Source organism: Kosakonia sp. 1610 (assembly GCF_050435845.1).
Classification (GTDB): Bacteria; Pseudomonadota; Gammaproteobacteria; order Enterobacterales; family Enterobacteriaceae; genus Kosakonia; species Kosakonia cowanii.
The window spans coordinates 285,308-400,650 of sequence record NZ_JBNDKZ010000002.1; the positions used below are offsets into that span (position 1 = coordinate 285,308).

104 protein-coding genes and 1 riboswitch (1 of these 105 cut by a window edge) are annotated in these 115,343 nt (G+C 57.3%); of the genes, 58 read left to right on the forward strand and 46 right to left on the reverse strand.

All coding sequences use genetic code 11. The features are described from left to right. Positions 1-391: the 3' portion of a histidine phosphatase family protein gene (locus ABIC80_RS09315; protein WP_429176743.1), read on the forward strand. The gene continues 191 nt to the left of window position 1, outside the view; only the last 391 of its 582 coding nucleotides appear in the window; its start codon lies beyond the left edge, outside the window; its stop codon occupies positions 389-391. Here the strand turns inward: ABIC80_RS09315 and ABIC80_RS09320 are convergent, their stop codons facing one another. Continuing rightward, entirely contained in the window at positions 392-1,285 is an 894-nt protein-coding gene (locus tag ABIC80_RS09320) for an alpha/beta hydrolase (protein WP_429176744.1), read from the reverse strand. It lies immediately after the preceding gene. Positions 1,286-1,407: 122 nt separating this feature from the next. Next, positions 1,408-2,073, reverse strand: a complete 666-nt coding sequence (locus tag ABIC80_RS09325; RefSeq protein WP_429176746.1) for a DUF2625 domain-containing protein — start codon at positions 2,071-2,073, stop codon at positions 1,408-1,410. A 192-nt stretch (positions 2,074-2,265) separates the two neighbouring features. Here ABIC80_RS09325 and ABIC80_RS09330 point away from each other — a divergent pair, with 192 nt between their 5' ends. Continuing rightward, positions 2,266-2,724 carry a YbjP/YqhG family protein gene (locus ABIC80_RS09330; protein ID WP_200579278.1) on the forward strand — a complete coding sequence of 153 codons (459 nt, stop codon included), beginning with the start codon at positions 2,266-2,268 and terminating at the stop codon, positions 2,722-2,724. Positions 2,725-2,734: 10 nt separating this feature from the next. Here ABIC80_RS09330 and ABIC80_RS09335 read toward each other — a convergent pair whose 3' ends face one another. After that, entirely contained in the window at positions 2,735-3,337 is a 603-nt protein-coding gene (locus ABIC80_RS09335; RefSeq protein ID WP_034813901.1) for a LysE family translocator, read from the reverse strand. A 14-nt stretch (positions 3,338-3,351) separates the two neighbouring features. After that, complete coding sequence (locus tag ABIC80_RS09340) at positions 3,352-3,738, reverse strand: NUDIX hydrolase (protein ID WP_429176749.1); 387 nt, start codon at positions 3,736-3,738, stop codon at positions 3,352-3,354. A gap of 104 nt (positions 3,739-3,842) precedes the next feature. Here ABIC80_RS09340 and ABIC80_RS09345 point away from each other — a divergent pair, with 104 nt between their 5' ends. After that, entirely contained in the window at positions 3,843-4,592 is a 750-nt protein-coding gene (locus ABIC80_RS09345; RefSeq protein ID WP_242388841.1) for a DeoR/GlpR family DNA-binding transcription regulator, read from the forward strand. Between the two features lie 14 nt (positions 4,593-4,606). Beyond that, the gene (locus tag ABIC80_RS09350) at positions 4,607-5,356 is read left to right on the forward strand and encodes a nucleotidyltransferase domain-containing protein (protein ID WP_429176750.1); all 750 of its coding nucleotides are present in this window, start codon (positions 4,607-4,609) and stop codon (positions 5,354-5,356) included. On the opposite strand, the gene ABIC80_RS09355 is transcribed toward ABIC80_RS09350, so the two are convergent. After that, the gene (locus tag ABIC80_RS09355; RefSeq protein ID WP_429176753.1) at positions 5,353-6,687 is read right to left on the reverse strand and encodes a PLP-dependent aminotransferase family protein; all 1,335 of its coding nucleotides are present in this window, start codon (positions 6,685-6,687) and stop codon (positions 5,353-5,355) included. The two genes, ABIC80_RS09350 and ABIC80_RS09355, sit on opposite strands and share 4 nt — an antisense overlap. 102 nt (positions 6,688-6,789) lie before the next feature. Here ABIC80_RS09355 and ABIC80_RS09360 point away from each other — a divergent pair, with 102 nt between their 5' ends. The 4 genes from ABIC80_RS09360 (at position 6,790) to rimO (ending at position 9,885) form a co-directional block, all read left to right on the forward strand. Further along, a complete protein-coding gene (locus tag ABIC80_RS09360; protein ID WP_429176755.1) occupies positions 6,790-7,680 on the forward strand; it encodes a DMT family transporter in 891 nt (296 codons plus the stop codon). A 72-nt stretch (positions 7,681-7,752) separates the two neighbouring features. Further along, positions 7,753-8,097 carry a cupin domain-containing protein gene (locus ABIC80_RS09365; protein WP_312277396.1) on the forward strand — a complete coding sequence of 115 codons (345 nt, stop codon included), beginning with the start codon at positions 7,753-7,755 and terminating at the stop codon, positions 8,095-8,097. A 1-nt stretch (position 8,098) separates the two neighbouring features. Then, a complete protein-coding gene (locus ABIC80_RS09370; protein WP_429176757.1) occupies positions 8,099-8,407 on the forward strand; it encodes a hypothetical protein in 309 nt (102 codons plus the stop codon). Between the two features lie 152 nt (positions 8,408-8,559). Further along, positions 8,560-9,885 (forward strand): 30S ribosomal protein S12 methylthiotransferase RimO, encoded by a 1,326-nt coding sequence (gene rimO / locus ABIC80_RS09375; protein ID WP_042716724.1) that lies wholly within the window; start codon positions 8,560-8,562, stop codon positions 9,883-9,885. A 56-nt stretch (positions 9,886-9,941) separates the two neighbouring features. Here rimO and ABIC80_RS09380 read toward each other — a convergent pair whose 3' ends face one another. Beyond that, positions 9,942-10,835 carry a LysR family transcriptional regulator gene (locus ABIC80_RS09380; protein ID WP_429177016.1) on the reverse strand — a complete coding sequence of 298 codons (894 nt, stop codon included), beginning with the start codon at positions 10,833-10,835 and terminating at the stop codon, positions 9,942-9,944. A gap of 89 nt (positions 10,836-10,924) precedes the next feature. Between ABIC80_RS09380 and ABIC80_RS09385 the strand changes: the two genes are divergently transcribed. The 3 genes from ABIC80_RS09385 (at position 10,925) to ABIC80_RS09395 (ending at position 17,635) form a co-directional block, all read left to right on the forward strand. Continuing rightward, positions 10,925-11,695 carry an NAD(P)H-dependent oxidoreductase gene (locus ABIC80_RS09385; protein ID WP_429176760.1) on the forward strand — a complete coding sequence of 257 codons (771 nt, stop codon included), beginning with the start codon at positions 10,925-10,927 and terminating at the stop codon, positions 11,693-11,695. Between the two features lie 670 nt (positions 11,696-12,365). After that, positions 12,366-15,209, forward strand: coding sequence for an archaeal ATPase (locus ABIC80_RS09390; protein ID WP_429176762.1), 2,844 nt, complete (start codon positions 12,366-12,368; stop codon positions 15,207-15,209). A gap of 26 nt (positions 15,210-15,235) precedes the next feature. Beyond that, positions 15,236-17,635: an adenosine deaminase gene (locus ABIC80_RS09395; protein ID WP_429176764.1), complete on the forward strand. Its 2,400-nt coding sequence runs from the start codon at positions 15,236-15,238 to the stop codon at positions 17,633-17,635. Between the two features lie 501 nt (positions 17,636-18,136). Here ABIC80_RS09395 and gsiD read toward each other — a convergent pair. The 4 genes from gsiD to gsiA are packed head-to-tail and all read right to left on the reverse strand — an operon-like array spanning position 18,137 to position 23,464. Then, the gene (gene gsiD, locus ABIC80_RS09400; RefSeq protein ID WP_034813897.1) at positions 18,137-19,048 is read right to left on the reverse strand and encodes a glutathione ABC transporter permease GsiD; all 912 of its coding nucleotides are present in this window, start codon (positions 19,046-19,048) and stop codon (positions 18,137-18,139) included. 2 nt (positions 19,049-19,050) lie between these two features. Continuing rightward, positions 19,051-19,971 carry a glutathione ABC transporter permease GsiC gene (gsiC, locus tag ABIC80_RS09405; RefSeq protein ID WP_200579268.1) on the reverse strand — a complete coding sequence of 307 codons (921 nt, stop codon included), beginning with the start codon at positions 19,969-19,971 and terminating at the stop codon, positions 19,051-19,053. Between the two features lie 49 nt (positions 19,972-20,020). Beyond that, entirely contained in the window at positions 20,021-21,559 is a 1,539-nt protein-coding gene (gsiB, locus tag ABIC80_RS09410; RefSeq protein WP_200579267.1) for a glutathione ABC transporter substrate-binding protein GsiB, read from the reverse strand. 33 nt (positions 21,560-21,592) lie between these two features. Continuing rightward, on the reverse strand, positions 21,593-23,464 hold the full coding sequence (gsiA, locus tag ABIC80_RS09415; RefSeq protein WP_429176766.1) for a glutathione ABC transporter ATP-binding protein GsiA: 1,872 nt from the start codon (positions 23,462-23,464) through the stop codon (positions 21,593-21,595). Between the two features lie 170 nt (positions 23,465-23,634). Between gsiA and moeA the strand changes: the two genes are divergently transcribed. The 6 genes from moeA (at position 23,635) to ABIC80_RS09445 (ending at position 31,644) form a co-directional block, all read left to right on the forward strand. Next, positions 23,635-24,867 carry a molybdopterin molybdotransferase MoeA gene (gene moeA / locus ABIC80_RS09420; RefSeq protein ID WP_429176769.1) on the forward strand — a complete coding sequence of 411 codons (1,233 nt, stop codon included), beginning with the start codon at positions 23,635-23,637 and terminating at the stop codon, positions 24,865-24,867. A 2-nt stretch (positions 24,868-24,869) separates the two neighbouring features. After that, positions 24,870-25,640, forward strand: a complete 771-nt coding sequence (moeB, locus tag ABIC80_RS09425; RefSeq protein WP_413310812.1) for a molybdopterin-synthase adenylyltransferase MoeB — start codon at positions 24,870-24,872, stop codon at positions 25,638-25,640. A gap of 206 nt (positions 25,641-25,846) precedes the next feature. Further along, positions 25,847-26,746 carry a glycyl-radical enzyme activating protein gene (locus tag ABIC80_RS09430; RefSeq protein ID WP_429176772.1) on the forward strand — a complete coding sequence of 300 codons (900 nt, stop codon included), beginning with the start codon at positions 25,847-25,849 and terminating at the stop codon, positions 26,744-26,746. A gap of 4 nt (positions 26,747-26,750) precedes the next feature. Further along, positions 26,751-29,183 (forward strand): formate C-acetyltransferase/glycerol dehydratase family glycyl radical enzyme, encoded by a 2,433-nt coding sequence (locus tag ABIC80_RS09435; RefSeq protein WP_429176774.1) that lies wholly within the window; start codon positions 26,751-26,753, stop codon positions 29,181-29,183. A gap of 234 nt (positions 29,184-29,417) precedes the next feature. Beyond that, the gene (locus tag ABIC80_RS09440; RefSeq protein ID WP_429176776.1) at positions 29,418-30,233 is read left to right on the forward strand and encodes a Cof-type HAD-IIB family hydrolase; all 816 of its coding nucleotides are present in this window, start codon (positions 29,418-29,420) and stop codon (positions 30,231-30,233) included. 145 nt (positions 30,234-30,378) lie between these two features. Beyond that, on the forward strand, positions 30,379-31,644 hold the full coding sequence (locus ABIC80_RS09445; protein WP_429176778.1) for a DUF1479 domain-containing protein: 1,266 nt from the start codon (positions 30,379-30,381) through the stop codon (positions 31,642-31,644). Here the strand turns inward: ABIC80_RS09445 and ABIC80_RS09450 are convergent. Then, positions 31,641-32,714, reverse strand: coding sequence for a LacI family DNA-binding transcriptional regulator (locus tag ABIC80_RS09450; protein ID WP_429176781.1), 1,074 nt, complete (start codon positions 32,712-32,714; stop codon positions 31,641-31,643). The two genes, ABIC80_RS09445 and ABIC80_RS09450, sit on opposite strands and share 4 nt — an antisense overlap. Positions 32,715-33,018: 304 nt before the next feature. Here ABIC80_RS09450 and ABIC80_RS09455 point away from each other — a divergent pair, with 304 nt between their 5' ends. Together ABIC80_RS09455 and ABIC80_RS09460 are read left to right on the forward strand one after the other, a co-directional pair. Next, positions 33,019-34,320, forward strand: coding sequence for an MFS transporter (locus tag ABIC80_RS09455; protein ID WP_429176784.1), 1,302 nt, complete (start codon positions 33,019-33,021; stop codon positions 34,318-34,320). 15 nt (positions 34,321-34,335) lie between these two features. Further along, positions 34,336-36,702, forward strand: coding sequence for a TIM-barrel domain-containing protein (locus tag ABIC80_RS09460; RefSeq protein ID WP_429176787.1), 2,367 nt, complete (start codon positions 34,336-34,338; stop codon positions 36,700-36,702). A gap of 420 nt (positions 36,703-37,122) precedes the next feature. On the opposite strand, the gene ABIC80_RS09465 is transcribed toward ABIC80_RS09460, so the two are convergent. Beyond that, on the reverse strand, positions 37,123-38,715 hold the full coding sequence (locus ABIC80_RS09465; protein WP_023481823.1) for an ABC-F family ATPase: 1,593 nt from the start codon (positions 38,713-38,715) through the stop codon (positions 37,123-37,125). Positions 38,716-38,922: 207 nt separating this feature from the next. Here ABIC80_RS09465 and ldtB point away from each other — a divergent pair, with 207 nt between their 5' ends. Continuing rightward, a complete protein-coding gene (gene ldtB, locus ABIC80_RS09470) occupies positions 38,923-39,843 on the forward strand; it encodes a L,D-transpeptidase (protein WP_076769600.1) in 921 nt (306 codons plus the stop codon). A gap of 183 nt (positions 39,844-40,026) precedes the next feature. Here the strand turns inward: ldtB and ABIC80_RS09475 are convergent, their stop codons facing one another. The 9 genes from ABIC80_RS09475 to mntR all read right to left on the reverse strand — a co-directional run bounded on the left by ABIC80_RS09475 (position 40,027) and on the right by mntR (position 50,701). Then, the gene (locus ABIC80_RS09475; RefSeq protein ID WP_054804087.1) at positions 40,027-40,743 is read right to left on the reverse strand and encodes a GntR family transcriptional regulator; all 717 of its coding nucleotides are present in this window, start codon (positions 40,741-40,743) and stop codon (positions 40,027-40,029) included. A gap of 16 nt (positions 40,744-40,759) precedes the next feature. Beyond that, positions 40,760-42,079 carry a PTS sugar transporter subunit IIC gene (locus tag ABIC80_RS09480; protein ID WP_429176790.1) on the reverse strand — a complete coding sequence of 440 codons (1,320 nt, stop codon included), beginning with the start codon at positions 42,077-42,079 and terminating at the stop codon, positions 40,760-40,762. A 23-nt stretch (positions 42,080-42,102) separates the two neighbouring features. Continuing rightward, the gene (locus ABIC80_RS09485; protein ID WP_429176793.1) at positions 42,103-43,479 is read right to left on the reverse strand and encodes a glycoside hydrolase family 1 protein; all 1,377 of its coding nucleotides are present in this window, start codon (positions 43,477-43,479) and stop codon (positions 42,103-42,105) included. A 200-nt stretch (positions 43,480-43,679) separates the two neighbouring features. Continuing rightward, positions 43,680-44,720 carry an aldo/keto reductase gene (locus tag ABIC80_RS09490; RefSeq protein ID WP_288877177.1) on the reverse strand — a complete coding sequence of 347 codons (1,041 nt, stop codon included), beginning with the start codon at positions 44,718-44,720 and terminating at the stop codon, positions 43,680-43,682. A gap of 100 nt (positions 44,721-44,820) precedes the next feature. Continuing rightward, positions 44,821-46,344, reverse strand: a complete 1,524-nt coding sequence (locus tag ABIC80_RS09495) for an efflux transporter outer membrane subunit (protein ID WP_429176796.1) — start codon at positions 46,342-46,344, stop codon at positions 44,821-44,823. Between the two features lies 1 nt (position 46,345). Beyond that, positions 46,346-47,917 carry a DHA2 family efflux MFS transporter permease subunit gene (locus tag ABIC80_RS09500; protein WP_429176797.1) on the reverse strand — a complete coding sequence of 524 codons (1,572 nt, stop codon included), beginning with the start codon at positions 47,915-47,917 and terminating at the stop codon, positions 46,346-46,348. Then, complete coding sequence (locus tag ABIC80_RS09505) at positions 47,914-49,023, reverse strand: HlyD family secretion protein (RefSeq protein WP_200135712.1); 1,110 nt, start codon at positions 49,021-49,023, stop codon at positions 47,914-47,916. The genes ABIC80_RS09500 and ABIC80_RS09505 overlap by 4 nt, the downstream gene beginning before the upstream one ends. A 101-nt stretch (positions 49,024-49,124) precedes the next feature. Beyond that, positions 49,125-50,234, reverse strand: a complete 1,110-nt coding sequence (locus ABIC80_RS09510) for an anion transporter (RefSeq protein ID WP_429176800.1) — start codon at positions 50,232-50,234, stop codon at positions 49,125-49,127. Further along, complete coding sequence (gene mntR / locus ABIC80_RS09515; RefSeq protein ID WP_023481508.1) at positions 50,231-50,701, reverse strand: manganese-binding transcriptional regulator MntR; 471 nt, start codon at positions 50,699-50,701, stop codon at positions 50,231-50,233. The genes ABIC80_RS09510 and mntR overlap by 4 nt, the downstream gene beginning before the upstream one ends. A 186-nt stretch (positions 50,702-50,887) precedes the next feature. On the opposite strand from mntR, the gene mntS reads away from it, so the two are divergent. Further along, positions 50,888-51,019 carry a manganase accumulation protein MntS gene (gene mntS / locus ABIC80_RS09520; protein ID WP_054804083.1) on the forward strand — a complete coding sequence of 44 codons (132 nt, stop codon included), beginning with the start codon at positions 50,888-50,890 and terminating at the stop codon, positions 51,017-51,019. 277 nt (positions 51,020-51,296) lie between these two features. Next, entirely contained in the window at positions 51,297-52,886 is a 1,590-nt protein-coding gene (locus ABIC80_RS09525) for a phosphoethanolamine transferase (RefSeq protein WP_429176802.1), read from the forward strand. A gap of 69 nt (positions 52,887-52,955) precedes the next feature. On the opposite strand, the gene ompX is transcribed toward ABIC80_RS09525, so the two are convergent. Next, positions 52,956-53,471, reverse strand: coding sequence for an outer membrane protein OmpX (gene ompX, locus ABIC80_RS09530; RefSeq protein WP_023481426.1), 516 nt, complete (start codon positions 53,469-53,471; stop codon positions 52,956-52,958). Between the two features lie 358 nt (positions 53,472-53,829). On the opposite strand from ompX, the gene rhtA reads away from it, so the two are divergent. The 6 genes from rhtA to ybiO all read left to right on the forward strand — a co-directional run bounded on the left by rhtA (position 53,830) and on the right by ybiO (position 60,451). Beyond that, positions 53,830-54,720, forward strand: a complete 891-nt coding sequence (rhtA, locus tag ABIC80_RS09535; protein WP_232045050.1) for a threonine/homoserine exporter RhtA — start codon at positions 53,830-53,832, stop codon at positions 54,718-54,720. 294 nt (positions 54,721-55,014) lie between these two features. Next, on the forward strand, positions 55,015-55,518 hold the full coding sequence (gene dps / locus ABIC80_RS09540; RefSeq protein WP_023481476.1) for a DNA starvation/stationary phase protection protein Dps: 504 nt from the start codon (positions 55,015-55,017) through the stop codon (positions 55,516-55,518). Between the two features lie 368 nt (positions 55,519-55,886). After that, the gene (gene glnH / locus ABIC80_RS09545) at positions 55,887-56,633 is read left to right on the forward strand and encodes a glutamine ABC transporter substrate-binding protein GlnH (RefSeq protein ID WP_094420411.1); all 747 of its coding nucleotides are present in this window, start codon (positions 55,887-55,889) and stop codon (positions 56,631-56,633) included. A gap of 86 nt (positions 56,634-56,719) precedes the next feature. Then, entirely contained in the window at positions 56,720-57,379 is a 660-nt protein-coding gene (gene glnP, locus ABIC80_RS09550) for a glutamine ABC transporter permease GlnP (protein WP_023481646.1), read from the forward strand. After that, positions 57,376-58,098 carry a glutamine ABC transporter ATP-binding protein GlnQ gene (gene glnQ, locus ABIC80_RS09555; protein ID WP_023481528.1) on the forward strand — a complete coding sequence of 241 codons (723 nt, stop codon included), beginning with the start codon at positions 57,376-57,378 and terminating at the stop codon, positions 58,096-58,098. The genes glnP and glnQ overlap by 4 nt, the downstream gene beginning before the upstream one ends. 115 nt (positions 58,099-58,213) lie before the next feature. Further along, complete coding sequence (gene ybiO, locus ABIC80_RS09560) at positions 58,214-60,451, forward strand: mechanosensitive channel protein (RefSeq protein ID WP_429176805.1); 2,238 nt, start codon at positions 58,214-58,216, stop codon at positions 60,449-60,451. Here ybiO and rlmF read toward each other — a convergent pair. Then, on the reverse strand, positions 60,441-61,376 hold the full coding sequence (gene rlmF, locus ABIC80_RS09565) for a 23S rRNA (adenine(1618)-N(6))-methyltransferase RlmF (protein ID WP_242388818.1): 936 nt from the start codon (positions 61,374-61,376) through the stop codon (positions 60,441-60,443). The genes ybiO and rlmF overlap by 11 nt on opposite strands. 94 nt (positions 61,377-61,470) lie before the next feature. On the opposite strand from rlmF, the gene ABIC80_RS09570 reads away from it, so the two are divergent. The 3 genes from ABIC80_RS09570 (at position 61,471) to ybiJ (ending at position 63,637) form a co-directional block, all read left to right on the forward strand. Beyond that, positions 61,471-62,085 carry a flavin reductase family protein gene (locus ABIC80_RS09570; RefSeq protein ID WP_094420414.1) on the forward strand — a complete coding sequence of 205 codons (615 nt, stop codon included), beginning with the start codon at positions 61,471-61,473 and terminating at the stop codon, positions 62,083-62,085. Positions 62,086-62,824: 739 nt separating this feature from the next. Then, the gene (locus ABIC80_RS09575; RefSeq protein WP_042713286.1) at positions 62,825-63,091 is read left to right on the forward strand and encodes a DksA/TraR family C4-type zinc finger protein; all 267 of its coding nucleotides are present in this window, start codon (positions 62,825-62,827) and stop codon (positions 63,089-63,091) included. 285 nt (positions 63,092-63,376) lie between these two features. Next, entirely contained in the window at positions 63,377-63,637 is a 261-nt protein-coding gene (gene ybiJ / locus ABIC80_RS09580) for a DUF1471 family protein YbiJ (protein WP_054804628.1), read from the forward strand. Between the two features lie 108 nt (positions 63,638-63,745). Here the strand turns inward: ybiJ and ybiB are convergent, their stop codons facing one another. Together ybiB and dinG are read right to left on the reverse strand one after the other, a co-directional pair. Next, entirely contained in the window at positions 63,746-64,714 is a 969-nt protein-coding gene (gene ybiB / locus ABIC80_RS09585) for a DNA-binding protein YbiB (RefSeq protein ID WP_429176808.1), read from the reverse strand. A gap of 25 nt (positions 64,715-64,739) precedes the next feature. Then, positions 64,740-66,881, reverse strand: a complete 2,142-nt coding sequence (gene dinG, locus ABIC80_RS09590) for an ATP-dependent DNA helicase DinG (RefSeq protein ID WP_429176811.1) — start codon at positions 66,879-66,881, stop codon at positions 64,740-64,742. A gap of 323 nt (positions 66,882-67,204) precedes the next feature. Here dinG and licT point away from each other — a divergent pair, with 323 nt between their 5' ends. From licT to ABIC80_RS09610, 4 genes are all read left to right on the forward strand, one after another. Continuing rightward, on the forward strand, positions 67,205-68,041 hold the full coding sequence (gene licT / locus ABIC80_RS09595) for a BglG family transcription antiterminator LicT (RefSeq protein ID WP_429176814.1): 837 nt from the start codon (positions 67,205-67,207) through the stop codon (positions 68,039-68,041). A gap of 159 nt (positions 68,042-68,200) precedes the next feature. After that, positions 68,201-70,033, forward strand: coding sequence for a beta-glucoside-specific PTS transporter subunit IIABC (locus ABIC80_RS09600; RefSeq protein ID WP_429176816.1), 1,833 nt, complete (start codon positions 68,201-68,203; stop codon positions 70,031-70,033). An 11-nt stretch (positions 70,034-70,044) separates the two neighbouring features. Beyond that, positions 70,045-71,517 carry a glycoside hydrolase family 1 protein gene (locus ABIC80_RS09605; RefSeq protein ID WP_429176818.1) on the forward strand — a complete coding sequence of 491 codons (1,473 nt, stop codon included), beginning with the start codon at positions 70,045-70,047 and terminating at the stop codon, positions 71,515-71,517. A gap of 9 nt (positions 71,518-71,526) precedes the next feature. Further along, on the forward strand, positions 71,527-72,918 hold the full coding sequence (locus ABIC80_RS09610) for a glycoside hydrolase family 1 protein (RefSeq protein WP_429176821.1): 1,392 nt from the start codon (positions 71,527-71,529) through the stop codon (positions 72,916-72,918). Positions 72,919-73,263: 345 nt separating this feature from the next. Here ABIC80_RS09610 and ABIC80_RS09615 read toward each other — a convergent pair whose 3' ends face one another. Both ABIC80_RS09615 and rhlE read right to left on the reverse strand, forming a co-directional pair. Continuing rightward, positions 73,264-73,389, reverse strand: a complete 126-nt coding sequence (locus ABIC80_RS09615) for a hypothetical protein (protein ID WP_429176824.1) — start codon at positions 73,387-73,389, stop codon at positions 73,264-73,266. Positions 73,390-73,559: 170 nt separating this feature from the next. Further along, positions 73,560-74,990: an ATP-dependent RNA helicase RhlE gene (gene rhlE, locus ABIC80_RS09620; RefSeq protein ID WP_094420421.1), complete on the reverse strand. Its 1,431-nt coding sequence runs from the start codon at positions 74,988-74,990 to the stop codon at positions 73,560-73,562. A 283-nt stretch (positions 74,991-75,273) separates the two neighbouring features. Here rhlE and cecR point away from each other — a divergent pair, with 283 nt between their 5' ends. Genes cecR through ABIC80_RS09645 form a run of 5 tightly spaced genes read left to right on the forward strand, consistent with a single transcriptional unit; the run spans position 75,274 to position 80,914 of the window. Further along, positions 75,274-75,948, forward strand: coding sequence for a transcriptional regulator CecR (gene cecR / locus ABIC80_RS09625; RefSeq protein ID WP_094420422.1), 675 nt, complete (start codon positions 75,274-75,276; stop codon positions 75,946-75,948). After that, positions 75,948-76,943: a secretion protein HlyD gene (gene hlyD, locus ABIC80_RS09630; RefSeq protein ID WP_288877987.1), complete on the forward strand. Its 996-nt coding sequence runs from the start codon at positions 75,948-75,950 to the stop codon at positions 76,941-76,943. Before cecR ends, hlyD begins: the two co-directional genes overlap by 1 nt. Next, a complete protein-coding gene (locus ABIC80_RS09635) occupies positions 76,936-78,675 on the forward strand; it encodes an ATP-binding cassette domain-containing protein (RefSeq protein WP_429176826.1) in 1,740 nt (579 codons plus the stop codon). The genes hlyD and ABIC80_RS09635 overlap by 8 nt, the downstream gene beginning before the upstream one ends. Then, complete coding sequence (locus ABIC80_RS09640; RefSeq protein WP_200135730.1) at positions 78,665-79,798, forward strand: ABC transporter permease; 1,134 nt, start codon at positions 78,665-78,667, stop codon at positions 79,796-79,798. Before ABIC80_RS09635 ends, ABIC80_RS09640 begins: the two co-directional genes overlap by 11 nt. Positions 79,799-79,807: 9 nt before the next feature. Continuing rightward, positions 79,808-80,914 carry an ABC transporter permease gene (locus ABIC80_RS09645; RefSeq protein WP_429176829.1) on the forward strand — a complete coding sequence of 369 codons (1,107 nt, stop codon included), beginning with the start codon at positions 79,808-79,810 and terminating at the stop codon, positions 80,912-80,914. Here the strand turns inward: ABIC80_RS09645 and ABIC80_RS09650 are convergent. Beyond that, positions 80,867-81,286, reverse strand: coding sequence for a YbhQ family protein (locus ABIC80_RS09650; protein WP_094420426.1), 420 nt, complete (start codon positions 81,284-81,286; stop codon positions 80,867-80,869). The genes ABIC80_RS09645 and ABIC80_RS09650 overlap by 48 nt on opposite strands. Before the next feature lie 133 nt (positions 81,287-81,419). Here ABIC80_RS09650 and ABIC80_RS09655 point away from each other — a divergent pair, with 133 nt between their 5' ends. The 4 genes from ABIC80_RS09655 to ABIC80_RS09670 are packed head-to-tail and all read left to right on the forward strand — an operon-like array spanning position 81,420 to position 84,588. Then, complete coding sequence (locus ABIC80_RS09655) at positions 81,420-82,181, forward strand: endonuclease/exonuclease/phosphatase family protein (RefSeq protein ID WP_042714957.1); 762 nt, start codon at positions 81,420-81,422, stop codon at positions 82,179-82,181. Then, on the forward strand, positions 82,178-83,422 hold the full coding sequence (clsB, locus tag ABIC80_RS09660; protein WP_023479029.1) for a cardiolipin synthase ClsB: 1,245 nt from the start codon (positions 82,178-82,180) through the stop codon (positions 83,420-83,422). Before ABIC80_RS09655 ends, clsB begins: the two co-directional genes overlap by 4 nt. Continuing rightward, entirely contained in the window at positions 83,422-84,387 is a 966-nt protein-coding gene (locus tag ABIC80_RS09665) for a lysylphosphatidylglycerol synthase domain-containing protein (RefSeq protein ID WP_042716917.1), read from the forward strand. The genes clsB and ABIC80_RS09665 overlap by 1 nt, the downstream gene beginning before the upstream one ends. Before the next feature lie 12 nt (positions 84,388-84,399). Beyond that, positions 84,400-84,588 carry a hypothetical protein gene (locus tag ABIC80_RS09670; protein WP_429176835.1) on the forward strand — a complete coding sequence of 63 codons (189 nt, stop codon included), beginning with the start codon at positions 84,400-84,402 and terminating at the stop codon, positions 84,586-84,588. A 447-nt stretch (positions 84,589-85,035) separates the two neighbouring features. Here ABIC80_RS09670 and ABIC80_RS09675 read toward each other — a convergent pair whose 3' ends face one another. The 7 genes from ABIC80_RS09675 to moaA form a co-directional block, all read right to left on the reverse strand. Further along, entirely contained in the window at positions 85,036-85,746 is a 711-nt protein-coding gene (locus ABIC80_RS09675; RefSeq protein WP_429176838.1) for a Bax inhibitor-1 family protein, read from the reverse strand. Positions 85,747-85,807: 61 nt separating this feature from the next. Beyond that, positions 85,808-86,515, reverse strand: a complete 708-nt coding sequence (locus ABIC80_RS09680; protein WP_023479511.1) for a Bax inhibitor-1/YccA family protein — start codon at positions 86,513-86,515, stop codon at positions 85,808-85,810. A gap of 64 nt (positions 86,516-86,579) precedes the next feature. Next, a complete protein-coding gene (gene moaE, locus ABIC80_RS09685) occupies positions 86,580-87,032 on the reverse strand; it encodes a molybdopterin synthase catalytic subunit MoaE (protein ID WP_054803702.1) in 453 nt (150 codons plus the stop codon). 1 nt (position 87,033) lies between these two features. Beyond that, complete coding sequence (gene moaD / locus ABIC80_RS09690) at positions 87,034-87,279, reverse strand: molybdopterin synthase sulfur carrier subunit (protein WP_429176842.1); 246 nt, start codon at positions 87,277-87,279, stop codon at positions 87,034-87,036. Beyond that, positions 87,272-87,757, reverse strand: coding sequence for a cyclic pyranopterin monophosphate synthase MoaC (moaC, locus tag ABIC80_RS09695; RefSeq protein WP_023479526.1), 486 nt, complete (start codon positions 87,755-87,757; stop codon positions 87,272-87,274). The genes moaD and moaC overlap by 8 nt, the downstream gene beginning before the upstream one ends. 3 nt (positions 87,758-87,760) lie before the next feature. Next, positions 87,761-88,273 carry a molybdenum cofactor biosynthesis protein B gene (moaB, locus tag ABIC80_RS09700; protein WP_023479509.1) on the reverse strand — a complete coding sequence of 171 codons (513 nt, stop codon included), beginning with the start codon at positions 88,271-88,273 and terminating at the stop codon, positions 87,761-87,763. A gap of 18 nt (positions 88,274-88,291) precedes the next feature. After that, the gene (gene moaA / locus ABIC80_RS09705; RefSeq protein WP_023479507.1) at positions 88,292-89,281 is read right to left on the reverse strand and encodes a GTP 3',8-cyclase MoaA; all 990 of its coding nucleotides are present in this window, start codon (positions 89,279-89,281) and stop codon (positions 88,292-88,294) included. Next, positions 89,269-89,412: riboswitch (molybdenum cofactor riboswitch) on the reverse strand. (Overlaps the previous gene by 13 nt.) 407 nt (positions 89,413-89,819) lie before the next feature. Here moaA and yvcK point away from each other — a divergent pair. The 4 genes from yvcK (at position 89,820) to pmrB (ending at position 94,263) form a co-directional block, all read left to right on the forward strand. Then, positions 89,820-90,728, forward strand: coding sequence for a uridine diphosphate-N-acetylglucosamine-binding protein YvcK (gene yvcK, locus ABIC80_RS09710; protein ID WP_429176844.1), 909 nt, complete (start codon positions 89,820-89,822; stop codon positions 90,726-90,728). A 108-nt stretch (positions 90,729-90,836) separates the two neighbouring features. Further along, on the forward strand, positions 90,837-92,480 hold the full coding sequence (eptA, locus tag ABIC80_RS09715) for a phosphoethanolamine transferase EptA (protein ID WP_429176847.1): 1,644 nt from the start codon (positions 90,837-90,839) through the stop codon (positions 92,478-92,480). Then, the gene (gene pmrA / locus ABIC80_RS09720; RefSeq protein WP_042713847.1) at positions 92,477-93,151 is read left to right on the forward strand and encodes a two-component system response regulator PmrA; all 675 of its coding nucleotides are present in this window, start codon (positions 92,477-92,479) and stop codon (positions 93,149-93,151) included. Before eptA ends, pmrA begins: the two co-directional genes overlap by 4 nt. Beyond that, positions 93,151-94,263: a two-component system sensor histidine kinase PmrB gene (gene pmrB / locus ABIC80_RS09725; protein WP_429176850.1), complete on the forward strand. Its 1,113-nt coding sequence runs from the start codon at positions 93,151-93,153 to the stop codon at positions 94,261-94,263. Before pmrA ends, pmrB begins: the two co-directional genes overlap by 1 nt. Before the next feature lie 120 nt (positions 94,264-94,383). Here the strand turns inward: pmrB and uvrB are convergent, their stop codons facing one another. Then, on the reverse strand, positions 94,384-96,405 hold the full coding sequence (gene uvrB / locus ABIC80_RS09730; RefSeq protein ID WP_094420432.1) for an excinuclease ABC subunit UvrB: 2,022 nt from the start codon (positions 96,403-96,405) through the stop codon (positions 94,384-94,386). Between the two features lie 757 nt (positions 96,406-97,162). Here uvrB and ABIC80_RS09735 point away from each other — a divergent pair. Next, positions 97,163-97,885 carry an ABC transporter ATP-binding protein gene (locus tag ABIC80_RS09735; protein ID WP_023479498.1) on the forward strand — a complete coding sequence of 241 codons (723 nt, stop codon included), beginning with the start codon at positions 97,163-97,165 and terminating at the stop codon, positions 97,883-97,885. On the opposite strand, the gene bioD is transcribed toward ABIC80_RS09735, so the two are convergent. From bioD to bioB, 4 genes are read right to left on the reverse strand one after another with little or no spacing between them, the layout of a single operon-like run. Beyond that, complete coding sequence (gene bioD / locus ABIC80_RS09740; RefSeq protein ID WP_429176853.1) at positions 97,827-98,549, reverse strand: dethiobiotin synthase; 723 nt, start codon at positions 98,547-98,549, stop codon at positions 97,827-97,829. The genes ABIC80_RS09735 and bioD overlap by 59 nt on opposite strands. Next, positions 98,542-99,291, reverse strand: coding sequence for a malonyl-ACP O-methyltransferase BioC (gene bioC / locus ABIC80_RS09745; protein WP_094420434.1), 750 nt, complete (start codon positions 99,289-99,291; stop codon positions 98,542-98,544). The genes bioD and bioC overlap by 8 nt, the downstream gene beginning before the upstream one ends. Continuing rightward, complete coding sequence (gene bioF / locus ABIC80_RS09750) at positions 99,278-100,432, reverse strand: 8-amino-7-oxononanoate synthase (RefSeq protein ID WP_429176856.1); 1,155 nt, start codon at positions 100,430-100,432, stop codon at positions 99,278-99,280. Before bioF ends, bioC begins: the two co-directional genes overlap by 14 nt. Continuing rightward, positions 100,429-101,469: a biotin synthase BioB gene (gene bioB / locus ABIC80_RS09755; RefSeq protein WP_076769577.1), complete on the reverse strand. Its 1,041-nt coding sequence runs from the start codon at positions 101,467-101,469 to the stop codon at positions 100,429-100,431. Before bioB ends, bioF begins: the two co-directional genes overlap by 4 nt. Before the next feature lie 67 nt (positions 101,470-101,536). Here bioB and bioA point away from each other — a divergent pair, with 67 nt between their 5' ends. From bioA to ABIC80_RS09775, 4 genes are all read left to right on the forward strand, one after another. Beyond that, on the forward strand, positions 101,537-102,850 hold the full coding sequence (bioA, locus tag ABIC80_RS09760; protein WP_429176857.1) for an adenosylmethionine--8-amino-7-oxononanoate transaminase: 1,314 nt from the start codon (positions 101,537-101,539) through the stop codon (positions 102,848-102,850). 47 nt (positions 102,851-102,897) lie between these two features. Then, positions 102,898-103,578: a type 1 glutamine amidotransferase domain-containing protein gene (locus ABIC80_RS09765; RefSeq protein ID WP_042712031.1), complete on the forward strand. Its 681-nt coding sequence runs from the start codon at positions 102,898-102,900 to the stop codon at positions 103,576-103,578. A 13-nt stretch (positions 103,579-103,591) separates the two neighbouring features. Continuing rightward, on the forward strand, positions 103,592-104,068 hold the full coding sequence (locus ABIC80_RS09770; protein WP_054803709.1) for a kinase inhibitor: 477 nt from the start codon (positions 103,592-103,594) through the stop codon (positions 104,066-104,068). A gap of 112 nt (positions 104,069-104,180) precedes the next feature. After that, the gene (locus tag ABIC80_RS09775; protein WP_429176860.1) at positions 104,181-105,464 is read left to right on the forward strand and encodes a putative acyl-CoA thioester hydrolase; all 1,284 of its coding nucleotides are present in this window, start codon (positions 104,181-104,183) and stop codon (positions 105,462-105,464) included. A 69-nt stretch (positions 105,465-105,533) separates the two neighbouring features. On the opposite strand, the gene pgl is transcribed toward ABIC80_RS09775, so the two are convergent. Next, the gene (gene pgl, locus ABIC80_RS09780; protein ID WP_429176862.1) at positions 105,534-106,529 is read right to left on the reverse strand and encodes a 6-phosphogluconolactonase; all 996 of its coding nucleotides are present in this window, start codon (positions 106,527-106,529) and stop codon (positions 105,534-105,536) included. Positions 106,530-106,684: 155 nt separating this feature from the next. Between pgl and ABIC80_RS09785 the strand changes: the two genes are divergently transcribed. Next, the gene (locus ABIC80_RS09785; protein ID WP_333870065.1) at positions 106,685-107,503 is read left to right on the forward strand and encodes a pyridoxal phosphatase; all 819 of its coding nucleotides are present in this window, start codon (positions 106,685-106,687) and stop codon (positions 107,501-107,503) included. Between the two features lie 65 nt (positions 107,504-107,568). Here ABIC80_RS09785 and ABIC80_RS09790 read toward each other — a convergent pair whose 3' ends face one another. The 5 genes from ABIC80_RS09790 to ABIC80_RS09810 all read right to left on the reverse strand — a co-directional run bounded on the left by ABIC80_RS09790 (position 107,569) and on the right by ABIC80_RS09810 (position 110,927). Continuing rightward, positions 107,569-107,895, reverse strand: coding sequence for a hypothetical protein (locus ABIC80_RS09790; protein ID WP_139569236.1), 327 nt, complete (start codon positions 107,893-107,895; stop codon positions 107,569-107,571). A 168-nt stretch (positions 107,896-108,063) separates the two neighbouring features. Further along, positions 108,064-109,122, reverse strand: a complete 1,059-nt coding sequence (modC, locus tag ABIC80_RS09795) for a molybdenum ABC transporter ATP-binding protein ModC (RefSeq protein ID WP_429176865.1) — start codon at positions 109,120-109,122, stop codon at positions 108,064-108,066. A 3-nt stretch (positions 109,123-109,125) separates the two neighbouring features. Then, positions 109,126-109,815, reverse strand: coding sequence for a molybdate ABC transporter permease subunit (modB, locus tag ABIC80_RS09800; RefSeq protein ID WP_076769574.1), 690 nt, complete (start codon positions 109,813-109,815; stop codon positions 109,126-109,128). Beyond that, positions 109,812-110,588 (reverse strand): molybdate ABC transporter substrate-binding protein, encoded by a 777-nt coding sequence (gene modA, locus ABIC80_RS09805; RefSeq protein WP_429176866.1) that lies wholly within the window; start codon positions 110,586-110,588, stop codon positions 109,812-109,814. Before modA ends, modB begins: the two co-directional genes overlap by 4 nt. A 177-nt stretch (positions 110,589-110,765) precedes the next feature. Next, on the reverse strand, positions 110,766-110,927 hold the full coding sequence (locus ABIC80_RS09810; RefSeq protein WP_023479529.1) for an AcrZ family multidrug efflux pump-associated protein: 162 nt from the start codon (positions 110,925-110,927) through the stop codon (positions 110,766-110,768). 136 nt (positions 110,928-111,063) lie between these two features. Between ABIC80_RS09810 and modE the strand changes: the two genes are divergently transcribed. From modE to ABIC80_RS09830, 4 genes are all read left to right on the forward strand, one after another. Beyond that, on the forward strand, positions 111,064-111,852 hold the full coding sequence (gene modE / locus ABIC80_RS09815; RefSeq protein ID WP_429176869.1) for a molybdenum-dependent transcriptional regulator: 789 nt from the start codon (positions 111,064-111,066) through the stop codon (positions 111,850-111,852). 67 nt (positions 111,853-111,919) lie between these two features. Beyond that, positions 111,920-113,389 (forward strand): molybdate ABC transporter ATP-binding protein ModF, encoded by a 1,470-nt coding sequence (modF, locus tag ABIC80_RS09820; protein WP_429176885.1) that lies wholly within the window; start codon positions 111,920-111,922, stop codon positions 113,387-113,389. Between the two features lie 178 nt (positions 113,390-113,567). Further along, complete coding sequence (locus tag ABIC80_RS09825) at positions 113,568-114,506, forward strand: DUF2167 domain-containing protein (RefSeq protein WP_094420445.1); 939 nt, start codon at positions 113,568-113,570, stop codon at positions 114,504-114,506. Between the two features lie 2 nt (positions 114,507-114,508). After that, the gene (locus ABIC80_RS09830) at positions 114,509-115,204 is read left to right on the forward strand and encodes a site-2 protease family protein (RefSeq protein WP_042712013.1); all 696 of its coding nucleotides are present in this window, start codon (positions 114,509-114,511) and stop codon (positions 115,202-115,204) included. The last annotated feature ends 139 nt before the right edge of the window (positions 115,205-115,343 follow it).

Below are 115,343 nucleotides of genomic sequence, written 5' to 3' on the forward strand. Positions count from 1 at the left end.
CGCCCGTGCGTCGCTACAGGCGATGAACCTCATCCCCAATCTGATTGCCAACGATCTGCGCGAAGCGCCCTTGCCGGTATTCAACCTCCCCTGGCTTCGCCTCTCGCCACAGACGTGGCTGGTGCTGTTTCGCCTCTGCTGGCTCAGCGGCGCGCTGGCAGGGCCGGAATCCAAAAAGCAGACGATGCAGCGGGCAGAGAAAATGGCGCTTACGCTGATCTCCCATGCGCAGCAGAATGAGCGCGTGCTCAGCATGGGTCACGGGGTGATTAACCGCCTGATTGCGCGCGAGCTGGAAAAGGCGGGCTGGGTAAAAAGCGCGCATACCGGAAACGGCTACTGGTCATCGGTAACGTTCACTGCCGCCGGATGTGATAACCCGGCGGCATAATCAGAGCGGCTGTTTCTCCGCCTGCGAGAGCTGAAGTAACGCCGCCTGTAGCGAGGTGGCGAACATCGCCCCGTGCGTCAGGCCGGGGAATAAGCGGTAAGTAGCCGGGACGCCATGCTGATCAAGCTGCGCAAAGGTGCTGCGAACGCGCGGCAGCACGCCAGACTCGCTGTTCTCATCCTGAGCGCGGCGATCCCCGTCCCCCTCCATCAGATAAAGGTGCTTACCCGCTGCCTGCTGCGGCGAGACCGCTTCCATCGTTTTCAGCAACTGAAAATCATTGCGCGCCAGCGAAGGCACGGCGGAAAAAGTGGTGGTGAAAAAGGAGGAAGTGAGCCAGCTCTCCAGCACGAATAACCCCCCGTAGGAGTGCCCCCACAACCCGCGCTGCGCCGGATTAACAGTAATTCCCTTTTCGACCTCTGGCGCGATAGTCTCCTCAAGCAACTGGCGAAACGCGTCACTGCCACCGCCCGCTCTGCCGCGCAGTTGCTGCGTGTCGGTGCCCGGCGGCGTGTAATCATACGCCCGGCTATCGAGATCGAATGGCAGATCGGTTTGATACCCGACCGCCACCAGCACCGGCGGGTTAGCGGCGAAGAGTTTTTGTAAAAACGCCTCCGAAAGCTTATCCATCGCCGCGTTGCCATCCAGCATGTAGATCACCGGAAAACCGCCGGGCGGTGCGCTTTTATTAGGTACGCCTGTCCAGACGTTGTAGTGGCGTTTGCCATCCCGGGAATCGAACTGCTTTTGCGTGAAGTGATAGTAAGCAGAGCCGCGATCGGCGATGTTCGGCCCGAGCGGTGCCATATCCGGCCTTGCATAACTTGTTTGCCATGCGAGCAGCATAAACAGCGCCGCGAGGCGCACGGCGTGAAAACAATAAAGCATAAACCCCTTCTCCCTGTACATCAGCCGCGCGGGCTGAAGATAACATCAGGGTGAAGACGTTAATGGGAATCATTATTGATTGCAACAGAGATGCGGCAGCGGGTGTCGCTGCCTTTGCACTTTTACGACGCCGGGTGGCTACCTGCCAGCTCCTGTGCGAGCCGCCACTGCTCCTCAATCGGCGTTACCGTGCGCTTGCGTTCATTAACCGACAGCTTTGGCTCGGTCCAGAGGAAAGGAAAGAAGGCGTAAACCTGCTCGCCGCCGAGCGTTCGCACCTCTTCCCGCCAGTTAGGCCAGCGCACCGTCTGGTAGAAGAGCGCCAGATCGCCACACAGCGCCCACTCAACAAACGCGGAGTAGCCCACTTCCAGCCCTTCCCAGGCCAGCGCATCCGGCGCGAAGTAGTAAACATTGCCGATATCCTCTCCGAGACCGCCGCCGTTGAGGGCAAAAAAGCCGCCCGAGGCATCATCGGCAATCAGCAGGGCACCGAAAGATCCCGCGTCTGTCGCCGCTTGCGTCCAGCTCATCGGGTCGCGCGCCAGCCGCGCGCTGCCGGAGCCGAGAATACGCAGCCAGCCATCATCAATCAGCAGCCCGCCGGTTTCATATACCAGCGCCCCCAGCGGCGAGCGGGTGGTGACCTGCAGTTGCAGCAGCGCCTGTTCGGCGCGGGGCTCCTCTTTCGCCAACACTTCGTAAGGGTTGCTGGCCGCGTTAAGCCACTCCTGCACCACCGCCCAGCCGGGATCGTGCACATCGATAAGTTCAGTTAAGGTCTTCATCCGCTCTCCTGCAGGCGAGGTAAAAATCTCTGCCATCATACCGGAAAGCGGCAAGCTCATAAGGCTGCGAAGCCGCTTTGCACCCTACCAAAATCTGCCCTGCCGGAGCGCATAAAAGGCTTTCTTCCGCCCTGGGTCAATGTCAGGATCAGCGCACTTTTTCTATCCCACCTCTCTTTCGCAGGAATCGCCATGCGTCTGGTTATCTCTCTGCTGCTCGCCTGTTATCTGCCCTTCGCCAGCGCTAATACCGCTACCGACGTACAGAAAAACGTGACCGGGTTCTATAACTTCTATCTGCATGCCTTCGAGAACACGTCGCCGGACGAAGTGATTAAAACAGCGGAAATGCGGCACTATGTCTCCGCTAAGTTGCTGAGGCGTATAGCTGAAATTTATGAGATGCCGGAGCAGGAGATCCTCGCAGCGGACTACTTCACCTACACCCAGGATTACGACCCCGCGTGGATCCCGCACCTCAAAGTTTCACCAGCGCGGCCCGATGGCGACAACATGCTGCTGGATGTCTGGCTGGGTATTGAAGATAACAAGCATGCTCATCTTCAGGTCTGGACGCGCAAAGAGGCGGGCGAGTGGAAGATCTGGCGGGTAGTTGACGCCGGGGAGCATTTTGAACAGAAGCTCTACTGACGCCGCCCGTTTAGTGCAGCAGTGAAAGGGCGGAGAAGATGAGTAACAGCGCGCCGCCCACCACATTCACCCCTTTTTTGAGCCGTGCCGGATTGGCTTTTTTCGCCGAGAAGACCAGCACGTTGCTCAGGGCAATCAGCCATGCGCCCATCACCAGCACATGCACCGTGGCCAGCAGCAGATAGTGGCTGACATCGCCGCGGCTACCGGCAAATTGTGACACCACGGTGAGATAAAAAACGATCGCTTTCGGGTTGAGCACGTTCGCCAGCCACGCCTCTTTTAGCGTCACCGTCGGTCCATCCGCGCGTAGCGTCATCTCACTCGTCGTTAACCCGCTGCGAATCAGCTGCACACCAAGCCACATCAGATACGCCGCCCCCGCATATTTCAGCACGTTAAACAGCGCGGGAGAGGAGACGAGCATCGCCGTTACGCCGAGGCCAATCAGCAGCGCGTGGGTGTAGATGCCGAGCGCGGTGCCCGCCAGTGTGCGCAGCAACCCGCCCCGCCCGCCGGCCAGCGCGCTGTTCATCGCAAGGGTAAAACTCGCGCCCGGAGAGAGCGCGACGGGTAAAAGCACGGGGATAAACCCCATGATGTTGATTTCCATTACATCCCGTTTCGTTAAGCCGGAGATGACTCCCGCGCGTCGCCATTGGGGATCTCATCAACGGTGCTGTAAATGGTAAGGCCCCGCTCGCGCCCGATGCGCACATCGTTATCGGCCCCCGCCGAGTCGCCGGGCAGGCGTAAAATGGCATCGCAGTGTTGAATCAGGCGGTGGGCGACGGGGTACAAAAAGACCTGGCTAATCTCATCGCCAATCTTCTTCGACCCGGCCGATTCCGCCAGCGGCATCGCCAGCCACTCGCCAATCACCGGCGTATGGCCCTTTTCGAACACCTCTGCGGCAACCCGCGTCATGGCATCGAGATTCTGTTTGATTAACGCATCATCACCGTTGGTGCCGCTGCGTACGGGTCCGGCAATTAAAATAAGCATGGCGTGCATGGTTTCCCCTGTAAACTGCGTAAAATTAGGATCGTCAGGCTGACAATCGGCACGCTAACATGCATAATCGTGCAAGATCAAGACCAATCGTGTAAGGGGAAAACGTGTTATCCAGTCAACGTAAGCAGAAGATACTTGAGATGCTGGCGCGTGATAAGCAGGTCTTGTCACGTGAATTAAGCCAGCACTTTGCTATCTCTGAAGACTCTATTCGCCGGGATTTACGGGAGTTAGCGGCAGATGGCCTGCTGCAACGGGTGCACGGCGGCGCGCTGGCGGTGTCGGCGGCGATTGCGCCATTTGAAGTACGCAAAAACGTGAACATTCATGCAAAACGCGTCATCGCGCAGAAAGCAGTCAATCTTATTCAGCCCGGCAATATCGTTATCATCGACGGCGGCACCACCTCGGAAGAGATGATCACCCTGCTGCCGCCGGATCTGGCCTTTACCGTAGTCACCCACAGCCCGACCATCGCCGCCGGATTGATTAACCTGCCAAATGTGGACGTGATCGTTATCGGCGGGCAGTTATATAAACACTCGATGGTCACCGTGGGCGCATCAATGATTGAGTCCATTCGCCGCATCAATGCTGACCTCTTTTTTATGGGCGTCACCGGCGTGCATGAGCAGGCAGGCTTTACCACCGGCAACTATGAAGAGGCCTGCGTGAAGCGCGCACTTTCGGAGCGCGCGGCGGAAACCGTGGTGCTGGCGTCGCCGGAGAAGATCAACTCCGCCTCGGCCTTTGGCATTGGCGATCTGACGCTCGCCAGCACGCTGCTGGTCGATGAGCCGCTCAATGAGAAGATGAGCGCGCTGTTCAAACAATTGCAAATCAGCGTGCTGTAGCGGAGGCGCTTTCGATGGTTGATGCTGACGGCTTTATCGCCTGTTTACCCGACACCCCGCAGCAACCGGCGTTTCGCCCGGTGGTCGATGAGGTGATCGAGCTGCTCCACGCAAGGCTCGGCGCGCAGGTGCACAGTATTTACCTCTACGGCAGCGTGGCGAAAGGTACAGCAGTGGCGGGTGGATCTGATCTCGACGTCTGCCTGATTACCCAAGGCGCGCTGAACGCGGCGGAACGCGATCTTCTGCGAGTGATTGCGGAGCATGTGCAGACGCAGCATCCGGTTATCAGCAAAGTCGATTTTGATTGCGGCACGCTGGCAGAGGCGCTGGCCGACGAAAACCGGTTCAGCTGGGGTTACTGGCTTAAGCACCACTGCCGCTGCGTGGCGGGCGAAGATCTCGCGAGCCGTTTTTCGCCTTTTACCCCCTCGCGCGAGATTGCTGTAGCGGTAAACGGTGATTTCATTCCCGTCCTGCAAGGCTACCTTCAGCAACTGGCAGAGGCGAGCGATGCACGGCTGCTTCAGCGGGCTGCGGCGCGTAAACTGCTGCGCGCAACCAACCTGTTACGCCGCGCAGAGGATAACGACTGGCCCGAGACGCTGGAGGAGTATGCCAGCCGGGTTGTACAGCGCTTTCCGCAGCAGCAGCAGGCCATCGGCTGGCTGCTGCAACAGTGCCATACGCCAGAGGATGACAGGGCGCACTTCACCGCCCGGCTTAACGCGCTGATGCGCTGGCTGGAGGAGAGTCGCTGCTAGCGGCTCGCTTCATACTCTATCGCTTCGCGGATGGTCAGCAGCGCTCCGCGCAGGGTGTCGACAGCGACCGATCCGAGGGCTACGCGCAGCGCCTGCGGCGTCGATTGCGCGGTGCAGAAGGGCTCAGCGGTTGAGAGGGAGATATTGCTATCCATCAACTGCTTGACTACCCGATCGGCGCGCGACTCTTCAGAGAGCGGCAGCCAGGCAAAATAAGAGTCGGGGTGGGTCACGCACGGCAGACCGGCCAGTGTTTCTTGCAGAATTCGCTGGCGCAGCCGGGCATCTTCCCGCTTGCGCTTTTCGAGCTCGGCCACCATCCCCTCCTCTATCCAGTGACTGACCAGCGAGGTCATGAGCGACGGCGCATTCCACGTCGTGGCGCGGATGGCCCGTTCCAGCGCAGGCCGCAGTTCAGGCGGGCAGATCACTGCGCCAACCCTCAGGCCGGTCGCTACATTTTTTGAAAATCCGCTGACATAAACCGTTCTTTCCGGCGCAAAACAGGCGAGCGGCGGCGGTGCGCGGCGAACCAGCCAGGCGTAGGCAGCATCTTCAATGATCAACAGATCGTGAGCACGGGCGATAGCGGCCAGCGTTTTACGCGACGGGCTGTTCATCACCCAGCCCAGCGGGTTATGCATTGTCGGCATGGTATACACCGCGCGAATACGCCGCTGCTGGCAGAGCTGGCGCAGTGCGGCCAGATCCGGGCCATCCTGCGCTGCCGGAATTGCCACCAGCTCCAGATGATAAAGCGCGGCCAGCGCCTTAAAACCGGGATAGGTCAGCGCGTCCACCGCCACCACATCGCCCGGTTTCAGCAGCCCCATGACCGTAATGGTCAAGCCGTGCTGCGCGCCATTCACCAGCAGCAGATTTTCAGCCGCCGGGCGAAACGTCCCCTGCGTGAAGTGCGTGGCGAAGACCTCTCGCTCGGTGATCCGCCCGCCATGAGGCTGATAACGCAGATGCGCCTCAATATTGCCCTCCACTGCCGTGCGTTTGAGGGCCTCGCGCAGCAACTCGCCCTGCCCGCTCACCGCCGGGTAGTTGAAGTTGAGATCCAGCACGTCGCTGGCGACGGCAAGCTGATCGATGCCGTGACCGGGAGGAAGGGCAATCTCTCTGACAAAGGTGCCGCGGCCGGTTTCACCACTGACCAGCCCCATCGCCTCCAGCTCACGATAGACGCGGGTGGCGGTCGCCAGCGAAATATGTTCCTGCCCGGCCAGGCAGCGGTGAGTCGGTAAACGCGTGCCGGGCGGCAACTCACCGGAACGGATCTGCACAGCGAAGCGATCAACCAGCTGTTTGTAGCGCGCTTTCATCAAATGTATCCATGACAATAATTTGATTGTCGTAAGTAGCTCAACCTACCATTCAGCCCATCAATGCTCAAGCTCCCACTAATCAGTGATAACGAGGTCAAGATGGCAAATTCCGCGCTAAACAAACCGGCACATTCCGCGCTGTCAGGCTGGCTCAACGGCCTGCTGGGGGTAGTGATTTTCAGCGGCTCGTTACCCGCCACGCGCATTGCCGTGCTGGAGATGTCGCCCTTTTTCCTCACCTTTCTGCGCGCCTCGCTCGCCGGGTTGCTGGCGATTGTTCTTGTTTACGCCTTGCGCGAACCGCGCCCGCAGCGCGCGCAGCTGTTCCCGCTGCTGATCGTCTCCGGCGGCGTGGTGATTGGTTTTCCGCTTCTCACAGCCCTGGCGCTACAGCATGTCACCTCCGCCCACTCGATTGTTTTTCTCGGCCTTCTGCCGCTCTGCACGGCGATTTTTGCGGTGCTGCGCGGCGGCGAGCGGCCAAAGCGCGCCTTCTGGCTCTTCTCACTGCTTGGCAGCCTGCTGGTGGTGGCCTTCGCGCTGGCGCAGAGTCATGCCGTTTCGCTGACTGGCGATCTGCTGATGCTGGCGGCAGTGATAGTGTGCGGGCTGGGCTATGCCGAAGGAGCAGCCTTAACCCGCACGCTCGGCGGCTGGCAGGTGATCTGCTGGGCGTTGATCCTGTCACTTCCGGTGATGCTGCCCGCCGCCTGGCTGACGCAACCCGCAACGCTTGTTGATATCAGCGCGCAAGCCTGGGGCGCACTAGGCTACGTCTCGCTCTTCAGCATGCTGATAGGCTTCATCTTCTGGTATAACGGCCTGGCCCGCGGCGGGATTGCCGCCGTCGGCCAGCTACAGCTGTTGCAGCCCTTTTTCGGTCTTGCTCTCTCCGCCCTGCTGCTCAACGAGCGTGTCAGCCCGCTGATGCTACTGGTGACGCTGGGCGTTATCCTCTGCGTGATTGGCTCGCGGAAGTGCGCCCGCTAATTCAGGCAGGTTATGCCGCGCGTCGATGATGGGTATAACGGTAGGGAAAGAGGTGTACGTCAGGAGAAGCAAATGATTTCAAAAGAGAATGCCGAGCATTATCACTGGGGCGAGGGGTGCGACGGCTGGTACCTGGTGAAGCGGCCAGAGATGATGATCATCCATGAGAAAATGCCCGCCGGGACACAGGAGCAGCGCCATTATCACTCCGTCTCGCGGCAATTTTTCTTTGTGCTGAGTGGCGTGCTGACGATGGAACTGGAAGGTGAAAAGCAGAAAATTGCTGCACAGCAAGGAATTGAGATCCCGCCATTAGCAAAACATCAGGCGCGCAATGATTCTGATGCGGCGGTTGAATTTATCGTCTTCTCTCACCCGACCCCGCGCGGTGATCGCACCGATGTCGCGGAGCAGTAAAATGAACCAGAGCACGGAAGCGATACGTATTCTTACCGCAAACATCCACGTGCCGTATGGCATTTTCAGCATTATTGACGGCAGCGGTTACTTTCCCCCGCTGGCCTTTCTGAACGACTTCTTGTTACGGGGCAGCGATCCCTGCGACCAGGATTGCCGCATGGGCACCTGGCGCCCCTTTGCGCTCACGTCTGAGGAGTATGCCATCGTTACAAATTGGTGGCTGGAGACCAATGAAAACGCAGTGGTCGCAGACCTTGGCTGTGCATGCTGGGATGACTGGGTGCAGGAGATTCTTGATCCTGACTAAAGCCATACTGCACACACGCAGCCAGCAATCTATAAAGAAGCAAAATAACTTACCGCACGCGATGCCGCTGCGCTGATAATCCGCTATAAATCCCGCCCGGAACTCTGTACAATCCCTCGCCTAAGATCCTATAACTGATTACTTTTTGAACTATGAGCAATGTGAACCTGCAGCCGAAAATCGGCTTTGTCTCTCTTGGCTGCCCAAAAAATCTCGTCGACTCAGAACGCATCCTTACGGAGTTGCGTACCGAAGGTTACGATGTTGTCCCGAGTTACGATGATGCCGATATGGTGATCGTAAATACCTGTGGTTTTATCGACAGCGCCGTGCAGGAGTCGCTGGAAGCGATCGGCGAAGCGCTGAATGAAAACGGTAAAGTGATTGTCACTGGCTGTCTGGGCGCGAAAGAGGATCAAATCCGCGAAGTGCACCCGAAAGTGCTGGAGATCACTGGCCCGCACAGCTATGAGCAGGTTCTCGCCCATGTTCATCACTATGTGCCGAAACCGCAGCACAACCCCTTCTTAAGCCTGGTGCCGGAACAGGGCGTGAAACTGACGCCGCGCCACTACGCTTACCTGAAAATTTCCGAAGGCTGTAACCACCGCTGCACTTTCTGCATCATTCCGTCGATGCGTGGCGATCTGGTGAGCCGCCCGATTGGCGACGTGCTGTCTGAGGCGAAACGCCTGGTCGATGCTGGCGTTAAAGAGCTGCTGGTGATTTCGCAGGACACTTCCGCTTATGGCGTTGATGTGAAACACCGCATGGGCTTCCATAACGGCGAGCCGGTGAAAACCAGCATGGTTGGCCTCTGCGAGCAGCTGGCGAAACTTGGTGTCTGGACGCGTCTGCACTACGTTTACCCCTACCCGCACGTGGATGACGTGATCCCGCTGATGGCGGAAGGCAAAATTCTGCCCTACCTCGACATCCCGTTGCAGCACGCCAGCCCGCGCATTCTGAAGCTGATGAAACGCCCTGGTGCCGTCGATCGCCAGCTGGCACGCATCAAGCGCTGGCGCGAAATCTGCCCGGAGCTGACGCTGCGCTCTACCTTTATCGTCGGCTTCCCTGGCGAGACCGAAGAAGATTTCCAGATGCTGCTCGACTTCCTGACCGAAGCGCGCCTCGATCGCGTCGGCTGCTTCAAATACAGCCCGGTTGAGGGTGCCACCGCCAACGAGCTGGCGGATCAGGTGCCGGAAGAGGTGAAAGAGGAGCGCTGGAACCGCTTTATGCAGCTGCAACAGCGTATCTCCGCTGAGCGTCTGCAAGAGAAGATTGGTCGCGAAATCCTGGTGATGATCGACGAAGTGGATGAGGAAGGCGCGATTGGCCGCAGCATGGCCGATGCCCCGGAAATCGACGGCGCGGTCTATCTGAACGGTGAAACTAACGTCAAACCGGGCGATATAGTTCGCGTGAAAGTCGAGAACGCCGACGAGTATGACCTGTGGGGCACACGCGTTTAAGCGATAAAAAAACCCGGCACCCGCCGGGTTTTTTGTGCTTAAGAATGACTCACTATTTATATTGAACAGGCGATGCGCTCACGTAGCCACTGATGAGCGGGGTCACGGTGAACACGTTCGGGCCAGAGCATAACCATCTCAAATCCCGGAACCTCAACAGGTGACTCAGTGATCTGCAGCGCATCGTTTTCACACACCAACCGCCACGGCACCATAGCCACCAGATCGGTACTCTTCAGGACCGCACTAAGCAGCAGGAAATTTGGCACAGAGAGTGATACGCGGCGCGTCATCCCTCTTTCGGCCAGGGCGCTATCTGTCACACCATGAAATCCGCCCCCCTCCGGTGAAACAATGGCATGCTCAAGCTGACAGAACTCCTCGAGCGAAAGTGGGCTATGCAAATGAGGATGTCCTGCGCGTCCAGCAAGCACATAACGTTCAGTGAACAACGTGCGGCGATGTAAATTTACTGGTGCTTCATCACCTGTCATGAAAGCCAGATCGATCTCTCCTTGTTCCGCTTTCCTTGCTACTTGTGAAGGAAGAGTGTGAACAACTGCGATACGTGTAGCTGGCGCAGCAGTGCGTAACATTGCCAGGGCGGGCTCCAGGATAGTCATTGCACCATAATCAAAGGCAGCGATATTCCAGTGCTGATTTGCCAGCGCTGGGTTGAAGGTACTTGAAGGAGCAATCACTTTTTGGATAGCGGCTAATGCATGCTGCAGAGGTTCCCGAAGCTCGTCGGCGCGCGACGTGGGCCGCATACCACGCGGGCCTGGCAGGAGCAAAGGATCGTCAAATATCTCCCTGAGTCTGGCGAGTTGCACGCTGACTGTAGGCTGCGACAGGTGTAAGCGTTCAGCGGCGCGCGTAACACTATGTTCTGACAAAAGTGCATCAAGCGTAACCAGAAGATTTAAATCAATATTTCTCAGGGTATTAATCATTTCAATACCGGGTATTTTATAAATTAATTTCAACTATATCAGATGAGGGGCTAGTGTGTCGGGACTTACTTAAAAGGACTATTTATATGAATATTCTTCTTGTCCATGCCCAGCCTGAAAAGACGTCATTAACACATCATCTTGTCAATATGGCCCAGGAGTTATTAACGGCCCAGGGGCATACCGTTACTCAATCGGATCTTTATGCCATGGGGTGGAAAGCAGTATTTGACGGCGATGACTTTCCTGATCGGATCAATACTGAACGCCTGTCTTTTATTGAAGAGTCGAAACACGCCTTTACACACAGCCGACAGGCAGCAGATGTCGAACAAGAACAACGCAAGGTCCAGGCCGCCGATGCGGTTATCTTTCTTTTTCCGCTCTGGTGGTTCAGCATGCCCGCAATTATGAAAGGCTGGATAGAGCGGGTGTGGGCGTATGGCCTGGCATATGGGTATAAGGATAAAGGCAACGCGCATCGTTATGGAGAAGGTGCTTTTAGAGGTAAGCGTGCGCTACTGGCAGTTTCGGTTGGTGGTCCAGAAGGTGATTATTCTAAAAGGGGCATTAATGGTCCGCTGGAGCAATTACTCTTTCCCATCACGCATGGAACCCTTTTTTACACGGGAATGGAGGTATTACCCACGTTTGCTGTTTACGGTAGCGGACGAATCGGCACTGACGCCTTATTTGAGGCGGAAGCCAACTGGCGCAGCCGGCTGGAAGGGCTGTTTGACGACATTCCGATTCCCTTCCGCGCGCAAAATGCGGGAGATTACCCCGATCGTCATGTGCTATCCGATCACCTTGCCCCGGGACAACAAGGGCTTGCAGTGCATATTGCTGACACTTAATAACGTCCTAAAACTGACATAAGCAGTGTCAGGACGGTAAAGCTGTTTCTTACTAAAAGATGATTTCCGCTTTCTGACTCAGTCCGCTTTGTGGCAGAAGCGGACGTTGGTTGTTCATGCGGATAAATACTAAGAGTTGTTTATTTTCGCCACAAAACAGGCTCGGATGAGTAAATAAACAGGCAACACTTGTTTGTTGCTGAGGAAGTTAAAGCGCGATAATTTAGGCACTTAGCGTAGACTAACCTAAAAATAAATGGCTATAAAAAAAGTAATAATGTACCAACACGCTTTTGGTCACAGGAGCAGTAATTAATTGTAGTTAATATTTATCAATAATTTAACGCTAGTATATCATCTGTTAGAACTAGTGAAGGTGTGACGACACAATATCAGCATATTATGCGTTATCCTCGGTCTCATACTTCGCTCAGCAATGTCTGCTCGACAAAACGAACCGCTCAGTCGCGAGGATGGTGGCAGTGAATGAGGTGGTCAGTTTTAACAGCGCTCCAGGTAGCTTTGTAGGTTCGATCGTGGCGAAGCCCGCCAACGGTCTTATTGAAGCTAAGGGCATTGAGTATTGCATAAATCAATGCAGTGGAAATTTAAAGCACCAGTTCTGATACTCAGGCTGGCATAAAATCAAAATAACGGGATAGCTACGGACATGACAGACAGCGTACAAACTAAAACGACAGAGGGAAAAATCATCATCAACTTGTTTGCGCCCAATCTTCCGGGCAGTACCAAAGAAGATGATCTCATTCAGAAATCTCTGCGTGATCAGTTGGTCGAGAGTATCCGAAACTCGGTTACCCCCCCTGACGCTGATAAGTCTGCTGGGCTAACACGGTTTATTGATGAATCCGGTCGTAATGTATTTTTTGTGGATGGTACTCGCGGTGCAGGTAAAACCACTTTTATCAATAGCGTGGTCAAATCTCTGAACGGTGACAAAGGTGATGTCATAGTCAGCATCAAGTGTTTGCCGACCATCGACCCTACCAAGTTGCCGCGTCATGAACCCATTTTGGTCACTGTGACTGCCCGTCTGAATAAAATGGTGTCCGACAAGTTAAAAGGATGCTGGTCGTCGAATGACCATACAAAACAAAAGGAACAATGGCAGAATTACCTTGCGCAGCTCCAGCGTGGTTTACATCTGCTCACAGACAAGGAATATAAGCCGGAATATTTCAGTGATGCTTTGAAGCTGGATGCCCAGCTTGATTACTCAATTGGTGGCCAGGATTTGTCAGAAATCTTTGAGAAGCTAGTTGAGCGTGCGTGTGAAATTCTCGGCTGCAAGGCCATTTTGATCTCATTTGATGATATTGATACTCAGTTTGAAACGGGTTGGGATGTACTTGAATCTATTCGTAAATTCTTTAACAGCCAGAAATTGGTGGTGGTGGCGACAGGTGACTTGCGCCTATATTCCCAATTGATTCGCGGTAAGCAATACGAAAATTATAGCAAAACTTTGCTCGATCAGGAAAAAGAGAGCGCCCGCTTAGCAGAGCGGGGCTATATGGTTGAACACCTTGAACAGCAATATTTATTAAAACTGTTCCCGGTACAAAAGCGTATTCAACTGAAAACCATGTTGCAACTGGTCGGCGAAAAGGGAAAAGTCGGTAAAGAGAAGATCAAGGTTAAAACCGAGCTTGGCATGCAGGATATTGCTGCCATTGATATCCGGCAAGCAATTGGCGATGCTGTTAGGGAAGGCCTTAATTTGAGAGAGGGATCTGATGCAGACATGTATGTGAATGAACTGCTGAAGCAGCCAGTGCGGTTGTTGATGCAGGTGCTTCAAGATTTCTATACCAAAAAATATCATGCTACATCGGTAAAACATGATGGTAAACAAGGCAGCAATGAAAGACCTGATGAATTATCAGTTCCGAACTTACTTAGAAATGCCTTATATGGTTCGATGCTAAGCAGCATTTATCGCGCAGGGTTAAATTATGAACAACATCGGTTTGGTATGGATTCGCTCTGTAAGGATATATTCACCTATGTAAAACAGGATCGTGATTTTAATACCGGATTTTATTTGCGACCTCAGTCTGAAAGTGAAGCATTAAGAAACTGCTCTATTTACTTGGCGTCTCAGGTAAGTGAAAACTGTCAGGGCAGTCTGTCAAAGTTCCTACAGATGCTTTTGGTTGGTTGTGGTTCTGTCAGCATATTCAACCAATTTGTGACCGAGTTAGCACAGGCTGAAAATGATAGAGAAAAATTCGAACAGCTTGTTAGTGAATATGTAGCTTATATGTCTGTTGGCAGAATTGAAAGCGCCTCACATTGGGCTAATCGATGTTGTGCTGTGGTTGCAAACAACCCTAATGATGAAAAGGTTGGCGTTTTTCTTGGCATGGTGCAGTTAAATCGTAAATCACGCCAAAAGATGCCTGACGGTTACAAGAAATTTAACATTGATACTGAGAATGGCTTGGCAAAAGCCGCAATGGCGGCTTCCTTAAGTACGGTGGCTTCAAATAACCTTATGGATTTCAGTAGTGTTTTTAATCTGATTGGTGCTATTGCAGATATCTCTGCTTGCCGTCGTGAAAAGCCTGCCATTACTAATGCTTTTAATAAAGTTATAGCTCAGACAACATGTATTGTTCCCCCATGGAGCGAGGCTGCTGCTCGTGCAGAAATGAAAGGCGCAAGTAAAAGTGCGGATAACGATGCTGCTGTTTTGGATGTTGATCTTGATCCCAAGGATGATGGCGTAACTGATGACAGTCAGCAGGATGACACAACGGAATTTTCTTATGCCATTAATAAAGTTGAGCAATGGCTTAAAAAAGTAAACGAAATTGAGATTGAAATTCGTCCATCGGCGCTTTTGATCGGTAAAGTATGGACTCGGTTCTATTTCAACCTTAATAATGTGGCTGATCAGCATAAAACTAGGCTCTATAATGATGCAGAGCATGGACAAATGGCCAGTCAATCAAATGCTGCGAAAATTATGCGTTTTAATGTTTTGGCTTTTCTTCATGCGGTATTGGTTGAAGAGAGCTTATATCATTCGTTTAGTGACAGGGAATATATCGGTGAAGGGTTAAGACTAAACCCAGTTACTTCGGTTGATGAGTTTGAGAAAAAGATAAATGTAATGAATGAAGAATTGAAAGCGGATAAGAAAACATGGAAAGATACCCATCCATTGTTTTTCTTATTAATTAGCTGTCCAATTCTACATCCGTTCATTTTTCCTGCAGGAGGGATTAATTGTTCAGCCAAAGCACTGAGCAAGGAAGCAAGTTTCCTTGAACTGATTGGTGAAATTGTTGGCGACAAATTACTTTCTGAAGGAGAATGGGAGTATTTATCTAAAAATGATAATCGTAAAATAAACATAAAACAACATACGTCTCAAAACACTATAACATCACTTAATACCTCCACAATCGTCGGAGCATTATACGATAAGGCTACGCCAGCCCGGAAATCCAAGTTGCCTTCATTAAGTGATGGCGTAGAAAAATAATAATGGCCTTCGTATAAGGATTGGGTATGGAAAGGTTTCTTCTTAACTCAACAGTGCTGTTGCATAGGCTGAGCACCGTCTCTTTGGATGAGGTATCACTTGATGAGCGGGTGGAGTCATCGGTGTTCCTTGCTCAATACGAACGAGTGCGTAGTTTGCCTGATCATGTCGGCAAATCGGCTTGGTCATCTTTAGTGCAGCAAATCAAACAGCGGAATATGAATCTCGGCCCAGTAGCAACCTTACGCCAGATAGCTGAAAAGTTTATTAAAAACGAAAAAGGAGGCCCCAAAATCGACCTACCTTTGTTCTCGGAATGGCAAACGCTGATGAGCCGAGTTTCGTGCCTGCCAATTATGGCGTGTCATCAGGTATTTAACTCTGGGCCTGCCAGTCAGGAATATAGCTTTCGCTGGCCTTTATATCCATATCATCCAACGGTTGAGGACTACATTACCCGTGAACACCTACACGAAACTCACCAACATCTGAATGGCAGTACCAGTGCGGAAGAGTGTTGGCTGGATGCACTCAAGCACCCAGAATTGAGCGTCAGAGATTTCGAGAAGGGCTGGGTATCTCAAGAGATGAAACAACTTTGCGCCCAGATTGACTCCTCTCTGACACCTAAAATCTTTAAGGATCGTTTGCAGATCGCCAGCAATATTCGCGAAATTCTTTGTCGGGTCGCTCAGGGCGTGGAGTTGCCAGAGTGGATTGTATCAATTCAGAACCCGCAGCAGTTGGCGGATAGCACGATTCTGCATCATGGCCAGGAGTATGGATTTGCGACAGTTTGGCCAACAGACGACAAATACAGTCAGGAGTCTGAATTTCGCTGGCTAATCGGGTTGTTCGAAAAATGGCGGTATGGTGCGCCCGAAGGATTGGAACGACTGCTTTGGATTTACCTTCTAATTCAGAATCAGTACCTGACCTTACTGGTTCAGCGAGACGATTTTTTCGGTTTTGATCAGTTCCAGAATTACACCATGACAGAGCTGAGGGAGGAAACCGAGAAATCTTATTTGTCTCGTTTTAAACATGCCCATGGTTCTGGTGTGTACTCTCAGGTGCGTTATCTGGAAGGACGTTTTGCCCCAAAGAGCGACCCCAGCAAAATGCAAAATCTGCTCTTCAGTATGTTAAGGGGGTATTGGGAATACCTGAGTGCTCATATGTCTCTGGAATGGGTGCATGAAAAGCCGCTGACTATGTCGCAAGTGCTCGATAATCTCGAACTAATTGAACCTCATGGCAAGTGTGTAGAGCTGGCGCTAGTCCCGCATTTTATCAAAAGAAAGCCAAAAAATGGTGAGGTCTATCCTTACGCATTGCTATTCAAGGACCTGAAGAATCAGGCAGCTAATCTGATGGACATGCTGAAGTATGAACCGCGCCTGACTGGATGGATTCGAGGAGTGGATGCCGCAGCTAATGAGATGCATGCGCCACCGGAGTTGTTTGCCCCCTTGTTCCGGGTGCTAGCAAAATCAGGTATTGCTCATTTTACCTATCATGTTGGCGAGGACTTCCCGCATCTGATCAGTGGTATTCGATCCATTGATGATGCCTTGAGGTTTTTGCCATTGCGTAATGGCGACCGTCTTGGTCACTGCACGGCGATTGGCATCACACCTGACATCTGGAAACGCTCTTTGCCATTGTCTTTATCCATGACCAAAGAGACGCGATTGCTCGATTTGGTATTTATCTGGCGGGAACTTCGAAGTCATCCGGAACTACTGCGTTACGCCAGTGATGCAGCGATTGAAGCTGTTCGTTTGGCGCATAAGGTGTTTTCGCTGGAAGAAGAAGTCTCGATTACCACCCTTGATCAAGTATTTGAAATGCGGGGGATGTTGGCGGAATCGGAAGGCCTGCTGGGTGAGCTAAATGGACCATTAAAACCCAAATCCCTCTGGTTGGAAGAGTACGAGCGCGCCAGAGAGTTGGCTAAAACTGCGGGTATGAAAAGGCCGCTGAAGTTGTATAAGCTATGGCTTACATCTGACAATATACGAAAGCAGCGTGCTGAATATGTTGAAGTTACCCTAGAATATTTGCCAGATGAAGCGGTTGTTGCTTTACAACAAGCCGTTATGGCAAAAATGGCAGACCGAAACATTGCGATAGAATGCCCTCCGACCAGCAATACCCGTATCAGTCAGTATCGAGATGTCAGCGAGCATCATATCTTTCGCTGGATGGGCTTGCCGGGTGAGGCGATTGAAGGTGATGTTCCTATGTCTATTTGTCTTGGATCTGATGATCCGGGGATCTTCGCCGCGGATTTGAAATCCGAGTTCTATCATCTGTTCGTTGTGTTAACCCGAAAGTTCGGCTTGTCGCCAGCGGAGGCTTTGAGAAAGGTGGCAGAGATGAACGAGAATGGGCGGATTTATCGCTTTCATGATGTCAGCTAGCCAGTATACATTGAGGATTCTGTGGTTGTTCAAGACGCGCTGTGCTCATTGGTATCTCTCGATACGATACTGTCGCGGGGCTGGGGGAAATATGTTTCTCGGTCGGCATTTAACTCCTGATGAGCATTTTTCTTGTTAGTCTGGGAGAGGGACTTGTCGTCTGTGCATATGTCCTTTCATTGTAATCTGTATACAAGAAACTATTGATATCGCCCACAAATGGCCTTGGGCCTACAGTGCCACACAGCCAAGGCCCATAAATTATGGCTATTTATCAATTGCATAAGTCTTAATGAGTTACAATAGTTAGCGAACAATTAGACGGGCACACCGGATACCCAGAACGCACAATGAGTTCGGCACATAACAAAATAAGTAAATCGGACTGCTTTGCCGCTCGCTGCTTTAAACGTTAACTTCCGCTCCTCGCTCAGAGCGGACCTTCATTAAATCTCATCTCAATTATTTGGTGCCCGCGTTAGTTTTATTAACTCCCCCTGATCACCCCTTAATTTTCGGGTCCAGCGCGTCGCGCAGCCCGTCTCCCAGCAAATTAAAAGCCAGCACCGTGACGAAAATCGCCAGCGACGGGAAGAGCGCCACATGCGGAGCAATCACCATATCCGCGCGGGCTTCGTTAAGCATTGCGCCCCACTCCGGCGTCGGTGGCTGAGCACCGAGGCCAAGGAACGAGAGGCTGGCCGCTGAGATAATCGAGGTGCCAATGCGCATGGTGAAATAGACCACGATGGAGGAGACCGTGCCCGGCAAAATATGGTGGAAGAGGATCACCGCATCGCTGGCACCGATACTGCGCGCCGACTCAATAAAGGTTTGCTGTTTCAGCACCAGCGTATTGCCGCGCACCAGCCGGGCAAACGCTGGCACCGAGAAGACCGCTACGGCGATAATCACATTCGCCATACCGCTGCCCATAACCGCAACGACAGCAATCGCCAGCAGAATACCGGGAAAGGCGAACAGCACATCGCAGATGCGCATAATGATGCGATCCCACCACCCTTCGTAGTAACCCGCCAGCAGCCCCAGCACCGTGCCGATCGCCGCGCCAATCAGCACCGCGAAAACACCCGCCGCCAGCGAGATCTGCGCGCCCACCAGCACGCGGCTAAAGATATCGCGCCCGAGCGAGTCTACGCCGAACCAGTGCACCAGAGATGGCCCCTCGTTCAGCCGGTCATAATCGAAGTAGTTCTCCGCATCAAAGGGGGCGATCCACGGCGCAATCACCGCCAGCAGGATCAGCAGCAGGACAAACAGCCCGGCGGTCATGGCCACGGGCTGACGGCAGAAGCGCCGCCAGAACTCATGCCACGGAGTGCGCACATGACCCGGTTTTACCGTGGGCATGGCATTTAAAATCGCCTGTCGACGCCAGTTTAACAATCGCATCCTTACTTGTACCTGATAGCGGGATTAAGGGCGGCGTAGAGAACATCCACCACTAAGTTGATAAGAATAAACTCCAGCGAGAAGAGCAGCACTTCCGCCTGAATCACCGGGTAGTCGCGCATCTCCACCGAATCGACCAGCAAACGCCCGAGCCCCGGCCAGTTGAAGACCTTCTCCACCACGATCGACCCGCCGAGCAGGAAGCCAAACTGCAGCCCCATCATCGTCACCACCGGGATCATGGCATTGCGCAGGCCGTGCTTGAGGATCACCCACTTTTCGCTGACCCCTTTTGCCCGCGCGGTGCGCATATAGTCCTCATTGAGCACCTCGACGAAGGAGGCGCGGGTAAAGCGCGCCATCACCGCCGCCACCGCCGCGCCAAGGGTCAGCGACGGCAGAATATAGTGTTGCCAGCTCTCCGCGCCAACGGTTGGCAGCCAGCCCAGCTCAACGGAGAAGACCTGCATCAGCAGCATGCCGAGCGCAAAGGCCGGGAACGAAAGCCCCGTCACCGCCACCGCCATCCCCAGATGATCGGGCCAGCGGTTGCGCCACACGGCGGCGGCGATACCCGCGCCCAGCCCAAACAGCATCGCCCACAGCATGCTGGTAAGGGTGAGCAGGAAGGTCGGCATAAAGCGGCTGGCAATCTCTTCCACCACCGGGCGGCGCGACGCCATCGACACGCCGAAATCCCCCTGCAACACGCTGGTGACGTAGTGCCAGAACTGCAACCACAGCGGCTGATCCAGCCCGAGCTGTCGACGCACCAGCTCAATTACCTCGGCATCCGCTTCCGGCCCGGCAATCAGGCGCGCCGGATCGCCCGGCAGCAGGTGGACAAACAGAAACACCAGCACGGCCACAATCAGCAGCGTCGGAATCAGGCCCAGCAAGCGTTTAATAATATAATTCAGCATCTCATCTTCCCTCACTCCGCCCCCAGCTCAGCAAGGCGGCGTGAGTTATCTATTGCAAATCGGCGTTATCAAAACTAAAGCCGGTATCCGGCATGATGTAAAAACCGGTCAGCTTTTTGTTATGAGCGGAAACCAGCTTCTCAACCACCAGCGGCACCCACGGCGACTCTTTCCAGAGGATATCCTGCGCCTCTTTATAGAGCCGCGCTTTTTCATCTGTGCTGGTGGTTTTCAATGCGTCGGCCAGATCCTTATCCACCTGCGGGTTGCTGTAGAAGGCGGTATTGAACTGGGTTGGCGGCCAGTTCCATGAGGCAAACAGCGGCGAGAGCGCCCAGTCCGCTTCTCCGGTCGAAGAGGTCCAGCCGGTATAGAACATACGCACCCCGCTCTGCTTCTGCCCTTTCGCCTCCACTTCCGCCGCGCGCTGCCCGGCATCCATCGCCGTCACCTGCACTTTGATCCCCACCTGCGCCAGCTGCTGCTGGGTAAATTGCAGCACCTTCTGCGCGGTGCTGTGATTATGGGAAGACCAGAGCGTGGTGGTGAAGCCCTGCGGATAGCCCGCCTCTTTCAGCAGCTCGCGCGCTTTAGCCGGATCGTACGGCCAGGGTTGATAGCTCTGTGAATAGGCGATAGTCGGCGGCAATACACCGGTCGCTGGCGTGGCAAAACCGGCAAACGCCACTTTCACCAGCGCCTGGCGGTTAATGGCGTAGTTGATCGCCTCGCGCACTTTCGGGTTGTCGAACGGCTTTTGCGTCACGTTCATGCTGATGTAGCGCTGCATAATCGACGGGCTGGTGACCAGCTCCAGCTTACTGTTTCGTTTCAGCACCGCCGCCTGCTCGTAGGGGATGGGGAAGGCGAACTGCGCCTCGCCGGTCTGCAACATCGCCGCGCGGGTGTTGTTATCCACCACCGGGCGCCAGGTGATGGAGTCCAGCTTCGGCAGGCCTTGCTGCCAGTAGCCAGCAAACTTTTTCACCTTCACAAAATCGGTCTGGTTCCATGCGTCCAGCGTATAGGGGCCGGTGCCGACCGGGTGGAAGCCGATCTCTTTGCCATATTTTTTCAGCGCCGCCGGTGAAATCATCGCCGACGCCGGGTGGGCGAGGATATTGATAAACGCCGAGAAGGGCTGCTTGAGGGTGATCTTCACCGTGCTCTCATCGACCGCCTCGGTGCTGGCGATGTTTTTATAAAGGTTGTAGCGCTTAAGGCTGTTCGCCGGGTTGCTGGCGCGGTCGAGGTTTGCTTTTACCGCTTCGGCGTTAAAATCGGTCCCGTCCTGGAACTTCACCCCTTTGCGCAGCTTGATGGTGTAGACCAGCCCGTCGTCGGAGACGGTGTAACCCTCTGCCAGCACATTGACCAGCTTCATCTCTTTATCGAGGCCAAACAGTCCCTGATAGAAAGACTTAGCGACTGCCTGCGAGAGCGTATCGTTGGCGTCATAGGGATCGAGGGTGGTGAAGTTGGAACCGACCGCTACCACCACATCTTTCGCGGCAAATGCCGGGAGGGCGGTCAGCGCGACAACCACGCCTGCAACGGCCCGCCAGTGTCGGGAAATGATCTCTGTCATGCTGCTCTCCTGAAAAACCCTGTCTGTCATCAATTAAAAACGCGACTGCGTGCTGCCGGGCGTCGTTCTGGCGACGAAGTGACCCGGCCCCACGTTTTGCAGCTGTACGCGCTGCATTGTTTCCCCGCGTTTACGAATGTTACTCGGCATATCATCGGATAAGAGCACCCGCTGCGGCGGCTGGTGGGCAGGATCGGCCACCGGCACCGCCGACATCAGCTTGCGGGTATAGGGGTGCTGCGGGTTTTCAAACACCGCGCGGCGCGGGCCAATCTCAACGATCTGCCCGAGATACATCACCGCCACACGGTGGCTGATCCGCTCCACGACCGCCATATCATGGGAGATAAAGAGAAACGCGATCCCCAACTCGCGCTGCAGATCGAGCAGCAAATTGATGATCTGCGCGCGAATCGAGACATCCAGCGCCGAAACGGACTCATCGGCCACCACCACGCGCGGGTTCAGCGCCAGCGCGCGGGCGATGCAAATACGCTGGCGCTGGCCGCCGGAAAACTCGTGCGGATAGCGCCAGGCATGCTCCGGCTTCAGCCCGACGCGCTCCAGCAGCCACTCCACGCGCTGGTGGGCTTCCACTTTGCCGAGAAGATTGTGCACGCGCAGCGGCTCAATAATCGAATCGCCCACCGTCTGGCGCGGATCGAGCGAGGCATACGGATCCTGAAAAATAAACTGAATATCGCGGCGCACCAGCTTCATCTTGTGATCCGGCAGGGTGTCGATGCGCTCGCCGTTAAAGGTAATCGAGCCGCCCTGGCTCTCCACCAGCCGCAGTAGCGCGCGTCCGGTGGTCGATTTTCCGCTGCCTGATTCGCCGACAATTGCCAGCGTTTCGCCGGGCCAGAGATCGAAGCTGATGCCCTCCACCGCATGCACCTCTTTGGTGATGCGATTAAGCAAGCCGCCGCGCAGGGGGAAGCGCGCCACCAGATCGCGAACCTGCAAAATCGGCTCGCCGGGCACCACGGTATCCTGCTCCGTTTCCGGCTCCTGCACCTGCGGGTTTTTCGCCGAGATGAGCGGGAAGCGGCGCGGCAGATCGCTGCCGTTCATCGCGCCAAGCTTCGGCACTGCCGCCAACAGCGCTTTGGTATAGGGGTGCTGCGGGTCGCGGAAGACGCACTCGACGCTGCCAGTCTCCACCGCTTCGCCCTGGTTCATCACCAGCACACGATCGGCGATATCCGCGACCACGCCCATATCGTGGGTAATAAAGATCACCCCCATCGACATCTCTTTTTGCAGCACGGCGATAAGCTGCAAAATCTGCGCCTGAATCGTGACATCCAGCGCGGTGGTTGGCTCATCGGCAATCAGCACCGCCGGGCGACAGGAGAGCGCCATGGCGATCATCACCCGCTGGCGCATGCCGCCGGAGAGCTGATGGGGAAAACTGGAGAGAACGGATTGCGCTTCGGGAATACGCACCAGGTCGAGCATACGCCGCGCTTCGCGCATCGCCTGCTCACGGCCCAGTTTCTGATGGAGGCGAATCGACTCGGCAATCTGCTCACCAACCGGGAAAACCGGGTTGAGCGAGGTCATCGGCTCCTGGAAAATCATCGCGATATCCGCCCCGCGCACGCTGCGCATCTGCGAGGAGGAGAGCGTGTTGATATCGACCTTCTGGCGGTTGCGCCGCGTCAGGCAGATATGATCGCAGTTCACTTCGCCGCCCGCCTGCTCAATCAACTTGAGCAGCGAGAGCGCGGTAACCGACTTCCCGGAGCCAGATTCGCCGACAATCGCCAGCGTTTCGCCCCGTTTCAGATTAAAAGAGAGGTTACGTACCACCGGGGTAAGCTGCTTCTCATGGCTAAATGCGATATTCAGATTGCTGACGTCAAGAACCACGTCTGCCTCTGGTTCAAAGCCTTGCGACACCCCACTCTCCTTTTTTACGATTGCTGCCTTTGGGAAAGACGATTTCTGAATATAGGAAGTCGTTACAACGATGTAAAGCAATGTGATAACAATGAGGTAGACGCAAGTCATATTGACCCCTCCCCTTTTCTGCCATAATGGCCGCTTCTCGCGTTGACTGGATAGAAATTATGGAATCTGCAAATGGCCTGATCTCGCTGGAGACGGCGCTGTCGAAAATGCTGTCACGCATTTCACCGCTCACTGAGCAAGAAACCCTGCCGCTGCTCGCCTGTTTTGGCCGCGTAGTCGCGCAAGATGTTATCTCCCCACTGAATGTCCCCGGTTTTGATAACTCGGCGATGGACGGCTACGCCGTGCGGCTGGCGGATCTCAACAGCGGCAACGCGCTGCCGGTAGCAGGCAAAGCTTTTGCCGGGCAGCCCTTTAGCGGCGAGTGGCCGCAAGGCACCTGCATACGCATTATGACCGGCGCACCGATCCCCGCGGGCTGCGAGGCGGTGGTGATGCAGGAGCAGACGGAGCAGACCGACGACGGCATCCGTTTTACCGCTGAGGTGCGCGCCAACCAGAACATTCGCCGCGCGGGCGAAGATATCGCCAAAGGCGCCAGCGTCTTTACGGCGGGCACAAAACTGACCGCCGCCGAGCTGCCGGTGCTCGCTTCGCTCGGCATTGCTGAAGTGAGCGTGGTGCGCAAAGTGCGCGTGGCGCTCTTCTCCACCGGTGATGAACTGCAACTGCCGGGCCAGCCGCTGGCTGACGGGCAGATTTATGACACTAACCGCCTTTCAGTCCACCTGATGCTGGAACAGCTTGGTTATGAGGTGATTAACCTCGGGATTGTGCCGGACGATCCGCAGAAACTGCGCGACACCTTTATTGCCGCCGACAGCCAGGCGGACGTGGTGATCAGCACCGGCGGCGTGTCGGTGGGCGAAGCGGACTACACCAAAACCATTCTTGATGAGCTGGGGGAAATCGCCTTCTGGAAGCTGGCGATCAAACCGGGCAAGCCCTTTGCGTTCGGCAAGCTAACAAAGAGCTGGTTCTGCGGCCTGCCGGGCAACCCGGTCTCTGCCACATTAACCTTCTACCAACTGGTGCTGCCGCTGCTGGCGAAACTGAGCGGCAATGGCGCGGATGTCACGCCGCTGCGTTTTCGCGCGCGCGTTATCGGCGGGCTGAAAAAGTCGCCGGGGCGTCTCGATTTCCAGCGCGGGATTGTCAGCCGCGGCGAAGATGGCACGCTTGAAGTGCGCACTACTGGTCATCAGGGCTCGCATATTTTCAGCTCCTTCAGCCAGGGCAACTGCTTTGTGGTGCTCGAGCGCGAGCGCGGCAACGTGGCGGCGGGCGAATGGGTGGATGTGGAGATGTTTAACCATCTCTTCGGAGGCTGACGATGGCAGAAGAGCTCAGCGACAGCGAGATGATGCGCTACAACCGGCAGATTACTCTGCGTGGGTTCGATTTTGACGGCCAGGAGCGGTTAAAAGCCGCGCGCGTACTGGTGGTCGGGCTTGGCGGCCTTGGCTGCGCGGCAGCGCAATATCTGGCGGCGGCGGGCGCAGGCACCATGACGCTGCTCGATTTCGATACGGTGGCGCTGTCAAACCTGCAGCGCCAGACGCTGCACGGCGATGCGGATATCGGTCGCGCTAAAGTGGACTCTGCCCGCGAGTCGCTGCTGCGTATCAACCCGCATGTCGAGTATGTCACCATTAATGCGCTGCTTGATGAAGCGGCGCTGTTCGCGCAGATTGCCGCGCACGATCTGGTGCTGGATTGCACTGACAATGTGGCGATCCGCAACCAGCTCAACGCCGGCTGTTTTCAGCATAAAGTGCCGCTGGTCTCCGGCGCGGCGATCCGCATGGAGGGGCAGATCAGCGTCTTTACCTGGGCGGACGGCGCGCCCTGCTATCGCTGTCTGAGCCGCCTGTTTGGCGAGAATGCGCTGACCTGCGTGGAAGCAGGCGTGATGGCGCCGCTGGTCGGCGTTATCGGATCGATGCAGGCGATGGAAGCGATTAAGGTGTTGACCCATTACGGCACGCCCGCCGCGGGCAAGATCGTGATGTACGATGCGATGCAGTGCCAGTTCCGCGAGATGAAGCTTATGCGTAACCCGCAGTGTGAAGTGTGCGGCGATGGCGCACCGCCCGCGGCTTAATTGCCGGATGGCGGCGTAAACGCCTTATCCGGCCTACGGGTCTGCGGGCGTCTTTTTGCCGGATGGTGGCGGTTTTGTAGGCCGGGTAAGCGCAGCGCCACCCGGCAATTTCTCTGTCGGGCACAAGGCATAAACCGCGAACCTCATCACAGCAACTTTCATTCGAAAGTTATTTAATCTCCATATGAAATATGTGGAGATGGTCGATGATTTTCAATATTCAGCGCTACTCAACCCATGACGGCCCCGGCATCCGCACGGTGGTGTTTCTGAAAGGGTGCCCGCTGCGCTGCCGCTGGTGCCAGAACCCGGAAAGCCGTAGCCGCTCGCGCGACCTGCTGTTTGACCCGCGCCTCTGCCTTGCAGGCTGCGATTTGTGCCAGCGCGCCGCGCCTGCGGTAATCGAACGCGCGCAAAATCATCTCTTGATCCAGCGTGAAAAGATCACCGACGCAGCGCTGGATGCCCTCACCGGCTGCTGCCCGACCGAAGCGCTGAGTGTCTGTGGCGAGGAGAAATCCGTGGCGGAGATGATGGCGACGGTGCTGCGCGACAAACCCTTTTACGATCGCAGCGGCGGTGGCGTGACCCTCTCCGGCGGCGAGCCCTTTATGCACCCCGAACTTTCAGAAGCGCTGCTGCGCGAAAGCCATCTGCACGGCATCCATACCGCCGTTGAGACCTGCCTGCACGTGCCGTGGCGTTATATCGAACCCTCACTGCCGTGGGTGGATCTCTTTCTCGCCGATCTTAAACATGTCGATGAGAATGCCTTTCGTGCCTGGACGAACGGCTCTGCCGCGCGCGTGCTCGATAATCTGCAACGCCTCGCCCGCGCCGGGAAAAAGATGATTATTCGCGTGCCGCTGATCCCTGGCTTTAACGCCGATAAAGCCTCCATTGAAGCCATTACTAATTTTGCGGCCGACCAGTTGCGCGTCGGCGAGATCCACTTTCTGCCCTATCACACGCTGGGCATGCAGAAGTTTGAGCTGCTCGGCGAACCCTATACCGCCCCTGAAAAACCGCTCGACGACCCTGAACTGCTGGCATTCGCCGCGGCATTTGCCCGCCAGAAAGGGCTGGCGACGACACTGCGAGGATAAGATTATGACTCTGATGCAACTCAACACGCTGCCTGAGCGCATCCGCGCGCATAAACAGGCGCTGATCTCGATTGTAAAACCGCCGATCTGCACCGAACGCGCGCTGCACTACACGCAAATTTACCAGCAGCATATGGATAAGCCACTGCCGGTGCGCCGCGCGCTGGCGTTAGCCCATCACCTGGCGCAGCGCACTATCTGGATCAAACATGACGAGCTGATTATCGGCAACCAGGCAAGCGAAGTACGCGCCGCGCCGATCTTCCCCGAGTACACCGTTTCGTGGATCGAGAAAGAGATTGATGAGCTGGCGGATCGCCCCGGCGCGGGCTTTGCGGTCAGCGAAGCGAATAAGCGCGTTCTGCATGAAGTCTGCCCGTGGTGGCGCGGCCAGACGGTGCAGGATCGCTGCTACGGCATGTTTACCGACGAACAAAAAGCATTGCTGGCGAGCGGCATTATCAAAGCCGAAGGCAATATGACCTCCGGCGATGCGCACCTGGCGGTGAATTTCCCGCTGCTGCTGGCAAAAGGGCTGGATGGCCTGCGTGAGCAGGTGCGCGAGCGCCGCACGCGGATTGATTTGACGCAGCTTGCGGATCTGCACGGCGAGCAGTTCCTGAAAGCGATTGATATCGTGCTTGAGGCCGTCAGCCTGCATATTGTGCGTTTTGCTGACCTTGCGCACACGATGGCGGCCGACGAGCCGCGCGAAAGCCGCCGCTACGAACTGCTGGCTATCGCCGAGAACTGTGAGCTTATTGCCCACCAGCCGCCGCGCACCTTCTGGCAGGCACTGCAACTCTGCTACTTTATCCAGCTACTGTTGCAGATTGAATCCAACGGCCATTCCGTGTCGTTTGGCCGAATGGATCAGTACCTCTACCCTTTTTGGCGTCGCGATGTCGAGCTGCAACAGACGCTGCACCGCGAGCAGGGCATTGAGCTGTTGCAGAGCTGCTGGCTGAAGCTGCTGGAGGTGAACAAAATCCGCTCCGGCAGCCACTCGAAAGCCTCGGCGGGCAGCCCGCTCTACCAGAATGTCACCATCGGCGGGCAGGTGTGGCACAACGGCCAGATCCATGACGCGGTTAACCCGCTCTCTTACGCCATCCTCGAATCCTGCGGGCGGTTGCGCTCCACGCAGCCCAACCTCAGCGTGCGCTATCACGCCGGGATGAGTGACGATTTTCTTGAGGCCTGCGTACAGGTGATCCGCTGCGGGTTTGGCATGCCAGCATTTAATAACGATGAGATTGTCATTCCGGCCTTTATCGCGCTGGGCGTGGAGCCTGCCGATGCGTACGACTACGCGGCGATTGGCTGTATCGAAACCGCCGTCGGCGGCAAATGGGGCTACCGCTGCACCGGCATGAGTTTTATCAACTTCGCCCGCGTGATGCTGGCGGCGCTGGAGGGCGGGCGCGACGCCACCAGTGGCGAAGTTTTCCTGGCGCAAAACGAGGCGCTGTCGGCAGGCAACTTCCGCCATTTTGATGACGTGACAGCGGCATGGGACCGGCAGATCCGCTACTACACGCGCAAATCGATTGAGATTGAGTATGTGGTCGACACCATGCTGGAGGAGAACGTGCCGGATATCCTCTGCTCGGCGCTGGTCGACGACTGCATTGAGCGGGCGAAGAGCATCAAACAGGGCGGTGCGAAGTATGACTGGGTCTCCGGCCTGCAGGTGGGCATCGCCAATCTTGGTAACAGTCTCGCGGCGGTGAAAAAGTTAGTGTTTGAGCAAGGCCTTATCGGTCAACAGCAGCTAGCCGCAGCGCTGGCGGCAGATTTCGACGGCCTGAGCCATGAGCAGCTTCGCCAGCGGCTTATCAACAGCGCGCCGAAGTATGGCAATGATGATGAGAGCGTTGATGCCCTGCTGGTGCGCGCGTATCAGACCTATATCGACGAGCTGAAGCAGTATCATAACCCGCGTTACGGGCGTGGGCCGATTGGCGGCAAATATTACGCTGGTACCTCGTCGATCTCCGCCAACGTGCCGTTTGGCGCGGCAACCATGGCCACGCCGGACGGGCGCAAAGCCCATACGCCGCTGGCAGAGGGGGCAAGCCCGGCCTCCGGTACCGACCATCTTGGGCCGACGGCGGTGATCAACTCCGTCGGCAAACTGCCGGTTGGCGCCATCCTCGGCGGCGTGCTGCTTAACCAGAAACTTAACCCCTCGACGCTGGAAAATGACGGCGACCGACAGAAGCTGATGGCGCTGCTGCGTACCTTTTTTGAGGTACATAAGGGGTGGCATATTCAGTACAACATTGTCTCGCGCGAAACGCTGCTGGCCGCGAAGCAGCACCCGAATCAGTATCGTGATTTGGTGGTGCGCGTTGCCGGTTACTCGGCGTTTTTCACCGCCCTGTCGCCGGATGCGCAGGACGATATTATTGCCCGCACCGAACATACGTTGTGATGTTAAGGTTTGAAACCATTCCGCTTTAACCAAGTATTTCGAATCGCAGGAAGGCGGCAAGGTGGCGCATCCCCGGGAGTTTACAAAAAGTAAATGACCGGGGTAAGCCACCGCAGCCAACACACCTGCGGCTCGAAAGACGACGGTTAACTTTCGAATGAAATAAAATTTGTGTAACTCATCACATTCTCTCTAGAATGTTGCTCCTCGTTATGACATTCAGGAGCGCTATATATGACCGTCAAAGTTATCGTCACTGATATGGACGGAACTTTTCTTGATGACGCCAAAAAGTACGATCGCACGCGGTTTATGGCGCAATTCGAGCAACTCCAGCAGCGCAATATCGAATTCGTGGTTGCCAGCGGCAACCAGTACTACCAGCTCATCTCCTTCTTCCCGGAGCTTAAAGACCGCATCTCCTTCGTCGCCGAAAACGGCGCGCTGGTCTACGAACACGGCCAACAGCTGTTCCACGGCGAACTGACCCGCCACGAATCCCAGGTGGTGATGGGCGAGCTGTTAAAAGGCGGCGGCCTGAACTTTGTCGCCTGCGGGCTTGAAAGCGCCTATATCAACGAAGCCGCGCCGCAAGAGTTTGTCGATCTGATGGCGGAGCACTATCACCGCTTAAAGCCAGTGCGCGACTTCACGCAGATTGACGATACGCTGTTTAAATTCTCCCTGAATTTACCGGACAGCGAGATCCCGGCGCTGGTTGATGAGCTGCACACCTCCCTCGACGGGATTATGAAACCGGTGACCAGCGGCTTCGGCTTTGTCGATCTGATTATCCCCGGCCTGCATAAAGCCAACGGTATTTCGCGTCTGCTCAAGCGCTGGAACCTCTCCCCGCAAGCATGTGTGACGCTGGGCGATAGCGGAAACGACGCCGAGATGCTGCGCATGACCGACTACTCTTTCGCCATGGGCAACGCCACCGACGCGATTAAAGCCATTGCTCGTTACCAGACCGATGACAACAACCACCACGGCGTGCTGAATGTGATTCAGGCCGTGCTGGATAACACTGCCCCGTTCGACCGCTGATCTCACTGCCGACGCCCCGCCGTCGGCACTCTCCCTCTGCCTTTTCCCGCTTTGTGCAATCCATCAAGTTTTTAAACTTGCATTAACTTATTTTTAACTTAGATTGTCATTTGTAATCTTAATTACTTTCGAATGAAAGAAAGAGGTGCCTATGACGTTTACCCATGAAACCCTTCCTGCCGACCACAAAGCCGCCATCCGCCAGATGAAACAGGCGCTGCGTGCGCAGATTGGCGATGTACAACAGCTGTTTGATCAACTCAGCGCGCGGATTAGTGAGCGCGTGGAGGAGATTAAGGTGATAAAAGCACGCGGCGAATCCGTCTGGCCGCAGTTGAACTATGCCGATATCGCTGCCGGGCGTGTAACAGAAGCGCAGCGCGCGCTGATCAAGCATCGCGGCTGTGTGGTAATCAAAGGCCATTTCCCGCGCGAGCAGGCGCTGGGTTGGGATCGCGCGATGCTCGACTACCTGGCGAAAAACCGTTTTGATGAAGTCTATAAAGGCCCGGGCGACAGCTTCTTCGGCACGCTGGAGGCTTCGCGCCCGGAGATCTACCCGATCTACTGGTCGCAGGCGCAGATGCAGGCGCGCCAGAGCGATGAGATGGCGGCCGCGCAATCTTTCCTCAACCGTCTGTGGCGGTTTGAGAGCGAGGGCCGCACGTGGTTTAACCCCGATATCAGCGTCATCTACCCGGATCGCATTCGTCGCCGCCCGCCGGGCACCACCTCGAAAGGGCTGGGGGCGCATACGGATTCCGGCGCGCTGGAGCGCTGGCTGCTGCCCGCCTATCAGCGCGTGTTTACCAATGTCTTTAACGGCAATCTGGATCAATATGATCCATGGGATGCGGCGCACCGCACCGAGGTGGAGGAGTACACGGTTGAGAACACCACCAAATGTTCGGTGTTTCGCACCTTCCAGGGCTGGACGGCGCTGTCCGATATGATCGCTGGTCAGGGGTTGCTGCACGTGGTGCCGATCCCCGAGGCGATGGCCTACATTCTGCTGCGCCCGCTGCTGGATGACGTGCCGGAAGATGAGCTGTGCGGCGTGGCACCCGGCCGCGTGCTGCCGGTTTCAGAGAAGTGGCACCCGCTGCTGATGGAAGCGCTGAGCAGCATTCCTGCGCTGGAAGCGGGCGATTCCGTCTGGTGGCATTGCGATGTGATCCACTCAGTCGCCCCGGTGGAAAACCAGCAGGGCTGGGGCAATGTGATGTATATCCCCGCTGCCCCGCTGTGTGAGAAGAACCTGGCTTATGCCCGCACCGTGAAGATTGCGCTGGAACAAGGCGCTTCGCCCGGTGATTTCCCGCGCGAGGATTATGAGCGCGACTGGTCAGGCCGCTTTACGCTCGCCGATCTGAATGGACACGGTAAGCGCGCGCTGGGGATGGAGAGTTAAGCATCATACAGCCCGTCGCCGGCCACGGCGGTGCGTCGCTGCCCTGGACGTATCCGCCGCACCGACTCGCGCACTGCCAGCGTGCCGTTTAACAGCAGCGAGCCGGTCGGTGCCTGTGGGCGGATCAGGCGCTGCTGCAATAGCTGCACCGCTTCCGCACCCAGTTCATCGCGCGGAACATGCACCGCGGTGAGCGGCACATCCTGAATTGCCGCAAGGTTAAAGGCGTCGATGCTCATCACCGACACATCCTGCGGCACGCGCAGGCCGCGCTGCAACAGCGCCTGCACCGTCCCCTGCGCCATAAAATCGCCGCTGACCAGAAACGCGGTCGGCGGCGTTTTGTTCGACGGCTCGTCCAGCCACTCCGCCACCCGCAGCGCTGCCTCTTTGGCGCTAAAGCTGGGTACGGTGATGAGATCCCGTTTGCTGTTAAAACGCAGGTTCTGCTGTTGCCACGCCGCTTTAATGCCTGCGAGGCGCAGATCCATGGTGTAACGGCGCAGGCACATCACATTCACCACATCGCGGTGGCCCATATCAAAGAGATAGCGGGCAGCAAACTCGCCGATGGTGCGGTGATCCGGCGCAATGGAAGGCAGGCGCATACGCCCATCGCGGCAGTTGATCAGCACGCAGGGTTTGCCGATATCCGCCGCAAGCTCGTGAATATGGGTATCGTCAATGCCGAGCAGGATCGCCGCCTGGGTCTCTGGCGCATTCATACGCGCCAGAAATTCATTAGCGTCGCTGTCCAGCTCCTCCAGCGCGCAGTAGCGCAGCCGCACGTCATGAGGCTCCAGTGCTTTATTGATGCTCTGAATGACACGGTAGTAAAAGATGTCGGAGCGCTCATCAAAGGCGCGCTGCGGCGCAAAGACAATCAGGTTATTGAGCAGCAGCCGTCCGGCGGCAATCCCCTCCATCACCCCCAGTTCACGGGCGCAGGCCAGCACCGCCGCGCGCGCTTTTTCGCTGGTGTTGGCTTTTCCCGCCAGCACCCGCGAAACGGTGCTGGTCGACAGATTTGTGCGCCGGGCAATTTCGCTGATTTTGAGCTTTTTATCCATTCTGTGATCTTGCTCCGTTTGTGAAATGGGAAAATTTTCATAAAGCGCAAAGCCTGTTATTTATGGCTTTGATTGCAGTTTGCCGCAATATTTGGTCGATTGATGAGAATCCTTGCACAAAATCGACTTTAGCCGCGCTTTTTTCTCCCCTACGGTAAATGTGTCATACAACTTCCATACTAGTTGTGTGTGTTCTTAAGACAAAAACCAAGAAAAAAATCATCACGCGCGCCTGGCGGTATAACAACTTTTCACCCGGCCGCGATAACGCAACGTCCCTACAAAACGATGAGCGGAGAACACCATGAGCCAGGGGATTAACAACGACGTGGCGGCCACAAGCAGTCGCCGGATCTTCAAAAAATTACGCTGGTGGATGCTGATACTCTTTCTGTTTGGCGTGACGGTGAACTACATCACCCGTAACTCGCTGGGCATCCTCGCACCGGAACTGAAAACCAGCCTCGGTATTACCACCGAACAATATTCATGGATCGTCGGCGCATTTCAGCTGGCGTATACCCTGTTCCAGCCGCTCTGTGGCTGGTTAATCGATGTGATTGGCCTGAAAGTGGGCTTTATGGTCTGCGCGATCATCTGGGCGCTGGCCTGTATGTTCCACGCTGGCGCAGGCAGCTGGATCCATCTGGCGATTTTGCGCTTTACCATGGGCGCGTCGGAAGCGGCGGCAACGCCCGCTAACGCCAAAACCATCGGCGAGTGGTTCCCGAAATCGGAGCGTCCGGTCGCTGCTGGCTGGGCGGGCGTCGGCTTCTCCATCGGCGCGATGCTGGCACCGCCAATTATCTACTTCGCCCACGCCTCGTTTGGCTGGCAGGGGGCGTTTATGTTTACCGGCGTGCTGGCGCTGCTGTGGGTGATTTTGTGGTGGGCGTTTTATCACAACCCAGACAAGCACCCGAACCTCAGCCGCGAAGAGCTGGCCTTTATTCAGCAGGATAATGAGCCGCCGGCGGTGAAACTGCCCTTCCTTACCGCGTTGAAAAACGTTTCGAAAAACAAACGCTTCTACGGCATCGCTATTCCGGCCTTTATGGCGGAACCAGCGTGGGCGGTGCTGAGCTTCTGGGTGCCGCTCTATCTGGCGAAAGAGCACGGCATGGATCTGAAACAGATTGCGATGTTCGCCTGGCTCCCCTTCCTCGCCGCCGATCTCGGCAGCGTCGCCAGCGGCTATCTCACCAAACTCTATACCCGCTGGTTCGGCTGCTCGCGCGTCAACTCGGTGGTTGCCAGTTCCCTGACCGGCGCGTTCCTGATGATCTCGCTGGCCATTGTGGCGATCACCCGCGATCCCTATATCACCATTGTGCTGATCTCGATTGGCGGCTTCGGCCACCAGATCATCTCCTGCATGTTGAGCGCGCTAGTGGTCGAGTCCTTCGACAAAGGCCAGATGGCAACCGTCAACGGCATGCGCGGCTCGGCGGCGTGGATCGCCAGTTTCCTCTTCTCACTGCTGATTGGCGTTACCGCCGACAAGATTGGCTTCAACCCGCTGTTTATTGCCATGGGTTTCTTTGACCTGATTGGCGCTATTTTCCTGGTGGCATTTATTGCTGAACGTCGCGCAAAACGCGCCTGATTGTGGAAGTCTGCTATGAAAACGCTGAAGAACTGGACGTTACAAAAACAGAGCGCTCATCACGTTGAGCTATTGGTTGATGGGCAACATACGCTCTGCCTCTATGTGCTGGAAGCGAACCTGTTTCGCGTGCTGATTAAGCGCAAGGGCGAGCTGGCGCTGGCGCGCACCTGGAGCATCGCGCCAGAGGAGGATGTGCCGTGGGAGGGGCGCAGCCGTGAGGATCTGAGTGGTTTTAGCCTGCCCGCGTGGAAGCTTGAACAGCAGCAGGAGAGGCTGACCGTTGAGAGCGAGACTCTGCGCGTAACGGTGCACCAGCCGTTATGGCTCGAGTGGCACTACCGCAATGAAGCGGGCGAGTGGCAGTGGCTGGCAGGCGATCGCCCCACCAGCGCTTATCAGATCAATGCTCACGGTGACGGCGTGGCGCACTATCTCAGCCGTAAAAAGGAGGAGCGTTTTTACGGCCTCGGCGAGAAAGCGGGCAACCTGCAACGCACCGGCCAGCGCTATGAGATGCGCAACCTCGATGCAATGGGCTACAACGCGGCAAGCACCGACCCGCTCTATAAACATGTCCCTTTCACCCTCACCCGCCGGGATGATGTCAGCTACGGGCTGTTTTACGACAACCTCAGCAGCTGCTGGCTGGATCTCGGGAATGAGATCGATAACTACCACACCGCCTATCGCCGCTGGCAGGCGGAAGCGGGCGATATCGATTACTACATTTTTACCGGCGCGCGTGCGCTGGAGGTCACTAAAGCCTTTGTGCGCCTGACGGGCAAAACCCTCTTCGGGCCGAAGTGGAGCCTCGGCTACAGCGGCTCGACCATGCACTACACCGATGCGCCGGATGCGCAAAACCAGCTGATGAACTTTATTCGCCTGTGTGAAGAGCATGCGATCCCCTGCGACTCGTTCCAGCTCTCATCGGGTTACACCTCGATCAACGGCAAACGCTACGTCTTTAACTGGAACTACGACAAAGTGCCGCAGCCGAAGGTGATGAGCCAGGCGTTTCACGATGCCGGGCTGAAGCTGGCGGCCAATATCAAACCCTGCCTGTTGCAGGATCATCCGCGCTATCACGAAGTGGCAGAGAGAGGCCTGTTTATTCGCGATTCGGAAAACCCCGGGCCGGAGCGCTCCAGCTTCTGGGATGACGAGGGTTCGCATCTCGATTTCACCAACCCGCAGACCATTGCCTGGTGGCAGGAGGGCGTGACTACGCAACTGCTGGAGATGGGGATCGATTCCACCTGGAACGACAATAATGAGTTTGAAGTGTGGGATGGCGAAGCGCGCTGCGCGGGCTTCGGTCAGGAGATCGCCATCAAGCATATTCGCCCGGTGATGCCGCTCCTGATGATGCGCGCCTCGATGGAAGCACAGCAGCGTTTCGCGCCGGACAAACGCCCTTATCTCATCTCCCGCTCCGGCTGCGCCGGGATGCAGCGCTATGTGCAGACCTGGAGCGGCGATAACCGCACCAACTGGCAGACGCTGCGCTACAACACCCGCATGGGGCTGGGGATGAGTTTGTCCGGGCTGTATAACGTCGGGCACGATGTTGGCGGCTTCTCCGGTGATAAACCCGATGCCGAGCTGTTTGTGCGCTGGGTGCAGAACGGCGTGATGCATCCGCGTTTTACTATCCACTCGTGGAATGATGACCAGACGGTAAACGAACCGTGGATGTACCCGGCGGTAACGCCTGCGATCCGCAGCGCGATTGAGCTGCGCTACCGCCTGCTGCCCTATCTCTACACTCTGCTGTGGCAGGCGCACGCCGATGATGAGCCGATGCTGCGCCCAACCTTCCTCGATCATGAACACGATGCGCAGACCTTTGAGGAGTGCGACGACTTCCTGCTCGGGCGCGATCTGCTGGTCGCCAGCGTCGTTGAGCCGGGCCAGCGCGAGCGTTCTCTCTGGCTGCCCGCCAATGAGAGTGGCTGGTACGATTTTTATACCGGGGCGTGGTACGCGCCGGGTCAGTGGGTGACGCTGGATGCACCGCTGGAAAAATTACCGCTGCTGGTGCGCGCCGGTGCCGGTTTACCGCTGAGCGATCGCATTCGTCATGTGGAGGCAAAAAGCGACACCTTCCGCGAACTGCAACTCTTCCCGCTGAAAGGCACCGGGCGTTCCAGCGGCCTGCTGTTTGAGGATGATGGCGAGTCGTGGGGTTATAAAGAGGGCAATGCGCTGTGGTTAAGCTGGGAGATGGTCTGCGACAGCGAAACCATAAACCTTGAAATCACCGTGCGCGGCGATTACCGCCCGGCGTGGCAGACGTTGAATGTCACCTTGCCCGCCGGGGAAAAGCGCCGGTTAGTGATTAACGGCGAGCCCGCAACGGCGTGGTCATTCAGGTAAAAAAATGCCGGATGGTGGCTTACGCCTTATCCGGCCTACAAAAGCAGTAACGATCCCGTAGGCCGGATAAGCGTTTACGCGCTATCCGGCATCGGCTCCTTTGCCGGATGGCGGCTTCGCCTTATCCGGCCTACAAAAGCAGAGCGATCCCGTAGGCCGGATAAGCGTTTACGCGCCATCCGGCATCGGCTCCTTTGCCGGATGGCGGCTTACGCCTTAACCGGCCTACAAAAGCAGTAACGATCCCGTAGGCCGGATAAGCGTTTACGCGCCATCCGGCAATGTGTTCCTTTATTTACCTAAGTATTTCGCGTTGCAGGAAGGCGGCAAACCTGAGTATCCCCGGGAGCTTACTGAAGTAAGTGACCGGGGTACGACGGTGCAGCCAACGCACCTGCGGCGTGAAAGACGACGGTAAATTTATTCGATACCTTTGGTACGCAAATAATCTTCATAGTTACCGGTGAAATCGACCACGCGCTGCGGCGTAATCTCAATCACGCGGGTTGCCAGTGAGCTTACAAATTCACGGTCGTGCGAGACGAAAATCAGCGTGCCCTGGTACATCTCCAGCGCCATGTTCAGCGATTCGATCGATTCCATATCCAGGTGGTTGGTCGGTTCGTCCATCACCAGAATATTCGGTTTTTCCATCATCAGCTTGCCGAACAGCATACGGCCCTTCTCGCCCCCGGAGAGCACCTTCGCCGGTTTCTTGATATCGTCCTGGCTGAACAGCAGACGACCCAGGATGCTGCGCACCGCCTGCTCGTCATCGCCCTCTTGCTTCCACTGGCTCATCCAGTCGAACACCGTCAGGTCGTTATCGAAATCTGCCGCGTGATCCTGCGCGTAGTAGCCGATGCGGGCGTTTTCCGACCACTTCACCGTACCGCTCTCTGGCGTAAGCTCGCCGACCAAGGTTTTCAGCAGCGTGGTTTTACCGACGCCGTTAGTACCGAGGATGGCGACTTTCTCGCCCACTTCCATCAGCATATTGAAGTTTTTAAACAGCGGGCCGTTATCAAAGCCTTTAGTCACCTGCTCCACTTCCAGCGCGTTACGGAACAGTTTCTTATCCTGCTCAAAGCGGATGAACGGGTTCTGACGGCTGGAGGCTTTCACCTCGTCGAGCTTGATCTTATCGATCTGGCGGGCGCGGGAAGTTGCCTGACGCGATTTAGAGGCGTTGGCGCTAAAGCGGCTGACGAAGGATTGCAGCTCGGCAATCTGCGCTTTCTTCTTGGCGTTATCCGACAGCAGACGCTCGCGCACCTGGGTGGCGGCAGTCATATATTCGTCGTAGTTGCCCGGATAGACGCGCAGCTCGCCGTAGTCGAGATCCGCCATGTGGGTGCAGACCATGTTCAGGAAGTGACGGTCGTGCGAAATGATGATCATGGTGCTGTCACGCTCGTTCAGCACCTGCTCCAGCCAGCGAATGGTGTCGATGTCCAGGTTGTTGGTTGGTTCATCGAGCAGCAGAATATCGGGGTTAGCGAACAGCGCCTGGGCCAGCAGCACACGCAGTTTCCAGCCGGGGGCAACTTCGCTCATCGGGCCGTAATGCTGTTCAACCGGAATACCGACGCCGAGCAGCAGTTCGCCCGCGCGCGCTTCCGCCGAGTAGCCATCCATTTCGCCATACAGCACTTCGAGATCGGCCACTTTATAGCCATCTTCTTCGCTCATCTCGGCGAGGCCGTAAATGCGGTCGCGCTCCTGCTTCACTTCCCACAGCTCGGCGTGGCCCATGATCACCGTGTCGAGCACGCTGAAGGCTTCGAAGGCGAACTGATCCTGACGCAGCTTACCGATGCGCTCGTTCGGATCGAGAGAGACGTTACCCAGCGACGGCTCTAAGTCGCCGCCGAGGATCTTCATAAAGGTGGATTTACCGCTCCCGTTCGCGCCGATCAGGCCGTAACGGTTGCCGCCGCCAAATTTGACGGAAATGTTTTCGAACAGCGGCTTACTGCCGAACTGCATGGTGACGTTGCTGGTGACTAACACGGCGATATCCTGAAATATGTGACAAACGCCATAGTATGCCACAATTCCGAATTAGATTCTTGCCCGCTGTCAGGCCGCTACACTGCAAACAACGGGAAAAAAGTGTGATTTCGTCAACATCTGAATTCCCTGGACGGGGGAATGCACATATAATGCGCTTCCTGCATTCTCAACCCAACGGCCAGTGTGGCAATAATCTCGCACAACATGAATATGAAATTAAGAACTCTCTTCGCGGCGGCCTTTGCTGTCGTGGGATTTTGCAATAGCGCGTCTGCTGTGACTTATCCGCTGCCGACTGATGGCAGCCGTCTGATTGGTCAGAACCAGGTCGTAACCATTCCTGAAGGCAATAACCAGCCGCTGGAATACTTTGCGGCTGAATACCAGATGGGTCTCTCCAACATGCTGGAAGCTAACCCGGGCATTGACGCCTATCTGCCGAAAGGTGGCACGGTAATGAACGTTCCGCAGCAGCTGATCCTGCCGGATACCGTTCATGAAGGGATTGTGATTAACAGTGCGGAGATGCGCCTCTACTACTACCCGAAAGGCACTAACACGGTGATCGTGCTGCCAATCGGTATTGGTCAGTTGGGCAAAGATACCCCGATTGCCTGGACCACCAAAGTCGAGCGTAAAAAAGCCGGTCCGACCTGGACACCGACGGCAAAAATGCACGCCGAATATCAGGCAATGGGTCAACCGCTGCCGCCGGTAGTACCGGCAGGCCCGGATAACCCGATGGGTCTCTACGCGCTCTATATTGGCCGCCTGTATGCGATCCACGGCACTAACGCCAACTTCGGTATCGGCCTGCGCGTGAGCCACGGCTGTGTGCGTCTGCGTAACGACGACATCAAATTCCTGTTCGAGAATGTGCCGGTTGGCACCCGCGTACAGTTTATTGATGAGCCGGTAAAAGCGACCACCGAACCGGATGGCAGCCGCTATATCGAAGTTCACAACCCGCTCTCCACCACCGAAGCGCAGTTTACCGGCGGCGAAATCGTGCCGATCGCGCTGACCAAAGCGGTGCAGACGGTGACCAGCCAGGCGGACGTTGATTCAAGCGTGGTTGACCAGGCGATTCAGAACCGTTCCGGTATGCCGGTACGTCTGAACTAATATGCTGTCGGTTTGAATGCCGGATGGCGCTGCGCTTATCCGGCCTACAACTGATTTAAAAAGCGGAGCGTCGGCTCCGCTTTTTTTATGTTGCTTGCCGGATGGCACAAGCAATCAGTGTTGATGTATCGCGTAGGCCGGATAAGGCGTAGCCGCCATCCGGCAATAATAAAAACAGCGCTTTTATCCGTGGTTAACCACAATCACCCCGCCGTGATCGTAGCGGTAATGGCAATGGGCATACTCCAGCGGCGTGCCATCTTCCAGGTAGATAACCTGCTCCACCTCCAGCACCGGATCGGTCTCGTCACAATTGAGGTACTGCTTATCTTCCTCGCACGGCTTCAGCGCGCGGACAATGCGGTACGACCCCATGATTTTTAACGCCAGATCGTCCTGCACATAGCGAAACACCGAGCTTTCCAGATGGCTGCGATTGAGCCCCGGCACCAGGTTTACCGGCATCAGTGTGAACTCCAGCGACACCGGCTCGCCCTCCAGCAGACGCAGGCGTACAAAGTCATACACCGGCTCATCCGGCCCCACCAGCAGCGAAGCCTGCTCTTTTTCGCTGGCAAAACGAAGATCGAAGCGCACGATCTTGCTCGTCACTTCGCCAACGTTCTCCCAGGTTTTTGTGGCTCCAAAATAGTCGCTGCCCGGCAGATCCCAGCGCGACAGCTGGAGGAAGTTTTTGCGGATAAAGGTGCCCTGCCCCTGGCGGGTATAGACCAGCCCCTCAACAATCAGCTGACGCATCGCCTGTTGGATAGTCATGCGGCTGGTATTAAACTCCGCCGCCAGCGCGAACTGATCCGGCAACGGCGCGCTGGCAGGATACTGCTGGCTGAGGATGCGCCGCTTAATTTCCCGCGCGATGGTGATATATTTTGCCGCCATGACCCGTCCCGGTAATTTAGTCTATCCCATTGTTTCTTAAGGCCACTCTCTCGGCAATTTTGAGGAAAGGCAGGTAGAAGAATACACCAAAGATGATGATTATCAACTGAACCACCACCGCCCGCCAGTCGCCCGCCGTCGCCAGCCAGGCGCTTAAAATCGGTGGCGTAGTCCACGGGATCATCACCACGCAGCGCGCCATCCAGCCCATCGTGGTGCAGAACCAGGCAAACCAAATCCCAAGCGCCGGTAGCAACACAAAGGGGATCATCAGCGGCAGGTTAAAGACAATCGGCAGGCCGAAAATCACCGGTTCGTTGATGTTGAACAGCCCCGGCGAAATGGCCAGCCGCGCCACCTGCTTTGCCGACTGCTGTTTTGCGAAGATAAAGATAGCGATCAGTAGAGAGAGCGTGCTGCCAGTGCCGCCAATCATGCCGAAAGTCGGCACAAAAATACTGTTGATGATATGCGGGATCGGCTGGCCGTTGGCAAAGGCGAGCATATTCTCATTGGTGTTAATCAACAGCAGCGGTTCGAGGATCACGCCGTTGACCACCGTCTGGTGAATGCCGAGCGTAAAGAGGAAGTTGCCGAAGCTGTAGATAAACAGCGTGCCCGGCAGGCTGGTGTTGATCTGGCGCAGCGGCTGCTGAATCAGGGTGGTGATGAGATGGATCAAATCCGTATGCAGCAGGTTCGCCAGCAGTGCCGCCACCATCGCGAAGAGCGACAGCGTGATGATGGTCGGGATCAGCGCCGAGAAGGATTGCCCCACCGCCGACGGCACATTATCGCCAAGTGAAATGGAGAAGCGCTTCACGCTGGCAACGCGGATAAACAGCTCCGTCGAGAGCAGGCCGATAATCACCCCGGCAAAGATGCCGGTGGTGCCGATATTGGCAAACGACAGCATCTGCGCAACGCTCACCGTGGTTTTACTCCCCACCGGCACCACATCAAGCTGCATCGGCATCATGATAATAAAGCTGGCAATCGCAATGACCACCGCTGAGACCGGGTTTTCGAAGTTCTTATTGCGCGCCAGCGACCAGGCGGTCATTGGCGCAATCAACAGGGCCGCGATATTCAGCGTGCCGTTAATCACCGCTTCGCCCCACACCTTAAAGCGTGCCAGCGTCTCGCCCTCCAGCACCCAGGGGAAAATGACGTTATTGATCAGCACCGCCAGCCCGGCGAGGATGAAAATCGGCATCACCGCCGCGAACGCGTCGCGCAGGGATCGCAGATGCACCTGGTTTGCCAGGCGGGCGGAGAACTCCACGAACTTATCGACGAATAACTGCATTTTCGGCGTGATTTTTGTCTCAGACATTGCGCTGCCCTCTTATCACTGCGTTACATGTCACGCCCGTTGCTACGGATCACCCGTTGCAGCCAGCGGTAGCTCTTTTTCGGTACGCGTCGCATATCCTTCAGGTCGTGGTTATCGCGGTTAACGTAGACCACGCCGTAGCGTTTGCGCATATCGCCCTGAGAGCTGAGGATGTCGATAAGCCCCCAGCCGAGATAGCCAATCACCTGCGCGCCATCTTCAAACATCGCATCCTGCATCGCCTGCAGATGATCGCGGTGATAGGCAATGCGGTACTCATCATCAATCGGGTTGACGCCGTCCCACTCCTCAATCACGCCGATGCCGTTCTCAATCGGGAAGACCGGCAGCCGCCAGTCGTTGTAGTAGCGGGTAATGATGGCGCGAAAACCGAGGGGATCGATCTGCCAGCCCCACTCCGTCGCTTCAAGGTAAGGGTTAGGCTTGTCACCTTCGTGCAGGTAGTAGTTGACCGGCGTATCCGTGCCAATGGCGTCGCTATCCAGCGTTTTGCTGGCGTAGTAGCTAAAGGCCATAAAGTCGTTTTTGACGCGCGCAATCTGCGTCAAATCCTCATCACGGTAGATATCGCCGAAGCCCTCTTTTTCCACCACCGCCATCACCGCCGGGCTGTAACCCTGCCCGGCGTAGACGCGCAGCAGGTTCTGATTGAGGAATTCGTCATACTGCATGGCACAGAAGATATCGCGTGGTTTGCAGGTGGCCGGGTAGATGAGCTGGTGCGCCAGCATGCCGCCCATCAGTTTGCCGGGCTGGGTATCGTGCAGATAGTGGGTCAGCAGCACGTGCGCCATCATCACGTGGTGCTGGATCTGGTAAAGCTCGCGCAGGGTTTTCTCGCCCTGCATATAGCCGCCAACCTGAAACGCGCCGGGCATATGGTAGATATTCTGCTCGTTAAAGGTGAGCCAGTACTTCACCTTGCTGCCGAAGCAGTCGATCATCTTCTGGCCGTAGCGCACAAAGGCGTCCAGCACGTGGCGATCGACAAAACCGTTATACTTTTCCGCCAGCGCCAGCGGCATATCGAAGTGGTAGAGGCAGACCATCGGCTCAATACCGCGCGCCAGCAGACCATCAATAAAGCGCGCGTAAAAATCGATGCCCTCCTGATTGAATTCACCATCGCCCTCAGGGCAGACGCGGCTCCAGGCGATCTGAAAGCGGTAGCAGTTCATGCCCAGATCCTGCATCAGGTCGAAATCTTCCTCATAACGGTGATAGGAGTCGGTGGCGACTTTCCAGTCGGAGGCAAATTCGCTGGCCTCGCGGATATCGTAGACCGACATCCCTTTTCCGCCCTCATTCCACGCCCCTTCGGTCTGCATGCTGGAGACAGAGTTGCCCCATAAAAAACCGGTCGGTAATGTTCTGCTCATTGCGCTTTCTCCATGACTAGTCATTTCGTGTATATGACTAGTCATATAGCGAATGGCGAAAAAACAGGCAAAGAGAGAAGCGCGGTTTTGTGACGCTTTTCGAAAGAATTGTGTGAAACGGGAGAGATGAGCGGTGCAAAGTGCAGCAGGCCGGATAGCGTTAATGCTTATCCGGCCTGTGCTTTATTTCTGAGGGTAAATTACTGCTGATTCAGTTGATTACGGCGATACTCGCCCTGGCGCTCCAGCATCCAGCCGGGGTATTCACGCGGCAGCGCGCTGACGGCATCAAGCTGTTTAAGCTCTTCGTCGCTCAACTGCACGCTCGTTGCGGCAAGGTTATCATCCAGCTGTTCCGGGCGTTTCGCGCCGATAATCACGCTGGTCACCGCCTGCTGATGCAGCAGCCAGGCCAGCGCGATTTGCGCCACGCTAACGCCTTTGCTGTCGGCAATAGTGCGCATCACATCCACGCAGTCGAAGGCGCGATCTTTATTCACCGGCGGGAAGTCAAACTCCACCCGGCGACCGCCCGCTTCGGCTTTGCCATCGCGGTCATATTTGCCGCTCAGCAGGCCGCCCGCCAGCGGGCTCCAAACCATCAGCCCGACATTTTCGCTCTGCATCATCGGCACCAGCTCACGCTCCAGATCGCGTCCGGCAATCGTGTAATAGGCCTGTAGCGAAGCAAAACGCGCGAGGCCCAGGCGCTCAGAGATGCCCAGCGCTTTGGCAATCTGCCACGCCGCCCAGTTAGAGACGCCGATATAGCGCACATGCCCGTGCTGCACCAGCGTATCGAGGGCGTACAGCGTCTCTTCCATCGGCGTCGCCGGATCAAACCCGTGCAACTGATAGAGATCGATATGATCGAGTTGCAGGCGCTTGAGGCTCGCTTTCACGCTCTGAATAATGTGAAAGCGCGAACTGCCGCGCGAGTTGACGCCCGCGGTGCCGGTTTCGCCAAAGACTTTGGTGGCCACCACCACATTTTCGCGCGGCACCTTCAGGTTTTTTAACGCCTGGCCGGTGATCGCTTCTGAGCGTCCACCGGAGTAAACATCAGCGGTATCAATAAAGTTGATCCCGGCATCAAGAGCGCGACCCACCAGCTCTTCAGCCTGTGCCTGCTGCAGCTGGCCGATTTTGCCCCACATATCCTCCTGACCGCCGAAGGTCATGGTGCCGAGGCAGAGTTCAGAAACAAACAGTCCGGTATTGCCCAGTTTTTTGTAGCGCATGGTAGCGTCTCCTCATCGGTTGTTTGACGCAATCAGTTATACGCTCCGTGCCTGCGCGGCGAATGTGGGGATCCTGCCTGTTTCTTGCCCAATCCTCTGATTATCCGCGCGGCGCGTCGCCAAAGACTTTGTAATCAGGCAGTTGCACATTCTGGTACGGCTCCCAGCCGCCGCCGAGGGCTTTGTAGAGCGCGACGAGATCGAGGCTGCTCTGCACCCGCGCCTGCTCGCGCTGCTGGCTCGCCTGCGCCAGCTGGCGCTGGGCGTCGAGCACGTCGAGGAAGCTGGCAATCCCTTTGCGGTAGCTGTCGCTGGCAAGCGAGAAGGCGTTCTGCAACGCTTCCAGCGTCTTATCGAGGCTCGCCTCACGCTGCTGATCGGCGCGGTAGCTGACCAGCGCATTCTCGACATCGTTCAGCGCAGTGAGCACTGTCTGGCGATAATTGAGCACCGCGGCACCCTGCTGCGCACGCGCCAGCTTGACGCTCGACACAAGCCGTCCGCCCTGGAAAATAGGGATCGAGACCTGCGGGCCAAAGCTGTAGAAGTGGCTGCTCCAGTCCGTCAGCCAGTTGGTTTCGCTATTGCGCAGACCAAACTGGCCGCTAAGGGTCAGGCTCGGGAAGAGTTGCGCGACGGAGACGCCGATTTGCGCGGTCGCCGCATGCAGCGTCGCTTCCGCTTCGCGCACGTCCGGGCGACGGCGCGCTAAGGTGGAGGGAATGCCGGTCGGCACCACGTCCGGCAAGGCCGGGAGCGGCTGCGTGCCGCGCAGTTCGCTATCCAGCGCGCCCGGGGTTTTGCCGAGCAGCACCGCCAGCGCATTCATCGCCTGGCGCTCCTGCGCCTGGTACTGCGGCAGCTGCGCTTCAAGGTTCGCTGCCTGGGCGCGGGCATTCTCCACATCCAGCTGCGGCGATAGCCCGCCCTGCTGGCGGTTTTGCGTCAGGGTCAAGGTCTCCTGCGCACTCTCAATCTGCGTATTGAGTGAGGCAATGATGCTCTGCGCGCCGCGCAGTTGCAGCCAGGCGCGCGCCACTTCCGCTTCCAGCGACACCAGCGCATCGTTACGCTGCTCAATCGCCTGCTGCTGCTGAGCGGTGGTGGCCTCGACCTGACGGCGCACTTTGCCCCACAAATCCAGCTCCCACTGGGCATCAAAGCTGCCCTGGTAGAGATTGACCGGCTGAGTTAACGCGCCCAGCGCGCCGCTGACCGCCGGGTCGGCATTCTCCAGCTGGCCGTAGACATCATGAGATTTCAGCTCCCCTTCCAGCCCCAGCTGCTGGCGCGTCGCCTGTAGTGAGCCGTTCACCGCCGGCAGAAACGCGCCGCCCGCCTGGTTGATCTGCTCACGGGCACCGGCAATGCGCAGCACCGTCTGTTGCAGGGATAGATTTCCGGCAATCGCCCGTTCAATCAGGCTATTAAGCTGCGGCGAGTTAAAGGTCGTCCACCAGCGCGGATTAACCGCCTGCGGCGTCGCCCGGGATTTTACCGACGCATCACCCGGATCGTTCCAGCGCGCCGGGGTTTGCGGCTGCGCGGGCTGGTAATCCGGCCCGACCGCGCACCCGGCAAGGCACAGTGACAGAAAGGTAACGGGAAAATGACGCCATGCCATATTAATGTGCTCCTGCGCTGCCTTCGCTCTTGATCGGCGAAAGCAATAGACAAAATGGGATCAACAGAACCGCCACCACGCTCAATATGGTGAAGACATCGATGTAGGCCAGAATGCGCGACTGGGCGACCATCGTTTTGTACATCTGTCCGGTGGCGTTAGAGAAGGGATCGCCCGCCAGGCTGGTAAAGTTGCGCACCGACTCCGCCATCGACCGCAGCGCCAGCTGGAACTGCTCATTAAACGGCGACGTGTGTTCGGAGAGGTGCGACATATGCGCCTGCGAACGCTCGGTGATCGCCGCCGTTGAGAGCGAAATACCGATCGATCCCGCCACGTTACGGAACATGGTAAACAGCGCCGCCGCATCGGCATTCAGCTGCCGCGGAATGGTGATAAAGGCGATGGTGGTGAGCGGCACAAACAGGAAGCCCAGCCCGATCGACTGCGCGCTGCGGAACAGCACCAGCGTTTCAAAATCGACATCCGGCGTCAGCGAGCGCGTCCACCAGAAGGAGGCCGCCAGGCAGAAGAAGCCGAAGGCGATGATCCAGCGCGTCTGCACCACCGGCATCAGCTTCAGCACCAGCGGAATGGTTAACACAATCAATATGGCCCCTGGCGAGAGCACCAGCCCCGACCAGGTAGCGGTGTAACCGAGATCCTGCTGCGCCAGTTGCGGGATCACCACCGAGCTGCCATAGAGGATCATCGCCATCCCGGCCATCAACAGGCTGGAGACGGTAAAGTTTTTATCGGCCATGCAGCGCAGATCCACCACCGGCTTTTTGGCATACATCAGCCAGTAGATCGCGCCGACAATGCCTACCGCCGTCAGCACCGCAAAGATGCGGGTGAAGTCGGAGTTAAACCAGTCCTCATCTTCCCCGCGATCGAGCATCACCTGCAGGCAGCCTAGACCGAGGGCGATTAGGCCAATGCCTGGCCAGTCGATGGAGAGTTTCTGTTTTGATTTACGCTCCCACGGCGGATCTTCCAGCAACTGATAGATCGCCAGCACCGTAACGATGCCCACCGGGATATTGATAAAGAAGACCCAGCGCCAGGAGTAGTTATCGGTGATCCAGCCGCCGAGCGTCGGGCCAAGCACCGGGGCGACGATAATGGCGATGGAGGAGAGACCAAAGGCTTTGCCGCGATCTTCCGGTTTAAAGTAATCCAGCAGCACCGACTGCTGCGTCGGTTGCAGGCCGCCGCCGAAGAAGCCCTGCAAAATACGAAACAGAATGATCTCCCACAGCTCGGTGGCGATACCGCACAAGAAGGAGCAGATGGTGAACATCACAATGCAGATAAGGAAAAACTGTTTGCGGCCAAAGGTACGGCTAAGAAAAGCCGAGATGGGCAGCACAATCCCGTTCGCCACCAGGTAGCTGGTCAGCACCCAGGTGGATTCGTCATAACTGGCGGAGAGCGACCCGGCGACGTGCGGCAGCGCCACGTTGACGATGGTGGTGTCGAGGATCTCCATAAACACCGCGAGGGTGACGACCCACGCCACCGCCCACGGGTTACTGGCCGGACGCCAGTTTTCATGACTGTGGTCGGTCATTCCAGCGTAACCTTCGGTTCAACAGAGAGGCCAAGCGGTAACGGTTTGTTCGGATCCAGCCCCTTATCAATGACGATCTTCACCGGCACGCGCTGAACGATCTTCACAAAGTTACCGGTGGCGTTTTCCGACGGGAAGGCGGCGAACTTCGAGCCGCTCCCCTGCTGGATACTGTCGACATGCCCTTCCAGCTCCAGATCTGGCCAGGCATCGACGGTGACCGTCACTTTATTGCCTGGACGCATGCGCTCCAGCTGCGACTCTTTAAAGTTCGCCGTCACCCACACCTCCTGGGAGACCAGCGAAAAGAGTGCGCTTCCGGCCTGCACCAGCGTACCGTTTTGCACATTACGCTTGGTGACATAGCCATCGAACGGCGCGCGGACATTGGTCCACGAAAGGTTGAGGTTAGCGGTTTCCAGCTGCGCTTTCGCCTGTGCTACTTGTTGCTCGCGCGCCTCGACGTTGGTCTCCTGCTGGCGGATCTGCAACTGCACCTGCTCGGCCACTTCCAGCTGCGCCTGCGCGCTGGCAAGCTGCGCCTGGGCACTGCGCAACTGCGCATTAGCGGTATCAATATTTTGCTGGGTGGTCGCGCGGGGATCGACACCGCGTTGACGTTTGTAAGCGGCTTCGGCGTTAGCCAGATCGGCCTTCGCTTTCAATACCTGCGCGCGGGCTTCATCCCGCTGCGCCGGGTACTGCACTTTAGAGAGCGCGAGCTGCGCCTGCGCCTGGTGAAGCTGCGCGGTTGCCAGCCCAAGCTGGGCCTGCGCCTGATCGCGCTGCGCGGTGGCATCGCGCGGATCGATCACCACCAGCAGATCGCCCTTTTTCACCCGCTGGTTATCTTTCACCCGTAGATCGGTGACGTAGCCCGCCACTTTCGGCGCAATGGTCACCGCATCGCCGTCAGTGAAGGCGTCATCGGTGGTCTCCTGGTTGCGGGTTAATAACCACCACACCAGCGCCACAACAACCATCACTACGACGACAATGCCGAGAATAATCAGCGGCTTCTTTCCGGGGCGTTTGCGGGGTTTGTCGTCTTGCTGCTCTTTTTCGTCGTCCTGAACGTCGTCAGGTTGGGTTCTCTTTTCTGCCATAATCTCGCAACGTTCCTGTCAGGTAACGGCGCCGAGGGTGCGCCGTTTACTAAACTTAGGCGGTTGCTATACATTTGCCAGGATAAACTGACAAATCAGCACTATATGACTAAGAGTAATCCGTATCCCACCAGCGCAGCCCACACCAGCAGCGGCATGGAGTAGAGATGGAAGCGCCACCAGATGCGACGATTGTTCGCCATACGCAGGGCAATAAGGTTCGCCAGCGATCCGGGCAGCAGGCCAAAACCACCGACGTTAACCGCCCAGGCGAGCAGCGTATCGGGCGGAACATAGTTGAGCAGCAGAATGGTCGCCGGCACATTACTGATAAACTGCGACAGGCCAATCGCGGTCAGCCATAAGCCAGGCGGCGAGAGCTGGCCGGTGCTGGCAAGCGTCGCGTGCAGCGCTGGCAGTTGCGTCAGCAGATGAACATCAATAAACATGGCGATAAACACCAGCAGTAGCGTCCAGTCAACGCTTATCATCACCCGGCGCGCCAGGAAGAGGAAGCCGACGGCGATAATCGCCAGCCCCCACAGCTCCTGCTTCAGCTCAAGCGCGGTGATAAAGACCAGGTAAAAGCCGAGGCAACTCCAGACCAGCTTCGGTTTCCACTCGCTCGAACTCTGCCCGCTATGGTAAGACAGCGCTTTCGCGGAGAAACAGAACCAGCACAGCACCAGCAAAGTGACCATCATGGCCAGCGCCAGCGGTGCCATCTGCCAGATAAAGGCCGGGAAAGAGAGCCCCGAACGGCCCCAAATCAGGATGTTCTGCGGGTTACCGATAGGCGTTAAAAGGGATCCGGCGTTGACCGCCAGCGCTTCAAAAATGATCAGCCGGTTAACCGGGATTTCGCACAGCTTCTTCAGCGTGATGGTCAGCGGCACGACAATAAAGAGCGCGACATCGTTAGTCAGAAAGGTAGAGAGCACCGCCGCCGCCAGCACGAGGAAAATAGCCAGCTGACGTTCATGCTGAAAACGGCGCACCATGCGTCGGCCAATCACATCAAAATAGCCGCTCAGCTCCACCCCTTTGGTCAGCAGCATTAAACCGCTAAGGGTAATAATGGTGTGCCAGTCGATGGCAGCGGGCCACTTCTTTGGCGCAAAGGGCACAAAGAAGCATAAGGCGACGCCGATTAACAGTAACAGGTGGAGAAAGCGGTCACGCGCCAGGGCGCGAATAAAAGGGAGGTTCATTCAGATGGCGTCTCGTGTTGCTGCGTGAAACGACGGAAACATTCAAGGGTCTCTTCGCTAACGTGGTGCTCCATCCCTTCCGCATCGCGCCGGGCGATATCCGGGCTGACGCCTAACACCAGCAGGAAACTCTCAACGATTTGGTGGCGCTCACGGCTCTCCTGCGCCAGCCTCTCCCCTTCGGCGGTGAGAAAGACGCCGCGCCACGGGATCTGCTCAATAAGACCGACCGAGGCGAGCCTTTTTAACATCTTCGCCACCGTGGGCTGCGACACGCCGAGGCGCGCGGCCATATCCACCTGGCGGGCTTCCCCCACTTCACGGATCAGATCGGAGATGAGTTCAACATAGTCATCAATCAGCTCGCGGCGGTGCGCTTCGCGGACCTGGCGGAAACCTTCGACATGCTCTTCGACATTAACCAGCGTCACTTTTTTTATTGTTTGCTTACCTGCGCGACGGTTCATAGTGCTTCCCCTGACGGTGAGACGCTGTGCAGCATCATATAAGAGAGGCGCATTGTAAACCATCCGTGAATCAGTACAAAAAATTAACGTATTAGCCGTAGCTATGTAATATAGCCTGTGCTATATCTGTATGTAATGCGTTCACCTTTCATGGATCGAAGGGGTCCTAATCATCAGGAGGTGACAATGAATGAGTTCAAGAGGTGTATGCGCGTGTTTAGCCACTCTCCCTTTAAAGTCCGTTTAATGCTGCTCAATATGTTGTGCGATATCGTCAACGGTAAGCCGCAGCCGAACGAAGATAAACCTACCCACTGATGCGGCGTCGCGGTACGCCGCTTCATTTTTCTGTCATCTTATCGCTTCATACTGACCTGTTTCCCCCAAAATCCGCGTAATTTTGCTGGATTTGCAATCACTCTCGCAAAACAATCTCTTAGCTGCTGTTGACCTTGAACCCGCCGCGCTTTATCTTTGCGCAGCCCTGCACTCAATGCGCACCGCAGACGCGGATCCCCTCCCCCTCTCAGCGCGCTGTCCGGCAGGTTTTGACCCTTACGCCAGGGTGAGCACATGGCGTTTCACGAAATCATCTATGAGCGTAATCCTTAAAGAGTCCGTTGCCCTGCGCGGTCAGTCGATCAATCCGTGGATTGGTTTCTATTTCCTGCAGTCCCTGTTAATTAACTTTGCGCTCGGCTACGAATTCAGCGTGCTCTATGCGGTGGTCTCCACCTGCGCGCTCTGCGTGCTCTGGCGTCATGCGCCGCGCGCGCAAAAAATCTTTCTGATCATCACCACGCTGGTGGCTGCCAGCTACTTTCCGTTTGGCCAGGCTTATGGCGCGCCCAACTTCAACACCCTGTTGGCGCTGCGTTCAACCAATATTGAAGAGTCGTCAGAAATTCTGACCATCTTCCCGTGGTATCACTACGTGATTAGCGTTGGCATCCTCGCGCTGGGCGTGATTGCGCTGCGCCGCCGGGTGTCGGTGCCTTCGACGCCGTGGCTGAAGTGGGACACGCTGGGGGTAATCTTTTGCGTCGCCGCCTACTTTATCGGCCCGGTACAGAACCACTTTCGCGGCTTTGAGTTCCGCCTGATCGACACCGGCGTGCCGGTGCTGCGCTTTGTGCGCGATGTCGCCTACAACTACCACGAAGTGAAGGTAGAAGAGGAGAACATGGCGCAGCTCTCCGGGATGAAAGATACCTGGACGGTCACCGCAGTTAATCCGAAGTATCACGTCTATGTGGTGGTGATTGGCGAGAGCGCGCGCCGCGATGCGCTGGGCGCTTTTGGTGGGCACTGGAACAATACGCCGTTTGCCAGCCAGGTGAATGGCGATCTCTTTACCGACTATATTGCCGCCAGCGGATCGACACAGAAGTCCCTCGGCCTGACCTTAAACCGTGTGGTCAACGACAAGCCGCAGTATCAGGATAACTTTGTCACGCTGGCGAGCCGCGCTGGTTTCCAGACCTGGTGGTTCTCAAACCAGGGGCAGATTGGCGAGTATGACACGGCGATTGCCAGCATTGCCAAGCGCGCCGATGAAGTGCAGTTCCTGAAACGGGGCGACTTTGAAGCGGATAAAAACACCCGCGATGAGGATCTGTTAAAGCTCACCAACCAGGTGCTGAGCGTGCGGCGTAATCAACCGCAGCTGATTGTGCTGCATCTGATGGGGTCGCACCCGCAGGCGTGCGATCGCACCGGCGGCAAGTACAACGAGTTTGTGCAGTCGAAAGAGACCTCCTGCTACCTCTACTCCATCACCCAGACGGACGATCTGCTGGGCAAGATCTACTCCCAGCTGCGCAACAGCGGCGAGAGCTTCTCGATGGTCTACTTCTCCGATCATGGTCTGGCGTTTAAAGAGCGCGGCAAAGAGGTGCAGTATCTCGCGCATGACGACCATTTTCAGCAGAACTTCCAGGTGCCGTTTATGGTGGTCTCAAGTGATGCGACTAAACATCGTCTGATTAAAGCGCGCCGCTCCGCCAACGACTTTTTGAGCTTCTTCTCGCAGTGGACCGGGATTACCGCCACGCAGATCAAAAATGCCTACCCGTTCATCTCGGGGAAAAAAGCGGGGCCCGTCTACGTAACCAACTTTAAGTTACAGAAAGTGGACTATAACCATCTCGGCACCGACCTGTTCGACACGCGCAGCAGCCGTTAACGGTCTATGCTTTTTGCAGGCAAAAAAAAATCCGCCCCTTGAGGCGGATTTTTATTATCGCAAAAGCGATTAGAAGCGGTAACCAACACCAGCGATCCAGGTGCCAACGTCAACGCTACGGATACGGCTCTGCTCGTAGGAGAAGTCCAGAGCAACGTTTTCCATCGGGTTGAACTGCAGACCAGCACCGTAAGAAACGCCGTAGTCGCTGGTGTCAGACACTTTAGCAACGTCAGCAGTCTGCTGGAATTTACCGTAACCAACACCAACTACACCGTAGATGCTCGCCCAGTCATTGATGCGGAAAGCCGGACCAGCAGTGATGCCGTAGTACTGAGCTTTGTTATAAACGCCTTCACCGGTAGTACGATCTTTTTCGGTGTAGGTGAAGGAACCGATAACGCCCAGCGGGTTGTTATCCTGCTCGTAACGGTATTTCAGGTTGAAACCGTTGGTTTTGTTAGCAATACCCTGAGCGTCGCTCTGAGCATAACCGCCGGAAACAGTAGAAGTTGATGCTACTGCGGAACCTGCAGAAACCGCCAGAAGAGCGGCCAGTGCTGAAAGACATGCAATTTTTTTCATAATCCACCTCAAATGTGCTTCAAGAAATCCTGGGTACTACGCATTTAAATATATCAAAAATTATAAGGAAACTCTTTGAGAGAAATAGAGTCTAAAGCGTTCTTTCATGTAACAGAAAGTTTCCGCTTCTTAACAACTCATTCATTAAAAAGCACTTTTCTCAAGAGTCGGACTATTATGGTACCTGTTCTGGAATTCGTTCATCCAGATTATTCTTAAATAAACAGGCCAATAAACGACCGCCCGGACGCCATTATACGGATTTTTTCAGCCTTTTTTACAACCAACCATCAACCGTCTGAATACTATTTCAAGTAGACTGTCGGCTCTGCCTCATTTGACACTTAACGGAGAAGGGATGCCTGTTTTGCCGCGTAAACTGCCGGTGTGGGTACCGGTTATCATTCTGCTTATCGCGATGACCTCGATTCAGGGAGGGGCGTCGCTGGCGAAATCACTCTTTCCTCTGGTTGGCGCGCCCGGCGTCACCGCGCTGCGTCTTGCCCTCGGCACGCTTATCCTGGCGGTTGTTTTTAAACCATGGCGTTTGCGTTTTACCCGTGAACAGCGATTGCCGCTGCTCTTTTATGGCCTGTCGCTCGGCGCGATGAACTACATGTTCTATCTGGCGATCCAGACCGTGCCGCTCGGTGTGGCCGTGGCGCTGGAGTTCACCGGTCCGCTGGCCGTCGCCCTCTTCGCCTCCCGCCGTGCGGTCGATTTTATCTGGGTGATCCTCGCCGTGCTCGGGCTGTGGTATCTGTTGCCGCTGGGCCAGGATGTGGCGCATGTTGATTTAACCGGCGCGGCGTTTGCGCTCGGCGCGGGAGCCTGCTGGGCTATCTATATTCTGAGCGGGCAGCGCGCGGGCGAGGATCATGGCCCGGCGACGGTGGCGCTGGGCTCGCTGATTGCCGCTATCGTTTTTGTTCCCCTTGGCGCGTTCCAGGCGGGCGACGTGTTGTGGCACTGGTCGATTTTACCGCTCGGTATTGCGGTGGCGATTCTGTCAACTGCTCTGCCCTACTCCCTTGAGATGATCGCCCTCACCCGTTTACCGACGCGTACCTTCGGCACGCTAATGAGCATGGAGCCGGCGCTCGCGGCCGTCTCGGGCATGATCTTCCTCGGTGAGACGCTTGCGCTCCAGCAGGTGCTGGCCTTGATGGCGATTGTGATTGCCTCAATGGGGTCGACATTAACCCTGCGCCGCGAGACCACAATAAAAGAAGTGGATATTGGTAAATAATAATTATTCAGCATGAGATTTCGCTCATGCTGAATATTCATTCAGGCCTTTGACATTATTTTTTACGCTTTAAGTAAATTCTTTATTAATTAGAATTATTCTTAGTTATCCACTGTCTCTTTATTAGATTTATCTTACATTTCATTCGATTAGTTGCACGCTTTCGAAATCGTGACCTATATTTAAATCACGCTATCGAACTGATAGGCATAGCCAAAACCGACGACGGTTAATCTGGTGCTATACTTAGTCCCGGTAATTACCTGGGACACAAACATCAAGAGGATATGGATTATGAGTACCGCTAAACTGGTAAAAACGAAAGCGTCTAATCTGCTTTATACCCGTAACGATGTATCGGACAGCGACAAACAAGCGACCATTGAGCTGCTGAATCGCCAGGTGATCCACTTCACTGACCTGTCTCTGATCACCAAGCAGGCCCACTGGAACATGCGCGGCGCGAACTTCATTGGCGTGCACGAAATGCTGGATCAGTTCCGTACTTCGCTGGTAACGCACCTTGATACCATGGCAGAGCGCGCGGTTCAGCTGGGCGGTGTTGCACTGGGTACCACTCAGGTGATCAATAGCAAAACGGCACTGAAAAGCTACCCGCTGGACATTCACAGCGTGCAGGATCACCTGAAAGAGCTGGCCGATCGTTACGCGGTTGTCGCGAACGACCTGCGTAAAGCCATCACCGAAGCGAAAGATGAAGATACCGCAGATATCTTTACCGCCGCTTCCCGCGATCTGGATCAGTACCTGTGGTTTATCGAAGCGAACATCGAATAAGCCAGATCTTTTCGCTATCGCTCTAACCCCTGCGCCTCCGGTGCGGGGGTTTGCACTTTTATGGTGCACCACTTCTCCCCCCTTCCCGCCAGAAAGTTACCGCTTCGTAATTATCTCATCACAAAATTGTTAATAAGTGATTGTTTCTCGCCCACGTTGTGCGCTAAATAGCAGCACTGCCGACAATCGCGCGCGAGCGCACCAAAAGAGTGACTCAAAATGGTGCATTGCGGTGTCATTGCTATACTTATTGTGCAACCGGTTAAAGCTTCGCCTTTACAAAACAATAGGTTGTAAACCTGGCATGATTTTTTCATACTGCGTTCATTCTCGCAGGGGCTCGCTCCCCCGATACAAAAGGAAACATTATGAAGTCTGTATTGAAATTCTCCCTTGCCGCACTCGCTCTCGCCTTTGCTGTTTCTTCTCAGGCTGCTGATAAAAAACTGGTTGTGGCTACCGATACTGCATTCGTTCCTTTCGAATTCAAAAAAGGCAATGAGTACGTTGGTTTCGACATCGACCTGTGGGCTGCCGTGGCGAAAGAGCTGAAGCTGGATTATGAACTGAAGCCGATGGACTTCAGCGGCATCATCCCTGCGCTGCAAACCAAAAACGTTGATGTCGCACTGGCGGGCATCACCATTACTGAAGAGCGTAAAAAAGCGATCGAGTTCTCCGACGGCTACTACAAAAGCGGCCTGCTGGTGATGGTGAAAGCCGACAACAACGACGTGAAAAGCGCGAAAGATCTCAACGGTAAAGTGATCGCAGTTAAGAGCGGCACCGGCTCCGTGGATTACGCGAAAGCGAATATCAAAACTAAAGATCTGCGCCAGTTCCCGAACATCGATAACGCCTACATGGAACTGGGTACCGGCCGCGCTGACGCGGTTCTGCACGACACGCCAAACATCCTCTACTTCATCAAAACCGCCGGCAACGGTCGTTTTAAAGCGGTAGGCGACTCTCTGGAAGCGCAGCAGTACGGCATCGCCTTCCCGAAAGGCAGCGACGACCTGCGTGAGAAAGTGAACGGCGCGCTGAAAACCCTGCGTGAGAACGGTACGTACAACGAAATCTACAAAAAATGGTTCGGTTCTGAGCCTAAATAATTATTAAAAAGTAACAGGTTAAACGTCGGGGGCGGCTTTCGTCCCCGCGCTATTTGTCTCTTCTACGGTATACAGGAATTAATCACATGCAGTTTGACTGGAGCGCCATCTGGCCCGCCATTCCGCTTCTACTGGACGGGGCCAAAATGACCTTGTGGATCTCGATCCTCGGTCTGGCTGGCGGTATCGTTATCGGCCTGATGGCTGGTTTAGCCCGTACCTACGGCGGGTGGATCTCAAACCACGTCGCCCTCGTATTTATTGAAATTGTCCGCGGCACGCCGATTGTCGTGCAGGTGATGTACATCTACTTCGCCCTGCCGATGGCGCTGCCGGATCTGCGCATCGACACCTTCACCGCTGCGGTGGTGACGATCATGATCAACTCCGGCGCCTACATTGCCGAGATCACTCGTGGCTCGGTGCTGTCGATCCATAAAGGCTTTAGCGAAGCGGGCATGGCGCTTGGTCTGTCGCGCCGCGAAACCATTCGCCACGTCATTATGCCGCTGGCGCTGCGCCGTATGCTGCCGCCGCTTGGCAACCAGCTGATCATCAGCATCAAAGATACCTCGCTGTTTATTGTTATCGGCGCGGCTGAACTGACCCGCCAGGGCCAGGAGATCATCGCCGGGAACTTCCGCGCGCTGGAGATCTGGACCGCCGTCGGGGTTATCTATCTCATCATTACCCAGGCACTCAACATCGTGCTTCGCCGTCTTGAAAAAAGGATGAAAATCCTGTGATTGAATTTAAAAACGTTTCCAAGCACTTCGGTAAAACCCAGGTGCTGCATGATATCGACCTCAACATTACCCAGGGCGAAGTGGTGGTGATTATCGGGCCGTCCGGCTCCGGTAAATCGACCCTGCTGCGCTGCATCAACAAGCTGGAAGAGATCACCAAAGGCGATCTGATTGTTGATGGTCTGAAGGTCAACGACCCGAAAGTGGATGAGCGCCTGATTCGCCAGGAAGCGGGCATGGTGTTCCAGCAGTTTTACCTCTTCCCGCACCTGACGGCGCTGGAGAACGTGATGTTTGGCCCGCTGCGCGTGCGCGGCACCAACAAAGCGGAAGCGGAAAAGCAGGCGAAAGCACTGCTGGCGAAAGTGGGTCTCGCTGAGCGCGCCCATCACTACCCGTCCGAGCTCTCCGGCGGCCAGCAGCAGCGTGTGGCGATTGCCCGCGCGCTGGCGGTAAAACCGAAGATGATGCTGTTTGATGAGCCGACCTCGGCGCTCGATCCGGAGTTGCGTCACGAAGTGCTGAAAGTGATGCAGGATCTGGCCGAAGAGGGGATGACAATGGTGATTGTGACCCACGAAATCGGCTTTGCCGAAAAAGTGGCTTCGCGTCTGATTTTCATTGATAAGGGCCGCATTGCCGAAGATGGCAACCCGCAGCAGCTGATTGAGAATCCGCCCAGCCAGCGCCTGCAAGAGTTCCTGCAGCACGTCTCCTGACAGCCAACCCCTCCAGCCGGAGGGGTTTTTCTTTTGCGGATTGTGCGCAATTTTCTCCCGCCCTCCCCCGGCACCTATACTTATCCCTTTGCGGGATTTTCTCACCGGAGGAGCTATGCCGTGGATTTTGTTACTGATTAGCCTGCTGTGCGCGCCGCTTCAGGCCGCGACGATACCCGGCGTTACCGCCACAACCACTACACCCACCTCAGCGCAAACCAGCGAACCCGATGTTGAACAGAAAAAAGCGGCCTATGGCGCGCTGGCCGATGTGCTGGAGAATGACGAATCACGCAAAGAGCTGATCGACCAGCTGCGTAAAGTCGCCACCACGCCGCCGCAGGAGCCAGTGCCGGTTATCTCGCCGCCCGCCATTGAAGAGCAGAAAACGGTGCTGGAGAAGGTTACCGAAGTGGCGGATTACTATGGCGAGGCGCTCTCGACTCGTTTTGCCCAGCTGTGGCGCAATATTACCGGCTCGCCGCACAAAGCCTTTAACCCGCAAACCTTCACCAATGCCGCCAGCCACTTCATGCTGCTCGCGGTGCTGGTCTTCGCCTTCTGGTGGACAGTGCGTTTCTGCGTCTCGCCGGTTTACCGCCGCATGGGCGCGTGGGGGCGGCGTAAAAACCGCGACAGCAGCAACTGGTTACAGCTGCCGTCGATGATCGTCGGGGCTTTTATTATCGACATCATGCTGTTGGCGCTGACGCTATTTGTCGGCCAGGTGCTGCGCGCCAATCTCACTGGTGGCAACAGCACTATCGCTTTTCAGCAGAGCCTGTTTCTTAACGCTTTCGCGCTGATTGAGTTTTTCAAAGCGATCCTGCGGCTTATCTTCTGCCCGCGCATTCCCGATCTGCGCCCGTTTCATATTCGTGATGAGACGGCGCGCTACTGGCATCTGCGTTTAAGCGCGCTCAGCAGCCTGATTGGCTATGGGCTGCTGGTAGCGGTGCCTATTATCTCCAATCAGGTGAACATTCAGTTCGGCGCGCTCGCCAATGTGGTGATCATGCTCTGCATTACTCTCTGGGCGCTCTACCTTATTTTTCATAACAAGCGCGAGATCCAGCACAACCTGATCCTGCTGGCAGACCGCTCGCTGGCCTTCTTCAGCCTCTTTATCCGCGCCTTTGCGCTGGTGTGGCACTGGCTTGCCAGCGCCTACTTCATCGTGCTCTTCTTCTTCTCGCTGTTCGATCCGGGCAACAGCCTGAAGTTTATGATGGGCGCGTCGTTGAGCAGCCTGGCGATCCTCAGCGTCTCGGCGTTTATCTCCGGCGTGCTGTCGCGCTGGCTCGATAAAACCATTACCCTGTCGCCGCAGGTGCAGCGCAACTACCCGGAGCTGCAAAAGCGGCTTAACGGCTGGTTATCCGCCTCGATGAAAACCGCCCGTTTCCTGGTGGTCTGCACCACTATTCTGCTGCTGTTAAGCGCGTGGGGGCTGTTCGATTTCTGGCACTGGCTCAATTATGGTGCCGGGGAGAAGGCGGTCGATATTCTGATTCGTATCGCGCTGATCCTCTTCTTCTCTGCCGTCGGCTGGACGCTGCTGGCAACGATTATTGAGAACCGCCTGACATCCGATATTCACGGCCGCCCGCTGCCCAGCGCGCGCACACGTACCCTGCTGACGCTGTTTCGCAACGCATTGGCGGTGGTGATCAGCACCATTACGGTGATGATTGTGCTCTCAGAGATTGGGGTGAATATCGCGCCGCTGCTGGCGGGTGCCGGGGCGCTGGGGCTGGCGATCTCGTTCGGGTCGCAAACCCTGGTGAAAGATATTATCACCGGCATATTTATTCAGTTCGAGAATGGGATGAACACCGGCGATCTGGTGACCATCGGCCCGCTTACCGGCACGGTGGAGCGAATGACTATTCGTTCCGTCGGCGTGCGCCAGGATACCGGCGCGTACCACATTATCCCGTGGTCATCGATCACCACCTTCGCCAACTTTGTGCGCGGCATTGGCTCAGTGGTGGCGAACTACGATGTCGATCGTCATGAGGATACAGACAAGGCCAATCAGGCGCTGAAAGATGCGGTGGCGGAGCTGATGGAGCAGGAGGAGATTCGCGGTTTGATTATCGGCGAGCCGAACTTTGCCGGGCTGGTCGGGCTGACCAACACCGCCTTTACGCTGCGTGTTACCTTCACCACCCTGCCGCTAAAGCAGTGGACGGTGCGTTTCGCCCTCGACACGATGGTGAAAAAGCATTTCGACCTCACCCATGTGCGCCCGCCGGTGCAGACCTACCAGATGGTGTCGGCACCGGAAGGGATTGGGCAAGCGCAACCGGCGGCGAATGCCGGTACGCCGCCTGTACAACCTACCCTTTAAACCGGCTCTGTGCCCAGCGTTTACGCTGGGCCTCGTCGAGGAAGCTCCAGGCGATAAAGCGGCTCTGCTTCTGCCCCTGTGCCATCTCTTTTTTCACCACTTTAACTGCGCCAACCTGCGTTAACGCGCGGTAGAGTTCCGGCAGGTTGTCGCCGCGCGACACCAGCGAGGTGAACCACAGTACCTGGCGGGCAAACTGCTTGCTCTCGGCAATCATCGTTTTGATAAAGGCCACTTCGCCGCCTTCACACCACAGCTCCTGCTGCTGACCGCCGAAGTTCGCCGCGTCCGTCACAGCCTGGCCAAGGTTGCGCCGCTTGCGCTCGCTGTTTGCCTGTGCGCTCTGCGCCGAGTCATGGAAAGGTGGGTTACAGATAACGGCATCGTAAGATTCATTTTTATGAATGATGCCGGTGAGGATCGCCGCCGTATCTTTCTGGCGACGCAGGCGCACCGCGCGGGTCAGGCCAGGGTTGGCCGCAATGATCGCCTGCGCGCTGGCAAAGGCTTCGGCGTTGACTTCACTGCCGGTAAAACGCCAGCCATATTGATGGGCGCCAATCAGCGGATAGATGCAGTTCGCACCGGTGCCGATATCGAGCACGCTGGCCTGCGCCGGAATGGTGCCGTTATCGCTCTCTGCCAGTAGATCGGCGAGATGGTGCAGATAATCCGCGCGGCCCGGCACCGGCGGGCAGAGAAAGCCGTCCGGGATATCCCACTCGCGCACGCCGTAGAAATGCGCCAGCAGCGCCTTATTCAGGGCTTTCACCGCCTGCGGATCGGCAAAATTAACGGTCTCTTCCCCGTTCGGATTGCGCGTGATAAAGGCGCGCAGCGACGGGTTGACGGCGCACAGGGCGTCGAGGTCGTAGCGGCTGTGGTGGCGGTTACGCGGGTGCAGACCCGGCTTCTGGGCATTCATGGCATTCTCCTGTTAACAGCGGCGTAAGATACCCGTTGACGCCAGCCGGGTAAATAAGGGAGCCTGAAGAAACTTTTTGCCATCAGGAGACGCTATGTATTTTTATGAGCCCGCGAAAGGCCATGGCCTGCCGCACGACCCGCTGAATGCCATTGTCGGCCCGCGCCCTATCGGCTGGATAGCCTCGCTGGACGGGCAAGGCCGTCGCAACCTGGCGCCCTATAGCTTCTTCAACTGCTTTAACTACCGCCCGCCAATTATTGGTTTTGCCAGCAGCGGCTGGAAAGATAGCGTGCAGAATATCGTCGAGAGCAAAGAGTTTGTCTGGAATTTAACCACCCGCGATCTGGCGGTACAGATGAATGAGACCTCCGCATCGCTGGCGCACGGCGAAGATGAGTTTGCCCGCGCCGGGCTGACCCCGGCAGAGAGCCGCCTGGTGCGCGCCCCGCGCGTGGCGGAAAGCCCGGTTAACTTTGAGTGCCGTTTGTCGCAGTGCATCCAGCTCACCGCCGCCGACGGCAGCCCAATTGAGAGCTGGCTGGTGCTGGGGGAAGTGGTGGCAGTGCATATTGATGAGTCGCTGCTCGAAGAGGGGATTTACCAGACGGCGAAGGCACAGCCGGTGCTGCGCGCCGGAGGGCCGTCCGCTTATTACGCTATTAGCGAGGATCAGCGTTTCGATCTGGTTCGCCCGGATAATCGTTAATCAACGCCGCCAGGCTATTATCGACGGCATGCTTGCCGGATGGCCTATTTCTGAAACGGCGTAGGCCGGATAAGCGCAAGCGCCATCCGGCAATGGGATTACCTCGGTGGAATGGTTCCGTTCACCATGCGCTCGGGAGTTTCATTAACCTCTTATGCGGTGAACGGGACAAGGGGGGGACCGGTCCCCCCTTGTCAATCCCCGCGGCCCCGCGAGGAAATCGGTGCTACGCACTGCGCTCACCTCCCGCATGCCTGACTGCGGCCGGCTCGACTCGACTTACTCGTTCCATTCTGGAACGAGTCCCTGTCTCGGTTCGCCTCTGTCCGCCATCCATGGCGTCCAGACCTTGTCATTCCCGCTTCGGTTCGCCGATTTCAGCGGGGACACAACCCCTCGCTGCCATATCGCAAAAAAAAGCAACGCTGGTGTCGCTGTAGGCTCGTTTTGGTAGGCCGGATAAGGCGCAGCCGCCATCCGGCAATTGTGCCGCTGTATTAATGCCGGATGGCGCGTAACCGCTTATCCGGCCTATGCCGTTCCAGCGGCTCCATTCCCATAGGCCGGATAAGGCGCAGCCGCCATCCGGCAATGGTGCCGCGAAGATAATGCCGGATGGCGCGTAAACGCTTATCCGGCCTACGCCGTTCCAGCGGCTCCATTCCCTTGCGCCTTATCCGGCTTACAACTTCATGCCACCTTATAGCGTCTATACTTAATAGCTATACAGGAGGAAATTATGGCTTCAGGTTGGGCAAACGACGATGCAGTACAGCAGCAGATCGACAGCACCATTGAGGATGCGGTCGCCCGCGCGCGCCGGGATATTCCGGGAGGCGAGAGCCTTACAGAGTGTGAAGAGTGTGGTGAAACCATTCCGGAAGCGCGGCGAAAAGCGATTCCTGGCGTGCGGCTGTGCGTGAAATGTCAGCAGGAGAAAGATTTACATAACTCGACATACTCAGGATATAATCGTAGAGGATCGAAGGATAGCCAGCTACGCTGACTTTTCCTGACGCTTCCCGGCAGGATAAACACTTACCTTTACCTTCACACTTTTCCGCTTCGCTTGTCGCAAAATGTGCCGCTTATCTCTGCATGGCGAGGTAGTGCGCCCATTTCATGCTTTTTTATCTTTTTAACCTTTATGCTTCAAAAACTTAACTATTGTTCAATTTTTTAGAACAAGGCTTTCAATTCTCTTCGATTTTCTCGCTGCTAAAAAACTGTGATACTTATCACATCGACGGAACATCGTCCCAAATTCAGTATAACCTGCGAGAGAAACCCTATGAACGCCATTAAATATGCTGTTGCTGCTGTCGCACTATCCACCCTCTCTTTCGGTGCTTTTGCGGCTCAATCTGTTAACCCTGCTCAGGCAGGCGAGCTGAATAAAATCGGTGTGGTCTCCGCCCACGGCGCAACCACGCTGGACGGACTTGAAGCACGCCTGGCAGAGAAAGCCAAAGCGGCAGGCGCTTCTGGCTACAGCATTCTGTCTACCACCGGCAATAACAAGCTGAGTGGCACAGCGGTTATCTATAAGTAACCTGACCCGCGTTTTACCCCGGCATTTTAACCCTCTGCCGGATGCACCACCCTCATTGACCCTTATTGCCCTTTGCATGGCCCGTCCAGGATTGTGACGGGCTTTTTTTTATCCAAATGTCGCCGCGACGCGCGCCATCCCCTCTTCCAGCGTTTGCGCTTCGCCGCTTGCCACCAGGCAGCAGGCCAGCTGCACCTTTAATGACTCCGGTATTGCTTCGCGTCCGCTAAGGCAACTCTCGATCCAGCGCGCCGTGCTGTCCGCATCTTTCGCTGCACCCGCAACAGCAGGTTCAACCACCGCATCACTGCGGGCAAAAAGCACGCGCTCACCTGCGGGATCGATCAGGTTCATCTGCGGGCAGCGCTGCGGGTTGGCGTACACCTCCCCTTCGGTGCCCTGCATCAGCAGCCCGCGCCCGCCGATATCAGCGAAAAATTTTCCTACGCGGGTGAGGTACTCCGGGTGCGACACGCTGGAGAGGCGCAGTGCCGCCTCTTCGGCAAAGGGTGTCGCCAGCTTCGCCAGCGTGTGCGCGCTGTTACGCACGCCCATGCGCCAGCGTAGCCCCAGTTGATCCTCCAGCGGCGCGCAGAGGGCGCTTACCGGAATATAGACCGGCTGATGCCCCTCCAGCTTCGCCTGCGCCTGCCCGGCAAGCGTGGTGGCTTCAATGCCCAGCAGGGCGAAGATGGTTTCGCTGACGACGCGGGTCGGATCTTCACTCACGCCGTGCACCACCACCGGAAAGCCCAGTTTGCTGAGCAGAATCGCCAGCAGCGGCGTCAGGTTCGCCTGCTTGCGCGCGCCGTTATAGCTCGGGATAACAATCGGCATCGGTCTCGCCACCGGCGGCGTCAGCGTCATTGTCCGCTCCTGCATTGCCGCGTAGAAGCCGCGCATCTCGGCCTCCCCCTCCCCTTTAATGCGCAGCGCAATGAGGATCGCGCCCATCTCCAGTTCCGGTACCTCGCCGTTGAGCATCCTCGCGTAGAGGCTGCGGGCTGTGTCAATATCAAGGTCGCGGGCGTGATTTTTGCCCCGGCCAACCTCTTTAATGATGGTGCGGTAATCCATGGACTCTCCTTGCGTGCTCACATCGTTAACGGCGCTTGCGGCGCTTCTGTTCTGGTTTCTTCACTATAACGTCAGGCATCGGCGGTTGGGAAATTGGAAATATTGGCAGTGCATCAAGCAGCCGTTTCCCATAACTCTTGGTCAACAGCCGCTTATCGTAGATCACCACTTCACCGCGACACTCATGGCTGCGGATCAGGCGCCCGACCTGCTGAATCAGGTTGAACGAGGCGCTCGGCAGGCTCTGCACTTCAAAGGGATAACGCTTGAGGCTTTTGAGCCACTCCCCTTCGGTGATCACCACCGGGCTGTCGATGGGCGGGAAGGCAATCTTATGGATATGCACCTGGGTAAGGTAATCCCCCTTCAGATCCAGCCCTTCAGCAAAGGATTGCAGGCCAACCAGCACGCTGCGCTCGCCGCCATCGATGCGTTTCCGGTGCGCCTCCACCAGCCGGTAACGGGGCTGATCGCCCTGCACCAATAGCAACAGACGCAGATCGGGCACGTAGGTAAGAAAGAGCTGCATCGCGCGCTGGCTGGCAAAAAGCACCAACATTCCGCGGTGCGCTCTGCTCTCCACCTGCTCACGAAACCAGGTCGCCATCTCGGCGATATGCTGCTCTTCGTTCTCCATCAGCGGCTCGTAGCGCATCTGCGGAATAATAATCTTGCCCTGCTCGACATGGTTGAACGGCGAGTCGAGGCTGACAAAGCGGTCGCCCGCTTTCTCCTTGAGGCCGCTCATCTCCTGCAAACGGTTGAAGCTGTTGAGCGAGCGCAGGGTCGCCGAGGTGACGACGATATGCGGCACGCTGCGCCAGAGCAGTTTTTCCAGCTGGTCGCTGACGCGAATGCCGACGCAGTGAAACTGCAGGTGCAATTGCCCGTCGCGCACGTCGCGCGTTACCCATTTGGAGACCGGCGCACCGGAGGCCTGTGCCATCGACGCCAGCCGCCAGAGCTTGCTCTGACTCTCAAACATCCCCAGCGCGCGGTTCATCTGTAAAATCACCCGGTGCAGACGCACAACGTCATGGCTGCCGGTTTTCTCGCTCAGATCGTTGAGAAACAGCTCCGCCAGCCCGCGCAGCATCTCGGTCAGTTTCGCCAGCCGCTGGCAGATCTCCATCACTTCATCCGGCAGTTCGCCCATCGTAAAGCGGTGCTCTGCCTCCTGCCCGGCGGGGAGATAGAGATTGAGAATGGCGTTGAGGGAGGAGATCAGCTCAAACAGCTCTTCGCAGTGGGCGTTGAGCCGCTCGGGCGTAGCCAGCGGCGGCAGGGTTTTCGGGCGAAACTGCTCAAGGCAGGTCGCCACCAGTTTGGTAAAAAGGTCGAGCTGCAGCTGATACCAGCCGGCGGTGATCTCAGCCGACATCTCCAGCGCATCACGGGCGACATCCGGCAGGTGGTGGCCCTCATCGAGCACCAGCAGCAGGTTTTTCGGCTCCGGCAGCACCGCTTCGCTCTCCATCGCCGCCATCACCAGCGCGTGGTTGGCGACCACCACTTCCGCTTCCTGGATCTCCCGACGCGCCACAAAGAAGGGGCACTCGCGGTAGTAGTGGCAGTTGCGGTTCAGGCAGCCCACTTTATCGGTGCTCAGGCGTCGCCAGAGATCGTCGCTGATGGCTTTATCGGTGTGATCGCGCAGGCCATCCCACTTGTAGCTGTCGAGATCGGCTTTCAGCGATGCGCAGCGCGTCTGCTCCTCTTTGTTGCCGGGCGTCAGTTCGTCATCAAGAAAGGCCAGCAGATCCTGCTGATTGGGATCGCTGCTGGCGAGCGCGGCAAGATTGCGCGGGCAGACATAGCGCCCGCGGCCAAAGGCGGCGGTAAAGCGTAAATCGGGGATGATTTTGCGCAGCAGCGGCAGATCTTTACTGAAGATCTGATCCTGTAGCGCGACGTTGGCAGTACTGACCACCAGCGTTTTCTGCTCTTCACGGGCAATCGCAATGCCCGGAATAAGGTATGAGAGGGTTTTCCCGACCCCGGTCGGCGCTTCAATCGCCAGATGGCGGCCCTCATCGCCCGCCAGCGTTTTTGCCACGTCAGCAATCATCTGACGCTGCGGCGCGCGGGGAATAAAGTCCGGGATCTGTTGTTGCAACGCCTTATACCAGGCGGCAATTTGCGCTTTTAACGCGGCGGTAAGGGCCATTCGATAACCTGAAGTACTGTATAAACGGCCACTATTGTGGCACTTTTTCGCCCGCAGGGGCGAACGCTTTTTGCCGTTATGGAAGGCTGCTCGTAAATCGCACGTCAGGCAGACGATACTTTTCGCAAAGCCGATCACAAATTGGCAGATCCATTTATGAAACCGCTTCCCGACGCGTTGAACATTTATATGGTCAATGCTAGCTTTTTATCTGCATTACGCTTGTTACCGAATATCGGGCAAAACCTAAATGCAGACTGAGGGGATCAATCCGTCCCTGGCTGTATTTACGTTTTGCCCGTTTTTGTTTGCAGGAGTTGGCGATGCTGGTCAAACAAATATTAAATAATAACGTTGTCAGCGCCCTCGATGAGCACGGCTTTGAGGTAATTCTGACCGGGCGCGGCCTCGGGTTTAATACCCAGAGCGGCGACCGCGTCAATATGGACGCCATCGAGAAGATATTCCACCTGAAAGACTCCCAGCTCTCGGCCCGTTTTAAAGATCTGGTGAGCGAAGTACCGATGGAAATTGTCCAGCTAACGGCGGATATTGTCGCCCTCGCACGCGAAACGTTGCCGCATAAATTAAGCGACGGGCTGTATGTCACCCTTGCCGATCACCTCCATTTTGCCCTCCAGCGCAGTGAAACAGGCGAAAGTTTAGCCAACCCGCTGGAGTGGGAAGTGCGCCACTTTTACACCGACGAGTATGCCATTGGCCGCCAGGCACTGGGTATGGTGGTGGCACGCACCGGCACGCTGTTACCGGACAGCGAAGCGTGCAGTATCGCCCTGCATATTGTGAACGCCGGGCTAAACGATACGATGGGAAAAACCACGCAGATCACCCGGCTTATTTATCAGCTGCAAAATATCGTCAGATACTTTTTTACCCTGCCGCCCGATGAGCACACCCTCAATTACCAGCGCTTTATTACCCACTTAAAATTTTTCGCGCAGCGGGTGATTGCCGGGGAGGTATTAAACAACGATGACGAGGAGTTATTTGCCATGGTTGAGCGCCGCTACCAGACAACGCTGAAGTGCGTTAATGCCATCAGCGAGTTTGTCGGCAAACATTATCACCACACCATGAGCAACTCCGAGAAGCTTTATCTGACCGTGCATATCGAAAACGTGGTGCAGCGGTCGGCGTAATTCACCCGGCAGTCAGAGCTGCCTGCGGCGTGAAAAAATGAATTCCATCCAGGCTTGTTACTGTTAAATCAGGCAAACCCCAGAGGAAACAAGGTATCGGCCGAGGCCGGTGTTTGTTGATGACGCCAGAAAATCGGGCGTCTGTCTGGAGGAATGAGTATGAACTACCCGCAAACCGCGCAGAAGATCATTGCGCATATTGGCGGCAAGGAGAATATCCTGTCGCTGTTTCACTGCATCACCCGCCTGCGTTTTCTCCTTCATGACCATGACAAGGTCGACCGCGCGGCGCTGGAAGCGCTGGATGGCGTGATCGGCGTGAATATCTCTGGCGATCAGTACCAGCTGATTATCGGGAATGAGGTCGCCCCACTCTGTGAAGCGCTGCTCGCACAGCTTCCTGGCGTCTCTTCCAGCGCCAGCAGCAGCAAACGGCGTAACCCGGTGTCGGTGGTGCTGGAGGTGTTATCAAGCATCTTCTCACCGATCATTCCGGCAATTGCCGGGGCCGGGATCCTTAAAGGGGTGCTGGCACTGATGGTCGCCATGCAGTGGCTTCAGACCAGCAACCAGACCTACCAGATCCTGCTCGCCATCAGCGACGGCGTCTTCTACTTTATGCCGCTGGCGCTGGCTTTCAGCGCCGGGAATAAGTTTGGTGCCAACCCCTACGTCGCCGTGGCGCTCGCCGCCACCCTCTTCCACCCGGCGATCCAGACGCTGTTTAAATCCGGCGCGCCGGTGAGCTTTCTCGGCCTGCCGGTGCCGACGGTCAATTACGCCTCGACGGTGATCCCGATTCTGCTGGCGGTGTGGCTGTTAAGCCGGGTGGAGAAGCTGATTGACCGCATCATGCCCGGCGTGCTGAAAACGATGTTTGTGCCGCTGCTGAGCCTGGTGATTGTCGCGCCGATTACGCTGATGGTTATCGGGCCGCTCGGTATTTTCGCCGGCAATACGCTCTCCGGCGGCATTATCTGGCTGGTGGAAAACATGGGCATCGTTGCGGGCGTGGTGGTCGGCGGCACGCTGTCGATGATCATCATCACCGGCATGCACTATGTGCTGGTGCCCATCATGATTAACAACATCAGCACCATGGGTTTCGACCCGTTCAAAATCCTCTTTTATGTCGCCAACCTCGGCCAGGCGGGCGCGGCTTTCGGCGTGTTTATCCGCGCACGGGATAAGAAGCTGAAATCGCTGGCGCTCTCCACCAGCTTCAGCGCGATGATGGGCATCACCGAACCGGCGATGTACGGCGTCAATATCCGCTACAAACGCCCCTTTGCCGCCGCGCTGCTGGGCGGCGCGATTGGCGGCGGCTTTGCGATGGCGATGGGGGTGAAAACCTACGCCTTTGCCCTCAGCGGCTTGCCCGGCCTGCCTGCGCTGGTCGGCCCGACCTTTCTCTGGGCGATTGTCAGTATCGCGCTCTCCTTTATCTCTGCCGCCGTGCTGACGGTGATCCTCGGTTTCGAAGAGAAGGTGGTCGCAGGCGTCAGCCCGATGAAAATCGCACGCGAGGAGGAGCGACTCTTCGCCCCGGTTAGCGGCACGCTGAAAGCCCTCAATACCCTGAGTGACCCGGTCTTTGCCGATGAGATTTTCGGCAAGGGACTGGCCATCGACCCGAGCAACGGCGAGCTACGTTCGCCGGTCAACGGCAAGGTGGAATCGCTGTTTGAAACCCACCACGCACTGGCGCTGGAGAGCGATACCGGCGCCGAAATCCTCATCCATATCGGTATCGACACGGTGAAACTCGGCGGTAAGCACTTCACCAGCCATATCGAGGCCGGGCAGAACGTAGAGGTGGGCGATCTGCTGGTCAGCTTCGATCTCGCTGCGCTGCGGGCGGCGGGGATCGATCCGAGCGTGATCGTGGTGGTCACCAACAGCGAACAGTACGGCGATATCAGCCCGGTGAAAACAGATGGCGATGTCGCCAGCCGGGACGCATTTCTCACATTGACCGCAAGCGCGGCCTAAGGAGCACACCAGTGGCTTATTCGAAATCATTTCCGGAAGGGTTTTTATGGGGCGGCGCAACGGCGGCAAACCAGCTTGAAGGGGCATGGAACGTCGACGGCAAAGGGCTCTCCGTCTCCGATGTCTACACCTTCGATATCAACACGCCGCGCGAGCGCTGGCTCGATCAGTGGCTCGGCATGACCCACGCGCAGGTGCGCGAAGCGCAGGATCCGGAGAGCAAAAAGTACTACCCGAAGCGCAAAGGCAACGACTTCTACCACCACTTTAAAGAGGATATCGCGCTGTTTGCCGGTATGGGCTTTAAGTGTTTTCGTATGTCGATTGCCTGGACGCGCATCTTCCCGCGCGGGGATGAGACCACGCCCAACGAAGCAGGGCTGGCGTTTTATGACGAAGTGTTCGACACGCTGCTCGAGCACGGCATCGAGCCGATTGTCTCGCTCTCCCACTATGAAATGCCGCTGGCGCTGGTCACCGATTACGGCGGCTGGCCGAACCGCCAGCTGGTCGATTTCTATGTCCGCTTCGCCACTACCGTCTTTACGCGTTATCGCAAAAAGGTGAAGTACTGGATGACCTTTAACGAGATTAACTGCGTGAAGCACCACCCCTATGTCAGCGTCGGGGTGATTGAGGAGGACAACCCGCATCTTGAGCAGGATAAGTACCAGGGCGCGCACCACCAGTTTGTCGCCAGCGCGCTCGCTACCAAAGCGTGCCACGCCATTATTCCCGGCTCGCAGATGGGCTGCATGATCAGCTACCAGATGCTCTACCCGCACACCTGCCACCCGGATGATTTGCAGGCCTGCGAAGAGATGCAGCGCGTGTCGCTCTTCTTCAGCGACGTGCAGGCGCGCGGCTACTACCCCGCCTACACCGATCGTATGCTGGCGGAAAAAGGGGTGACGCTGCAAAAAGTGGTTGGCGATGATGAGATCCTGCGCCAGCACCCGGTCGATTTCGTTTCGTTCAGTTACTACATGTCGAGCACCGTCAGCGCCAACCCGGCATTGCATGACGGCGCAGAAGGCAACCTGATCACCGGCGGCATTCGTAACCCCCATCTCACGACCAGCGAATGGGGCTGGCAGATCGATCCGAAAGGGCTGCGGCTGGCGCTCAATCAGCTCTATGACCGCTACCAGAAGCCGCTGTTTATTGCCGAAAACGGCCTCGGCGCAGTAGATACCGTTAATCCGGATGGCTCCATCGAAGACGATTACCGTATCGACTACCTGCGCCAGCACGTGGTGCAGATGCAGGAGGCGATTGCCGACGGCGTTGATCTCTTTGGTTACACCTGGTGGGGGCCGATTGATGTGGTCAGCGCCGGGACGGCGCAAATCTCCAAGCGGTACGGCTTTATCTATGTCGATCAGGACGATATGGGCAACGGCAGCCAGGCGCGCTCGCTGAAGAAAAGCTACCACTGGTACAAAAAACTGATCGCCTCGAATGGCGAAGACTTAGCGGATTAAGGAGCGGATATGTCTGTTTTTCCGAACGACTTTTTATGGGGCGGCGCGATTGCCGCTAATCAGGCGGAAGGCGCGTGGGACGAAGATGGCAAAGGGCCCTCTATCGCCGACGTGGTGCGCGGCGGTATCGCTTCTGGTAAACATGATGCGGTGATTGACCCAAATCTTTATTACGCCAGCCACCAGGCGGTCGACTTTTACCATCACTACAAAGAGGATGTGGCGCTCTTCGCCGAGATGGGCTTCAAATGCTTTCGCACCTCGATTGCCTGGTCGCGCATCTTCCCGCGCGGGGATGAGACCACGCCCAACGAGGCGGGGCTGCAATTTTACGACAACCTGTTTGATGAGCTGCTGAAGTACGGCATTGAGCCGGTGATCACACTTTCCCATTACGAAACGCCGCTGGCGCTCTATCAGGAGTATGGCGGCTGGAAAAACCGCCAGCTTATCGACTTCTTCACCCGCTACTGCGAAACGGTATTCCGCCGTTATCAGGGCAAGGTCAAATACTGGATGACCTTTAATGAGCTGAACAACATGAACCGCATGCCGTTCGCCACCGGCGCGGTGGATGTCGATGCCAGCCCGCAGGAGATTTGGCAGGCGAACCACCACCAGTTCGTTGCCAATGCGCTGGCGAACAAGCTCTGCCACGGGATCATGCCCAATGCGCTTATCGGCTGTATGTTGTCGCTGAGCACCGTCTACCCGGCGAGCTGCAACCCGGAGGATATCTTCTCGACCATGCAGCTGCGCCGCCGCTCGCTGCTCTTCTCCGACGTGATGATGCTGGGCGAATACCCGGCGTACGCTAAACGGCTGCTGAACGATCTGGGGGTGAAGCTGGAGACGGCAGAGGGCGATATGCAGCTGCTTAAATCGTATCCTTCTGATTACCTTGGCTTTAGCTACTACCGCAGCGTGCTGCACCAGGCGGGCGGGCAGTTCCGCGTCGATACCGGCGGCACCGCCGGGCTGGATAACCCGTTCCTGGAGAAGACCGAGTGGGGCTGGCCTATCGATCCCCTCGGTTTTCGTATCGTCTGTAATGAGCTGGCGGACCGCTACCGCAAGCCGCTGTTTATTGTTGAAAACGGTTATGGCGGTGTTGATGAGGTGCAGGCCAACGGCGAGATTAATGACCAGGCGCGCATCGATTATGGCCGCCGCCATATTCAGGCGATGGCCGAGGCGATTGCGGATGGCTGCGAGATTATGGGTTACACCTGGTGGGGACCGATTGATATTGTCAGCGCCGGCACCGGCGAGATGAAAAAGCGCTACGGCTTTATCTATGTCGATAAAGACAACGAAGGCAACGGCACGCTCAAGCGCAGCAAAAAGCGCAGCTTTGAGTGGTATCAGCAGGTTATCGCCAGTAATGGAGAGGTGTTGTAGGCCGGATAAGCGTGTAACGCGCCATCCGGCGATCGGTGCGGCACGTTGCCTCGGTGGACGGGGTTCTGTAGGCCGGATAAGGCGCAGCCGCCATCCGGCAATGGGTCTGGCATTTGGCATTGGTGGAAGGGTTCCGTTCACCAGGCGTGGGGGAGTTTCATTAACCTCTTATGCGGTGAACGGGACAAGGGAAGCGGCCGCGCTCCCCTTGTCAATCCCCGCGGCCCCGCGAGGAAATCGGTGCTGCGCACTGCGCTCACCTCCCGCGTGCCTGACTGCGGCCGGCTCGACTCGACATCCTGTCTCGGTTCGCCTCTGTCCGCCATCCATGGCGTCCAGACCTTGTCATTCACGCTTCGGTTCGCCGATTTCAGCGGGGGTCAACACCATCGCTGTCATATTGCAGATAAACGTCGCATCGATGTCGCTGTAGGCTCCGTTTTGGTAGGCCGGATAAGGCGTAGCCGCCATCCGGCAATCGGTGCCGCGGGGAGAATGCCGGATGGCGCTCACGCTTATCCGGCCTACGCTGTTTCAGTGAGATCGTGTCAGCGGCACCATAAAAAAACCGCCATCCGGCGTAATGCCCGATGGCGGTTTTGAGTGCCGGATAAACCTACCCGGCCTGAACGGAAACTGATTTACGCGGAAGCGGGTTTGCGCGGACGACGACGGCGTGCGCCGTTGTTTGCCGGTTTCGCTGCACCGCCATCAAGACGGCGATTGCCCACGGGCTTCGCGGCTCCACCTTCCGATTTCGCGGCTGCGCCGTCGTTGCTACGACGCGGATGACGCGCTTTCTGCGTCTCGCCTTCGCTACGGCGCGGTGCGGACTGGCTGCGACCGCCGCCACCGCCCTGCCCGCGTCCACCGCCGCCCTGACGGCCGCCGTTCTGACCACGGCCATTCTGGATCGGCTCCGCTTTGATTGACGGATCCGGCTCATAGCCAGCAACCGCAACACGCGGGATCTCTTTTTTCAGCAGACGCTCAATGTCGCGCAGCAGTTTATGCTCATCGACACAGACCAGCGACAGCGCTTCGCCGGTGGCGGCAGCACGGCCGGTACGGCCGATACGGTGTACGTAATCTTCCGGCACGTTCGGCAACTCATAGTTGACGACATGCGGCAGCTCTTCGATATCGAGGCCGCGCGCGGCGATATCCGTCGCCACCAGCACGCGAATCGAACCGGATTTAAAGTCTGCCAGCGCGCGGGTACGTGCGCCCTGGCTCTTGTTACCGTGGATCGCCGCACTGGTGATGCCATCTTTATTCAGCTGCTCAGCCAGGTGGTTAGCGCCATGCTTGGTACGGGTAAAGACCAGCACCTGCTGCCAGTTACCTTCGCCAATCATCTGCGACAGCAGTTCCCGTTTGCGTTTCTTATCCACAAAGTGAACGTGCTGCGTCACCTGCTCGGAAGCGGTGTTACGGCGCGCAACTTCGATCTCCAGCGGGTTGTGCAGCAGTTTTTCCGCCAGCTGTTTGATCTCATCCGAGAAGGTCGCGGAGAAGAGCAGGTTCTGACGCTTCGCCGGCAGCTTCGACAGCACGCGGCGGATATCGTGGATAAAGCCCATATCCAGCATACGGTCAGCTTCATCCAGCACGAGAATTTCCACGCTGTCGAGCTTCAGGGCGTTTTGGTGTTCGAGATCGAGCAGACGGCCCGGGGTAGCCACCAGGATGTCAACGCCGCCACGCAGTTTCATCATCTGCGGGTTGATGCTGACGCCGCCGAAGACGACCATCGAACGAATATTGAGATACTGGCTATACTCCTGCACGTTCTCACCGACCTGCGCCGCGAGTTCACGGGTTGGGGTCAGGATCAGGGCGCGTACCGGACGGCGGCCTTTCGCGTGAGGCTGGCTCTGCACCAGGCGTTGCAACAGCGGCAGCGTAAAACCGGCGGTTTTACCGGTACCGGTCTGGGCGCTGGCCATCAGATCGCGGCCTTGCAGCACCGCAGGGATCGCCTGCTGTTGAATAGGGGTCGGCTCGAGGTAACCCTGCTCCGCAACTGCGCGCAGGATATCCGGATTCAGGCCAAGGGCATCAAATGACATAACAACTCCGCACCGCCCCGACCTGTCACAGGTGTAGTTTTCGAGGAGATAATAGGTAGACTGATGACAAAAACCACAATGTCATGAAGGTGCGGAGTGTATCAGCTTTTGTGATCCGGCGCATAAAATATCCCACGTCAATGTCTCAGCAAGATATCTTCCCGCTTCATTCTCTGAAAAAGGGATAAATTTAGCCCCCCTCACATTTCCTGCGCAAAAATTGGACAACATTTTTCCGGCGTCGTAGAGTTAATCAATCGATTGATTAATTTTTATAACCCCTATGAATAGCACACCGACCACCAGTAAAGGCGAACAGGCCAAAAATCAGTTAATTGCCGCCGCCCTTGCGCAGTTTGGCGAGTATGGCCTGCATGCCACCACGCGGGATATTGCCGCTCAGGCCGGGCAGAACATCGCCGCGATCCCCTACTACTTCGGCTCGAAAGAGGATCTCTACCTCGCCTGCGCACAGTGGATTGCCGACTTTATCAGCCACCATTTTGCGCCACACGTGCAGGCCGCCGAGGCGCTCTTTGCCGAGCCTGAACCAGACCGCCCGGCGATCCGCGCACTTATCCATCGCGCCAGCAAAGAGATGCTCACGCTGCTGACCCATGATGAAACCCTTAACCTGAGCAAATTTATCTCCCGCGAGCAGCTCTCCCCCACTCGCGCCTATCAGATTGTGCATGAGCAGGTGATCGACCCGATGCACCAGCATTTGACGCGTCTGCTCGCCGCCTACACTGGCCAGGACGCCGACAGCACGCAGATGGTGCTGCATGCCCACGCCTTAATCGGCGAGATCCTCGCCTTCCGCCTGGTGCGGGAAACCATTTTGCTGCGTGCAGGCTGGACGCAGTTCGACGAAGAGAAAACGGAAATGATCTTTCAAGTCATCACCTGCCATATCGATTTTATTTTGCAGGGATTAACGCACAGGAGTCCGGAGTGATGAAAAAGCGTAGCGTTGTGGTGTTACTCAGCGTGGTGCTGCTGGCGATGCTCGCCGGCGGTTGGTACTGGTATCAAAGCAGGCAGGACGACAGCCTGACGCTGTATGGCAATGTCGATATCCGCACCGTTAATTTAAGTTTTCGCGTCGGCGGGCGGCTGGCGGCGTTGCAGGTGGATGAGGGCGACAGCGTACAGGCCGGGCAGAAGCTCGGCGAAATCGACCGCGCGCCTTATGAAAACGCGCTGTTGCAGGCGAAAGCCAACGTCTCTACTGCCGAAGCCAAATATGCGTTAGCCACCGAAGGCTACCGCGCCGAGGAGATTGCCCAGGCGGCCTCCGCCGTGAGCCAGGCGCAGGCGGCGTACGATTACGCGCAGAACTTCTACCAGCGCCAGCAGGGGCTGTGGAAAACAAAAGTGATCTCGGCAAACGATCTGGAGAACGCCCGCTCGGCGCGCGACCAGGCGCAGGCAACGCTCAAATCGGCGCAGGATAAATTGCGCCAGTTCCGCGCCGGTAACCGCCCGCAGGAGATCGCCCAGGCGAAAGCGGGCCTTGAACAGGCGCAGGCCGCACTGGCTCAGGCAGAACTTGATTTGCAGGACACTACACTGGTCGCGCCGAGCAACGGCACAGTGCTGACCCGCGCCGTCGAGCCGGGCAGCATGCTTAACGCTGGCAGCAGCGTGTTAACCCTGTCGCTGACCCGCCCGGTGTGGGTGCGCGCCTATGTCGATGAGCGCAATCTGCACCAGACACGGCCGGGTGCTGAAATCCTGCTCTACACCGATGGCCGCCCGGATAAGCCCTATCACGGCAAAATCGGCTTTGTCTCGCCGACCGCCGAATTTACCCCAAAAACCGTTGAGACCCCGGATCTGCGTACCGACCTGGTCTATCGCCTGCGCATTATCGTCACCGATGCCGATGATAACCTGCGCCAGGGGATGCCGGTGACGCTGCGCTTCGACGACGAGGCGCGTCATGAATGAGCGGACTATTCAGATCGACGGGCTGGTAAAACAGTTCCCCGGCATGGAGAAACCGGCGGTGGCGCGGCTGGATTGTAAAATCGAGGCCGGTTACGTCACCGGGCTGGTCGGCCCGGATGGCGCGGGGAAAACCACGCTGATGCGCATTCTGGCCGGGTTGATGAAGCAGAACGAAGGCCGCGTGCGCGTGCTGGGCCTCGATCCCATCGACAATGACAGCGAGCTGCACGCCGTGCTCGGCTATATGCCGCAGAAATTTGGCCTCTATGAAGATCTGACGGTGATGGAGAACCTGATCCTCTATGCCGATCTGCGCAGCGTCACCGGCGAGAAGCGCCAGCAGATGTTTACCCGCCTGCTTGAGTTTACCTCCCTCGGCCCCTTTACCGAGCGGCTAGCGGGCAAACTCTCTGGCGGTATGAAGCAGAAGCTGGGGCTGGCCTGTACGCTGGTCGGCGATCCGCAGGTGCTGCTGCTTGATGAGCCAGGCGTCGGCGTCGACCCCATTTCGCGGCGTGAGCTGTGGCAGATGGTGCATGAACTGGCGGGCGACGGGATGCTGATCCTCTGGAGTACTTCCTATCTTGATGAAGCGGAGCAGTGCCGCGATGTGCTGCTGATGAACGAGGGCGAGCTGCTCTACCACGGCGAGCCGAAAGCGTTAACCCAGAGCATGGCCGGGCGCAGCTTTCTGCTCACCAGCCGCGATGAGAATAACCGCCGCCTGCTGCGGCGCATTCTCAGGCTGCCACAGGTGAGCGACGGCGTGATCCAGGGGCGCTCGGTGCGCATGATCCTGAAAAAAGGGGCCGATGTGCAGGCGATTCACGCCGCGCCAGAGATGCCGCCGCTGGAGATTGAGGAGACCGCTCCGCGCTTTGAAGATGCTTTTATCGACCTGCTGGGCGGCGCGGGTGCCGCCGAGTCGCCGCTTGGCAAGATCCTGCATTCGGTGAAGGGCGACAGCGAAGAGACGGTGATTGAAGCGAGATCTCTCACCAAAAAATTTGGCGATTTTGCCGCCACCGATGAAGTCAATTTTGCCGTCAAGCGCGGCGAGATCTTTGGCCTGCTCGGCCCGAACGGCGCGGGCAAATCCACCACCTTTAAGATGATGTGCGGCCTGCTGGTGCCGACCGCCGGTCAGGCGCTGGTGCTGAATATGGATCTCAAGGTCAGCTCCGGCAAAGCGCGTCAGCGCCTCGGCTATATGGCGCAGAAGTTCTCCCTCTACGGCAACCTGACCGTGGAGCAGAACCTGCGCTTCTTCTCCGGCGTGTATGGACTGCGCGGCAGCGCGCAGCGGGAGAAGATGGCGCGGATGAGCGAAGCGTTTGGCCTGGAGACCATTGCCCGCCACGCCACCGATCAACTGCCGCTCGGCTATAAGCAGCGCCTGGCGCTGGCCTGCTCGCTGATGCACGAGCCGGACATTCTTTTTCTCGATGAACCCACCTCCGGCGTCGATCCCCTCACCCGCCGCGAGTTCTGGCTGCATATCAACAGTATGGTGGAGAAAGGGGTGACGGTGATGGTCACCACCCACTTTATGGATGAGGCGGAGTATTGCGACCGCATCGGGCTGGTCTACCGCGGCAAACTGATTGCCAGCGGCACGCCGGACGAGCTGAAAGCGCAGACCGCCGATGACAACCACCCGGACCCGACAATGGAGCATGCGTTTATCACGCTGATCCAGAACTGGGATAAGGAGCATAGCAATGCGCGTTAACGCCCTCTCCTGGCGGCGCGTGCGGGCGCTGTGCGTCAAAGAGACGCGGCAGATCGTGCGTGACCCGAGCAGCTGGCTGATTGCGGTGGTGATCCCGCTGCTGCTGCTGTTTATTTTTGGCTACGGCATCAACCTCGACTCCAGCAAGCTGCGCGTCGGCGTGCTACTTGAGCAGCGCAGCGATGAGGCGCTCGATTTTACCCACGCGCTCACCGGCTCGCCCTATATTGATGCCACCATCAGCAGCGATCGCCAGCAGTTGATCGAGATGATGCAGGCCGGGCGCATCCGCGGCCTGGTGGTGATTCCGGTCAACTTCGATGCCCAGATGGCAAGGCCTGGCGAGGAGGCACCGATTCAGGTGATCACCGACGGCAGCGAACCGAATACCGCCAACTTTGTGCAGGGCTATCTACAAGGGATCTGGCAACTCTGGCAGGCGCAGCGCGCGGAAGATCGCGGCGAGACGTTCACGCCGCTAATCGATGTGCAGACGCGCTACTGGTTCAACCCGGCGGCCATCAGCCAGCACTTTATTATTCCCGGCGCGGTGACCATTATCATGACGGTGATTGGCGCGATCCTTACCTCGCTGGTGGTGGCGCGCGAATGGGAGCGCGGCACCATGGAGGCGCTGCTCTCCACCGAAATCACCCGCGCCGAGCTGCTGCTCTGTAAGCTTATTCCCTACTACTTTCTCGGCATGCTGGCGATGCTGCTCTGTATGCTGGTGTCGGTCTTTATTCTTGGTGTGCCTTATCGCGGCTCGCTGCTGATCCTCTTCCTGCTCAGCAGCCTGTTTCTGCTCAGCACGCTCGGCATGGGGCTTTTAATCTCCACCACCACGCGCAACCAGTTTAACGCCGCGCAGGTGGCGCTGAACGCCGCGTTTCTGCCGTCAATTATGCTCTCTGGCTTTATCTTTCAGATCGACAGTATGCCGGCGATTATTCGTGCGGTGACCTATATCATCCCGGCGCGTTACTTCGTCAGCACGCTGCAAAGCCTCTTTCTCGCGGGCAATATTCCGCTGGTATTGACCATTAATATGCTGTTTTTGGTGGCCTCCGCCGTGATGTTTATCGGCTTAACGTGGCTGAAAACCAAACGCAGGCTGGATTAAGGAGAAGCCATGTTTCACCGTTTATGGACGCTGATCCGCAAAGAGTTGCAGTCCCTGCTGCGCGAGCCGCAAACCCGCGCCATTTTGATTCTGCCGGTGATTTTTCAGGTGCTGCTCTTCCCGTTTGCCGCCACCCTTGAGGTGACCAACGCCACTATTGCTATCTATAACGAAGACAACGGCAGGCACGCGGTGGAGCTGACCCAGCGCTTTGCCCGCGCCAAGGCCTTTACCAATGTGCTGCTGCTGCACAGCCCGCAGGAAATTCGCCCGACGCTGGATACGCAAAAAGCGCTGCTGCTGGTGCGCTTCCCGGCCGATTTTTCCCGCGATCTCGACAGCGGCAAACCGGCGCAGATGCAGTTGATTCTCGACGGGCGTAACTCCAACAGCGCGCAGATCGCCGCCAACTATCTGCAGCAGGTGGTGAAGGATTATCAGCAGGAGCTGCTGGCCGGGCAGCCGACGCCGAACAACAGCGAGCTGGTGGTGCGTAACTGGTACAACCCGAATCTCGATTACAAATGGTTTATCGTGCCGTCGCTGGTAGCGATGATCACCACCATCGGCGTGATGATTGTCACCTCGCTGTCGGTGGCGCGCGAGCGGGAACAGGGCACCTTCGATCAGCTGTTGGTCTCGCCGCTCGCCACCTGGCAGATCTTTATTGGCAAAGCGGTTCCTGCGCTGATTGTCGCCGCGTTTCAGGCGACGATTGTGCTGCTGTTCGGCATTCTGGCTTACCAGATCCCGTTTGCCGGATCGCTACTGCTCTTCTACTTCGCGATGCTGGTTTACGGCCTGTCGCTGGTCGGATTTGGGCTACTGATCTCGTCGTTTTGCGAAACACAGCAGCAGGCGTTTATCGGGGTGTTTGTCTTTATGATGCCGGCGATCCTGCTCTCGGGTTACGTTTCGCCGGTGGAGAACATGCCGGTGTGGTTGCAGGACTTAACCTGGATTAACCCGATCCGTCACTTTACCGATATCACCAAGCAGATCTATTTGAAGGATGCCAGTCTGGAGATTATCTGGGGAAGCCTGTGGCCGCTGATAGTGATTGCCCTGTCAACGGGCACCGCGGCCTACGCCATGTTTCGTCGTCACACGACCTAGCCGTTTCTCTTTGGTTAAGAGTGAGACCACCGCCGGGCCGCCAAGGATCGCCAGCCCGGCAAGCGCCAGCAGATAATTATTTTGCAGCACCCGCGAGAGCAGCCAGATGGCAATAAGGGATGCGCCAAAATACCAGGTGGTGGTTAGCTCTTCGAGCACATCGCCGATGCCGCGCCAGCCGGCGTCATGATGGCGCTGGAAAAAGAGCATCAGCAGCACGGTGACGCCATAAAGCACGCACAGCCCCAGCCCCACGTGCACCAGCCTGCCGCTCATCCAGCCCATCACCAGTATCGCCACAATCATCAAATGCAACATAATCTGCCAGCAACTCAGGCCTGTTGCGACACGAACACGTTGTTGCCACTTCATGGCATCTCTCCGCAAGGATTTTACTCTTGTAGAAGAGTACCCCGATCTACGGAAAATTCTGTAACCCCGGCTTTTTTTGTGACAGGGACTACAATTTATTTCTATACAGGAGAGTGATGCTGGCAGGAGATTTATGACCCAACACGCGCGACCATTTTCATTAAAAGTATTGACGATTAACACACACAAAGGCTTTACCACCTTCAACCGGCGCTTTATTTTACCCGAGTTGCGCGATGCCGTGCGCCTGGTGAGCGCCGATATCGTCTGCCTGCAAGAGGTGATGGGCGCCCACGAAGTGCACCCGCTGCGCGTTGAGAACTGGCCCGATACCACCCATTACGAATTTATCGCCGATACCATGTGGAGCGACTTCGCTTACGGGCGCAATGCGGTCTATCCTGAAGGGCACCACGGCAATGCGGTGCTCTCCCGCTATCCGATTGAACACTACGAAAACCTTGACGTCTCAGTAGACGGCAGCGAAAAACGCGGCCTGCTCTACTGCCGGATTGTGCCCCCCGATTATGGCGGCGCGGTGCACGTCCTCAGCGTTCATCTTGGACTGAAAGAGGCGCACCGACAGGCGCAGCTCAAAATGCTGGCGGAGTGGGTTAACTCTCTGCCGGAAGGCGAACCGGTGCTGGTGGCGGGTGATTTCAACGACTGGCGGCAAAAAGCCAACCAGCCGCTTAAAGCGCAGGCCGGGCTTGAGGAGATCTTCACCCGCGCGCACGGTCGCCCGGCGCGCACCTTCCCGGTCAGCCTGCCTTTACTGCGCCTCGACAGAATTTATGTCAAAAACGCCAGCGCCAGTGCGCCTACCGCGCTGCCGCTGCGCAACTGGCGTCATCTGTCCGATCATGCCCCCCTGAGTGCGGAGATCCATTTATGAAATGTAGCTGGCGGGACGGTAACCGCATCCAGTTGCTGGAAAATGGTGATAACTACTATCCGGCGCTCTACGATGCGATTGATAACGCGCAACAGAAAATTATTCTCGAAACCTTTATCTGGTTTGAAGACAAAGTGGGTAAAGAGCTGCACAGCGTGCTGCTACGCGCCGCCCAGCGCGGCGTCAGTATTGAGGTGCTGCTTGACGGCTACGGTTCGCCCGATTTAAGCGAATCGTTTGTCAGCACCCTCACCTCGGCGGGGGTGATTTTCCGCTACTACGATCCGCGCCCACCGCTGCTCGGCATGCGTACCAACGTCTTCCGTCGTATGCACCGCAAAATTGTGGTGATCGATAACACCGTCGCCTTTGTCGGCGGGATTAACTACTCGGCCGAACACCTCTCCGATTATGGCCCCGAGGCGAAGCAGGATTACGCCGTGCGGGTCGAAGGGCCAATTGTCGAAGATATTCTGCAATTTGAGCTGGAAAACCTGCCCGATAACGCCCCGGCGAAACGCTGGTGGCAGCGCCGCCGTCATCGCCCGGAAGAGAACCGTAAACCGGGCGAAGCGCAGGCGCTGTTTGTCTGGCGTGATAATGACGACCATCGCGACGATATTGAACGTCACTACCTGAAGATGCTGGCTAACGCCCGACGGGAAGTGATTATCGCCAATGCCTACTTCTTCCCCGGCTACCGGCTTTTGCACGCGATGCGTAACGCTGCCCGTCGCGGCGTTACCGTGAAGCTGATTGTGCAGGGCGAGCCGGATATGCCGATTGTCAAAGTGGGCGCGGAGCTGCTCTATAACTACCTGCTGAAAGGCGGCGTGAAGGTGTATGAGTATCGCCGCCGTCCGCTGCACGGCAAAGTGGCGCTGATGGACGATCACTGGGCGACCGTTGGCTCCAGTAACCTTGACCCGTTAAGCCTGTCACTCAATCTCGAAGCGAACCTGATTATTCACGATCGCGAGTTCAACCAGACGCTGCGCGATAACCTGCAAAAGATTATTGAGCAGGATTGTAAGCAGGTGGATGAGTCGATGGCGCCGAAGCGCACCTGGTGGAATCTCGGAAAAAGCGTGGTGGTGTTCCACTTCTTACGCCACTTCCCGGCGCTGGTCGGCTGGTTACCGGCGCATACCCCTAAACTGGCTGAAGTGGGGCCGCCGGTACAGCCGGAGATGGAAACCCAGGACAGAAACGAAGCACAGCACTCGGGAGCAAAACCCTGATGTCAACATCACATCCGCGCTGGCGGTTGGCTAAAAAAATCCTCACGGTGATCTTTTTTATCGCCGTTATTGTTCTGCTGGTGCTCTACGCGCAGAAGGTGAACTGGGAAGATGTCTGGAAGGTCATTCGTGATTACAACCGCACCGCTCTGCTGAGCGCGGTGGCGCTGGTGATCCTCAGCTACGTGCTGTATGGCTTTTACGATCTGCTCGGCCGCGCCTACTGCGGCCATAAGCTCGCGAAGCGCCAGGTGATGCTGGTGTCGTTTATCTGTTACGCCTTTAACCTGACGCTCAGCACCTGGGTTGGCGGGATTGGCATGCGCTATCGCCTCTATTCGCGGCTTGGGCTGCCGGGCAGCACCATTACGCGCATCTTCTCGCTCAGTATCACCACTAACTGGCTGGGCTATATTCTGCTCGGCGGGCTAATCTTTACCTTTGGCGTGGTGGAGATCCCGGCGCACTGGTATATCGACGCCTCGACGCTGCGCATTGTCGGCGTGGTGCTGCTGTTGATTATCGCCGTCTACCTGTGGGGCTGCGCGTTTGCGAAACGCCGTCACGTCACCATCAAAGGTCACAAGCTGGTGCTGCCGTCGTGGAAGTTTGCCGTTGCGCAGATGGTGATCTCCAGCGCTAACTGGATTGCGATGGGGGCGATTATCTGGATCCTGCTCGGCATGCGCGCCGACTTCTTCTTTGTGCTTGGGGTGCTGCTGGTCAGCAGTATCGCCGGGGTGATTGTGCATATCCCGGCGGGCATCGGCGTGCTGGAAGCGGTGTTTATCGCCCTGCTCGCCAGCGAGCATGTATCGCAGGGGATTATTATCGCCGCCCTGCTCGCCTACCGGGTGCTCTACTACTTCCTGCCGCTGCTGCTGGCGCTGATTGGTTATCTGCTGCTGGAGAGCCGCGCCAAGAAGTTGCGGGCGAAAAACGAGAAGGCGATGGCGCAACAGTGATTGTGCCGTCCCATGAAACGACGTAGGCCGGATAAGCGTGTAACGCGCCATCCGGCATCCTCTCCGCGGCACCGATTGCCGGATGGCGGCTACGCCTTATCCGGCCTACGCGGTTTCAGCAGCAACGGTTTTTCATTCGACACCTATCTTACAGCGACGGTGTTGATCCCCGCTGAAATCGGCGAACCGAAGCGTGAATGACAAGGTCTGGACGCCATGGATGGCGGACAGAGGCGAACCGAGACAGGATGTCGAGTCGAGCCGGCCGCAGTCAGGCACGCGGGAGGTGAGCGCAGTGCGCAGCACCGATTTCCTCGCGGGGCCGCGGGGATTGACAAGGGGGGAGCGGTCCCCCCCTTGTCCCGTTCACCGCATAAGAGATTAATGAAACTCCCCAATCTCTGGTGAACGGAACCATTCCACCAATCCCACATGAAAACCCATTGCTGCCGTATTGCAGATAAAAACCGCACCAGTATCGCTGAAAGCACGTTTTGGTAGGCCGGATAAGGCATAGCCGCCATCCGGCAATCGGTGCCGCGGTGATAATGCCGGATGGCGCGTAAACGCTTATCCGGCCTACGCGTTTTCAGCGGCTCGATACACGTAGGCCGGATAAGGCGCAGCCGCCATCCGGCAATCGGTGCTTTAGCGCGACGCGCTGGATGATCCTGATGAAACCAGAAACATCAGCGTTTGGAGTATGTCGAGAAACGCGTTCGCCGCGCCGAGCCAGATGCTGAGCGCCCCGCGGGTTGCGCAGTGCTGCACCGTGACAAACTGCTGGCGGTAAAGCCCACGCGCGCTGTCGAGCATCTCTGGGCTTTTGCGCGCACTCACAACGCTAAACAGCACTACCAGAAAGAGGCTCGCGCACCACTGCGCCGTGTCGCCCTCCCGCGCCAGATTAATCACCACGGCAAGCACGCCGCCCGCGGCAGCCAGCAGCCAGTAAAAACGCCCGTTGCGCAGCCGCTCACCATAAAGATGTGCAATCAGAGCGCCGAGGGCGAACATCCCGCCGGTCACGCCGTAGAGCACCAGACAGAGTTGCAGCGGAAAGAGGCTCGCAGCCAGCAGGCCGCCGATAACGCTCAGCAGCACCAGCGCGCTGATGGCGTGCAACGTCTGCATGCGCTCAAACAGCATGGTGAGCGCGAAAAGGGTGATAAACCAGAGGATCACCAGCAGCACGATGATCGCGCTGTGTTCAGTAAACTGTGGCAGCGCCAGCAGATCGAGCACCAGCCAGCAGACTGCCGCGCTGAGCGCCATGCCTGCCGCCAGCCACAAACAGGCCTTTACCAGTAACTCAACGGGCGTGACCTGCACCGGGGCTATCCAGCCAAAAATTCTCACCGATCCTCCATGAAAAGGGCAAAAAAATCCCGGCCGCAGCCGGGATGGGGTATCGCGTCGCTTAACGGCGGTTGCCGAAGATACGCAGCAGCATCAGGAACAGGTTGATAAAGTCGAGGTAGAGCGTTAACGCGCCCAGAATCGAATATCTGCGCAGCTCGGCGCTGTTGCTGACATCAATCTGCTCACCGATCCCTTTCAGCTTCTGCGTGTCATAAGCGGTCAGGCCGACGAAGACGATCACACCGATATAGGTGATGACCCACATCAGCGCTTCGCTCTTCAGCCAGAAGTTGACCAGCGAGGCGAGCACAATCCCAATCAGCCCCATAAACAGCATATTGCCGAAGCCGCTGAGATCGCGTTTGGTGGTGTAGCCGTAGAGGCTCATCACGCCAAACATCCCGGCGGTCACCACAAAGGTGGCGGCAATCGACTGCGAGGTATAGACCAGCAGAATGCTGGAGAGCGTCAGGCCGGTGAGCGCCGAATAGAGCATAAACAGGCCGGTCGCCAGCGCGGGGCTCAGTTTATGGATCATGCCGGAGATGACAAACACCAGCGCCAGCTGGGCGATAATCAGCCCGAAGAAGGTAATCTGGCTGGAGAAGACGAAGCTCATGATCGCTTCGCTGCGCGCGGCGTACCATGCGACAAACGCGGTTAACAGCAGACCGCAGGTCATCCAGCCATAGACCTGCGCCATATAGGTTTGCAGCCCGCTACGGCTGCCCTGCACGATAGAATCGGAACGGGGGAAACGGTCCATAATCACTCCTGATTGATGGGTTAACAATGCAGTAAGGTTAACACATCAATCGGCACCCTGCGTGCTACCAGCGTTTCGCTGCCTGCTGATCGCTGTCGCGCGCTTCCACCCAGCGTTCGCCTTCCGGCGTCGCTTCGCGCTTCCAGAACGGCGCGCGGGTTTTCAGGTAGTCCATAATAAACTGCCCGGCCTCAAAAGCGCTGCTGCGGTGCGCGCTCCCCACGCCGACAAAGACAATCTCATCCCCCGGCCAGAGTTCGCCGATGCGGTGATAAACGCTTACCCGCCCGAGCGGCCAGCGGCTACGCGCCTCGTCGACAATCGCGGCCAGCGATTTTTCCGTCATCCCCGGATAGTGCTCAAGGGTTAAGGCGCTGACGCTATCGCCCAGATTGTGGTTGCGCACTTTGCCGGTAAAAGTTACTACCGCGCCATCTTCATCGCGCGCGGCCAGCCAGCTGTACTCTTCGCCGACGTTAAACGCCGCGCGGTCGACACAAATTCGCGTTTCGCTCATCTTAGCCTCCGGTCACCGGCGGGAAAAAGGCCACTTCATCGCCGCTTGCCAGCGGATGATCGAAGCTGACCAGCGTCTGATTCACCGCTGCCAGCAGCTTGCCCTCTTCCAGCGCCAGCGCCCAGCGATCGTCCTGCGAGGCAAGGTGCTGGCGCAGCGCTTCAACGGAGGGAAAAAGCGTCTCAACGTTGAGCGTGTCGCAGCCCACCAGCTCGCGCACCTGCCCGAAAAACAGTACTTTAAGCATCGCTCTCTACCCTGAAATCACCTGATTTGCCGCCGCTTTTCGCCAGCAGGCGCAGCGGGCCAATCACCATATCTTTCTGCACCGCTTTGCACATATCGTAAATCGTCAGTGCGGCGACCGAGGCGGCGGTTAACGCCTCCATCTCGACGCCGGTTTTGCCGCTCAGACGGCAGACGGATTCGATGCGCACGCGGTTATGCTCCGGCTGTGCCTGGAGCAGCACTTCTACTTTGCTCAATAACAGCGGATGGCAGAGCGGGATCAGCTCCCAGGTGCGTTTTGCCGCCTGGATACCGGCGATACGCGCAGTGGCGAAGACATCGCCTTTGTGGTGGCTGCCGTCGACAATCATTGCCAGCGTCTCTGGCAGCATGGTAACAAAGGCTTCGGCGCGCGCTTCGCGCACGGTTTCCGCTTTGGCGGAGACATCCACCATATGCGCTTCGCCGTCGGCGTTAATGTGGGTCAGTTGCGACATAACTTACTTCTTCAAATGGGAGTAAAAATTACACGGGCGCGTACGCGCATCGAGCTGCGGTTCAATGACATTTTCCCACGCGGTGCGGCACGCTTTAGTCGAGCCGGGCATGGCAAAAATCAGCGTCTGGTTGGCGACGCCCGCCAGCGCGCGGGATTGCAGCGTCGAGGTGCCGATCTCTTCAAAGGACAACATGCGAAACAGCTCGCCGAAGCCCTCAATTTCGCGGTCAAACAGCGGCAACAGCGCTTCTGGCGTCTGGTCACCTTCGGTGAAGCCGGTTCCGCCATTGATTAGCACCGCCTGCACCTCATCGCTTGCGATCCACGCCGACACCTGGGCGCGAATGGCGTAGCGGTTCTCTTTAACGATCGCTTTATCAACCACCTGATGTCCGGCATCGTGCGCAGCGTCGCGCAGATAGTGACCGGAAGTGTCATCCTCTTCGCCACGACGGCTGGAGACCGTCAAAATAGCAAGCCTGACCGGGATAAACTCAGCGCTGACCTGGCTCATCTCTCTCTCCTTGCGGCGTTACCCGCCGATATATGAAAGGTTTTGCGTAATGCCCGTATTGCCCTGATGCAGGAAGTGGGTCTGCTTTTTCTGGCTGAGCGCCGTGGCGATACGATCTTCAAGCCTGCCCTGCTCCTCGTCCGCCTGCAGCAGATCGCGCAGATCGACACCGCCATCGCCAAACAGGCAGAGGTGCAGTTTGCCGGTGGAGGAGACGCGCAGGCGGTTGCAACTGGCGCAGAAATCTTTTTCATAGGGCATGATAAGCCCGATTTCGCCTTCGTAATCCGGGTGGCAGAAGACCTGCGCCGGGCCGTCGCTGCGCTGGCGCAGCTGGTGGATCCAGCCGCGTTTAAGCAGCTCGTCGCGCAGCACCATGCCGGAGAGGTGATGTTTGCGGAACAGATCGCTCCCCTCGCCCGTCTCCATCAGTTCAATAAAGCGTAGCTGGATTGGCCGCGTCTGGATCCAGTCAAGGAAGGTATCGAGCTGGTGATGGTTCACGTCGCGCATTAGCACGGTATTGACCTTCACCTTCGAAAATCCGGCGCTAAAGGCGGCGTCGATGCCCGCCATCACCTGGCGAAACTTATCCTGCCCGGTAATGGCGTGAAACTGGCGAGCGTCGAGGCTGTCGACGCTGACGTTGATCGCCGTCAGACCGGCGTCGCGCCACTGGGCAACGTCGCGGGCCATGCGGTAACCGTTGGTGGTGACGGCAATCTGGCGAATGGCGGCATTTTCCCGCACCGCAGCGATGATGTCGGTGAAATCGCGGCGCAGGGAGGGTTCGCCGCCCGTCAGGCGCACTTTTTCCGTGCCCATTGCGCTAAAGGCGCGGGTCACGCGGCGAATTTCATCGAGGCTGAGAAAGCCGTTGTTATTGACGCCGCCGGGCTTGTAGCCATCCGGCAGGCAGTAGGTGCAACGAAAATTGCACACGTCGGTAATCGACAAACGCAAGTAATAGAACTTGCGCGCGAACGCGTCAGTCAGTTGTGAGGCCATGTACACCTTTCCAGATTCGGGAGATGCAGTCATTTCTTCCTGCACCCTGGCAGCGAGAGCTATTGCTCTGCTACGGCCAAAGCACCATATCTTAAGACACAGGTGCAGAGGCTTGAGTGTATCCTCTTCGTCTTTCGGGCTGCATCGGCGTTGGCTGCCTTCGCGCACCCCGGTCACATAGCAATCTATGCTCCCGGGGATTTGCTCAGTTGCTGCCTTGATGCAACCCGAAATACTTTGAGGAGTGTCCTCTCTGTCTTTCGGGCTGCATCGGTGTGAAGCAAGCCAAAATCCATTGAGGAGGGTTATGTTAGGCACGCTAACATGCTCTGGCGATAGTAGCGCGATCGCCCGGCTTTCGCCATTGTGAATATCGTTATATAAAGCACTATATAGCGACATAATCGTGCACAATGGCTACAGAGTACGTGAAAATCGCTTTTTTGCTTTGATATGTGTCATTTTACGCGGTGCGCGGCATCGTCTTTTGGTGGTATTTACGCTAACGTAGCGCGATAAAAAATCATAAGGAACAATTATGCGTAATCGCACCCTCGCCGACCTGGATCGCGTTGTCGCACTCGGCGGCGGGCATGGTCTTGGGCGGGTGATGTCTTCGCTTGCCTCACTGGGATCGCGCCTCACCGGCATTGTCACTACTACCGACAACGGCGGATCAACAGGGCGTATTCGCCGCTCCGAAGGCGGCATCGCCTGGGGCGATATGCGCAACTGCCTCAATCAGTTGATTACTGAACCAAGCGTCGCCTCGGCGATGTTTGAGTACCGTTTTAGCGGCAATGGCGAACTTTCCGGCCATAACCTCGGAAACCTGATGTTAAAGGCGCTCGATCACCTCAGCGTGCGCCCGCTGGAAGCAATTAACATCATTCGCAATTTGTTGAAGGTGGATGCCTTTTTAATCCCGATGTCCGAGCAGCCGGTCGATCTGGTGGCCACGGACAGCGAAGGCAACGTGGTGTATGGCGAGGTCAATATCGACCAACTGCACGCACCGGTGCAGGAGCTGATGCTGTCGCCGAAAGTCCACGCCACCCGCGAAGCGGTGCAGGCGATTGCTGAAGCGGATCTGATCCTGATTGGCCCCGGCAGTTTTTATACCAGCCTGCTGCCGCTGCTTTTGCTTGATGAGTTAGCCCAGGCGCTGCGCCGCACCCCTGCGCCAGTGGTCTATATCGGTAACCTCGGCAAAGAGCTCAGCCCCGCCGCCGCCCGCCTGACGCTGGCGGATAAGCTCTCGATCATGGAGCAGTATATCGGCAAGCGCATTATTGATGCCGCCGTGGTGGGGCCAAAAGTGGACGCCAGCACGGTAACTGACCGGCTGATTATTCAGGAAGAGCTGGAAGCGAGCGATATCCCCTATCGCCACGACCGAGTTCTGCTGCGCAATGCGCTGGAGAAAGCGGTGCAGCAGCTTGGCTGACGCGCGGGCGGGGCAGAATCAGCCCCGCCAAACCCTTTGCTTAATTTCTTAAGGTTGTCTTAAAAAACCCCTGTCAGCATAGCGCTATTCACATTATGGAATTTGGCTATGCGCACGCTTTCGCTCTATCGGCCCTCTTTAAGCCGCCTCTCTCTGCTTACCCTTGCGGCGCTCTATATCGCGCTGGTGCTCAATATTGTCTTTTACCGCCAGGCGTTTGATCTGCTTCCGGTCGACTCGCTGCATAATGCGCTGGTGTTCCTCACCATGCCGCTGGTGGCCTTTAGCGTAATCAACATTGTGCTGACGCTGGCGTCGTTTCTGTGCCTCGACCGGCTGCTGCTGAGCCTGTTTATTCTGCTCTGCGCCGCCGCACAGTACTTTATCTCCACCTTCGGCGTGATTATTGACCGCTCGATGATCACCAATATTCTCGACACCACCGCGGCGGAGAGCTTCGCCCTGATGTCGGGCAAAATGGTGATGACGCTGGTGCTGACCGCCCTGCTGCCGGTGATTATCGCCTGGTGGATCAAGATCAAACCCACCCGCCCCCTGCTGCGTAGCATTACGCTGCGCCTGCTTAGCATGGCGATCTCCGCGCTGATTATCGTTGCCGTGGCGGTGCCGTTTTATAAGGATTACGCCTCGCTGTTTCGCAACAACAAAGAGCTGGTGAAATCACTCGGTCCGTCGAACGCCATTGCCGCCTCGCTCTCCTGGTATGTCCATAACCGTATGGATAACCTGCCGCTGGTGCGCATCGGCGAAGATGCCCACCAACTGCCGCAGATGAAGCGCGGCCCGCGTAAAAACCTCACCATTCTGGTGCTGGGCGAAACCTCGCGCGGGGATGATTTCTCGCTTGGCGGATACGATCGCGAGACCAACCCGCTGCTGAAGCAGGATAATGTTATCTACTTCCCCAACACCACCTCGTGCGGCACCGCGACAGCGGTCTCCGTGCCCTGCATGTTCTCCGGCATGGGCCGCGCCCACTATGACGATCAGCTGGCGCATCACCAGGAGGGGCTGCTTGATGTGGTGCAGCGCGCCGGAATTCAGGTGCTGTGGAATGAGAATGACGGCGGCTGCAAAGGCGCCTGCGACCGCGTGCCGCACCAGGATATGACGCAGTTGAACCTGGCGGATTACTGCATCAAGGGCGAGTGCCAGGATGAGATCCTGTTTCGCGATCTGGCGCGCTATATCGATCAACTGCCGGGTGACGGGCTGATTGTGCTGCACACCATTGGCAGCCATGGCCCGACCTACTACAACCGCTACCCGGCACAGATGCGCAAATTCACCCCCACCTGCGATACCAATGAGATCCAGACCTGTTCCCGCGAGCAACTGGTGAACACCTATGACAACACCATCGTCTATGTGGACTATATTGTTGATAAAGCGATTAAATTACTGCAATCAAAACAGGACAGGTTTACCACCAGCCTGGTTTACCTCTCCGATCATGGCGAATCACTGGGTGAAAATGGCGTTTACCTGCACGGGCTGCCCTACTCCATCGCGCCCGCCACGCAGAAACATGTGCCGCTGCTGATCTGGCTGTCGCCGGATTACCAGACGCGTTACGGCATTAACAGCCAGTGTGTCGCGAAAAATGCTCGGGAGAAGGCCTACTCGCAGGACAACCTCTTCCCGACCATGTTGGGTATACTGGGCGTCAGCACCACGGTCTACCATCCTGAAGACGATATCCTTACGCCGTGCCGGGAGCAGGTGAAATGAAAATTCTGGTGATTGAAGATGATGCGCTGCTGCAACAGGGGTTAATTCTCGCGATGCAGAGTGAAGGCTACGCCTGCGATGGCGTCTCGACCGCCCATGAAGCGGCGCTCTGCCTGGCGGGTGGCCACTACAGCCTGATTGTGCTCGATCTCGGCCTGCCTGATGAAGATGGCCTGCATCTGCTCAACCGGCTACGCAAAGAGAAATATACCCTGCCGGTGCTGATCCTCACCGCCCGCGATACCCTTGACGATCGCGTGGCGGGGCTGGATACCGGCGCGGATGATTACCTGGTGAAACCCTTTGCCCTCGACGAGCTTAACGCCCGCATTCGCGCGCTGCTGCGCCGTCACCACAATCAGGGCGATAACGAGATTGTGCATGGCAACCTGACCTTGAATGTCACCCGCCGCCAGGCGTGGCTGGAGGGGCAGTTGCTGGAGCTGACGCCAAAAGAGTACGCGCTCTTATCGCGCCTGATGCTGAAAGCCGAAAGCCCGGTACACCGCGAGATCCTCTACAACGATATCTACAACTGGGATAACGAGCCGTCGACCAACACGCTGGAGGTGCATATTCACAACCTGCGCGACAAGATTGGCAAGTCGCGCATCCGCACCGTGCGCGGCTTCGGCTATATGCTGGTGGCACCGCAAGAGCGGCCTGAGTGATGGCGATGTTCGATTTTCGTCACTGGAGCCTGCGCCGCCGGCTGCTGCTGACCATTGGCGGCATTCTGCTCTTCTGCCAGCTGGTCAGCGTCTTCTGGCTCTGGCATGAGAGCGAAGAGCAGATCCAGCTGCTGGTGCAGACGGCGATCCACAACCACAACAACCGTAAACATATTGAGCATGAAGTGCGTGAAGCGGTGGCGAGCCTGCTGGTGCCAAGCCTGCTGATAATCGGCCTCGCGCTGCTGCTCTGCATGCAGGCCGTTAAAGCGATCACCCGCCCGCTCTCCGAACTTCAGCAGGAGCTGAATAAGCGCACGCCGAACAATTTGCAGCCTATTACCCTCGATCAGAGCGTCAGCGAAGTGGAGGCGGTCACCTCGGCGATTAACGAGCTGGTCTCGCGCCTGACGTTAACTCTCGATCGTGAACGGCTCTTTACCGCCGATGTAGCCCATGAGCTGCGCACACCGCTTGCCGGGCTGCGTCTGCACCTTGAACTGATGGCAAAAAGCAGCGGTATGCAGGTCGAACCGCTGGTGCAGCGCCTCGATCAGATGACGGAAAATATCGCCCAGTTGCTGCTTTTGGCGCGCGTGGGGCAATCTTTCTCCGCCGGAACCTATCAGCAAGTGACGTTATTAAGCGATGTGGTGCTGCCGATGGAAGAGGAGCTGCGCACCATGCTGGCGGCACGCGATCAGCGCCTGGTCATGCCGGTTGAGGGTGAAGGAATGGCGGTAGCGGGCGATGCGACGCTGCTGCGGCTGCTGGTGCGTAACCTGGTAGAGAATGCCCATCGCTACAGCCCGGTCGGCAGCACGATTACTGTACGGCTGGAGCAGGCGGAAACGCCGGTGCTGGCGGTAGAGGATGAGGGGCAAGGGATTGATGAGAGCCGCAGCGGCGAGCTGAGCAAAGCGTTTGTCAGAATGGACAGCCGTTACGGCGGTGCCGGTCTTGGCTTAAGTATCGTTACGCGTATCGCGCAACTGCATGACGCGCAGTTTTTCCTGCACAATCGGCTGACACAAAGTGGGGTGCGGGCGTGGGTCAAATTCAGCGCGCCCGACCGGGGGACGATCAGTAGCTCAACAGCCAAAAATGGGTAAAACCGAGCACCACTGCCAGCGCGCAGGCGACGGCGAAACACTCACGAACGGTAATTTGTTGCATCACACTCTCCTCCACCAAAACTGAGGAGAGTGTGACAGGGCTATGTTAAGTCAACATTAAGAGGCGACAATAAACAGCTCGCGCAGTTGATGAAGCTGATCGCGCACCTTCGCCGCCTCTTCAAACTCCAGATTCTGCGCATGCTGCATCATCTGCCCTTCCAGCTCATGAATTTTCTGTTGCAGCGCTTTCGGCGTCAGACCCAGATCGGATGCATCTGCCTCAACCGGCGAGCGGGACTTGCCGCGCCCTTTGGCTTTGGTTTTCGCCAGCCCCTGGCCCAGCGCCAGAATATCCACCACTTTCTTGTTGAGTCCCTGCGGCGTAATGCCGTGCTCTTCGTTGTAGCTCTGCTGCTTCTCGCGGCGGCGTTCCGTTTCGCCAATCGCTTTCGCCATCGACGGCGTGATCTTATCGCCGTAGAGGATCGCTTTACCGTTGACGTTACGCGCCGCACGACCAATGGTCTGGATAAGCGATCGTTCGGAGCGCAGGAAGCCCTCTTTATCGGCATCGAGAATGGCGACCAGCGACACTTCCGGCATATCCAGCCCCTCACGCAGCAAGTTGATGCCGACCAGCACATCGAACTCACCAAGACGCAGGTCGCGGATAATCTCCATACGCTCGACGGTGTCGATATCGGAGTGCAGATAGCGCACCTTCGCGCCGTGCTCGACCAGATATTCGGTCAAATCTTCCGCCATGCGTTTGGTCAGGGTAGTTACCAGCACGCGCTCGTTGATCTCGACGCGCTTGCGGATCTCGGACAGCAGATCGTCGACCTGAGTCGCCACCGGGCGCACTTCGATAATCGGATCCAGCAGGCCGGTTGGGCGCACTACCTGATCGATCACCTCTTCGCCCGATTTCTCCAGCTCATAGTTACCCGGCGTCGCGGAGACGTAGATCGTCTGCGGAGCCAGCGCTTCGAACTCTTCAAACTTCATCGGGCGGTTATCGAGCGCCGACGGCAGGCGGAAACCATACTCCACCAGCGTCTCTTTACGCGCCCGGTCGCCGCGATACATGCCGCCGATTTGCGGAATGGTCACGTGGGATTCATCGACCACCAGCAGGCCATCGGCGGGCAGATAGTCAAACAGCGTCGGCGGCGCTTCGCCCGGCCCGCGCCCGGAGAGGTAGCGCGAGTAGTTCTCGATGCCGGAGCAGTAACCCAGCTCGTTCATCATCTCCAGATCGAACTGGGTGCGCTGGGTAATACGCTGCTCTTCCAGCAGCTTATTATTCTCCAGCAGAAACTTCCGCCGCTCCGCCAGCTCGACTTTGATCTCTTCCATCGCCTGCACGATGCGCTCGCGCGGCGTCACGTAGTGGGTTTTTGGGTAGATGGTAAAACGCTGGATCACCGATTCGATATGGCCGGTCAGCGGATCGAAGAGCGACAGGCGCTCAACCTCTTCGTCAAACAGCTCAACGCGCAGCGCCAGGTCGTCCGACTCCGCCGGGAAGATATCAATCACTTCGCCGCGCACGCGGAAGGTGCCGCGCTGGAACGCCTGGTCGTTACGGGTGTACTGCAACTCCGCCAGCCGGCGCAGGATCGCGCGCTGATCGATGATCATGCCATTGGTGAGGTGCAGCATCATCTTCAGGTAGAGGTCAGGATCGCCCAGACCGTAGATGGCAGAGACAGACGCCACCACCACCACATCTCGCCGCTCCAGCAGCGCTTTGGTGGCGGAGAGACGCATCTGCTCGATATGTTCGTTAACCGACGCATCCTTCTCGATAAAGGTGTCCGAGCTGGGTACATAGGCTTCCGGCTGATAGTAATCGTAGTAGGAGACGAAATACTCCACCGCGTTATCCGGGAAGAACTCTTTCATCTCGCCATAGAGCTGCGCGGCCAGCGTCTTGTTGGGTGCCAGCACCATGGTTGGACGCTGCAGATCGGCAATCACATTGGCCACGGTGAACGTCTTCCCTGAACCGGTTACCCCGAGCAACGTCTGGTGCGCGAGCCCGTCTTCCAGCCCTTCCTTGAGGCGACGGATTGCTTCAGGCTGATCGCCGGAGGGGCGAAAAGCGGAATTCAGTTTGAACGGTTTACTCATGAATGGCACCTGATGAGGAGTGGGGCAGGTAAGACAGTTTACTCACCATGCGCATTTTTGCCAACCGAAGATACTGGATGAAAAAACAGTAGCGTGCAAACCGATCTCATCTACCCCAGTGCAAAACATCGCATTGTGGCTGCGATTGGGCAATCGGTAAGCGATTAAACCGCGCGTTAAAGGTTATCCCCAGAACTTTTGCCCTTTTAACATTTGTCAAGGTGATGTTTGACGCTTTTATGGCAGTCGGTGACACTTTTCTTACACCCATTGCTTTTATTTAAATGTTTGATTAAAAAAGAAAATATTAAAAAGACGGGTTTCGCACCAATTCATGCGCAAGCCGCGCCGCCTCTCGCTTGCCGCACGTTTTCTAACTCTAATACACAAGGTTATCCACAGGAATAGTGGATAACTGCCGCCAGCCCGTGCACCCCGCCCCTCGCCAAACTCCCCTTCGGCGTCGAAAAGGGGGAGGGAAAATTTTTTTATCGACTCTTTTCGGCAATTATCAGATAACGATGCGCAAGATCCGCATGGGATCCTTCTCACAATTCCACTATCCGTTGCACCACCACCCGCTGCGGTAAGCACTGGCAAAGTGCAGAATTTTTACCTGGGTTTGCGCGCCATCACGTTTTTTTCGCACGCTTTCTCAGCCGTCTCCGAAAAAAATGCCCTTTTCACGTTCTGGCAAGCCTTTTGCAGTTGACCGTAGTGAAAAGCAGTCATACCTGATGGGAACAAGGAGCGGATCATGTTGAGCTTACATGCGGTGAACCACTATTACGGCGACCAACATACGTTATGGGATATCGATCTGGAGTTAGCCCCCGGCCTCTGCACCTCGCTGGTCGGGCTGCCGGGTATGGGAAAAACCACGCTGGTGAACTGCATTACCGGCTACCTGCCGGTGGAGAGCGGCAGCATGATCTGGCAGGATGCGGGCGCGCCGCCGCGCGATCTGCTGACACTGCAGGCCGAGCACCGCAGCGCGGTCGGTATCGGTTATGTGCCGCAGGACAGGCGCATCTTTTCACAGCTGACGGTGGAGGAGAACCTGCATGTGGCGATGCGTGCCGCCGGTGACGCCGGGCAGAACTTAAGCCGCGAGATCTTCGATCTCTTCCCGGAACTGTATGGGCTGCGCCAGCAGCGTGGTGCGACGCTGTCGGAAGATAACCAGCAGCAGCTGTCGATGGCGCGGGCGCTGGTCACGCGCCCACGGTTGTTGATCCTCGATGAACCGACGCGCGGCCTCGGCCAGGCGTTTATCCATAAGCTGGGGAATTTGATCGTGCGGCTCAATCAGGAGTTTGGTATGTCGATCTTACTGGCGGAGCAGCAGCTGTCGCTGATCCGCCGGGTGGCGGATCGTTTCTGCCTGCTGCACCGTGGGCGGCGCGTGGCCGGGGGCGATATCAGGCAGTTAGATGATCCGCTGCTGGCGCACTGGATGTCGCCGGAGTCAGTACGCTGAGATCGAGATAGTGGCCGGTTGCGGCGGTTTCCGGCGCATCCGCCAGCCACGGGATCTCACCGATCAGCGGCGCGGGCAGCACGCGTTGCAGCGTCGCCATATACTCCTGGTGGCGTTTACCCGGCTTGACCACGTCATTAGCGATCCAGCCTGCCAGCCTTAGCCCTGCCTGCTGTACCGCCTGGGCAGTTAACATTGCGTGGTTGATGCAGCCAAGCTTGACGCCAACCACCAGAATCACCGGCAGGCGCTCCGAGGTGGCCCAGTCGGCAAAGGTCAGCGTCGGCGAGAGCGGCGTAAACCAGCCCCCTGCCCCTTCCACCAGCAGCCAGTCAGCCTGCTGCTCCAGCTGGCGTAAACCGGCCGACATCACTTCCGCCTCTATCGGCTGATTCAGGTCAGCGCTGACAATGTGCGGCGAGGTCGGCTCGGCAAAGGTGTACGGATTAACCGCCTGATAGGTGAGCAGCAAACTGCTGTGGCGCTGCAACGCCAGCGCATCGCTGTTGCGCAGCCCATCGGGCGTCATCTCACTGCCGGAGGCGACCGGTTTATAGCCCGCACTGCGCAGCCTGCGCAGGTTCGCCGCCTGCAACAAGGCGCAGCTCGCCACGGTTTTACCCACTTCGGTATCAGTACCGGTCACAAAATAGCGTTCAGTCACGGGTTATCACTCCCCAAAAAAGTTGATAAGTCAGCGGGAATTTGCCCTGCTGTTGCGGCCAGGCTTCCTGTAAGCGCTGCAATTTGCCGCGCGTCAGCCCCTGCTGGCGACCAGCATGCAGATGGGTGGCACCAATCCCTTTAAGGGATCGCAGGGCGCTGGCGGCATCGGCAAACCACAGGGTGACGGTGTCAATGCCGCAGCGCAGCGGCCAGCCGTTCAGCGCCTGCTCAATCTCCGTCGCGGGCAGGAAGCGGTTAGCGTGGGGCAAGCTGTCCAGCGCGCGCCAGGCCTGATTAAGCTCCGGTAACGAGCCGTCCGCCAGCGTGGTAAAAGCAATATGCCCGCCCGGTTCGGTGACGCGGCGCAGTTCGCCAACGGCCTGGCGCAGATCGTCGCACCACTGCACCGCGAGGTTGCTCCACGCCAGCGAAAAGGTCGCATCCGCCAGCGGCAGCGCTTCGATATCGCCGGTGACGTAACGCGCGGCGCTCTGTTGCTGGCGGGCTTCGGCAAGCATAGCGGGCGAGAGATCGAGTGCCGTAACATCGCAGCCTTGCGCGCGCCAGTAGCGGCTCATCGCGCCTGGCCCGCAGCCGGCGTCAATCACCCGCGCAGGATTAATGTCGCCCAGTTGCGCCAGCAAACAGTCGGCGCTGAGCCGCTGTAACTCATCGTGTCGCGCATAGCTTTGCGCCGCGCGACCAAAGGCGGCGGCTACCGCCTGTTTATTCACCGCCATGCAGCGCCTCCAGCAACCTGTCGATATCCTCCGGCTGATGCGCGGCGGTTAAGGTGAGGCGCAAACGCGCCGTGCCCGGCGGCACCGTTGGCGGGCGGATGGCGGTCGCAAACAGCCCCTGCTGGCGCAGAGTGTGGGCGAGACGCAGCGCGCGGCTGTTGTCGCCAACAATCAGTGGCTGAATGGCGCTATGCGAATTCGTCACCGCCAGATCCAGCCCGCGCACGCCGTCACGAAAACGGCTAATCAGCGCTGCCAGCTGCGCACGGCGCGCGTCGCCTTCAGCAGAGCGGATCACATCGAGCGCGGCGCTGAGCGCCACCGCCTGCGCGGGGGGCATCGCGGTGCTGTAGATAAGATGGCGGGCGAACTGCACCAGGTAGTCGGCAACCGCTTCGCTGCAAAGTACCGCCGCGCCGCTGACGCCAAAACCTTTGCCGAAGGTGACCACCAGAATGTCGGGCTTCACCTTCTGCAAATGGCAACTGCCGCGCCCCTGCTCGCCGAGCACGCCGATGCCGTGGGCATCATCCACCATCAGCCATGCTTTTGCGTGATGCGTGGCCTCAGCAATTGCCGCCAGCGGTGCGCTGTCGCCATCCATGCTAAAAATGCCTTCAGTGACCACCAGCTGCTGTCCGCTGAGCGGTTTGCTCAACAGGCTCGCCAACTGGGCGACATCGTTATGGGCAAAACGGCGCAGCTGTGCCGGGCTTAGGGCAGCCGCTTCCAGCAGCGAGGCGTGGCTCAGCTTATCGGCAACAATGCGATCCTCTTTGCCGGTGAGCGCCGCGATGGTGGCCTGGTTGGCGGCAAAACCGGAGATAAAGAGCAGCGCGCGGTCGTAACCGAGCCACTGCGCCAATTCGCGCTCAAGTTGATGATGCGCAGCCGTATGGCCAACCACATGGCCCGAGCCGCCGCTGCCAACGCCATACTGCGCCGCACCCTGCTGCCAGGCGGCAATCACCTGCGGATGCTGGCTTAAACCGAGGTAGTCATTACTGGCGAAGTTGCAAAAACGCTCGCCCTCAAGGGTTAACCAGCGTCCGGCACCCTGCTCAACGGTGATACGGCGGCGCAGGGCATCTGCCGCGCGGCGTTCGCTGAGCGCGGCTTCGATTCGCTGCTGCCAGCTCATAGGGTCGCCGCGTTGTAATAGTGCTCCGTGTCGGCGTGAAGCAGCTGCTGCTCAATCTCCTGCTGCTGTTCGTTATCGCCATTCAGCACCTGGGTCTGCTGCGGGTTCAGCCCCAGTTTCTGGAACAGAAGCAGATCTTTGTCCTCTTCCGGGTTCGGCGTAGTCAGCAGTTTGCAGCCGTAGAAGATGGAGTTAGCGCCCGCCATAAAGCACATCGCCTGGGTCTGTTCGTTCATCTGCTCGCGTCCTGCCGAGAGGCGAACGTAGGAGGTGGGCATCATGATGCGCGCCACGGCGATGGTGCGAATAAAATCAAAGGCATCGACATCGTCGTTATCCGCCAGCGGCGTGCCTTTCACCTTCACCAGCATGTTGATCGGCACGCTTTCTGGCGGCGTCGGCAGATTGGCGAGTTGCATCAGCAGCCCGGCGCGATCGGTGACGGTTTCACCCAGCCCGACAATGCCGCCGGAGCAGACTTTGATCCCGGCATCGCGCACTTTATCCAGCGTGTCGAGACGCTCCTGATAGGTGCGGGTGGTGATGATGTTGCCGTAAAACTCCGGCGAGGTGTCGAGGTTGTGGTTGTAGTAATCAAGCCCGGCGTGGGCCAGACGCTGCGCCTGGCTCTCATTGAGGGTGCCGAGGGTCATGCAGGCTTCCAGCCCCATCGCTTTCACCCCTTCCACCATCTGCTCCAGGTAGGGCATATCGCGATCGTTCGGGTTTTTCCACGCCGCGCCCATGCAGAAGCGCGTTGAACCGGCGAGCTTCGCTTTGCGCGCCGACTCCAGCACCTGCTCCACCTCCATCAGCCGCTCCGACTCAAGGCCCGTTTTGTAGCGCGCGCTTTGCGGGCAATATTTGCAATCTTCCGGGCAGGCGCCGGTTTTGATCGACAGCAGCGTGCTGACCTGCACCTGGCGCGGGTCAAAATGCTGGCGGTGGATTTGCTGCGCTTCAAAAAGCAGATCCAGCAGTGGTTTTTCAAATAAAGCAGTAACTTGCGACAGTGTCCAGCGTGTGTGGTGAGCCATCTGGCCTCTCCAAAAGTGTGATTAAATCGTTATTCGGTGTAGACTCGTAAACCTAAAACTTTTTAATTTGGTTTACAAGTCGATTATGACCCAGGACGATTTAGCTTTTGATCGCAGCCATATCTGGCACCCCTACACCTCTATGACCGCCCCCCTCCCCGTCTACCCGGTCGCCTCCGCGCAGGGCTGCGAGCTGCATCTCGCCAGCGGCGAACGGCTGGTGGACGGCATGTCATCCTGGTGGGCGGCGATCCACGGTTACGGCCATCCGGCGCTGAACGCGGCGATGAAAACGCAGATCGATGCCGTCTCTCACGTGATGTTTGGCGGCATTACCCATGCGCCCGCCGTGGCGCTGTGCCGCAAACTGGTGGCGATGACGCCCGAGGCGCTGGAGTGCGTGTTTCTCGCCGACTCCGGTTCGGTGGCGGTAGAAGTGGCGATGAAGATGGCGCTGCAATACTGGCAGGCGAAGGGCGAATCGCGGCAGCGCTTCCTCACCTTCCGTAACGGCTACCACGGCGACACGTTCGGTGCGATGTCGGTGTGCGATCCCGACAACTCGATGCACAGTTTGTGGAAGGGTTATCTGCCGGAAAACCTCTTCGCACCTGCGCCGCAGAGCCGTTTTGATGGTGAATGGGATGAGCACGATATGGTGGCGTTTGCCCGCACGCTGGCGGCCCATCGCCATGAGATCGCCGCCGTTATTCTGGAGCCGATTGTGCAGGGCGCGGGCGGCATGCGCATTTATCATCCCGAGTGGCTGAAGCGCATCCGTAAGATGTGCGATCGCGAAGGGATCCTGCTGATCGCCGATGAGATCGCCACCGGCTTTGGCCGCACCGGTAAACTCTTCGCCTGTGAGCATGCGGGTATCACGCCGGATATTCTCTGCCTTGGCAAAGCGCTGACCGGCGGCACTATGACCCTCTCCGCGACGCTGACCACCCGCGTGGTGGCTGAGACCATCAGCAACGGCGAGGCGGGCTGCTTTATGCATGGCCCAACCTTTATGGGCAACCCACTGGCCTGTGCGGCGGCAAGCGCCAGCCTGGAGATTTTGCAGCGCGGCGAGTGGCAGGCGCAGGTCGCCGCTATCGAAGCGCAGCTGAAGGCGGAGCTGGCTCCCGCCGCAGAGGCCGCAAGCGTCGCGGATGTACGCGTACTAGGGGCGATTGGCGTGGTGGAAACGCGCTCGCCGGTGAATATGACGGCGTTGCAGCGCTTCTTTGTCGAGCATGGCGTCTGGATCCGCCCGTTTGGTCGCCTGATCTATCTGATGCCCCCCTATATCATCACCCCGGAGCAGCTGTCGCGCCTGACGCAGGCAGTGAATGCCGCCGTGCTGCGTGCGGACCTCTTCGCCGCCGAGGCGTAAAAGATGCACTACACTTTTGGGTTACTGACCTGAAAAATGGAGGATATATGGCAATTCTGATGGTTCTGACCTCGCATGACACCCTGGGCGACACCGGCAAGAAAACCGGTTTCTGGCTCGAAGAGTTTGCCGCACCCTGGTATATCTTTCAGGATGCAGGCGTAGAGGTGGTGCTCGCCTCTCCGGCGGGGGGACAGCCGCCGCTCGACCCGACCAGCGATGCGCCGGATGCGCAGACGCAGGACACCGAGCGTTTCCGTAAAGATGAAAAAGCGCAGCAGGCGCTGGCAAATACCCTGCCCCTGAGCAGCATCAACATCAGCGATTATGACGCGGTCTTTTTTCCGGGCGGCCATGGCCCGCTGTGGGACCTGGCGGAACACCCGATCTCCATCGATCTGATTGAAAAATATTGGGCGGATGGGAAACCGGTCGCGGCGGTCTGCCACGCACCGGGCGTGCTGCGCCATGTGAAAAAACCGGACGGCACGCCGCTGGTGCAGGGTAAGCGCGTTACCGGTTTTACCAACAGCGAAGAAGAGGCGGTTGGCCTGACGAAAGTGGTGCCGTTCTTAGTGGAAGATTCACTGAAACAGGCAGGCGGGCAGTTCGAGCGCACCGATGACTGGGGCGTCTATGTGGTGACCGACGGCCATCTGGTCACCGGCCAGAACCCGGCCTCCTCTGCGGCAACCGCCGAAGAGTTGTTGAAACTGCTGCACCGCTAAGCAAGGAGGCCATATGAAGTTACTCAGCCATAATTTTCGTGACGGCGAGAAGCTGCCGCTGCGTCACGTGTTTAACGGCATGGGCTATGAGGGCGATAATATTTCGCCCCATCTGACATGGGATGAGGTGCCTGCGGGCACCAAAAGTTTTGTCGTCACCTGCTATGATCCTGACGCGCCCACCGGCTCCGGCTGGTGGCACTGGATTGTGGCGAACCTGCCAGCGGATACCCGTGTGCTGCCGCAGGGTGCCGGATCCGGCAGTGCTGCATTGCCGGAAGGGAGCGTGCAGACGCGCACCGACTTCGGCAGCGCAGGGTATGGCGGCGCGGCACCGCCGAAAGGCGAAACCCACCGCTATATCTTCACCGTTCACGCGCTGGACGTGGAGAAACTGGATGTCGACGAGAACGCCAGCGGGGCAATGGTCGGCTTTAATGTCCATTTTCACACCCTCGGCAGCGCCACTCTCACCGCCCTTTTCAGCTAAAAGCCAGGGATTTACAGCCGATTTAACAAATCGGCTTCCCGTTTCGCTCAACTTAGTATAAAAAAGCAGGCATTACGCTATCCCCTTTAACTTGCATAGTCTGGAGCACCCCTTGAACACATCATCGGTTTCCCGTCTGGCGCTGGCGCTCGCTTTTGGCGTGACACTGACCGCCTGTAGCTCGACGCCGCCCTCTGAGCGTCCCTCTGAACAAACTGCACCGGGCACCTCCTCGCGCCCGATCCTAAGCGTTGATGAAGCGAAAAACTTCACCGCCGATCGCTACTTCACCCCGCTGGCCGCCAACAGCGCCGCGTGGAAACCTTACGCGATCCGCGTGCCGGAAAAAGCAGATTTCGTGGTTGGGCCGGCCGGTACGGCGGGTGTGACTCACACCACCATTCAGGCTGCGGTTGACGCTGCCATCAATAAACACGCCAGCGACCGCCAGTACATTGCGGTGATGCCGGGTGAATATGAAGGCACCGTCTATGTGCCTGCGGCTTCGGGCAGCGTGACCATTTACGGTACCGGTGAGAAAGCGGCGGATGTGAAGATCGGTCAGGCGATCGATTCTGAAATGGATCCGACCAGCTGGCGTCGCCTGGTCAATCCATCGGGCAAATATATGCCGGGCAAACCAGCATGGTATATGTTTGATGCCTGCCAGCGCAGCCGCGCGGCGACCGTGGGCGTGATGTGCTCCGCCGTGGTCTGGTCGCAGAACAACGGCCTGCAACTGCAGAACCTGACTATTCAGAACACGCTCGGCGACAGCGTCGATGCCGGCAACCACCAGGCGGTGGCGCTGCGCAGCGATGGCGATAAAGTGCAGATCAACAACGTCAATATTCTCGGTCGCCAGAACACCTTCTTTGTGACCAACAGCGGTGTGGATAACACTCTGCGCAGCGATCGCCAGACCCGCACACTGGTGACCAATAGCTACCTCGAAGGCGATGTGGATATCGTCTCCGGGCGCGGCGCGGTGGTGTTTGATAACACCGACTTCCGCGTGGTCAACTCGCGTACTCAGCAGGCAGGTTATGTCTTCGCACCGTCGACCCTGTCGAACCTCTATTACGGCTTCCTCGCCGTCAACAGCCGCTTTACCGCCGCCGGAAACGGTGTCGCGCAGCTGGGCCGCTCGCTGGATATCGACAGCAGCACCAACGGCCAGGCCGTGATCCGCGATAGCGTGATTAACGAAGGCTTTAACGTGGCGAAACCGTGGGGCGATGCCGCCATATCAGGCCGCGCCTATGCGGGCAACACCGGCACTGCGGATGATAAAGGCAACATCCAGCGCGATTTGAACGATGCCAAGTTCAACCGCTTCTGGGAGTTCAACAACCGCGGCCTCGGCAGCAAAGTGGTTGCCGAGCCGAAGAAGTAATTCGCATCTGAAAACAAAAAACCTCGCCGCGGCGAGGTTTTTTTATGCCCGGAAATGGGATCCCGGTTATTACAGGGCGTTAATGACTACCCACATCGGGCCCTGGCCCACGGCGTAGCGCGCTTTTTCAGTCAGCAGGCCCTGCGCGCCGCCGATCTCATACAGCGCGATATGATGGGATTTCTGCCCGGCGGCAATCAGGTATTTGCCGCTGTTATCGATATTGAAGCCGCGCGGCTGGGTTTCGGTAGGCTGGAAGCCTTCAACGGCGATAACGCTACCATCTTCCGACACGCTGAAGATAGTCAGGGTGCTGGAGGTGCGGTCGCAGGCATAGAGATGACGGCCATCCGGCGTGATATGGATATCCGCCGCCCAGCGGGTATCGGTAAAGTCCGGCGGCATCATATCCACGGTCTGCACGCACTCGGTCTTGCCGTGCGGATCGCTAAGTTGCCAGACATCGACGCTGCTGTTGAGTTCGTTAACGCAGTAGGCGAAACGCTTATTCGGGTGGAAGGCCATATGGCGCGGGCCGGCGCCCTCGACGGTGGTCACTTCCGACGGCTCCTGCGCGGTCAGCGCGCCCGTTTCACCGAGGCTAAAGAGACAGATGCGATCCTGCTTCAGAGCCGGGACAAACAGCGTGCGGTTGTCCGGGGAAATATTGGCCGAGTGGCACCCTTCCAGCCCCTCTGCAAGATGGACGGTCTCGCCCGGAATGCCATCATTAAGGCGCACAACGCTGACGCTGCCCGCATTGTAGGAGGCGCTAAACAGGAAACGACCGCTGTGATCGGTGGAGATATGGGTTGGGCTACCGGAGAGCGGCGCTTCTGCGGCGTAGCTCAGGGCGCCATCCTCCGGGGAGATACGGTACGCGAGAACGCGAAATTCAGGGCGAACGCCAACGTAGAGGTAACGTTTATCCGGGCTGACAACCATCGGCTGCACCTGGCCTGGCACATCGACAACCTGCACCAGCGTCAGGCTGCCTTCGGAATTCAAACGCCAGACGTGGATCTGCTGACTTTCGGGGCTGGCGGTATAAACGGTCTGTTTCATGAACACTCCTTTCCTCAAATTCTTCTCTGCGTTAAGTAACCAGGATAGCCGTTTTTGCGGCGTGATGCTGAATTTCGCCCTCAGATTTTGCGCATGCGGCGACGGGGTGTACCATCCCCGGACACGAAATTTCACCTTCAACTACGGGAAACGATATGACCTCGCGCGTAATAGCACTCGATTTAGACGGTACGCTTTTAACCCCGAAGAAGACGCTTCTGCCCTCTTCCCTTGAAGCGTTGGCACGCGCAAAAGCCGCCGGGCATCTGCCCATTATCGTGACCGGTCGGCACCATGTCGCTATCCACCCTTTTTATCAGGCACTGGCGCTGGATACACCTGCAATTTGTTGTAATGGCACCTATTTGTATGATTATCATGCAAAAAAGGTGCTCGCCGCCGATCCGCTGCCTGTCAATCAGGCGCAACAACTGATCGCCTTGCTGGAGGAGTACCAGGTGCATGGCCTGATGTATGTCGATAACGCCATGCTGTATGAAAAGCCGACCGGCCATGTGCTGCGCACCACCGCCTGGGCCGAAGCATTGCCGCCCGAGCAGCGCCCGGTGTTTCAACAGGTTGACTCCCTGCGCGCCGCGGCCGCAGAGGTGGAGGCTATCTGGAAATTTGCTCTCACCGATGAAGATACCGGCAAGCTGAAGAACTTTGCTCACCATGTTGAGCAGACGTTAGGGCTGGAGTGCGAATGGTCATGGCACGATCAGGTGGATATCGCCCGTGCCGGTAACAGCAAAGGCAAACGGCTGGCAGAATGGGTCGCCGCGCAGGGCTTATCGATGCAGAATGTCGTGGCCTTTGGCGATAACTATAACGATATCAGTATGCTACAGGCCGCAGGCACCGGTGTGGCAATGGGCAACGCCGACGATGCGGTGAAAGCCCATGCCAATGTGGTGATTGGCGATAACACCGTCGATAGCATCGCCCAATTTATTGATAAAGAGCTGCTCTAATCAGGCGGTAATCGACACGCTTTTGATTTGGCAAGGCGAGGCACCAGACCTCGCCTTTGTATGGCTTAACGATATCGACCTGATGGTGCTGCAATATAGGAGAGTAGTGCAAACCCGAAAGCGCCGAAGCGAATGGGCTCAGAATAGTCGATATCGTAATTGATATGCAGAAAGCCTTTAAGGAACGAAGTGCCATGCACTGCAAGGCAAAACTGTATGGCAGCGATGCCAAAAACGAACAGGGTGTAAAAGATATGGAGAAACCGCGAATTTCTTGTATCTACAAATACTTTTCCGATCAGCAGGACGAAAAGCACCAGCAGTGACACGACGTAATATATAACTTCAGCAACCCATGTGTTGGTATTGAAAATAACAATATCCTCTGCCATCGCCCCTTCTCCTTTGAAATGGTTATATCTTCCGTCTGGCAATAGCTCTTCCTCCCGCTACGCTCGAGCGGCAATTGTGCCATAAGGCATTTCCTGTGTGGAAATCAGAAGATTATGTAATAAAAAAAATGGGGAGATGAAACGGGCGCAACGCCCGTTTTCTGGCTATCAGGCGGTAATCGACACGCTTTTGATTTGGGCATAGAGCCACTGGCCGGGTTTGATACTGAGTTCATCCCGCGCCCAGGGGCTGATGCGCGCCCACAGGGTTCTGCCACCGACATCCAGTTGCACTTCCACCTGCCCGTCGACATCGAAACACTGCACGATTTTGGCGCGCAGAATATTGCGGATGCTGGTATTCATCGGTGGCTGGAGCACCAGCGACACATCAGTGGCCTGAATGCGGATACGCAGCGCGCTTTTCAGCGGCCGCTCGATCTTATTGACCCAGATATGCTGATCGCCCAGCGCCAGCGCGGTCATCGCATAGTGCGGATGGTGTTCCAGCACCAGCACTCTCAGCACGCTGCTCTGCTGCTCCGGCGGCAGCCACGGGTTCATTACGCTGCTGCCCCACACATCTTCGAGGCTGCCAAAGGCTTTTACTTCGCCCGCTTCCAGCACCATCACTTTATCTGCCAGATGCAGGATCTCATCCAGCGAGTGGCTGACGTAGAGCATCGGGATATTGATCTCCTGCGCCAGTCGTTGCAGGTAGGGCAGCAGTTCGCGCTTGCGCGGAATATCCAGCGACGCCAGCGGCTCATCCAGCAGCATTAGTTCTGGCGCGGTCAATAACGCGCGACCAATCGCCACACGCTGCTTTTCACCGCCGGAGAGGCCACCGGGCAGCCGGTCGAGCAGCGGCTCAATGCCGAGCAGCGTTACCAGTTTGTCAAACTGCGCGGCCATCGATTTCGCCATGCCGTAGCGCAGATTGCCGCGCACGCTGTAGTGTGGAAAGAGGCGCGCATCCTGAAAGACATAGCCGACGCGGCGCTTTTCGGGCGGCAGGCACACTTTGCGTTCGGTATCGAACAGCACGCGGTCGTTAAGCACGATGCGGCCTTCTTGCGGCTGCGTCAGGCCGCCAATGGCATTAATCAGTGAAGTTTTTCCCGCGCCCGAAACGCCAAAAATCGCGGTGATGCCGCTGGCAGGCAGCGTTTCGGCGATACGCAAGCGATGGGTGCCCAGCGTTTGGGTGAAATTAAGCTCCAGCATCGGTTATCTCCCCGTCCGTTCGCGGCTCACGCGCGCCAGCCACTCTGAAATCAGCAGGGAGATCAGCGCCAGAATAATAGAAATAATGCACAGCCGCGCGGCGGCGCTTTCGCCCCCCGGCGTCTGAATTAAGGTGTACATGGCAGAGGGAATGGTGCGGGTTTCGCCCGGAATATTGGAGACGAAAGTAATGGTGGCACCAAACTCGCCGAGAGAGCGGGCAAAGGCCAGCACCGTGCCAACAATAATCCCCGGCAGAGTGAGCGGTAAGGTAATGGTGAAAAAGACGCGCCAGCGACCGGCACCCAGTGTGCGGGCGGCCTGTTCCAGTTTGGTATCGACACTCTCCAGCGCGAGGCGAATGGCGCGCACCATCAGCGGGAATGACATCACCGCAGCGGCTAATACCGCACCGCGCCAGCTAAAGGCGAAAGTGATACCAAACCAGTCATAGAGCCACTGACCGACGACTCCACGGCGGCCCATGGCGATCAGCAGCAGGTAACCCACCACCACCGGCGGCAGCACCAGCGGCAGATGCAGCACGCTGTCGAGCAGCGCTTTGCCCGGAAAGGTGCGGCGCACCAGCAGCCAGGCAAAGAAGATCCCAAAGGGCAAACTGAGTAATACCGCCAGGGAAGAGACTTTAAGGCTCAGCAGAACAGCCTGCCATTCAGGATCGGTCAATATCATTCGTGCGTTGTAAATCCGTAACGTTTAAAGATTTCAGAAGCCTGCGGGCCTTTCAGATAGTCATAAAACGCGCTTACGGTTGCGTTTTTATGTCCATCAACAATCGCCAGCGGGTATTCCACTTTTTTGTGCGACGCTTCCGGGAAGGTGCCCACCACTTTTACCCCTTTACTGGCGACTGCGTCAGAGCCGTAGACAATGCCTAACGGCGCTTCGCTGCGCTCCACCAGCGCCAGCGCGCCGCGAACATCCTCCGCAGGTGCCAGTTTCGGCGAGAGGGTTTCCCACGCGCCCAGTTTTTGCAACGCCTCTTTGGCGTAGATACCGGCCGGAACATGCTCCGGATCGCCCACCGCCAGACGGCCGCCTTTCAGCAGGCTGTTCCAGTCGGTTTTCGCATCAATCTTGATCTCGCCCTGCGCGCTGCTTTTCGGCGCAACGACCACCAGGCTATTGCCGAGCAGGGTTTCACGGCTCGCAGTATCCACCGCTTTTTTCTCGACCGCGTAATCCATCCACTTCTGGTCGGCCGAGATAAAGAGATCCGCCGGCGCGCCCGCTTCAATCTGGCGGGCAAGTGTAGAAGAGGAGGCGAATGAGGAGACCACCTCAACCTGCTTCTCTTTTTTGTACGCGGCGGCAATATCCTGCATCGCGTTGGTCAGCGAGGCGGCGGCAAAGACGGTAATTTTACCCTCTTGCGCCACGGCCTGCCCTGCTATGACAAGTGTTAATGCTGCGCCAACCAGCAGACGTCGCCCTGTGTGTGCCATTTTTTACTCCTCTCATTTTCGTTATATAAAAAAAAACATAACGATAGTATCAGAGAATGGCAGCGGGCCGGAAATACCCATCAATAATTAAAACCTACCTAACTATATCGGCAGAAAGGGAAAAGATCTTGAATGGCAGAGAGCGAAACGCCCACAAAGTGGGCGTTTGGGAAGGGATTAGCGCGATGGGGTGGTGGTATCGCGGCGCTTTTCGCGATGTCCAACGGCGGAAAAGACGTTGAACACTTCACCCAGGCCATAAATCAGGCCGAGGATAATCGCCATAACCACCGGCACCATAATCACGGCAAAAACCAGGCTTTTCAACAGCTCTAACATGGTCGTCTCCAGAAAGTGAGAATGCGGCATTCTAGCCTGAACATTGTGTAAAACACTCGCCTTTTGTGCGATTGCCCGGCACTAGGCGCGTCGGCGCTTTTCCTTCACAATAGCCCTTTTGCGAGGGAAGTGCGTCATGCAGGCTGAAATTCTCCTTACTCTTAAACTCCAGCAGCGCCTCTTCGCCGACCCGCGGCGCATCGCCCTGCTCAAACAGATTGAGCAAACCGGCTCCATCAGCCAGGGCGCGAAGAACGCCGGGATCAGCTACAAAAGCGCGTGGGACGCCATCAATGAGATGAACCAGCTCAGCGAGCAGACGCTGGTTGAGCGCGCCACCGGCGGCAAAGGCGGTGGCGGCGCGGTGGTAACGCGCTACGGGCAGCGTCTGATTCAGCTCTACGATCTGTTGGGGCAGATCCAGCAAAAAGCCTTTGATGTGCTGAGCGATGATGACGCCCTGCCGCTCGACAGCCTGCTGGCGGCCATCTCGCGCTTCTCCCTGCAAACCAGCGCCCGCAACCAGTGGTTTGGCACTATCACCGCCCGTGACCACCAGCAGGTGCAGCAGCATGTCGAGGTGCTGCTGGCAGATGGACAAACCCGCCTTAACGCGGCGGTCACGGCGCAAAGCGCTGAACGCTTAGGGCTGGAGGCGGGCAAAGAGGTGCTGGTGCTGCTAAAAGCGCCGTGGATCAGCCTGACCTGCGATGCGCGGCTGGCGGCGCAGGCGGATAACCAGATAACCGGCGCGATTGCCCATATTGAGCAGGGCGAGGCGCAGAGTGAAGTGCTGATCGCCCTGCCCGATGGCCAGACGCTCTGCGCTACGGTGCCAAATGCGCAGGTGGAGGATATGCAGGAACAGCAGCAGGTGACGGCATATTTTAATGCCGATCGGGTGATTCTCGCCACGTTGTGCTGAGGGCATTGACAAGCCGGGCCATTGCACGTATCCCTGAGTTTCTGTGCTGCAAAACCTGGGATACATCATGTCGTCATTGCAAATTTCGCAAGGTACGTTTCGTCTTAGCGATACCCGCACGTTGCATCTTGAAGATCTCCGCCTGCAGGCCGGAGAGAGCTGGGCCTTTGTCGGTGCCAATGGCAGCGGCAAATCGGCGCTGGCTCGCGCGCTGGCGGGTGAGCTGACGCTGCTTAACGGCGAGCGCCAGTGCCACTTCACCCGCCTTACCCGCCTCTCCTTTGAACAGCTGCAAAAGCTGGTTAGCGAAGAGTGGCAGCGTAATAACACCGATATGCTCTCGCCGGGCGAAGAGGATACCGGTCGCACCACCGCCGATATTATTCAGGATGAGGTTAAAGACCCGTCGCGCTGCGCGGCGCTGGCGGCGCAGTTTGGCATTACCCATCTGCTTGAGCGGCGCTTTAAATACCTCTCCACCGGCGAGACCCGCAAAACCCTGCTCTGCCAGGCGCTGATGGCGCAGCCGGAGCTACTTATTCTTGATGAACCCTTTGACGGGCTGGATGTGGACTCCCGCCAGCAGCTCGCCCAGTTGCTCGCCAGTCTGAATGCCGATGGCTACACACTGGTTCTGGTTCTCAACCGCTTCGATGAGATCCCGGCGTTTGTGCAGCATGCGGGCGTGCTGGTGGATTGCGCCCTGACGGAGACCGGTGAGAAAGAGGCCCTGCTTCAGCAGGCGCTGATTGCGCAACTGGCGCATAGCGAACAGTTGAGCGGTATGGCGCTGCCGGAGCCGGACGCGGCACCCGCCCGTGCAGCGCTCGATCCCACCGCACCGCTGATAGTGCTTAACGACGGCGTGGTCTCCTATGATGACCGGCCGATCATTAATCACCTCTGCTGGCAGGTGAATCCGGGCGAGCACTGGCAGATCACCGGCCCGAACGGCGCGGGGAAATCGACGCTGCTAAGCCTGATTACCGGCGATCATCCGCAGGGCTACAGCAACGATTTAACCCTGTTTGGCCGCCGTCGCGGCAGCGGCGAGACCATCTGGGATATCAAAAAACATATTGGCTATGTCAGCAGCAGCCTGCATCTCGATTACCGCATCAGCACCACGGTGCGCAATGTGATCCTCTCCGGCTATTTCGACTCGATTGGCATTTACCAGGCGGTCTCCGATAAGCAGCATAAGCTGGCGCAGCAGTGGCTCGATATTCTCGGCTTTGATGCCCGTACCGCCGACGCGCCGTTTCACAGCCTCTCCTGGGGGCAGCAGCGGCTGGCGCTGATTGTCCGCGCGCTGGTTAAACACCCGACGCTGCTGATCCTCGATGAGCCATTGCAGGGGCTGGATCCGCTTAACCGCCAGCTGGTGCGCCGCTTTATCGATGTGCTGATCGGCGAAGGGGAAACCCAGTTGCTGTTTGTCTCTCACCACGCCTCAGACGCGCCCGGCTGCATTACCCACCAGCTGGCGTTTATTGCCGACGGCGAGGGCTACCGCTACGCCTTAACACCACAATAATTGGGGGGCTGCTTCGCCTCCTGGCTGTGTGCTGTAATAACGCCCGCGCGTTTTCGCGTAAAAAAATAATGATCGCTTACTGGCTTGCTGATGACGCCCCCGTTATCGGCGGCCAGTTTTTGTTATGGCAAGAAAAAAGCCCGCCGACGGACGACGGGTCAATATAAACGGGACCTTTATGACTCAATATCTCTCCCTCCCCCGCGCCCTTACGCTGGTCGCGGCGCTCTGCTTTGGTTTCAGCACGCTGAGTTTTGCCGAAGAGACGGCACCGGACGCAGCTTCCGCGAACGAAGCAAAAATTAACCAGGCCGTAGAAAACATGCAGCGCGTCAGCGTGTCTGGCCCGCATAAAGTCACGCTGGGTAACCAGGCGGTGCTGAATCTCCCGGAAGGTTTTACCTATATCCCGCCGCGGCAGGCAGCGGAATTTATGCGCGAGCTGGGTAACCACGTCGATGAGAGCGCCTTTTACGGGCTGGTGTTCAATGATGCCATCTCCGGGTTCGTCTCCATTGAGTATGACGATGCGGGTTACATCAAAGATGACGATGCCAAAGACTGGGACGCGGCCGAACTGCTGAGCAATCTGCAGGAGGGAACCAAAGAGGGCAACAAGATGCGCAGCGAGAAAGGCATTCCGCCCATCGAAGTGGTCGGCTGGGTAGAGAAGCCAAGCTATGACGCCGCGACGCATCGCCTGATCTGGTCTGCCGCCATTCGCGATATCGGCAGCAACGTTCCGCTGAAAGAGCAAGGGGTGAACTACAACACCTACCTGCTTGGTCGTGAAGGGTATCTCTCGCTGAACCTGGTGACCGATCGCGGCACCGTGGAGCAAGAGAAGCCGCTGGCGAAAAACCTGCTTAACGCTGTGACCTTTAACGACGGCAAAAAGTACAGCGACTTCAACGCCTCTACCGACAAGATCGCCGAGTATGGCCTGGCGGCGCTGATCGGCGGCCTGGCGGCGAAAAAACTGGGTCTGCTGGCAATTATCGGCGTGACGCTGCTGAAGTTCTGGAAACTGGCGCTGATTGCGCTGGCGGGCGCAGGTATGGGCATCAAGAAGCTGCTGTTCCGTAAAAAAGACGACAAATCTAAGATCGTCGAATAAGCATGAAGCTGCTGTTTCTGCTGTTTAAAGGCGCAACCCTCGGCAAGCTGCTGCTTTCCGGGGGGACAATGCTGCTGTCGGTGGCGACCTATGCGCTGGCCTTCGGCTGGCCCTACGCCACCGGCTTCGTGGTGCTGCTCTTTTGCCATGAGCTGGGTCACTATCTTGCGGCTCGCCAGCGTAACTTGCCGGTGGGTCTGCCGATGTTTATCCCTTTTGTCGGTGCCTGGGTGGCGCTGAAAGAGGAGTTTCCGGATGCGGAAACGGAGGCCTGGGTCGGTATCGCCGGCCCCCTGCTCGGCTCGCTTGCCGCGCTGGGCTGCTACTATCTGGCGGAGTACTTCGACAGTTCGATGTTGATGGCGGTGGCTTACGCCGGCTTTTTCCTCAACCTCTTTAACCTGATCCCGGTTCCGCCGCTGGATGGCGGGCGCATTACCGTCGCCATTTCACGCAAGATTTGGTATCTCGGCATCCCGCTGCTGCTCGGTTTCTTTTACCTGCACCCCAGCCCGCTGTTGCTGATTGTCTGCCTGCTGGCGGCTTCGCAAATCTGGACCCGGCGCAAAGAAACGCCCAATTTAACCGCACTTAACCCTGGCAAACGTCTGGAATATACCCTTTTGTACTTTGGGCTGATTGCCTGGCTCTCCCTGATGACCTATAACCTCCACGGGGCGCTGGCCAGCTTTCGCTGAGTTCCCCTGCGTCGCTGCAGCGCAGTGACGTCATTTTCAGACTAATCACACTCGTCGGCGCAGCCCGGTAAATACGCGGCCGTCCCGGCGTTGATGCGGCATTGCGGGCGGTTGAAAAATCAGTGTAAACGATTCCACT

Bases quoted from the DNA above. Each gene is read 5' to 3' on its own strand.
- ABIC80_RS09320 (WP_429176744.1), bottom strand. From the start codon at position 1,285: ATGCTTTATTGTTTTCACGCCGTGCGCCTCGCGGCGCTGTTTATGCTG.
- ABIC80_RS09325 (WP_429176746.1), bottom strand. From the start codon at position 2,073: ATGAAGACCTTAACTGAACTTATCGATGTGCACGATCCCGGCTGGGCG.
- ABIC80_RS09330 (WP_200579278.1), top strand. From the start codon at position 2,266: ATGCGTCTGGTTATCTCTCTGCTGCTCGCCTGTTATCTGCCCTTCGCC.
- ABIC80_RS09335 (WP_034813901.1), bottom strand. From the start codon at position 3,337: ATGGAAATCAACATCATGGGGTTTATCCCCGTGCTTTTACCCGTCGCG.
- ABIC80_RS09340 (WP_429176749.1), bottom strand. From the start codon at position 3,738: ATGCACGCCATGCTTATTTTAATTGCCGGACCCGTACGCAGCGGCACC.
- ABIC80_RS09350 (WP_429176750.1), top strand. From the start codon at position 4,607: ATGGTTGATGCTGACGGCTTTATCGCCTGTTTACCCGACACCCCGCAG.
- ABIC80_RS09355 (WP_429176753.1), bottom strand. From the start codon at position 6,687: ATGAAAGCGCGCTACAAACAGCTGGTTGATCGCTTCGCTGTGCAGATC.
- ABIC80_RS09360 (WP_429176755.1), top strand. From the start codon at position 6,790: ATGGCAAATTCCGCGCTAAACAAACCGGCACATTCCGCGCTGTCAGGC.
- ABIC80_RS09365 (WP_312277396.1), top strand. From the start codon at position 7,753: ATGATTTCAAAAGAGAATGCCGAGCATTATCACTGGGGCGAGGGGTGC.
- ABIC80_RS09370 (WP_429176757.1), top strand. From the start codon at position 8,099: ATGAACCAGAGCACGGAAGCGATACGTATTCTTACCGCAAACATCCAC.
- rimO (WP_042716724.1), top strand. From the start codon at position 8,560: ATGAGCAATGTGAACCTGCAGCCGAAAATCGGCTTTGTCTCTCTTGGC.
- ABIC80_RS09385 (WP_429176760.1), top strand. From the start codon at position 10,925: ATGAATATTCTTCTTGTCCATGCCCAGCCTGAAAAGACGTCATTAACA.
- ABIC80_RS09390 (WP_429176762.1), top strand. From the start codon at position 12,366: ATGACAGACAGCGTACAAACTAAAACGACAGAGGGAAAAATCATCATC.
- ABIC80_RS09395 (WP_429176764.1), top strand. From the start codon at position 15,236: ATGGAAAGGTTTCTTCTTAACTCAACAGTGCTGTTGCATAGGCTGAGC.
- gsiD (WP_034813897.1), bottom strand. From the start codon at position 19,048: ATGCGATTGTTAAACTGGCGTCGACAGGCGATTTTAAATGCCATGCCC.
- gsiC (WP_200579268.1), bottom strand. From the start codon at position 19,971: ATGCTGAATTATATTATTAAACGCTTGCTGGGCCTGATTCCGACGCTG.
- gsiB (WP_200579267.1), bottom strand. From the start codon at position 21,559: ATGACAGAGATCATTTCCCGACACTGGCGGGCCGTTGCAGGCGTGGTT.
- moeA (WP_429176769.1), top strand. From the start codon at position 23,635: ATGGAATCTGCAAATGGCCTGATCTCGCTGGAGACGGCGCTGTCGAAA.
- moeB (WP_413310812.1), top strand. From the start codon at position 24,870: ATGGCAGAAGAGCTCAGCGACAGCGAGATGATGCGCTACAACCGGCAG.
- ABIC80_RS09430 (WP_429176772.1), top strand. From the start codon at position 25,847: ATGATTTTCAATATTCAGCGCTACTCAACCCATGACGGCCCCGGCATC.
- ABIC80_RS09435 (WP_429176774.1), top strand. From the start codon at position 26,751: ATGACTCTGATGCAACTCAACACGCTGCCTGAGCGCATCCGCGCGCAT.
- ABIC80_RS09440 (WP_429176776.1), top strand. From the start codon at position 29,418: ATGACCGTCAAAGTTATCGTCACTGATATGGACGGAACTTTTCTTGAT.
- ABIC80_RS09450 (WP_429176781.1), bottom strand. From the start codon at position 32,714: ATGGATAAAAAGCTCAAAATCAGCGAAATTGCCCGGCGCACAAATCTG.
- ABIC80_RS09455 (WP_429176784.1), top strand. From the start codon at position 33,019: ATGAGCCAGGGGATTAACAACGACGTGGCGGCCACAAGCAGTCGCCGG.
- ABIC80_RS09460 (WP_429176787.1), top strand. From the start codon at position 34,336: ATGAAAACGCTGAAGAACTGGACGTTACAAAAACAGAGCGCTCATCAC.
- ldtB (WP_076769600.1), top strand. From the start codon at position 38,923: ATGAATATGAAATTAAGAACTCTCTTCGCGGCGGCCTTTGCTGTCGTG.
- ABIC80_RS09475 (WP_054804087.1), bottom strand. From the start codon at position 40,743: ATGGCGGCAAAATATATCACCATCGCGCGGGAAATTAAGCGGCGCATC.
- ABIC80_RS09480 (WP_429176790.1), bottom strand. From the start codon at position 42,079: ATGTCTGAGACAAAAATCACGCCGAAAATGCAGTTATTCGTCGATAAG.
- ABIC80_RS09485 (WP_429176793.1), bottom strand. From the start codon at position 43,479: ATGAGCAGAACATTACCGACCGGTTTTTTATGGGGCAACTCTGTCTCC.
- ABIC80_RS09490 (WP_288877177.1), bottom strand. From the start codon at position 44,720: ATGCGCTACAAAAAACTGGGCAATACCGGACTGTTTGTTTCTGAACTC.
- ABIC80_RS09495 (WP_429176796.1), bottom strand. From the start codon at position 46,344: ATGGCATGGCGTCATTTTCCCGTTACCTTTCTGTCACTGTGCCTTGCC.
- ABIC80_RS09500 (WP_429176797.1), bottom strand. From the start codon at position 47,917: ATGACCGACCACAGTCATGAAAACTGGCGTCCGGCCAGTAACCCGTGG.
- ABIC80_RS09505 (WP_200135712.1), bottom strand. From the start codon at position 49,023: ATGGCAGAAAAGAGAACCCAACCTGACGACGTTCAGGACGACGAAAAA.
- ABIC80_RS09510 (WP_429176800.1), bottom strand. From the start codon at position 50,234: ATGAACCTCCCTTTTATTCGCGCCCTGGCGCGTGACCGCTTTCTCCAC.
- mntR (WP_023481508.1), bottom strand. From the start codon at position 50,701: ATGAACCGTCGCGCAGGTAAGCAAACAATAAAAAAAGTGACGCTGGTT.
- mntS (WP_054804083.1), top strand. From the start codon at position 50,888: ATGAATGAGTTCAAGAGGTGTATGCGCGTGTTTAGCCACTCTCCCTTT.
- ABIC80_RS09525 (WP_429176802.1), top strand. From the start codon at position 51,297: ATGAGCGTAATCCTTAAAGAGTCCGTTGCCCTGCGCGGTCAGTCGATC.
- ompX (WP_023481426.1), bottom strand. From the start codon at position 53,471: ATGAAAAAAATTGCATGTCTTTCAGCACTGGCCGCTCTTCTGGCGGTT.
- rhtA (WP_232045050.1), top strand. From the start codon at position 53,830: ATGCCTGTTTTGCCGCGTAAACTGCCGGTGTGGGTACCGGTTATCATT.
- dps (WP_023481476.1), top strand. From the start codon at position 55,015: ATGAGTACCGCTAAACTGGTAAAAACGAAAGCGTCTAATCTGCTTTAT.
- glnH (WP_094420411.1), top strand. From the start codon at position 55,887: ATGAAGTCTGTATTGAAATTCTCCCTTGCCGCACTCGCTCTCGCCTTT.
- glnP (WP_023481646.1), top strand. From the start codon at position 56,720: ATGCAGTTTGACTGGAGCGCCATCTGGCCCGCCATTCCGCTTCTACTG.
- ybiO (WP_429176805.1), top strand. From the start codon at position 58,214: ATGCCGTGGATTTTGTTACTGATTAGCCTGCTGTGCGCGCCGCTTCAG.
- rlmF (WP_242388818.1), bottom strand. From the start codon at position 61,376: ATGAATGCCCAGAAGCCGGGTCTGCACCCGCGTAACCGCCACCACAGC.
- ABIC80_RS09570 (WP_094420414.1), top strand. From the start codon at position 61,471: ATGTATTTTTATGAGCCCGCGAAAGGCCATGGCCTGCCGCACGACCCG.
- ABIC80_RS09575 (WP_042713286.1), top strand. From the start codon at position 62,825: ATGGCTTCAGGTTGGGCAAACGACGATGCAGTACAGCAGCAGATCGAC.
- ybiJ (WP_054804628.1), top strand. From the start codon at position 63,377: ATGAACGCCATTAAATATGCTGTTGCTGCTGTCGCACTATCCACCCTC.
- ybiB (WP_429176808.1), bottom strand. From the start codon at position 64,714: ATGGATTACCGCACCATCATTAAAGAGGTTGGCCGGGGCAAAAATCAC.
- dinG (WP_429176811.1), bottom strand. From the start codon at position 66,881: ATGGCCCTTACCGCCGCGTTAAAAGCGCAAATTGCCGCCTGGTATAAG.
- licT (WP_429176814.1), top strand. From the start codon at position 67,205: ATGCTGGTCAAACAAATATTAAATAATAACGTTGTCAGCGCCCTCGAT.
- ABIC80_RS09600 (WP_429176816.1), top strand. From the start codon at position 68,201: ATGAACTACCCGCAAACCGCGCAGAAGATCATTGCGCATATTGGCGGC.
- ABIC80_RS09610 (WP_429176821.1), top strand. From the start codon at position 71,527: ATGTCTGTTTTTCCGAACGACTTTTTATGGGGCGGCGCGATTGCCGCT.
- ABIC80_RS09615 (WP_429176824.1), bottom strand. From the start codon at position 73,389: ATGGCGGCTACGCCTTATCCGGCCTACCAAAACGGAGCCTACAGCGAC.
- rhlE (WP_094420421.1), bottom strand. From the start codon at position 74,990: ATGTCATTTGATGCCCTTGGCCTGAATCCGGATATCCTGCGCGCAGTT.
- cecR (WP_094420422.1), top strand. From the start codon at position 75,274: ATGAATAGCACACCGACCACCAGTAAAGGCGAACAGGCCAAAAATCAG.
- hlyD (WP_288877987.1), top strand. From the start codon at position 75,948: ATGAAAAAGCGTAGCGTTGTGGTGTTACTCAGCGTGGTGCTGCTGGCG.
- ABIC80_RS09635 (WP_429176826.1), top strand. From the start codon at position 76,936: ATGAATGAGCGGACTATTCAGATCGACGGGCTGGTAAAACAGTTCCCC.
- ABIC80_RS09640 (WP_200135730.1), top strand. From the start codon at position 78,665: ATGCGCGTTAACGCCCTCTCCTGGCGGCGCGTGCGGGCGCTGTGCGTC.
- ABIC80_RS09645 (WP_429176829.1), top strand. From the start codon at position 79,808: ATGTTTCACCGTTTATGGACGCTGATCCGCAAAGAGTTGCAGTCCCTG.
- ABIC80_RS09650 (WP_094420426.1), bottom strand. From the start codon at position 81,286: ATGAAGTGGCAACAACGTGTTCGTGTCGCAACAGGCCTGAGTTGCTGG.
- ABIC80_RS09655 (WP_042714957.1), top strand. From the start codon at position 81,420: ATGACCCAACACGCGCGACCATTTTCATTAAAAGTATTGACGATTAAC.
- clsB (WP_023479029.1), top strand. From the start codon at position 82,178: ATGAAATGTAGCTGGCGGGACGGTAACCGCATCCAGTTGCTGGAAAAT.
- ABIC80_RS09665 (WP_042716917.1), top strand. From the start codon at position 83,422: ATGTCAACATCACATCCGCGCTGGCGGTTGGCTAAAAAAATCCTCACG.
- ABIC80_RS09670 (WP_429176835.1), top strand. From the start codon at position 84,400: ATGAAACGACGTAGGCCGGATAAGCGTGTAACGCGCCATCCGGCATCC.
- ABIC80_RS09680 (WP_023479511.1), bottom strand. From the start codon at position 86,515: ATGGACCGTTTCCCCCGTTCCGATTCTATCGTGCAGGGCAGCCGTAGC.
- moaE (WP_054803702.1), bottom strand. From the start codon at position 87,032: ATGAGCGAAACGCGAATTTGTGTCGACCGCGCGGCGTTTAACGTCGGC.
- moaD (WP_429176842.1), bottom strand. From the start codon at position 87,279: ATGCTTAAAGTACTGTTTTTCGGGCAGGTGCGCGAGCTGGTGGGCTGC.
- moaC (WP_023479526.1), bottom strand. From the start codon at position 87,757: ATGTCGCAACTGACCCACATTAACGCCGACGGCGAAGCGCATATGGTG.
- moaB (WP_023479509.1), bottom strand. From the start codon at position 88,273: ATGAGCCAGGTCAGCGCTGAGTTTATCCCGGTCAGGCTTGCTATTTTG.
- moaA (WP_023479507.1), bottom strand. From the start codon at position 89,281: ATGGCCTCACAACTGACTGACGCGTTCGCGCGCAAGTTCTATTACTTG.
- yvcK (WP_429176844.1), top strand. From the start codon at position 89,820: ATGCGTAATCGCACCCTCGCCGACCTGGATCGCGTTGTCGCACTCGGC.
- eptA (WP_429176847.1), top strand. From the start codon at position 90,837: ATGCGCACGCTTTCGCTCTATCGGCCCTCTTTAAGCCGCCTCTCTCTG.
- pmrA (WP_042713847.1), top strand. From the start codon at position 92,477: ATGAAAATTCTGGTGATTGAAGATGATGCGCTGCTGCAACAGGGGTTA.
- pmrB (WP_429176850.1), top strand. From the start codon at position 93,151: ATGGCGATGTTCGATTTTCGTCACTGGAGCCTGCGCCGCCGGCTGCTG.
- uvrB (WP_094420432.1), bottom strand. From the start codon at position 96,405: ATGAGTAAACCGTTCAAACTGAATTCCGCTTTTCGCCCCTCCGGCGAT.
- ABIC80_RS09735 (WP_023479498.1), top strand. From the start codon at position 97,163: ATGTTGAGCTTACATGCGGTGAACCACTATTACGGCGACCAACATACG.
- bioC (WP_094420434.1), bottom strand. From the start codon at position 99,291: ATGGCGGTGAATAAACAGGCGGTAGCCGCCGCCTTTGGTCGCGCGGCG.
- bioF (WP_429176856.1), bottom strand. From the start codon at position 100,432: ATGAGCTGGCAGCAGCGAATCGAAGCCGCGCTCAGCGAACGCCGCGCG.
- bioB (WP_076769577.1), bottom strand. From the start codon at position 101,469: ATGGCTCACCACACACGCTGGACACTGTCGCAAGTTACTGCTTTATTT.
- ABIC80_RS09765 (WP_042712031.1), top strand. From the start codon at position 102,898: ATGGCAATTCTGATGGTTCTGACCTCGCATGACACCCTGGGCGACACC.
- ABIC80_RS09770 (WP_054803709.1), top strand. From the start codon at position 103,592: ATGAAGTTACTCAGCCATAATTTTCGTGACGGCGAGAAGCTGCCGCTG.
- pgl (WP_429176862.1), bottom strand. From the start codon at position 106,529: ATGAAACAGACCGTTTATACCGCCAGCCCCGAAAGTCAGCAGATCCAC.
- ABIC80_RS09785 (WP_333870065.1), top strand. From the start codon at position 106,685: ATGACCTCGCGCGTAATAGCACTCGATTTAGACGGTACGCTTTTAACC.
- ABIC80_RS09790 (WP_139569236.1), bottom strand. From the start codon at position 107,895: ATGGCAGAGGATATTGTTATTTTCAATACCAACACATGGGTTGCTGAA.
- modC (WP_429176865.1), bottom strand. From the start codon at position 109,122: ATGCTGGAGCTTAATTTCACCCAAACGCTGGGCACCCATCGCTTGCGT.
- modB (WP_076769574.1), bottom strand. From the start codon at position 109,815: ATGATATTGACCGATCCTGAATGGCAGGCTGTTCTGCTGAGCCTTAAA.
- modA (WP_429176866.1), bottom strand. From the start codon at position 110,588: ATGGCACACACAGGGCGACGTCTGCTGGTTGGCGCAGCATTAACACTT.
- ABIC80_RS09810 (WP_023479529.1), bottom strand. From the start codon at position 110,927: ATGTTAGAGCTGTTGAAAAGCCTGGTTTTTGCCGTGATTATGGTGCCG.
- modE (WP_429176869.1), top strand. From the start codon at position 111,064: ATGCAGGCTGAAATTCTCCTTACTCTTAAACTCCAGCAGCGCCTCTTC.
- modF (WP_429176885.1), top strand. From the start codon at position 111,920: ATGTCGTCATTGCAAATTTCGCAAGGTACGTTTCGTCTTAGCGATACC.
- ABIC80_RS09825 (WP_094420445.1), top strand. From the start codon at position 113,568: ATGACTCAATATCTCTCCCTCCCCCGCGCCCTTACGCTGGTCGCGGCG.
- ABIC80_RS09830 (WP_042712013.1), top strand. From the start codon at position 114,509: ATGAAGCTGCTGTTTCTGCTGTTTAAAGGCGCAACCCTCGGCAAGCTG.